This is a genomic window from Endozoicomonas sp. (assembly GCF_965196975.1).
GTDB lineage: Bacteria > Pseudomonadota > Gammaproteobacteria > Pseudomonadales > Endozoicomonadaceae > Endozoicomonas.
This window is the reverse complement of the sequence record NZ_OZ239981.1, coordinates 5,664,559-5,779,901: the sequence shown is the minus strand read 5'-3', so window position 1 is coordinate 5,779,901 and position 115,343 is coordinate 5,664,559. Positions and strand designations below refer to the sequence as shown.

Genomic DNA, 115,343 nt, shown 5'->3' with positions numbered 1-115,343 from the left:
CGGCGTATCTTGAACTCCTGATGGTCTATAGACATTCATGCACGCTGATAACTGGTATATTTTAGGCGCTGGCAGCATCGGTTGCCTTTGGGCTGCCAGCCTCTGCCATAAAGGGGAAAGCCCTCGCCTCATCCTGAGAGAAAGCAGCTATCAGCAGTTTGAACAAAAACGCATTCCACTCAAGCTATCCACTCCAGGCCAAACCTCCCTGTTTGATGTTGATATCGTCTCACCTGAAACGATAGACAACCCGATCAACCGGTTGATTGTCTGTACAAAAGCCCAGGATTCACTAGCAGCTCTAAACAGTGTTAAGCCGCATCTGACGGATAACTGCCAGATACTGTTGCTACAGAATGGAATGGGCAGCCAGCAGATCATCAGGGATGCTCTGCCAACGCAGACGGTCTGGGCTGGCTCCAGTACCGATGGAGCTTATCTGTCATCCCCTTTTGAGGTGCACCATGCTGGTCAGGGGCAGACTTGGATTGGCTCACTCAGGAACGGCCAAGGGTCTGAACAGGGTTTTAATGATCTTTCCGACCATTTCAGATTAAAGGTCAGTCAGTGCAACACCATTGAGCAAAAGTTATGGGAGAAGCTGGCCATCAACAGCTGTATCAACGGCCTGACGGCATTGTTCAACTGCCGTAATGGGGAATTGCTGGATAATGGTGAAAAGCAGGCCTGGCTGGATGAGTTAATAGCCGAAACCTGCTCCGTTCTGGCGGCCCTGGAAATCCGTGCAACCTCACTCAAAGAAAAAGTGCATGGTGTCTGCCAGACCACAGCCAGTAACATATCATCAACCTGCCAGGATGCTCGCAAGGGGAAAGTTACTGAGCTTTCCTTTATCAATGGCTTTCTGATCAAGCAGGCAAACATTCTGGGAGTCTCCGTCAGCAGCCATAACCGACTGATGGATCAGCTGAGCGCTGCAGGAATCAGGTAGGTTCCGTCAGGACAGCCTGCACCGGTTCCTTCTTTGGGTATATAATCCCCGCCAAAGAAACGACGACCAAGCCTGTAACCTCCGGAATGACCATGAAAGTATCCTATACGCTGCCTGAAAACCTGAGCCCGGTTCTGCGAGACCAGATACAAAGCGCCGTAGAAACCAATGTTCGTCAGGCATTGGCTGAAGATATTGGCTCTGGAGACATTACAGCTTCCCTGATTCCAGAGTCCCAGCAGTCTGTTGCCCGAATTATCTGCCGTGACCATGCTGTCATCTGTGGACGCCCCTGGTTTGACGAGGTTTTCCGTCAGATTGATCCCGATGTCCAGCTGGAATGGCACATAGCGGAGGGGGAACGGGTAGAGCCGAACCAGGTGCTTGTGGTTCTCAAAGGGTCTGCCCGTAGCCTTCTGACAGGAGAAAGGGCGGCCATGAACTTCCTGCAGACGCTCTCTGGCACGGCAACCCGTTGCCAGCACTATGCTAATCTGGTCAGTAGTACCGACGTCAAATTGCTGGATACCCGCAAGACCCTGCCAGGTCTTCGGGTAGCCCAGAAATATGCCGTTGCTGCCGGAGGTTGCCACAACCACCGAATCGGGCTTTTTGATGCTTTTTTAATCAAGGAAAATCATATTGCTGCCTGTGGCGGCATTGCCCGGACGGTCGCCAAGGCGCACGAAATCGCTCCCGGCAAACCGGTAGAGATCGAAGTGGAAAACATGGAAGAGTTCAGTGTTGCCAGGGAAGCTGGAGCAGACATTATCATGCTCGACAACTTCCCCCTGGCCCAGCTGGCCGAAACCGTGCGGCTGAACAGGGAACTTTCTGGAAAAGCCCCGAAGCTGGAAGCATCCGGGGGTATTAACGACCAGACCCTGGTGCCCATTGCAGAAACCGGTGTCGACTTCATCTCTATTGGCACACTGACCAAAGACTGTCAGTCTGTGGATCTTTCCATGCGGATGGTTGAGCAGCTTTGAGTAAAAAGGACACCTTGAACAGGGAAAAAGCATGAGCAAAATCCTGGTAACCGGTGGTGCTGGCTATATTGGCAGCCACACCTGTGTCGAACTTCTTAACGATGGTTATGAGATCATTGTCCTGGACAATCTCAGCAACAGCAGTGAGGAATCACTGAAGCGGGTTCAGGAAATAACTGGCAAGACACTGGAGTTTGTGAAAGGGGATATTCGCGATCACGAACTGCTGAACTCACTGTTCAGCAGCAATAAGTTATCGTCAGTTATACATTTCGCAGGTCTTAAAGCCGTTGGAGAATCTGTCTCCATGCCACTGGCTTACTACGATAACAATGTGCACGGAACACTGGTGCTGCTGGAAGCCATGAAACAGGCCAATGTGAAAACGCTGGTCTTCAGTTCTTCTGCCACAGTGTATGGTGACCCTGCCAGCCTCCCCATAAGTGAGCACTTCCCAACTTCAACAACCAACCCTTATGGTCGTTCAAAGTTGATGATAGAAGAAATCCTTCAGGATCTACATGTGTCGGACAACAGCTGGCGAATCGCGTTGTTGCGCTATTTTAACCCGGTTGGTGCTCACCCTTCTGGCAGAATCGGTGAAGACCCTAATGATATTCCCAACAACCTGATGCCTTATATCTCTCAGGTGGCCATTGGCAAACTGGAAAAGCTAAGCGTCTTTGGTAATGACTATCCCACACATGACGGCACAGGCGTACGTGACTACATCCATGTGGTTGATCTGTCCATCGGACATGTTCGAGCTATTGAGAAACTGCAGAAAGCTGATGGAATCCATGCCTGGAACCTGGGTGTCGGCAAAGGCTACAGCGTACTTGAAATGGTCGCCGCTTTTGAAAAGGCATCGAAAAAATCGGTACCTTACCAGATCGCCCCAAGGCGCTCCGGAGATATTGCTGCTTGTTACGCCAATCCAGACAAAGCCCTCAATGAGCTGGGCTGGAAAGCGGAAAAAGGGCTAGAGGATATGGTTTCTGATAGCTGGCGCTGGCAGTCGGCCAATCCGAGTGGCTATCACAGCTAACCACCCTTCTGGAAAAGCTCAAAGAAGGGAACCACAGAGATCACAAAGCACGCAAAGAAAAGCTTTTTTCTTACTTTGTGGCCTTTGTGTTCTTCGTGGTTAACATTCCTGGTTTTTTATCGAACCCCACACTCTTGTTCATCATGATGTAACCACCCGCCTTTTCATGTTTTAATCAAGGCATGAAAAAAATAATAGCTCTCCTGTGGATAACCTTTCTTCTACCTGCCTGGGCAGATGATTGCCCTCAGTGGAATCAAGACGAGGCAACTGAGAATATCAGCGCGCTATCTGATGAAGTTGCTTACCATAATGAACTGTACTTCAACCAAAACGTCCCCATTATCAGCGATGGTGAATACGATGCTCTCGTTGAGAAACTGACAGTTTGGCAAGAGTGTTTCCCTTCCATAGAAACAGAGAAATCCTCTCTCCAAACACCTCACAATCAATACACGATTCATCATCAGGCTCGAATGGGTAGCTTGATGAAAGCCCAGTCTGAAGAAGAAATAAAACGCTTTTTACAGCAATTATCTGGCAGTGGAGCTTTGGTACAGCCTAAGATTGATGGCGTTGCAGTGGAGCTCGTCTATAAAAATGGACGGTTAGTCAAAGCTTCCACCCGCGGTAATGGCGAAGAAGGCGTGGATATACTCCATCATATTCAGCAAATGCCGCTAGTCCCCAAAACATTATCACCTCTGAATAATAATGATGAAAAAAACGAACTTGCTCTTCATGGAGAACTATTCACGAGGCTTGATATCATCCCCCCTTCTATTCTTGAGCAGTATGCCAGTGCCCGGCATCTGGTGGCAGGTCAGCTCAACAGGGCTGAACCGGAAACGGAAGCAGTAAAAGCCTTTGATTTTTTCCCATGGCAATGGATCAACAGCCCTTTTATCAGCGATTTTCTGTCAATAAAATCCTTAGCCGACATGGGCTTTCCTCTTCCCCTGGAGCATACCCACCGAACTGCATCCTACCCCGAAATCAAACAACACCTTGAGCACTACGCAACCTTCAAAAAGCCACTGTTTTTGATGGATGGAATCGTCATTAAAGCAGACAGCAATACCTTAAGGAACAAGCTTGGCTGGACAGGGAATACACCGGACTGGGCCATGGCATGGAAGTTTCCACCAGAAACAACAACATCAGGAGTACAAGCGATTGAATTTACCATTGGGCGAACCGGTCATATCACACCAGTGGTTCATATTAAGCCCGTAATAATCAAAAACAGAACCATCTCAACCATTTCATTGGGAAGTGTTCAAAACCTGAAAAAGAAAGAGCTTGCTGTAGGAGACCAAATCAGCATCAAACTCAAAGGCAACTCTACTCCGGTCTTTGGTCAGGTTCTATTTCGTCCGGAAAACCGAATAAAACCTGAACTCCCGGATGCCAACCTCTATACCCCCTTTACCTGTCTTACAATGTCACCTGATTGTGAAGAACAATTTATCGCTCGCCTGGTATGGCTTGTGGGAAAACAAGGACTACAGCTCTCAGGAATCAACAAACCACGCATTCAACAACTGGTAAGCTCAGGCAAGGTAAGAACACTGGTGGATATGTTAAAGCTTGATCAACAAACGCTGCATCTTTCCGGCATGGGGATGGAAGACAGTCAGCAGTATTTAACGTCAATACAAAGGCCCAAAAGGGTTGATCAACAGATCAGAGCCCTGAGCATACCAACTATTGGCAAGAATAGAGCTATAGAACTAAGCAGTTGTTTTACCACTCTGCGGCAATTGTATGAGCAACGCTCAAACAGTATTCGCAATTGCCTTAGGGTAAGTGAAAAAGAGGCACGATACATCATTCAATACTTACATCATCCAGAAGTTAAAATAGTCATAGACTTCCTGACCCAAATAAAAAACGCCGGGAAACCCGGCGTTTTCGAATAAACATTCCTACGTTTAGAAACCACCACCAGCAGAGTTACCATTCCACAGAGGGCTACCTGTAACGGCATCGGTAGCACATAAGTTATTAGCTGTAGTGGTACCACCATTATTACAAGACATTGCCCAGTTATTCCCTGCTGCATCCGATCTGAATATCAGGGTTTGTGAACCAAATGAACCGGCAGGAGTAACAATGAGCTCAGCATAAGCGTCATTCGAATAGGTTCCCTCAGTGACAACACCCGCTGCTGCTGGAACTGGAGTTGCAGTTCCCGCTACTGTAAGGGTGCAGTTCTGAATGGTTCTTGTCTGGGCACAAACTGCGATGGCTGTCTGGTAAGATTTAACTTCACTTAATGCCGCCTGCGCTGTCGCATTTCGTGTGTATGCCTGATACTGCGGAATCGCCACTGCAGCCAGAATACCGATGATTGCCACAACGATCATCAATTCGATCAGGGTGAAACCTGATGTTTTACGGATTTCCGACATCCTTGTCTTCATAATATGTTCCTCGACCAATGAGTTTCTTTGCCAGTTCGCTGAAGTCCATTACTCAATCTGTCGGCACCGTCCTACAGCCCTTTAAATATTAGAGTAGTTAAAATCAGAAATAATGAAGTTCGTGTTTCTATAAAAGACCATTAGCCAGGTCAACATCGAGGAACCACTGATTTTAAGAAACCACAGAGAAACCAGCCTTACTCATTGTTTTGTAAAACAAATATAAAATTCCATCCATTTAATAGTTATTCGTTGTGCGACAGCTGATCATGAAATAGAGCCAGCCACTCCTTTTTTGACACATCAGCTATTCTTTTTTGCCATTCGTCCGATAGCCAAAGTAATGACGTTTTTCAGGCAAAAATGATTAGGAAAAGCTGCAATGGCAATCACCAATAAGACGCTGGTAAGTAACAAACTAGGCTCGTGGCTATCCCGGGTTGGCATACTGTCCATCATTGCGTTATCAGCCCTGATTACCGGTTTTATCAGTCTTCAGTTCTTTTATCAGCAGAAAGTCGACGACTATTTTGCCAATTTAGCCATGAGCTCTCACTTAACCAATGAAGCCGCGCTGATCATTAGAACGAAAGATCACTGGATCACCGCGTCAGGCCAACACAGAGAAACCTACAAACCCTTGCTGGCCAGAGAACTGGGGGACTATCAGAACCATCGCTACCTCGGTTGGTTCTCCAGCTACAGTGACTGGCTAAATAGCAATGATGGATTACCTTTTACCATGCTGTATGAAGTACAGTATGAGCATGGAGTAAGTGAAGAAACCTTTCTCTTCAAAGGACTACTGCCGACGAAACTTGCGGTAAGGCAGATAGAAATAAATTAATCATATCCCAATTGCTTCCACCTCGTTCCCACGCTCTGCGTGGGAACGCATGCCATCACCAAGTCATAGTCACATCCAATAAAGAGTCTTTTCTCCCAACGTAATTCCGGGCACTCGAATAACGCCAATGCTCTGGCAAATCTACATAGCCATGCTTAACCGGATTTTGATGAATATAATCTATCTTCTGAATCATCATAGATTGATCAACAATCAACTCTGGATGAGCACCTTCCTGCCAGAACTGTAGCGCCCTGTCTGCCTTATGTTTCTTCTTATAAAAAGCCAGCTGCTCCAGAATGGTTCTGACCTTGCGCTGCTGCAAATAATCAATCAGTAGCCTTGCCGTATATGACTTGAAGCGGGCGATGTCTTTATCCAACTGCGGGCTTTGAGCTAACAAATGAAGATGGTTTTCCAGTATCACATAAGCATAAAGCCGGAAGTCATCTTTCATCAGCCAACGCAGGGAGTCCAATAAAATGGTGACTGTGTTCTGACGGGTAAATACCGGTATCCAATGAAGCACAGTAAGGGTAAGGAAGTGAGGTTTATCGGGCTGAGTGAATGTATAACGGCTGCGCCCCATTGACTGACCTTACGTTTATGACAAGTAACGATCATAGGACTAAAGAATGTAAGAAGAGTTCCTGTGGTAAAAGTCAAACCTTCAACGGTGATGGAGGAACAGCGCCTGAGTTGTCCCCCTCATTCCCATGCTCCGCATGGGAATGCATACGGGAGTCCGCAGACTTTTCTGTAGTCGGTGTTTTGTAGGGAGTTGGGGTAGGCATTCCCACGCCGGTGCGTGGGAACAAGGTCACCCCACTCGCTCCCATGCTCTGCGTGGGAGCGTCCAGCCTTTCCGCTGGCTCTTCAGTTTATGGAGAGACCGGTGGGCGGTCCCACGCCAGAGCGTGGGAACGAGGTCATAGACTTGCTACGTGTGCACAGCTCTTATCAACATATTCTTGGTCAGCTGATGATTTGCAAGCCCACGTCCCTTCTTTATCTCGTGCAAACTGCACTTTCCTACCATTCACACCTGGGTTACCTGAGTTAAAGGTAACAGTGATTGATCCTGCTCCTGGATTTGAAGTATCTTCTGACAGAACCATCTCCCCGAAGGTTGGCTGAGACAAGCCCAAGTCTTCAAGCTTTTCTCCAATAACTGCCGGTTTGTAATTGTTGTCTCCTGGGTTCCCAACAGCAGCTTCTGCTGCTGTAGTTCCATCAGGAAACGCTCCGTAGCGCATAATAAAGTCTTCTATAGGTGTTTTTGTTGCAGATACTGTAGCGACAGCAGCAGCAACATTAGACCTGCCGACATAACTCTGATATTGCGGAATCGCCACAGCCGCCAGAATACCGATAATCGCTACAGCGATCATCAATTCGATCAGAGTAAAACCCTGTTGTTTTTTCATCTTACCTGTCCCCCAGGAACGTAAAAAAGCCTTCATAGGCAACTGTTTATAAACAAGAATGCCTACTTAAGGCACCAGAAGTTTGTGTACCTGCTGTCGTCCGTTCCCTGAACACATTTCAAGAGCCTGTCTGAAGCACCTGTAGTCGTATGCCTGATAAACAAACACAACAACCCGCTAAGCCACCGACGGCCTCTTCAAGACGGTTGCAAAAATACAGTGAGCGCCAAAGAGTGACGGAAAAAGATGACATAGAGATGAACCCGGTTGAGTACCGGCCGATGACACTTCCCACTTCTTCTTTTTAACTATCCTGCGATTCTGTAACAGCCCTGCCGATACCAGTCGCATTTTCTAAATCCCTATTGCGCCGACTGTCTGAAGTGCCATCCTTCGTTGAAGCTCCTCATCATAGCTCTGCTATGACTCGTCACTTCGCCTTGTCTTACACTTCAGCCCGTCATGCTCATAACGGGTTTAGATAATTTGACTGGTATAACCTCCTGTTTCTCCTGCCGGAAATCATCTACATACTGACGTATTTTTATCCAACAGAATGAGTACGTTCGCAACAATATCACGGCAATCACAGCCTCTCAAGTAGCTTTACGCGTACCCGTTGGCCTATGTCAACCAGTACACATTTTTACTGTGCTAGACCATCGATTTTTACTCGCTCTCGCTCCCATCCTTCGCGTGGGAACGGGATCCAAACAATGCATCTCTTGCTTTGCCTACGGTGTGATCACTGCGGTTAATCCAGAACAAACCCCTTAACTATCCGCCATTTATGCTGATATATTATTGAAGGAGCCTGTTGAGCTTACCACTGACCTACTGCGAAAAAGCCGGATTTGGCCATTTTTAATACTGCTTTTCGTTGAATAGAACCACTATTCGCCTCCAAGCAGTATTAAAACTGACTCAAACCGGACTGTTTCTCGCTACGGTCGGCTACCCCCAACAGGCTCCTGACAAAGAATTTCATTCCTATGGACAGACACGGGTTATGGCAAATAAACCTCTGACCGGGCTGGCTGCCCGCCTGCTGGCCGACCAACTGATGGATGAAGCCGCCATTCATGAAGCGGAGGCGGCTGCGGCCAAGGCCAATAAACCCCTTTCCCGATATCTTCTGGAAAAAAAACTGGTCGATGCAAAAGCCCTGATGCTGGCTACTGCCGAAGAGTTTGGTCTTCCGGTTATCGACCTGAGCGCCTTTGACAAAGAGCACTTTGCCAAAGACCTTGTTCAGGAAAAGCTGGTCCGCAAACATCATGCTCTCCCGCTGATTAAACGGGGCTCCCATCTGTTTGTTGCCATTTCTGACCCTTCCAATCACCAGGGACTTGACGAGATTCGTTTCAACACAGGCCTCACGATCCATTCCATTCTGGCGGAACCTGCTCTGCTGGAAAAGATGATGGAAGCCTCTCTGGACGATACGGGCCAGGCACTGGCGGACCTTGGGGGAGATGAGTTTGGTGAGCTGGAAGATCTCGAAGTCAGTGCTGTTGATGATGGACCAGAAGATGTTCAGGGCGGCGGTGAAGATGACACGCCCGTCGTAAAATTCGTTAACAAAATGCTCCTCTCTGCCATTAAAGGCGGATCATCAGACCTTCATTTTGAGCCTTATGAAAAAGCGTATCGTGTTCGATTTCGAACCGACGGCATACTCCATGAGGTTACCCGGCCACCAGTCTCATTAGGGCCAAGAATAGCATCCCGTTTAAAAATCATGTCCGCCATGGATATATCTGAGCGCAGAAAGCCTCAGGATGGCCGGATTAAAATGAAACTGTCGAAAACCAAAGCCATTGACTTCCGTGTGAACACGCTACCCACCTTGTGGGGTGAAAAAATCGTACTGCGTATTCTTGATCCTTCCAGTGCCAAAATGGGGATTGATGCCCTGGGTTATGAAGAAGTCCAGAAGTCCATGTACATGACGGCACTTCATCAGCCACAGGGAATGATACTGGTCACAGGCCCAACCGGCTCGGGAAAAACGGTATCACTCTATACTGGCTTGAATATTCTCAATACGCCTGAAAGAAACATCTCCACGGCGGAAGACCCGGTAGAGATTAACCTGGAAGGGATTAACCAGGTCAACGTAAACCCCAAACAGGGCATGGACTTCAGTCAAGCATTGAGAGCCTTCCTGCGTCAGGATCCAGACATCATTATGGTGGGTGAGATACGAGACCTGGAAACAGCGAATATCGCCATAAAAGCCGCACAGACCGGTCACATGGTACTGTCCACCCTTCACACCAACAGCGCGGCAGAAACCCTGACCCGTTTGCAGAACATGGGTGTCCCCTCATTTAACATTGCAACGTCGGTCAGCTTGATTATTGCCCAGCGTCTGGCCAGACGTTTATGCAGCAATTGTAAAACGAAAATCCAGGTTCCAAAGGAAACGCTGCTTGAGGAAGGCTTTACTGAAGAGCAGGCAGCCACCGCTGAAATCTATGGACCGAAGGGATGTGATAACTGCAACAATGGCTACAAAGGCCGTGTAGGGATTTATGAGGTCGTTGCCATCACGCCCGGGATGCAGCAGATCATTATGGAAGAAGGTAACTCCCTGCAAATTTCAGAACAGGCCGAAAAAGAAGGTTTCAATAACCTTCGTCAATCCGGACTGCTCAAGGCCCTGCAAGGCGTTACCAGTCTCGAAGAGGTCAATCGGGTCACACAGGATTGACCTCAAATAAACCATGAAGTGCCGGTGCTACCACCAAACCGGCATCTGGTTTTTCCATGCTTATAGAGACTCACTCCCCAAAGATAACAGCGTGGCATTCCCACCCACAGCCGTTGTATTTATCGACAGCGTCTGCTCAGTCGCAAACCTCTGAAGATAGTGAGGCCCACCCGCCTTAGGACCCGTTCCGGATAACCCCTGCCCACCAAAAGGCTGCACCCCGACCACAGCACCCGTCTGGTTGCGGTTGATATAAATATTCCCTACCTTAACCCGCTCTTCGATAAACGTTGCCGTCACTTCATTACGACTGTGAATTCCGAGGGTTAAGCCATAGCCTGTGCTGTTGATCTGATCGATGACTTCAGGCAACTGCTTTGCATCATAACGAATAACATGAAGAACAGGACCAAAGTGTTCCTTCTCAAGCTGATCAATATGATCAATTTCAAAAGCAACCGGCGCAATAAACGTACCATTAGCACACTCTGCCGACAGCTCACACTCAGCCAGTAACGTTGCCTCTTTCTTCATGCGTTCAATGTGATTATTAAGGGACTGACGAGCGCCTTCATCAATAACAGGACCAATATCCGTTGAGTGCAGACTTGGGTTACCAATCGACAACTCCTTCATGGCACCCCGCAATAGATCAATAATCCGATCAGCAATATCTTTCTGTACATAGAGGACTCTCAAGGCGGAACATCGTTGCCCGGCACTGCCAAAAGCCGATAGAAGTACATCCTTAACCACCTGTTCCGGAAGCGCAGTAGAATCCACTATCATCGCATTCTGACCACCGGTTTCTGCAACCAGAGGGACAATAGGCCCAGGCCGGTTAGCCAGTGCCAGATTGATCACCCGGGCGGTTTCCGTAGAGCCGGTAAACGCTACCCCGGCAATTCGTGGATCAGCGACCAGACGGCTTCCAATCTGGCGGCCATCGCCTGGCAGCAGCTGGATTGCCCCCCCCGGTATACCAGCCTCTAACATCAGCTCCAGCGCTCTACCCGCAATAAGGCTGGTCTGTTCCGCTGGTTTGGCGATCACCGTGTTACCTGCAGCCAGTGCAGCAGTGACCTGTCCAAGAAAAATCGCCAGAGGAAAGTTCCAGGGACTGATACAGAGAAAAACACCTCGTCCGGACAACCGAAGCTCATTCGACTCTCCAGTAGGTCCGGGCATTACATTGGATGAAGAGAACTTTTCCCGTGCCTGATTGGCATAATAACGACAGAAGTCCACAGCCTCGCGCACCTCATCAATGGCATCATGCAGCGTTTTACCGGCTTCGCGATGGCACAGTGCAACCAGTTCTTCCCGATGTTCTTCCAACAGATCAGCAAGCCTTTCCAGGCATATGGCTCTTTGTTCGGCAGGCGTCGCATCCCACGCGTCAAATGCCCTGACAGCAGCATCCATGGCAGCTTCTACCTGATCTTCACTACTCCAGCTCAAATGGCCAGCCAGCTGAGCACGGTCATAAGGGCAGGAAACTTCAGTCCCCTCTGTGGCATTCTTTGTATGGACAACCGATTGACCATTAACCCATGGTCCCTGATGCCAGTCATGCGCCATAAACCCCTTAACGGTTTGATGAAATGGCTGCCACTGACTATCAACATCAATATTCACACCCAGTGAGTTTTTGCGCTCAGGGCCGTAAATATCCCGGGGCATGGCAATTTGATCGTTCTGAAAACAGACCCGGTTTTTCAATGTCTCAACCGGGTGCTGAACCAATGAAGCAACCGGTGTTTTGGCATCAACCAACCGATGAACAAACGATGAATTTGCCCCATTTTCCAATAACCGGCGAACAAGATAGGGCAACAAATCTTTGTGGCTCCCCACCGGGGCATAGATTCGAACAGGCTGGCGATGATTATTAAGTACCTGATTATAAAGCGCATCCCCCATACCATGAAGGCGCTGAAACTCGAAATCACTGGCATTCAATTGTTCTGCCATGGTTAAAACACTGGCTACGGTGTGGGCATTATGGCTGGCAAACTGAGGGTATAATGTATCTCTTACTGGTTCTGACAGAAGAAATTTTGCACATACGAGATAAGCGACATCGGTCGATTCCTTGCGGGTATAAACAGGGTAACCGGGTAGCCCCTGCTGCTGGCAAAGTTTGATTTCACTATCCCAGTATGCCCCTTTCACCAGTCGAACCGGAATTCGGTCACCCTGTTCCCTTGCCAGGGCAGAAAGCCAGCATAAAGATGGCAGGGCACGTTTACCGTATGCCTGAATGACCAGACCAAGCCCACCCCAGCCTCGGCTGTCCGGATGACGATACACCCGCTCAAACACTTCCAGAAACAGCTCGTGACGGTCCTGTTCTTCAGCATCCATATTGATAGCGACATTGCCGGCCCTGGCCTCACGGACCAGATCCAGCAAAGCGGGCACCAACTCTTTGAATACCCGCTCTTTCTGGGCAACTTCATAGCGAGGGTGGAGTGCCGAAAGCTTGATGGAAATACCGGCCCGAGGTGAGCTCTTCTGATCAGGCTCCGACGCCACTGCACGGATGGCTGCCAGATATTCATCATGGTACCGCCTGGCATCCTCCATCGTCAGGGCCGATTCGCCCAGCATATCAAATGAGTAGGTGTACCCTTTTTCCCGCTGTTTCAAACCATTCTTCAGCGCCTCAGAAATCGTTCGCCCCAATACAAAATGGCGCCCCATAATCTTCATGGCCTGGTTGACCGCCTGACGGATAACCGGTTCGCCCATCCGGTTTACCAGTTTTCCGATCACACCACCGGCTGAACTGTCCTCTCCCGCATCCAGATTGACCACTTTGCCAGTCAGCAAAAGCCCCCAGGTAGACGCATTCACCAAAAGAGAGTCGCTCTGACTCAAATGCTGCTTCCAATCAGCCACGCTTAGCTTGTCTCGGATCAGGGCATCAGCCGTTCGATTATCCGGAATTCGCATTAAGGCCTCTGCAAGGCACATTAACAAAATGCCCTCCCGAGTATCCAGGCTGTATTGCAACAACAGGGCATCAATCATATGAATACCATCATCACTCTCCCTGACCTGCTCAATCATTCGGGTGGCCCTGGCGGCGATCACAGAGTAATCACTGGATTGAGCATCCAGAATATCCACCAGCTCCTGCAACCAGGCAGCCTCATCAACATCATAATGAGGAGAAATTACTGGCCAGATATCTGATGGCTTCTGGTCAACAACATCCGCTGTGAATGCATCTTTCGCCTGGAACATACCTATCTCCGATCTTAAGGAAGCATGGGAAAACCCTGAAACCCGGGTAATCTTCCGGTTATCTTTAGATTATACGTATTGATCTCTTTATATCTGCACGAACGCCCCTGATTAAAGGCTCTATCATAGCTCAACAAAGGCAATAATTTCTCATCCATTTTCCAAAACTTTATACGCCAAAACGAACAATCTGCACAATCAACGCGCAATATAAAAAATCTTCAACATTTTTAATAGAAGACCTATCCAAAATATTGATCAGCCAAAACATCATTCATGAACACTCATTAAACAACCAGAAAAAAAACAGAAAGATACACCCGAAGAAACCTGTAGATTCCGTAATAATCGCATTGAATGAAACGAATATATATCAATTAATCAACACATAAAAAAAACGAAGTACCAAAAGCATCAGAACGACCCAAACCACAATCACTTAACGCACGTCTTTCAAAAAACACTAAAAAAAGAAGCAACAATAAAAACCATCGTTCAAAAAATGAAAACAATTCACTATTGATAATCTAAAAAATAATTACCAAATAATATAGAACCCCCAAATACAATCCATGTCGAATGCTATTGCAATCTCAACAACTTCTAGAGACTTGTCACAGTTAACAATTTTAAAACCAAACTTATTCACCATTAAATAAGGACTCTATTTATGGCCCTACCAACCACAACCTCTACGCCTGTAACATTTTCCCCCCCGACTTCTACAATTGCTGGAGGTAGTGATGTAAGCAAGCTACCTACATCCGACACAGGAACAACTCCAACAGGTTCATCTGTCACAAAAATGACAGATTCACTGCCTGAAATACCAAAATCTAGCGCGCACATTGGAGACAGTTCTTCGCGTCCTCCAGGGCTTACTTTCTCAGAAACACCTATTACAGCCTTAACTCCTAGTTCAGTAAGCTCTCATTTTGAACCTAGGTTTAGCTATTCAGGTGGTTCAGTGGGCTTACCTCCAAGTACGAGCTATGGCCACCCAAGAATGCCCCATTACATGCCAAGTATGGAAGGCCACTCAAGCCTAAGTATGGGTCCCTGGTCAGGTACGCCCCATTACACGCCAGGCATGCCAAGTATGGATGGCCACTCAAGCCCAAGTATGGGTCCCTGGTCAGGTACGTCCCATTACGCAGTTATGGGCGGCCACGGTCACCCAGGTGCGGGAGGCCACCCAAGCACTATGTCGGGTATGCGTTCAGGTGCTGAATCCCCTACACCTACAGAAACAGGCTCGCTTTCACGTGAAGAAAAATTTGCAGCCTTTGCACAAGGTAGTTTGCTGGGTTTAGGGGCAGACATTTTTAACAATTCCTCCTCCTTAATCTCAAAGATGGAAACCAAGGCGACTCCTCACAGCGACGCAACATCCTCAACCCCAAGTCTGGACTATAGCAGTTTTGAAACATCAGAAAGTTTCACAGCAGAAGAAACCCCCGCCCAACCTTTCAATGATGTAAGACTTCCTCGCGAGATGGAAGCAGACTTTAAAAATCAAAGAAAAGAGGTAACAGTCAATCATGAGACTCGGCTTGAAGAATTAAACAAACACTTTAAAGAAGCTATGACAGAGAATAAAACGAAGACCGAAGAAGCCCATAAGAAAGTCAACAGTGACATTGAAACGCGGACGGAAACAGTAAACACTCTCAAGGAGAAAGTAACTACACTTCTACAGCAATTAGATCCTTCCCTGGCTCCTGGTTCCCAAGACGCAGATTATCTACCACCTCAGTTTAACGAGTCGCAGTTGGAAGAATTAAACGCCCAGCTCAGGGATACCAGAGGGGAACTTTATGATGCACAAGTAGAATTGGCACGTGAAAAATTTAATAAGGATAAGATTAATTTGGAATCTGAGCTACAAAAAAGCCTCCTTAGCGATGACAGAACCATTGCAGTTAAAACCTTTGAGGGTGATGAACAACGGGGCTTGGATAACATAGACAATGAGAGAGCACGCGCACAGCGAGCCATACTCGATGAGCAAACAGCAGAGCGCAACTCAGAAACATCTGTGAGCGAGAAGACTACTACTGAAACACCGACACCGACCAAAGCTTCTCTGGAGTCACCCAAACCCCCACCAATTGCAGAAGAAGTTGTTTCAGAGGGTGCTGAAAGTGGTGCGCAAACGGACACCAGCGCAACAAAATCAAGCTGGGGCTTTGGTGACCTTCTCAGCAGTTTGCCTAACCCTTTCAGAGCAGCACCAGAAGCAGATTATACAGAGCTTGAAGCTACACTCTCTGAAGAGGTTATAAAGTCTGGAGATGAAACGCCGACTGGAGATGGAGCGACAAGCACGGACAGCACACAATGGGGTGATATCCAAGCGAGATTAGATAAAGTGGAAAGTAACCAGCAAGCAATTCGTGACTCAGGTAGAGTATTGGATGAACGCAAGACTCTCACGGCAAAACTTGAGCGTGACTTTGCCCTGAAGGACGATACAACCCCTGGTGGAGACGGCGATACCAAATTGTAATTAATCACCCCTCAGCACGCATTACGGTCACACTTGGTGACCGTAATGCTATTAAAGCCAACCTGGCCCATATCCCGCGCGAGACTTTATTTTCTGTAAGCAAAATCGTTCAAACTTATTGAGTCGCGCAAGGCCAAACATGCCCCCTGCAAAAGGTATTATCTTAGCCAACTAACCGCTCTATCTCTTTGCGCCACAAGCACGTATCCCCCATCAGAGCAGCCACCCAGTCATCGTTATAACAGGTATCCAGATAGCGCTCACCACTGTCACACAAAAGGGTAACAACCGACCCCTCCTCACCCCGCATTTTCATCTCTGACGCAAGCTGTAAGGCACCAAAAAGATTCGTTCCTGTACTCGGCCCGGCTTTTCGACCAAGAATCTCCTCCAGCCAATGAATGGTGGCAATGGCTGCAGCATCCGGTATACGACGCATTTCATCAATCACACCAGGAATAAAAGACGGTTCAACCCGTGGGCGTCCAATACCTTCAATACGAGACCCCTGATCAATCGTCAGACTGCTGTCACCGCTGAGAAAGTAATCCATAAATACAGAGTGTTCTGGGTCCACCACACACAATTGAGTGTCCAGTTTCTGATATCGAATGTAACGCCCTATCGTTGCGGAAGTACCTCCCGTTCCGGGGCTCATGACAATCCAACTCGGTACCGGGTGCGTCTCAGCCTTCATCTGCCGGAAAATAGAGTCGGCAATATTATTATTGCCCCGCCAGTCCGTTGCACGCTCGGCATACGTAAACTGGTCCATATAGTGACCATTTAACTCCTTTGCCAACCGCTGGGATTCTGCGTAAATTTCACTCGAGCAATCAACCAGGTGACAACGGCCACCATAAAACTCGATTTGACGTATTTTGCGTACTGATGTTGAGCGCGGCATAACCGCGATGAATGGCAACCCTAACAATCTGGCAAAATAGGCCTCAGAAACAGCGGTACTGCCGGAAGAAGACTCAATGATGGGGGTATTCTGGTCAACCCACCCATTGCAGATTGCATAAAGAAACAGCGATCGAGCCAGACGATGTTTAAGACTGCCTGTAGGGTGCGTACTTTCGTCTTTAAGGTACAGATCCACACCCTCCAGCCCGGGTAAGTCCAGCCGGATTAAATGTGTATCTGCACTGCGTTGAAAATCCGCTTCAATTTTACCTATCGCCTCATTTACCCAACCATGGCTACTCATCACTTTACGAGAGACTCCAAATAAATGTCATTCTGTCGAGCCTATCGGAAACAGTATGGGACAACATCACAGCCAAGTAGTGCAACCACATTGATGCTTCACGATAGATACTGCGGGATATTCTATGGCTTGAAAAAGAGAAAAGTATTTCATAATTTTCCAACAATCCGCCGTTTTTGAAAATTTTATCTCCAGATAAAAATTTATATAAAATAAGATTCTCAGATTAGGTAACCAATCTCATCTTTTGCTATAACAAACGAATATTTACTTCCCTGGAAGCTGCTCTCTCCCTATGCAAATTTATCGTGTTGGCGGTGCTGTAAGAGACAAACTACTCGGTTTACCCGTTAAAGACCACGACTGGGTTGTCGTGGGATCCACACCTGAACTAATGAAACAGCAGGGTTTTCAACCCATAGGGCGGGACTTCCCGGTATTTTTGCACCCTGAAACCAGAGAAGAGTATGCCTTGGCGAGAACAGAGCGAAAGAGCGGCCATGGCTACGCCGGGTTTACGTTTCACACGTCCAGCACAGTAACCCTTGAGGAAGACCTGCTTCGTCGTGATCTAACCATTAACGCCATGGCTGAAGACGAGTCTGGCAATATCATTGATCCATACGGAGGCCAGAAGGATCTGGCCCAACGTCAACTTCGTCATGTCTCCCCAGCCTTTCAGGAAGACCCATTGAGGATACTCAGGGTTGCACGTTTTGCGGCCAGACTGAACATCTTGGGTTTCACTATTGCTGATAGCACCCTTGATCTGATGAGAACCATGGTAAGTAACGGTGAAGCATCTTATCTTGTTCCTGAAAGAGTCTGGCAGGAAACCATTAACGCATTGATTGAACCCAACCCCGAAGTCTATTTTCAAACTCTTGAAAGCTGCGGAGCACTTCAGGTTGTCATGCCTGAGCTTAAACCGTTCATCAATAACCGTACATTGAACCTTCTTAGTCTGACAGCAAAAGATAACGGTAGAGAGCAGATTCGATTTGGCTGCCTGTTCATTCCTGCACTCCCACAAACAACAGGTGACCAGAATGAGAGCTTGCAGTACATCAACGCTCTATCAACACAGCTTCGCCTGCCAATAGAGTACTCTGAGCTGGCGCTCATGATAGCAAGCCATTCTGACTTCGCAGCCACAGTCTGCAGGAAGCCTGACGCAACCTTACTCATGACATTATTCGAACGGACCGACGCAATAAGAAGGCCCGACCGGTTTTATTCATTTATGGAGACACTGGGTTATGGAATTCAGGAAGTCTACAATAGAAAGAAACAAGTCATGGAGTGGTTTCAACAATGCCAATCCATCAAGGCCAGAGACGTCATTTCAGAAAGTATCAAAGGTAAAGCAATCGGCGAAGCCCTGAGAAAAGCTCGCATCGCATACCTACAGGACCAGATCAAATCCGGGAAATGACACCCGCTGGAGACTCTAACTACGCCCCTGTCTCCTACGGGTACTGCGCTGGTGATATGAACGTCACTGATAGAAAGAAACCCATCCGATTTAGCTCACAGCAACTTGATCACCTGCATAGCTAATGGCTTAAACCATGGCTCATCAATTTGCTGAATCAACATTTCTAATGGCTGATAACTATCTCGTTCATAAGCAAGCAGGAAATCAATATCCGCTGCACAGAGCTGCTGACTTCTATCTCGTCCTAATTCTTTTTCAAGTGCCTTACACCAAAGGAGCAACTCTTCACAATGAATATCTGACTCAAAGCAGACAACGCCGTTCATGTAATCCGGAGCGTCAATGCCAACGGCTTTTGTAGTTATCAGATCACTCACAAAAACATGACCAAATTTTTGCCGTATGGATAAAACCATTTTGCGACATTGGTGCTCTGCATTTTCATTAGAACCAATACCCAGAACATAAACCGTCACTGCAAATTATTCCTGCCCCATCATTTGTGCACGGGTGCGCTCACACCATACAGTGGCCAGGGCATGGGTTAATGCCTTTGGCTTACGAATGGTCACAGCCACTTTATCTACCGGATAGTGCTCCATCACCTGAGTGATGATACCGCCAGCCAATGCTTCAATCAGCTGATACCGAGAGGCCTCACAAAATGCCCTGACATGCTGGGTAATGGCATCGTAATCCAGGGCATCCTGTAAGTCGTCACTGGTAAACGCACGGGTAAAATCAGTCGTCAGTTCCAGATCCAGCACCAATGGCTGTGGAGCTTCGTGCTCAAACTCATAAACACCGATGACCGCTTGCGTTTCTATGGCTTCTATTCGTACTTTATCCATGAGAGTCAGACTCATACTCTTTTAATCATGAAGGCGCTGGCGGAGAAAGCATAACCAAAAGAGACTGCCGCGAAAGGAAATAGCTCCAGAACCACAGAGACACAAAGCTTTTTGCTTTCTGAGTGTTGCCTGCTGGCAAGTCACAACCGTCTTAAGCTTTGTGTTTTCATTCCTTTGCAGCTCCCCTCTTTAAAAATTTTCGATGACAAACTCAGCACAGCAACGTCAAACAACTCATGCTCAAACCAGACTCTAAATGACCGGTTCAAGCTCTTCCATAGGCCAGCGCGGCACAGGAACCACTTCAGGCCCATCGCTCTGGCCAGCCAGCAGCCGCTGACAGCCAGCATAGGCAATCATGGCACCATTATCCGTACAGAACTGGGGACGGGCATAGCGTAGCACCGCACCTTCTTTTTCCACCATGGACTCCAAAGCTGCCCGCAGTGATTGATTGGCACTGACTCCACCGGCAATAATCAGCTGCTTCATACCGGTTTGCTGCAAGGCCCGACGGCATTTGATGGTCAGCGTTGCTACTACCGCCTCTTCAAACGCACGGGCAATGTCTGCACGATCATGATCAGTAGGCTCTTTGCCAACGGCCTCTTCACGGCATTTCGCAACGGTATTGAGTGTATAAGTTTTCAGGCCACTGAAGCTGAAATCCAGGCCTGGACGATCCGTCATGGGCCGGGGAAAGCGGAAACGCCCCTCTTGTCCCTGCCCGGCAAGTCGGGCAATGGCAGGGCCGCCGGGATAGTCCAGACCCAGCATCGCAGCCACTTTGTCAAACGCTTCTCCGGCTGCATCGTCTACAGACTCACCCAGCAGCGTGTAACGGCCAATGCCATCCACCTGCACCAGCTGGGTGTGACCGCCGGATACCAGCAGCGCAACAAACGGAAACGTTACGGGTGTATCTTCCAGCATGGGAGCCAGCAGATGACCTTCCATATGATGTACGCCCACCGATGGAATGCCCCAGGCCCAGGCCAGCGCCTTGCCAATACAGGCGCCAACCATCAAGGCCCCTACCAGCCCAGGGCCGCGGGTGTAGGCAACCGCTTCAATCTGCTCCTTGCTGATGCCCGCCTGTTCAAGCACTTCATTAATCAGGGGCAATACTCTCTGGATATGGTCTCTGGAAGCCAGTTCAGGAACGACACCACCGTAATCAATGTGCATATCAATCTGGCTGAACAGGGCATCGCTCAACAGGCCTTTCTCACTGTCATAAAGGGCTATGCCGGTCTCATCGCAGGAAGTTTCTATCCCGAGAACAATCATTTAACAAACCTGTGAAACCACGTTTATCAAAAACGTGTGCAAAAAATGGCAGATAAAAATCCCAAATCAGGATATTTCTTAAAGGAAAAGGATCATACGTTAAGCGGGCGTTTTTTGCATTTTTGTTGAATAAGCTTTAAAATTCGCGCCCTTGAAAAACTGCGACTAATCTGTCTTGTTAGTGTGAGTATTAACGTCCCGCTTTGAGTAAAGACCCGTCTTTTCAAAGCATGAAATTAGTAATCACAGGGGCGGATTATCGCATTCGCGCAGCATTGGCTGTAATCCAGCCGTGAGTTTTTTAGCCTTCAGTCACACTGACCGGGGCGGATTCATGGTCAACATTTGTTATAAAAAGGAAGGTGATCTCTGCATGCCTGCTGTTAAAGTTAAAGAGAATGAACCGTTTGACGTAGCCCTGCGCCGTTTCAAGCGCTCTTGTGAAAAAGCTGGTATCCTGGCTGAAGTTCGTCGTCGTGAGCACTACGAGAAGCCAACTACCGTTCGCAAGCGTAAGGCCGCTGCTGCTGTTAAGCGTCATCTTAAAAAACTGCAGCGCGAGCAGCGTCGTCGTGAGCGTCTGTATTGATCAATTGACGTCACCGTCTGTTGCATCAATCGTATGATTTACGCGTTGACTACCATAGAGCTTTGGACCCACCACCCCTAAAAGGAACGTGTCATGAGTGATTGCATTGTCAGAGACCAACTGACAGAAGCCATGAAGGAAGCCATGCGCAATCGCGACAAACCACGACTGGGTACTATCCGTTTGGCCCTGGCCGAACTGAAGCGAATCGAAGTCGATGAAAAATCATTAGACGATCAACGTGCCCTGGCAGTGCTGGACAAAATGGTAAAGCAGCGTCGCGATGCCATTGAACAGTTCGAGTCTGCCGGGCGCACGGATCTTGCCGATCAGGAAAAGCTGGAACTTGACGTTCTCGCCGACTTTCTCCCTACCCCGCTATCGGAAACTGAAATCACCGAACTGGTCGACCTCGCCATTAAAAGCACAGGCGCATCCAGCATGGCCGACATGGGCAAGGTGATGGGCATTGTCAAACCACAGGCTCAGGGCCGGGCTGACATGTCATCCATCAGCAAAATCGTTAAATCCCGGTTAAGCTGACACCCACCCTGACGGGTGATAGTATCTATCCAATAGTTATTTTCTTTCCTGCTTCAGGTGCAGCACTCCATCATGGCCGGACGGATTCCCCAGTATTTTATTGATGACCTATTGACCCGCATTGATATCGTGGACGTTATCGATAACAGGGTTAAGCTGAAAAAGACCGGTCGCAACTACTCTGCCTGCTGCCCTTTCCACAAAGAAAAGACCCCATCTTTTACGGTGAGCCCTGACAAGCAGTTCTACTATTGCTTTGGGTGCGGAGCCAGTGGTAACGCACTTGGCTTTGTCATGGATCATGACCACCTGGACTTTCCAGAGGCTATTGACACTCTGGCAGGGCAGCTGGGCCTGGAAGTCCCCAGGGAAGAAAACCCTCTCAAGCAACGCGGCCCGGACCACAGTGAACTCTATAATCTGATGGATCGCGCGGTAGACTTTTACAGCCGCCAGCTGAAACAACATGAACAATCACCCAGGGCATCCCATTACCTGAAAAACCGAGGGCTTGATCAGCAGACCTGCCAGCACTTTGCCATCGGCTTTGCCCCGCCGGGCTGGGACAACCTGAAAAAAGAACTGGCCACATCACCAGAAAAAGAGCAGCAGCTGATCACCACCGGAATGCTGGTCAAAAATGAAGACCGCAATACGGTGTATGATCGGTTCCGGGAACGCATCATTTTCCCTATCCGGGATAGCAGGGGACGTTATATCGCTTTTGGCGGGCGCGTGCTTGGTGACGAAAAACCCAAGTATCTTAACTCTCCCGAATCCCCTATTTTCCACAAAGGCAAAGAGCTTTACGGACTATTTGAAGCCCGGCAGGCCAACCGCAAGCTGAGCCGCATTCTGGTGGTTGAAGGCTATATGGACGTTGTTGCCCTTGCTCAACAAGGTATCACCAACGCGGTTGCCACATTGGGTACAGCCACCACCTCTGACCACATGCAGCGGCTGTTCAAAGTCGTACCCGAAGTCATTTTCTGCTTCGATGGTGATGATGCCGGCCGGCGGGCCGCATGGCGAGCACTGGAATCCACCCTCTCCAATATGCAGGATGGACGTCAGGCGCGCTTCCTGTTTCTACCACAGGGAGAGGATCCGGACAGCATGGTTCGCAAGGAAGGCTCAGAAAACTTTATTGAGCGAATCAAAAGCCAGGCCATCAGTCTTGATAACCTACTGTTCCGGGAACTGGAGTCTGAACTGGACTTGACCACCATGGATGGTCGCGCCCGCCTGGCCAAGCTGGCGCAACCTTACATTGATAAACTGCCCGAAGGCCTGTTCCGCCAGCTGCTTCTGAAAAAGCTCTCAGACCGAACAGGACTGGATGCACATTACCTGGAAGCCCATTTTCAGGAGAGCGCTCGCACCAGAGAATTACCTGCAAGCCGACCAGCCCCAGAAGCACAAAACCCATCATCAGGTCAGGAAGAGCATTTTCATCACAGTCATTCTGAGCCAATACCTCTCTATAATGCAGACTATGAAGAAAGGCACTACATACCTGAGGAATATCCAGGTCATACCACCTCAGAGACTTCACACAAACCTTCGCCAGTCCGTCCAGCCAACTCCGCAAGACTGGTTACATCCGGCTATGCCATACGACAGCTACTATGTAATCCAGAATTTGCTCAGGAAGTCTCAGAGCCATTTGATGGTCTGAAACTAGCAAACGACAGCGATAGTCAATTACTGATCGACCTGTTAACCATACTCAAAAAAAGTCCATCGCTAAAAGCCAGTACGCTTATCGCCCAATGGTATGGCACAGAGAAAGGAACTCGCCTGCAGGCGCTGGCAGCCCTGGATCATGGAAACTCAGCTCACAGGGACGAGTTTCTGCAAACCATTGCAAAAATCCGCAAGAAGCACTTCGAAGCTCAAAGCCACAACGAATACAGCAGCTTCCTGATTTCCAGCCTGCAAAACAAGAAGCCCAGCCAGCTTGACGAAGAAACACGAAAAAAATTGTGGAAACAGCTTGAAAGTAAGAGACAAAGCCTCAACTATAAGGAAAGTGACTCCCAGTTACCTAAAGAGTAAAACCGTAAAGCATTAAAAAAATGGTAACTATTCAGCACCCTTCATATAAATCTGGAATTTTCTGATTTTTCGACCATCATCTTATACTCAATTTTTCTAACAAATCTCCAGTATGGAACCAGACTTCCCAGCTACTCCGTTTACCGAAGCTCTCCTTAAAGAGAATGAAGAGCTTCGGACCGAGAATGCGCTTTTACGGGAACGTTGCAGCGAACTGGAAGAAAGGGTTAATAAAAACAGTCAAAACAGTAGTAAGCCACCATCGTCAGATGGTTATCAAAAGCCCAGTAAAAAAGGGAGTGATAAAGGTGATACATCTTCCAAAGAAGCCCCCTGCTCCTCACAGGAAACACCGAACCCCAAAAGCCTTAGACCATCTTCAGGCAATAAACCAGGTGGCCAGAAAGGTCATCAAGGCTCTTGTTTGAGACGTGTCGCCTTACCCGATTATGTCAGGCATCTGAAGGTTGAAAAATGTTGCTGTTGCCAGTCTTCGCTTATCGATATTAAACCCACCAAATACATTGAGCGACAGGTTTTTGATCCAGGTAGACCCGGAGAATTTGAAGTTACCGCGTACTGGGCAGACGTTAAAGTATGTCCTTGTGGTAAACGGAACACCGCTGAGTTTCCCCAAGGAGTGAAAGCCGCTGCTCAATACGGAGAAGTGACTCAGGCAATGGCTGTTCATTTAAACCAGTATCACTTCATCCCATATCACCGGGTGTCTGAGTATTTCAATACTATTTATTGCATGAGTGTCAGCGCAGGCTCTGTTGCCAATTTTGTTGCCTATACCCATGAGAACCTGGCCTCTACTGAGCAGAGTATCCGCGATGCTTTACAAGAAAGTCCGGTTGCAGGAGCGGATGAAACTGGCATGCGGGTTGACGGTTCACTGTGGTGGTTACACATTATGCGAGATGACCAATGGACGCTTTACTACCTCTCAGAAAGGCGAGGTTGTGAAGCAATGGATGCAATGGGCATCCTGCTGACTTTTGCAGGCATTCTGGTTCACGATCATTGGAAGTCCTACTTTGCCTATGCGGCAGTGCATGTGCTTTGTAATGCCCATCATCTGAGAGAGCTTCAGGGAGTTGTCGATAGGGATGCGAATAAGCTGGCTCTGCGGCTGATGAAATTGCTTACGCTCTCCTGGCACTTCTGCAAGAAATACAAAGCAGCCGGTCTGACTCAAATGCCTGGTGCAATACAGCTTCGCATTGAGACGATATACGACCAAATCCTTCAAAGGGCTCTCACGAAGGAAACCGCTTATATGGAAAAACAACGACAGGTGCTTGGACGTAAGAAGGTCAGGAATACCAAGGCCTACAACCTGTTCAAAAGGCTTATTGAGTTTAAGGTTGAAACGTTGCGCTTCATGTCGGACTTTTCAATTCCCTTCGATAACAATGGCAGTGAACGTGATGCCAGGATGGCCAAACTTAAGCAGAAGATCTCAGGCTGCTTCAGAAGCGAAGACGGAGGTACCATGTTTACCCGAATCCGAAGCTATTTATCATCTGCTAAAAAGCAGGGGTTGAACATATTTCAGGCGCTTCTTAAAGCGGTTCGAAATTACAACAATACGCCTTTGCTGGGTGCTGAATAGTTACAAAAAATGACTGCACAACAACAAATATTAGGTATACTTGAATGTCACTGTGTCCCGTGGAACTGCATTATTGGCCACATTTCTAATTCAAACCCGGTCTGAAAACACCAAGGAAAGGTAACCCGCGTCATGGAATGCATTCCGGTACCTCGTCCAACCAAGTCGGGCCGCTGCCCTGTGGTACTATACCCAGTTTATGAGCTATAATTGCCTGCTTACGTTTTTTTGTCCGGTTCGTCAATATCCGCTGTTAAAGGGTTGATATGTCAGCAAATTCGCAACAACAATCCAGATTAAAAGAGCTTATCGCCCGTGGTAAGGAACAGGGGTACCTGACTTACGCGGAGGTTAATGACCATCTTCCGGAAGATATTTCCGATCCTGATCAGGTGGAAGATATTATCCGCATGATCAATGACATGGGTATCAGCGTCTACGAAACCGCTCCTGACGCCGATACGCTGCTCATGGCTGAAGCCGACACCGATGAAGCCGCCGCAGAAGAAGCCGCCGCAGCGCTTGCTGCTGTTGAACAGGAAGCAGGAAGAACCACTGACCCTGTACGCATGTATATGCGAGAAATGGGTACAGTAGAACTGCTAACTCGTGAAGGCGAAATCCAGATTGCCAAGCGCATTGAAGAAGGCTGGCGTGAAGTTATGTCTGCGCTAGCCCAATTTCCGGGTTCTGCACAGATTGTCCTAAATGAGTACGATCGTCTCACCGAAGAAGAAGGCCGTCTGACCGACGTCATCAGTGGCTACATAGACCCTGATGACGATACCGAGATCACCACTACCGATGTTGAAGAGGTAGATATCGACGAGTCACTTGATGACGACAACGACGATGATGAAGATGGTGATGATGAAGAGGCTGATAGTGGACTTGATCCGGAAGAAGCCAAGGAACGCTTTACGCTTCTGAGAGACGCCCTGGAAAAAGCGACCACCGCTATTGCCAACAATGGTCGCGACAACAGTCAGGCAGCACTTGAGGAACTGGCCGAAGCATTCATGCCTCTGAAGCTGGTTCCACGCATCTTCGACATGCTGGTTTTCAGAATCCGCAACGCAGTAGAGCGTATCCGTGATAATGAACGCGCCGTAATGCAGCTGTGTGTTCGCAAATCAAAAATGCCCCGCAAGATCTTCCTCAAGGCATTTCCAGGTAACGAAACCAGCCTTGATTGGATCGATGAACTGGCAGCAGGAAGTGGCGGTTACGTTGAAGCGCTGCAGAACTATCGCGAAGAGATTATCCGAGCCCAGAAAAAACTGGCCAATATCGAGAAAGAGTTCAATCTTTCCCTGGTCCAGATAAAAGACATCAACCGTAAAATGTCACTTGGTGAAGCTCGCGCACGCCGCGCCAAGAAAGAAATGGTTGAAGCCAACCTTCGTCTGGTTATTTCTATTGCCAAGAAATACACCAACCGCGGCCTGCAATTCCTCGACCTGATTCAGGAAGGAAACATTGGCCTGATGAAGGCTGTGGACAAGTTCGAATATCGGCGCGGATACAAATTTTCGACCTACGCCACCTGGTGGATTCGACAGGCGATTACCCGCTCCATCGCAGATCAGGCGCGCACCATCCGTATCCCGGTTCACATGATTGAAACCATCAACAAACTGAACCGAATCTCGAGACAGATGCTGCAGGAGATGGGACGAGAACCTACGCCTGAAGAGCTGGCGATCCGCATGGAAATGCCCGAGGACAAAATCCGCAAGGTACTGAAGATCTCCAAAGAGCCTATCTCCATGGAGACTCCTATCGGTGATGATGAAGATTCTCATCTGGGTGACTTTATTGAAGATGCAACCATGCAATCACCAATCGACCGCGCAACTGGCGAGGGCCTCAGAGAATCTACACGCATGGTACTTGCCGGCCTGACCGCCCGTGAGGCAAAAGTACTGAGAATGCGCTTTGGTATCGACATGAATACCGACCATACTCTGGAAGAAGTGGGTAAGCAGTTTGATGTTACCCGTGAGCGTATTCGCCAGATCGAAGCTAAGGCTCTGAGAAAACTGCGTCATCCAACACGCTCGGATCACCTCCGCAGCTTCCTGGATGAATAATCATCAGTCATAAAAAAAGCACCTTTCGGTGCTTTTTTTATGACTCAAATAAAACGGTTTTGACAACAAAGGCACAAAGTCAAAACCCTGCGCCTTATTCATCAAAAAGCCTTATTCAGCTGCCGCTGCTGCCTGCTGCTCTTTAATACGAGCAACTTCTTTCATGCTCAGCTTGATACGACCACGGTTATCCAGATCCATAACAACCACTTCAAGCTTCTGTCCCATCTTGACGTAGTCAGCAACATTCTCAACCCGGTGATCAGCAATCTGGGAAATATGCACCAGACCGTCCTGGCCCGGCAGAATGTTAACAAAAGCACCAAACTCAACAATGCGAGTTACTGTACCATTGTAGATCTTACCGATTTCAGCTTCAGCAGTGACACCGTATACACGGTCATAAGCAGCCTGACAGGCTTCACGGGTCTCACCGTAAATTTTAACGGTACCATCATCAGCGATATCAACCGATGCACCGGTATCTTCACAGATAGAACGAATAGTTGCACCACCCTTACCAATAACGTCACGAATCTTGTCCTGATCAATCTTCAGAGTCATGGTCATTGGTGCATTTGGTGACAGTTCACTGCGCGAACGGGCGATGACTTTATTCATCTCGGCCAGGATGTGCAGACGTGCCTGCAGAGCCTGCTCAAGAGCGATATCCATGATTTCTTCAGTGATACCGGCAATCTTGATATCCATCTGCAGCGCAGTAACACCATGAGCAGTACCGGCCACTTTAAAGTCCATATCACCCAGGTGGTCTTCGTCTCCCAAAATATCAGTCAGTACAGCAAACTGCTCACCTTCCTTAACCAGACCCATGGCGATACCAGCAACTGGCGCCTTCAGAGGAACACCTGCATCCATCAGCGCCAGGGAAGAACCACAGACAGACGCCATGGAGCTGGAACCGTTGGACTCAGTGATCTCAGAAACCACGCGAATGGTGTATGGGAATTCTTCGTCAGTCGGCAGAACCGCCTGAATACCACGACGAGCCAGACGACCATGGCCGATTTCACGGCGCCCTGGAGGCCCCATACGGCCCGCTTCACCCACAGAGTATGGAGGGAAGTTGTAGTGCAGCATGAACGGATCACGACTTTCACCTTCCAGCGCATCAATAAACTGTGCGTCACGGGCGGTGCCGAGTGTGGTGGTCACGATAGCCTGAGTTTCACCACGGGTGAACAGGGCAGAACCGTGGGTCTTTTTCAGAATACCAACTTCAACATTGATTGGGCGAACAGTCTTCGTATCACGACCATCGATACGTGGCTGACCATTGATGATATTGCCACGAACAACAGACTTCTCCAGCTTGCTGAAGTATGTCTGAACGTCGTCCGCGCTGAACTTACCTTCTGCTTCGTCACCAGCCAGAAGCTCTACAGCCTCAGCACGCAGTTCAGACAGCTTGTTGCTGCGCTCCTGCTTGATGGTGATACCATAAGCGTCACGAATTTTCTGCTCAAAACCAAAGGCAACCGCTTCTTTAACCGCTGTCTTTTCAGCCGCTGGCGCCCACTCCCAAGCAGGAGCAGCAACTTCAGCAGCAAACTCTTCGATAGCCTTGATGGCGCCTTGGTATTCCTGCTGAGCGAACAGAACCGCACCCAGCATTTCGTCTTCGGTCAATTCCTGAGCCTCGGACTCAACCATCAGTACCGCATCTTTGGTACCAGCAACCACCATGTCCAGTTCGGAAGCCTTCAACTGCTCGAAGGTTGGGTTCAGGATGTAACCCTCGTCTTCGGTGAAACCAACACGCGCAGCACCTACCGGACCAGCAAATGGAATGCCGGAAATAGCCAGTGCAGCAGACGTAGCGATCATACCCAGGATATCTGGATCGTTTTTCTTATCCACGGACATCACAGTGATGATGACCTGAACTTCGTTCATGAAGCCTTTCGGGAACAATGGACGAATCGGACGATCAATCAGACGGGAAGTCAGGGTTTCTTTCTCACTGGCCTTGCCTTCACGCTTCAGGTAACCACCCGGAATTTTACCGGCAGCGTACACTTTTTCCTGATAGTGAACGGATAGCGGAAAGAAGTCCTGACCTTCACGGGCGCTTTTGGCGCCAACAACGGTAGCCAGAACCTGCAGTTCACCCATAGTGGCCAGAACGGCACCGGATGCCTGACGAGCAACGCGGCCGGTTTCCAGAGTGACGGTATGCTCACCGAACTGGAAGGATTTTGTCATTGCTTTTGGAGCAGTACTCACATTATTTTCCTTTCTTCATTAAATAGTACCCCAAATCTGCATCCGCGCTGTCATAGAGAATGGATGCAATCCACAAACTTCCACAACCGGAACGAAAGTTTCTGAATTGCACCCCATGCATACAGAGTACAGATCGGAGAGTTTTGCCAATCATGGTTAACAAACTCAAAGCCATGATTGACCAGACTGACACCTTCATATGGAAAGCGTTCGGCCTGCGCACCCAAATCAACGCCAAGACGTAAGGTACAAATAGCAAAACACCGCCAGCCACATGAATGCAGCTTGCGGTGCCTTGACTGTGGGAGGCGATATCAAAACACCAGCCTCCCATTTTATAACGGATCGTACCACTTAAGTAAGAGCCGCTCCGTATTAAGCCGTATTAACGACGCAGACCCAGACGCTGGATCAGTGAACGGTAACGTTCAACGTCTTTACGCTTCAGGTAGTCCAGCAGGTTACGACGCTGGTTTACCATGCGAATCAGACCACGACGAGAGTGGTGATCTTTGTGATTTGCCTTGAAGTGTCCCTGCAGACCTTCGATGTTAGCAGTCAGCAGAGCCACCTGAACTTCAGGGGAACCAGTATCACCTTCTGCACGAGCGAAGTTAGCCAGGATTTCAGCTTTTTGTGAAGCAGTCAAAGCCATGTTAATTTCTCCAGAATAATATGCATTACATAAAACCGGCATGACCGTGCATATTTACAGCCAGCCATTTAAACAAGCGACGAATTCTACCACTATGTTGTGAACGCGTCCAAAAAAACTGTGTACGGATGAGCACCCAAGAATCTGATGAGCTAGCCTTTAACCAAACGCTTTGGAGCAACCAGACCATCATCGGTGATCTCACCAATACCAAGAAACACCAGCCCCTCAACACCATCAGCAACGCCATAGATACGGACATTGCCACTGGTCGGCGCCTGAGGCACCTGAACGGGATTCCCCTGAGAAATGTAGTAACTACTGGTTTCGCCCAGTTTTACCTGCGGCCAGTCACTGACAGCACTGTCCTGAGGCAGCAACAAATCATCGATCACACGATCACCTGCCTTATTCCGGATTTTGGACAACTCCTTCAGACGTTCTGAATGAGCCTTTTCCAGCTTGTCGCGCCCCAGCTCTTCTGCCAGCCCGGACAACTCTGCAAACTCAATACGCTCATCGACACCCAGGGCAGCCTCACGGGCCTCATCACGCATTGCCGCAAGCTCATCCAGAGAGTGCGCCTGATGCTCGGTGTAAGGGCCTGCTTTGAGACGCTTCAGTTCAGCAACATGACCAAGACAGCCCAGAGCCTCGCCAATATCTTCAATCAATGTACGGATATAGGTTCCCTTGGTACAATCCACCTCGAAAACACACTCATCACCATCAAAGTCCAGCAGCTCCAGACGATGAATGGTAATAGTGCGCGAAGGTCTCTCAATTTCAATACCTTCACGGGCATATTCGTACAACGGCCTGCCATTGTGCTTAAGCGCAGAATACATGCTGGGCACCTGCTCAACATCACCCCGGAACTGCTGCAGAATAGCTTCCACATCAGAGCGGGTTACTGTCACAGGACGCTCTTCAACAATCTCCCCCTCACGATCACCCGTCGTGGTTCTTACCCCCATTTTCATGGTGGTACGGTAGGACTTATCAGAGTCAAGCAAATACTGGGAAAACTTGGTCGCTTCCCCCAGGCAGATTGGCAAAACACCTGTCGCCAGCGGATCAAGGCTGCCCGTATGGCCAGCCTTGGCTGCATTAAACAACCGCTTTACCCGCTGCAGCACTTCGTTAGAGGAAGCACCGTACACTTTATCAACAACAATGATGCCATCAACCGCACGACCGCGGTTAACTCGACGACCTCTTCTTGCCATGATTTATTCCTCAGAACCTTCTTCACTGTCTTTACCGGAACGGGCGTCTTTCGCTACCGCCTGATCAATCAGGGAGGAGAGGTAAGCACCGCGGCGCAGGCTGTTATCAAAGAAGAAACGGAGCTGCGGGGTAAAACGTAATTTAATTGCCCGCGCCAGCTGGGAGCGCAGGAAGCCTGCCGCCTGGTTCAGGACCTTCAAGGATTCATCAATTTTTTCCTGATCATCCACACCCAGGAATGAGACGTAGATATCAGCAAAGGACATATCCCGACTGACTTCAACAATGCTGACGGTCACCATGCCGAGACGGGGATCTTTCATTTCCAGCTGAATCAGCTGAGCCAGCTCTTTTTGAATCTGGTCGGCTACGCGCTGGGTACGACTGTACTCTTTAGCCATTGAATACTCACTCCGTAAACCACAAAGGCACATAGACACAAAGCAACCTTTCCCTTTGTGACTTGTGCCTTTTTACTCATAGAAGCAAGAATGCTTTGAGCTGTGTGGTGCAAAAAAACCCGCAGCTCAGCCGCGGGTTTATTATTTACTTGAGACCTGAAAACCGATTACAGGGTACGTTGAACTTCAACGCTCTTGTAAACTTCAATCTTGTCACCAGGCTTAACGTCGTTGTAGCTCTTAACGGCAATACCACACTCCATACCGTTACGAACTTCGTTCATGTCATCCTTGAAGCGACGCAGGGATTCCAGCTCGCCTTCATAGATAACCACGTTATCACGGAGGACTCGAATACGATCATTACGGTACACCGTACCTTCAATAACCATACAGCCAGCCACAGCACCAAACTTCGGAGAACGGAACACTTCACGAACTTCCGCAGTACCCACGATCTGCTCACGAGTATCGGAGCCCAGCATACCGGTCAGCGCTTTACGGACATCATCAATAATGTCGTAGATAACGCTGTAGTAACGCAGATCCACCTCTTCCGCTTCAATCACCTTGCGGGCAGAAGCGTCAGCACGAACGTTGAAGCCAACAATGACCGCATTGGAAGCCAGCGCCAGGTTCGCATCGGTTTCAGTGATACCACCAACACCACTGGAAATAACGCGCACTTCAACTTCGTCGTTACCCTGCTCCTGCAGTGAGCTGGTCAATGCCTCGAGAGAGCCTCGAACATCAGCCTTCAACACGATATTGAGCATCTTCTTCTCAGCAGAGCCCATTCTGGAGAATACATTTTCCAGCTTGGCCGCCTGCTGACGAGCCAGTTTAACTTCTCGGAATTTACCCTGACGGAACATGGCGATTTCACGAGCCTTACGCTCATCACGAACCACGACCATCTCATCACCGGCATCCGGCGTACCATCCAGACCCAGAATCTCCACCGGAATGGATGGACCTGCTGCCTGAATGGCCTTGCCGTTTTCATCCAGCATGGCACGCACACGGCCATACTGCTGTCCCACCAGAATATTATCACCCTGGTTCAGCATACCAGCCTGTACCAACACGGTAGCAACCGGACCACGTCCTTTATCCAGACGGGACTCAACAACCACACCTTTGGCCGGTCCTTCATCTGGCGCCGCCAGCTCAAGAACTTCCGCTTGAAGAATGACCGCTTCCAGCAACTCCTCAACGCCCTGACCAGTCAATGCAGATACCGGCATAAACTGAGTGTCGCCACCCCACTCTTCAGGGATAACATCACGGGCAGACAGTTCGTTCTTAACGCGATCCGGATCCGCGTCTTCCTTATCCATCTTGTTCACTGCGACAACGATTGGCACACCAGCGGCTTTCGCGTGCTGGACAGCTTCTTCAGTCTGAGGCATCACGCCATCATCCGCAGCAACAACAAGAATGACGATATCGGTCGCCTTTGCACCACGGGCACGCATGGCTGTAAACGCCGCGTGTCCAGGAGTATCCAGGAAGGACACCATGCCACGATCCGTTTCTACATGGTAAGCACCAATGTGCTGGGTAATACCACCAGCTTCACCAGCCTGAACGCGACTCTTACGAATGTAATCGAGCAGCGACGTCTTACCGTGGTCAACGTGACCCATTACGGTAACAACCGGTGCACGTGGCTTAGCTTCGTAAACCACTTCTTCCAGCTGATCGTCTACCAGCGTGTCTTCGATGGCATCTGCCTTGGTCAGACGGTATTTGTGGCCCATCTCTTCAACCACGATACTGGCGGTATCCTGATCGATCACCTGGTTAATCGTTACCATGGAGCCCATTTTGAACATCACTTTGATAACGTCAGCAGCTTTGACGGCCATTTTGCTCGCCAGCTCTGCAACAGTGATGGTTTCCGGGATAGAAACCTCACGAATCACCGGCGCTGTTGGCTTGGTAAAGCCATGAGCAGCCATGGACTCAGGCGCCATGGTACGGGCAAATTTGCGACTGCCACCACGGCGGTCATCACGCTCGTTACGACCACCTTTTCCACGGCGCGGCAAATCATCATTATCATTACGACGATCTTTGCCCTTGGTACCACGCTTGTTACGAGACTTACGATCATCAGCCGGTGGCGGTGGCGCATCACCAAAAGATGGTGCCGCTGAAGGCGCTGGAGCTCCACCAGTTCGCGGACCACGATCACCACCCGGACGCGGACCACGATCACCACCAGGACGAGGACCACGCTCACCACCTGAGCGGTCACCACCCGGGCGAGGAGCCCGATCACCAGAACGAGCACCACGCTCATCACTTCGAGCACCACGCTCATCACTTCGAGCACCGCGATCATCTCTGCGAGGACCACGATCGTCTTTACGTTGACCACGATCATCACGACGCTGGCCGCGCTCTTCCTGCTTGTCGGAACGAGCGTTAGCCTCATCAGCTTTTGGAGCCTCTTCAGCCGCATCGCGCTTGACATAGGTGCGCTTCTTACGCACTTCTACGTTAACAACTTTATTTTTACCAGAACTGCCGCCAGACACTTTCATGCGGCTGACCGTCTTACGCTTCAGCGTAATCTTGGTCGGTTCAGAACCGGTACCGGCATCACCATGAGTTTGCTTCAGGTGGGCCAGCAGTTGCTGTTTCTCTGCATCGGATACAGACTCTTTGCCGCTGCTTTTAGTGAGACCAGCGTCTTTCATCTGCTGCAACAACCGCTCCACTGGAGCGCCGACCACTGCTGCGAGTTGCTCTACGGTTACATCTGCCATTAACACTTCTCCTCTCAGTGGCCCGCTCAGTTACCCGCTTCTTCAAACCACGGTTTCCGCGCCGTCATGATCAGCTCACCAGCCCGATCTTCATCCATCCCCTCAATATCCAGAAGGTCATCGATCGACTGTTCAGCCAGGTCTTCCATCGTGACAACACCGCGACTGGCCAGCTCATAGGCCAGTTGCTGCTCCATACCTTCCATATTCAGAAGGTCATCAGCAGGCTGGGTACCATCGAGCTTTTCTTCCTGGGCAATGGCCTGAGTCAATAACTGATCCTTGGCCCTTGAGCGCAACTGTTCAACGATATCTTCATCAAAGCCTTCAATGGCCAGCATCTCCTCCAGAGGAACGTATGCAATCTCTTCCATGGAGGTAAAACCTTCCGCCACCAGCAGCTCAGCCAGATCATCATCAACATCCAGACCTTCTATAAAGGTCTGAGCCACACGACCCGCTTCCTGCTGCTGCTTGGCGGCTGCATCCTCTTCTGTCATGACATTAAGAGTCCAACCCGTCAGCTCACTGGCAAGGCGGACATTCTGCCCACCACGACCAATAGCCTGAGCCAGATTATCCTCACTGACAGCAATATCCATCGTGCCTTTATCTTCATCGACAACGATCGAAGCCACTTCTGCCGGCTGCATGGCATTAATCACATATTGAACCGGGTTATCATCGTAAAGAACGATATCAACACGCTCATTACCCAGTTCACCGGAGACCGCCTGAACGCGGGCACCACGCATACCAACACAGGCACCTACCGGATCAATCCGTCCATCATTGGTTTTCACGGCAATCTTAGCTCGTGACCCCGGATCTCTGGCAGCGCCTTTAATCTCGATAACCTCTTCTGAAATCTCAGGAACTTCAATACGGAACAGCTCAACCAGCATTGCCGGTGCTGTTCTTGAAAGCATCAACTGAGGGCCACGACCTTCTGTGGACACTTCATGAAGCAGAGCCCGAACATGAGCCCCCATTCTGAAGTTCTCACGAGGCAATACCTGATCTTTCTTTAACACCGCCTCAGCGTTATTACCCAGATCAACAATAATGCTGTCACGGGTTGTCTTTTTGACGGTACCGGAAATCAGGGTACCCATTTTGTCACGGTACTGCTCAACCATCTGAAGGCGTTCAGCTTCACGCACCTTCTGAACAATCACCTGCTTGGCTGTCTGAGCAGCAATTCGCCCAAAACCTACCGACTCAACCGGTTCTTCCCAGATACCACCGATTTCAAGAGACTCATCGTGCTCTTTGCCTTCATCCAGGGTCAGATGCATGCCGGGAAACTCAAAATCCTCGTCAGCAACCACAGTCCAACGACGGAATGTATCGTATTCCCCATTAGCCCGGTTGATCGCCACCCGGATATCCACTTCGGTTTCGTACCGTTTTTTGGTCGCTGTCGCCAGAGCGGTTTCCAACGCCTCAAAGATCACCTCGGGCGGTACTCCCTTCTCATTGGATACGGACTCTACGACCAACAGAATCTCTTTACTCATGCTCTGCCTCGCCTATGCTGAACCAGTCCATGCCTATGCCAACACATCCCTGGCCGCTAAACCGGGATATCCGCCCGGCCTGAAGGATAATTCAGTCGAACTGTGGTATCACCTGCGCCTTCTCGATGCTCTCGATTGGCAGCAGAAGCTCATGGCCATCGGCCTCTATAACGACATCCTGATCTTCAATTCCCTTGATGATGCCCCGATACTTGCGGCGCCCTTCAAAAGGCACCCTCAGGCGTATACTGACCATATGGCCAGCCATCACCTCATACTGCTCAAGCCGAAACAGCGGCCTGTCTAATCCCGGAGAAGATACTTCCAGGGTATATTCGTCCGCAATTGGGTCTTCTACATCCATAACGGCACTCACCTGACGACTGACCTTTTCACAATCGTCCAGGGCAATGCCATTCTCCGCATCGATATAGACCCGAAGCAGCGAATTCCGCCCACGGGAAACAAACTCAATACCCCAGAGACGGTAATCAAGCGATTCAACGATCGGCTCGATAAGTGTCTCCAGCTGCGACTGCTTACCTGCCACGACTGAATACCTGCTGAAAAAACAAAAAAAGGGCTATAAAGCCCCATACATTTGCACAATGACCAGAACGGCCATCCCACATCAATTACTCGCTACCTAATAAAAAACCCCACAACGGGGGTTTTCAGGGGTTTGGTAGCGGGGGCTGGATTCGAACCAACGACCTTCGGGTTATGAGCCCGACGAGCTACCAGGCTGCTCCACCCCGCATCAAAGTGTCCATCAGTATACTGCGACAAGAGCCAACTGACAACCTCTCCCCAATAACAATCCAACTGATTTCAAAGCGATGAAACAGTCTGATATTTAACCCACGAAACCTTGCAAAACACTACGTTAACCAGAAATGGTAAACTCTATGCCATAAAAACCACGGTATTATCTACTTTTTATTCCCACTGTCAACATAATCGAACCCTATTAATCAAGATATTCTGACAGCATTAAAACAATACATTTCTACTCTCTGATAGAAGGTTCCAGAAAAGGAATAGTCGGTCTATTTTATTGGGGAAATCCTGAAAACAGGAATTAAAAAAAAGAAAAAACTCTCAAAAAGTAATAATAACCCCCTCCTCCAGAGCGTTTTGCTTTTATCGCAATATCCTGCTGCTCAGATTCGAAGCTAATATGAAAAATAGGGATTTTTCTATCCTGGAAATACTGACTTTACTTGAATCAATTCAACATCAGCAGCCAAGAAGAAATCAAAAAAGCCTGATTCACCAATGTTGAATTTAAAGCTAGACAGGTTGACAAAAGAACTATGGACAGTCAAAGCAGTGCAAGCATCATGGGGTATATTGCCGAATCAGATGGAGCGGTTCTGGTCGCTAATGAAAAAGGCGAAATAAGAACTGCCCAGGTAGGTGCCCCTCTTTTCCTGAATGAAACAGTGGTTAATGATTCAGCTGCCAACGTTGTTATTGAGCTGGTTAATAACCAACTTTTGTATTTAAGCTCTCAACAGCAAATTGTATTAAATCTGGAGTTATTTGGCAGTACTGCCGCAGGAAACACATCTAAGGACTCAGATACCGACAACCCAGTCGACTCTGAAAACCCAGAGCTACTTTCCAGCTCAGAGTCTGATGAGCCAGTCCTGCCAGAGCCAGATGGTAACAACAACCAGGAAAATGGCGATTCCCCCATTGAAGATACCTATGTCAGGGAAGTTATCGTTTCTCGCGAAATTGATCAGGCAGCTCCCTCAAGGCAACCGACAGAAGCATCAACAAAATCCCTGGATTTCAGTGATTCCAGTAATGAGCCCCCCCCTCCAATTGAAGCAGTAACCCAAATCAACCTGAAGCCGGAAATAGTCAACCAATCCTTCAGCGTTGATGAAGGCGTTGCCTCAGATGGCTCAGTGATCGTTGGAAATGTCATCTCCAGAGATCCGGAGGGGCAGGAACTCCATTATACCATCATCGCAGAAAACGAGGATGGCAAATTCACAATCAACCCCGCCACAGGGGAAATCACCGTTACCGGGGACCTGGATTTCGAAACCCGCAATCTTTACAACCTGACAGTAGAGGCCACCGATGCAGGGAACCTGAGCGAATCCGCAACCGTCACCATTTCAGTCAACGATGTAAACGAAGCCCCCGAACTGCAAGATCAAACCTACAGTATTGATGAAAATGTCATCACAGATGGTTCACAGGTTGTCGGCACCATAACGGGTACCGATACCGATGCCGGTCAGACGCTGACTTACACCATTACAGCCGGCAATGATGACAACCGCTTTGCTATTGATCCAAACTCCGGTGAAATTACCGTCATCAATGGGTTGGACCATGAATCCACCGACAGCTACCAACTGACCGTTACGGCCACTGACGACGGCATCCCCTCTTCAAGCACCAGCGCCCAGGTTACCATCAACATCAACGACCTGAACGAAGCTCCGACGGTTACCGCCCCAGCCAGTGCCAGCTATACCGAAGGTGGCACCGTCAATTTGCTCAACACTCTGACGCTGGATGATCCGGAAGGCACTCTTGAAAGTGCAACCGTACAATTTACGGAGTATGGAAAGCAGCTCCATACCACTGAAGATCAGCTGAGCTTCACCAACCAGAGTGGTATATCTGGAAGCTATGATGCCGCCAATGGCGTTCTGACGTTAACCGGTACGGCAAGTGTTGCAGATTATCAGGCAGCGCTTCGCAGCATTACCTACACCAACCTCTCTGATGCACCGGATACGGATAGCCGCATCCTATCCGTATCGGTGAACGATGGGTTTATCGAAAGCAACGTTGGCAGCACAACCCTCAGCATCACCGCCGACAATGATGCTCCTGTTATCACTGGAGCGGGAGACTTACTGGGAGAATCCGTCGATACCGCCAACGTGGAAGGGCTGGCCCAACATATACAGATTATTAAAGCAGGAACAGCACACAGTTTTGTTGCCGGAGACCAGATTGAAGTCACCTTCACTAACAGTCAGGACGCCAGTGAAACGTATACCGTTGAGTATACCGTTGGCAGTAACACTGCGGCTCACGTCATTGCACAAAGCCTGACCCATGCCATTATCAACAGCACGCCCGGTATTGGCAGTCTTGTCAGCATCGTCTCTGAGGGCGGGAGCGTCATAAGCTCCGATTATCGAAACGTTATTGGCTTTGATGACCCCAATCAACCTCCTTTCAATCTGTCCACCGTAATTAAAAACAGCGCAGACCAGGTCGTGGCTACTGGGGCGTCAATGATCCAAAACACCACCCATGTTTACGGTGTTAACTACAACGGTGCAGGAACCGCAGGAACCGCCCAGGTTGAAACGTTAACGATTCCGTCCCCCCTGCAAACAGGTCAAACGGTCAAGCTTTTTATCAACGACTTTGAACTCAGCCATACGGTCACTGCCGGACAGGTTACAACGGATGTCCGTGATGCGCTGCTCAGTCAGTTCACTGACTACGACCTGAGCCAGGCTGTTTCCGCAGGCGCAAGTGGAGCAGACGGGATCACCCTCACTTCTGAACAGCCCGGCGAGCCTTTTGACGCATACGGTGTAACCACCTCTGCCTCAGATCTGTTTACCCTGGCCGTCAATGAAAATACCAACAATGGAACGATTGTGGGTACCGTGGGCGCTGAAGACAGGGACGGTGACAGCGACACACTCACCTACACTCTGACCGATGATGCCGGAGGCCGGTTTACCATTGATAGCAGCACCGGTGAAATCACCGTGGCCGGAGCACTCGACCATGAAAGTGCCGCCAGCCACACCGTCACCGTCAGGGTGACCGATGCCCAGAGCGCGTTCTCCGAACAGCAGATCACCATCCAGGTCAACGACAGCAATGACGCCCCAACCGTCGCAGATCAGACGCTGACAACTGACGAAGACACTGCCCTGCTGTTTACTGCTGCCGACTTTTCCATTTCAGATCAGGATGCCAGCGATACTCATACCGTTACTATTGAAGCCATAAACGGTTCAGGCAGCCTCTATCAGGCACCACGCCCCGATCTGGAATTCCTGTTTGAAGAAACCTCAGGTACAACAACCACCGATGACAGGAACAGCACCCAGGGAACACTCAGTAATGTCACCTGGTCCAACGAGGCTGGTAGAGGAGGCTTTGTTACCTTTGATCAAAACACTGACCACATTACGTTGAGCCAATCTTTTGATCTGGGTAGTGAATGGACGGTTGCAACAGAGTTTAGAAATCTGCGCACCGATGGAAATGGCTACCACTCATTAGCCGGAAGCGATAGCGACGTTCAGATTGTGGTACAGAGCGGCACCGGTGAAATAGGCACCTGGCAGGACTCCGTCGGTTTCCACAGCACCGGTGTCAGTCTGAATGGCATAAGTGCTGACTGGCACTCTTTGGTTGTTGTTGGTCAAAATGGCCAGACAGACTTCTATCTGGACAATACTCTGTTGGGGTCGGCCAGTTACCAGTCAACCGGAGAGATCGATACCGTTGGTAACAACAGCCACGGTAACGATCAGGCCTTTGCCGAAAACCTCAACAACTTCCGTATATACAATGTTGCTCATCCTCCTGTCACGGCCCCCTCGGTCGAACTGAGCTTTGATGACTCAGCGAATCCGCTCACTGACTCTGGTAATGGCGTTACCGGCACCGTCAGTGGCGCTCAGGTCGTCACCGACACCGAGCGCGGATCCGTACTGGAGTTTGATAACAGCAGCGACACAGCACTGTTGACGACACCACACTCACTGAGCAGTGAGTGGACCATCAGCACTCAGTTCAAGGATCTCTCATCCGCCACCTGGAAAACCCTGGCCAGAGGTTCCACTCACAGTCACCACATCATTATTGATAGCTCTGGGGAGCTTGGTGTTTTTGATGGCGGCAGTAATTCCGTCGGTTACACCGGAACCGGCTTTATTGGCTCAGGCTTTGATACCAGCGCACTGGACAATAATGCCTGGCACTCCCTCACGGCAGTGGGTAAGGATGGTAAAACCCATTTCTATATTGACGGTGCTTACGTAGGCACGTCAGACTTCCAGGTCACCGAGAATGTCTACTCAATAGGCAACTACCAGAGCGGCACTCAGCCGTTTGCCACCTATCTGGACGATTTCACCATTGTCGATACGGCTCAATTTCCAGGTACAGGCACCGCACTGCCCAACGGCTCACTGATCACAGCGGGCGATGTTATCAATGCTGAAGACCTGAACGACCTGCGCTTTATTCCCAACCCCGATGAAAATGGCAGTAACTACGCCAGTATCGATTTTAAAGCGACCGATAATAACGGCGCTGACAGCACAACCGAAACCCTGACCATCAATGTCACCGCTGTCAGCGAGGCACCCACTGCCAGTGATAAAACACTGAGCATTAATGAAGACAACAGCCATACATTTAACGCTGCCGACTTTAGTTTCAGTGATGCTGACGCTGGTGACACCCTGCAGTCAGTCACCATCACTCAATTACCTTCAGCTGGCACCCTGACCCTCAGCGGCGCTAATGTCACTGCTAACCAGGTGATTCCCGCAGCCGATATTGGTAATCTGGTCTTTACACCAGTCACCCATGCCAATGGAACCGGGTATACCGATATCCAGTTTACCGTCAGTGATGGTGCTCTTAGCAGTGAACCACATACATTCACCATTGATGTTACCGCGGTTAATGATGCCCCTGTATTAGAAGCAACCCTGGACACAGCCGTCAGCCCTGAGGGCATGATCAATACGGTGACCGGCAGTGATCAGTCTGAAGCCGTATTAACGCCCATGGCCGATGGCGGCTATCTGGCGGCATGGCATTCTGAAGAAAGTGGCAGCCACGCGATTAAAGCTCAACGATACAGCGTTCAGGCAACCAGCAGAAACGTAACCATCGCAGACCACAGCTTTGAAAGTGTGACATTGATCGATGGAGAGCCAGTACTGAATCCGGCTGCAAGCCCCTGGTCATTCAGCAGCACCCAAAGTGGTATATGGAACCCGACATCGGGCCAGATCACCCAGGAAGCTCCCGATGGCAATAACATTGGTTATGCCACCAATGACAACGAAACCCTATCCCAGACGCTATCTGAAAGCTTCTCAAATGACACCCAGTACCAGCTGCAGGTAGAGATAGGCAACCGAAGTGATACCGCCGGCTTTGCCGACTACGAAGTACGCATCACGGCAGGTGGTGTTGTGCTGGCGTCCGACGGCTCTGTATCTCCAGCGGAAGGACAGTGGCAAACCCTGACCCTGAACCTGGATGGTTCAACCATTCCGGCAAACTCACCCGCTATTGGTCAACCCATCACCATTGAATTAGTGAAGATCAGCGGGCCACAAATCCATTTTGATAATGTTCGGATGACGGCCACATCCAATGAGCTGCAGCCGGATGGTGCTGAGTTTCAAGTGGATACAACCACACTGGTCGACGATCAGTTTGTTCAGCACCCACAAGTTGCAACCTTGGAGAATGGCAATTATGCAGTTGCCTGGGAAATATTTGACCCCAACAGCTTTGCCAAAACCAATATGCGCATCTTTGCTGCCGACGGCTCTGAAGTTAAAAGTGAATTTGAAATCCTTACTACCAGCGGGAGTCATTACAAACCCGACATCATTGCCCTGAGTAACGACCGTTTCCTGGTTACTAATGTTCATAGTCTGGATGTCAAAGCCACCATTCTTGATGAAAATGGCAACTCAGTCAGCACCAGTACAGCAGGCAATGTTGGTGGCTGGCAATGGGGTGGGCCTGAGGCTACAGCACTCAACAATGGCGGCTTTGCACTGGCCTGGCGACTCAGCGGCACTACAGCGGATGACAGTGCCCGCATCCAGTTTTTCGACAGTAACGGCAACAATACCACCAGCGAAATCTCATTCGGCGGTGCAATAAACGACAGCGACCCCCATTTTGAAATTGATACCTTAAGCAATGGTGAAGTGGTCACGGTTTATCAAAGTGGTGAAAACCTGTTTTTCCAGCGCTGGTCAGATACCGGCACAGCCCAAGGCTCAGCAGTACAGATTAACACCTCTGTATCTCCAGACATTAACGGTGTCTCAGAAGCATCCATTGAAACATTGAGCGATGGTGGGTTCTTTGTTGTATGGCGCAGCACATCTCAAGACAGCAGTGCTAGTCATGGTGTTTACGGACGCCGGTTTGATGCCAGTGGTAACCCGCTAACCGATGAAATAGCCATCAACACCACAACAGCAGGCAACCAGTTTGACCCGTCGGTCATTGAGCTGGACAGCGGTGCACTTCAAGTAGTGTGGACATCAAACCAGGACGGTAATGAAAACATCTATGGTGCATCCATTGGCCTGGGCGGCAACCAGGTATTGGAAAATGCCCCTTATGGCACTCTGGTCGGCAGGGCCACCGCAACCGATGTGGAAGATGGCACCACGCTGACTTACGAGCTGGTTAATGATGCTGGCGGCCGGTTTGCTATCGACAGCACCACCGGTGCTATCACTGTATCCAACGCATCCCTGTTAGATCACGATACGGCTGACGCCCACACCATTCGCGTTCGTGCTACCGACAGCGGGGGTTTAACAGCCGAACAGGATATTGTGATTCAGGTTCGGGATACGAATGAAGCACCGCAGGATATAACCCTGACTCTTGATGCCGGTGTCGTCTCCTCCACACCGGAAGCACAGGCTACCTGGGCATTTGATAATAACTACGACAATGAGGCCGGTGGAAACACCTTCTCCGGTGCAACACCCACCTTTGTAGCCGGTCCTAACAGCAGGTTCTCAAATGCCATTGAGTTTGATGGCAGTGCGACCGACTTCACTGTACCACTGGATGTATCCGAAACCGCCTACACCGTCTCGTTCTGGTTCAAGGCCGACAATGCTGGCGGACTACTGCAAATACAGAACAGTGGGACTGATGGCCATGACCGCAACATCCTTCTTAACGCTGATGGGACGATTACATCACGCATCTGGACGGAAGAAAGTATCACCAGCCCTGTTGGGGAAATATACAACGATGGACAATGGCACCATGTCGTACATACCTTCGGCACCTCCATTAGCGGGCAGGCTCTTTATGTTGATGGGACTCAGGTTGCGACCGGCTCAAAAACGTCATCTGACTTTACGTCTCAGACTCAGTTACGCCTCGGATTCTCCTCATCCGGCGGCACACACCTTGATGGTGCAATCGCAGGCCTGCAGGTGTTTAACCAGGCCGTTACTTCGAGCCAGGTAGCTGACCTGCTTGCAGGGGCAAATGGTGCAGACGCCATTGTTGATGAAGATACCAACACAGCGACCATTATCGGAACGCTCGCCACCACCGACCCGGACGATGCAGCCGAAGCCTTTGGCCAGCACAGCTACAGCGTATCGGACAGCCGTTTTGAGATTTCCGGTAACCAGCTCCAGCTCAAGGCTGGGCAGTCACTGGATTACGAAACCGAACCAACCATTTCCGTAACGGTCACTGCAACCGACGACAACGGTAATGGACTCTCAACCAGCAAAACCTTCACCATTCAGGTGCGCGACAGCAACGAAGCACCCACGGTTGCAGACCAGACCTTCACTATCAATGAAGATAGCCAGTACAACCTGAAAGCCAGCGATTTTTCCATTGCAGATCAGGATGCCGGTGATACCCATACGGTCACGATTACCGCCATCAACGGCTCAGGCACCCTGATGAAACAGCCCCGCCCCGATCTGGAGCTACTGTTTGAGGATGACAATACGGCCACCAGCGCTTATGACGGACGAAATGACATCCGCGGCAACTTGACGGGCGTTACCTGGGGAACGGATGCGGAAAAAGGCGGCATCGCCACCTTTGACCAGAACTCCGATCGCATTAACCTGACTCAGGCTTATGACCTTGGTAGTGAGTGGACCATCACCACCGAATTCAGAAACCTTCGTTCCGATGGAACCACATGGCAATCTCTGGTGGAAGGGAATGGCGACGTCCAGATTCTGATCAGTCAAAGCACTGGAGAAATAGGCACCTGGCAGAACGGTGTAGGTTTTCACGGCACTGGCTTTACTGTTTCTGGCTTAGGCAACACCTGGCACTCCCTGACGGCTATTGGTCGTGATGGAAAAACCCATTTTTATATGGATGACGAGTACCTTGGCACAGCCAATTATCAGTCAACCAGCAGCATCGAGACGATTGGTAATAATAGTGTGGCAAACAGCCAGGCCTTTGCGGAAGAACTCAATGATTTCAGAATCTATAACTCTGCCAATATTCCTGATCTGGACTTATCTCAGATTGCTGAGGCGAACACGCCAGAACTGTCATTGACCTTCACTGACCAAACCGACTCGGTTAATGATATTGCCAATAACATTCGTGGAACAGCAACGGCAGGCGTTGAATGGCAAAATGATGCCCAGCAGGGGCCAGTTTTACGCTTCGATAATGAAAATGATTACCTGACACTGGACAATGATTTTGCGGTAGGATCTGAATGGACCATCAGCACCCGATTTAAAAACCCACTGCCATTAGGTGGCAACGGAGATTCTGGTGCCTTAGTTCGATCAAGTGCGGGTGACCAACACGTCATGATTAGCAGCAGTGGCGAGCTTGGCGTACTGGATAGACAACCTTCCAATATTTTCCATGGCTCCGGCTTTACTATCTCATCTCTAGACAGCAACTGGCACGACCTGACTGCGGTTGGCAGCAACGGTAAAACCTACTTTTACATTGATAACCAGCTGGTTGGCGTCAGTAATTTTCAGGCAACGGAAGTCATTGATAACATTGGTGGTGACGACAGCACGTTTGTCAGCCCGTTTGCCGAGTTTATTGATGACTTCCAGATTCACGATCAGGCATTCTTTGGTGACCTTGGCGATATCCCTCCTGGCACTACAACCGTCAATACCAACGACACTATTCCTGCAGAAGACCTCAATGACCTGATCTTTGTGCCAGATGCTCATGCCAGCGGCAATGCAGTGGCCAGTATTGATTTCAAGGCAACCGACAATGGCGGACTGGAAAGCAGTACAGAAACGCTGACGTTTAATATCACACCGATTACCGATGCGCCGGTGATTACTCTGAATAACGATGTCTACAGCAACCTGCAGCTGGATACCGAGCTGGTTACTAATGGAGACCTTTCAAGCACGACTGGCTGGCAGTTCACAGGAACCGTTGGTATTGGTGGAACCAACCAGCTCTCTTTCAGCAGTGGTGATGGCCCCAATGACGGAGTTGCTGAAAATAACTTTGTCATTCACCCGGATGTGAATTACACCCTGTCGCTGGACTTTGCAACGTCAGGTTCTACCACCCCACAATCAGGTCTGGTAGAGATTGTTGATATTTCAACGGGCAATGTGCTGGCCAGCCAGTCCATTAATACCAATACTGGAACATATCAGGCACTGAATCTGAACTTCTCAGGCATCTCCGCTGGCCACGCAACACTGAGGATTACTGATACATCGACTGCTACAAGCAGTGTTGATCTTCGTATCGACAATATTTCCATACAGGCCGCTGCCGGAGATAACAGCCACATTCCTACAGGTATTGGCGTCTTTGGTCAGGAGGACCAACCGGTTGCTGTTAATTTAAATGCCGTCACTCCGGATGCCGACGGTTCAGAAACCTTTACTGTTCAACTCACCGGCATTCCTTCCGGTATAGCACTCAGCGATGGCAGTAATAATATAACCGCTACCGGAGCAGCCATTGATGTCTCTGCCTGGAACCTGAGCAACCTGACGTTTACGTCTCCGGCCAATACCAGCGATGATTTCACCTTTACCGTCACTGCAACGGCGACAGAAACCGCTACCGGAACTCCCGAGACCACCAGTCAGGCAGTTAATGTTCATATCCAGTCAATCAACGATATTCCGGTTTCTGCAGACAACACAGTTACGATCACAGAAGACAACAGCCACACCTTTACCTCCACAGACTTTGCTTTTACCGATAACGATACCGGCGACAGTTTACAGTCTATCACCATCACCAGCCTGCCTGCTCTTGGCACTCTGGAACTGAACTCCAGTCCGGTCACTCTGAACCAGGTTATTAACACAGCGGATATTGGCAACCTGGTGTATACCCCGGTACCGGAGGGAAATGGTACGGGTTACAGCAGCTTTAACTTTACCGTCAGCGATGGCACAGAAAGCAGCAGCGCCCAGACCATGACGTTTGATGTTACTGCCGTAAATGATGCCCCTGTCTTTGACCCGGCAGCTGCATCCCTGACCCGCACAGCCAACACACAGCCGGTGGGAAATGGAGACACCTTTGTGACCCTGAACAGCCATGCCAATGATTTCGCAGGAATGAACACCGGCGCCGTCAGCATGTGGGTGAAGCTGGACTCCGGTCAGACCAGCGCCGCATTGTTCTCTACGGGAGATGCTTCCTCAGCCACCACTCAAAGCTGGCTGGTTGCAGGCAATTCCACGTCCGGTCCAACCGATGAAAGTCTGACCTTTTTCTCCCGTGTTGGTGACAACCTCTTTAACATGAGAGTAAGACAGGGAGAGGATCTGCTCTTTGATGATCAATGGCATCACATTGCCGTTGTCGTGGATGGTATTGATAACCGTATTTACATCGACGGCCAGCAGGTAGCCGTGGAATACCTCCACGGTTCAGCCACCACCAGTCAGTTTACGGGAGCGGATACTGACCTGGTCAATGTTGGTGCGATTGTTAGAAATGGCGAACTCAGTGGCAGCTTTCAAGCTGACGGTGAAATCGCCGATGTTGGCATATTCAGTGATACCAGCGATCTAACAGATACCAATATCAACGCCCTGATGAACCAGGGACCGGAGTATTTCGACAGCAGCCAACTGCTGTTCAGCACCGACTTTGCCGGAACCGGCAACACAGTCACCGACACCAGCGGTAATGGGCGGGATGGTACCGCCTTCACAGGAAATCTGGCCGTTCGAAGCAGTGTTACCATTCTTGATGTCGATGAAGACAACAGCCAGGTCCTTCAGAAAACCGACATCCTGTACGGCTTCAGTGATGCCGATGACGACACATTGAGCATACAGAGCCTCTCTGTTGATACCGGTACGATTACAGACAATGGCAACGATACCTGGACCTACACTCCACCCGCCAACTTCCACGGTACAGCGACATTCACCATCGAGGTGAGTGATGGTGCCCTATCCGTCACCGCCAACAAAACCATTACAGTCACCAGCATTAACGATATTCCCACATCGCTGGATAAAACGGTCACGATTAACGAAGACAACAGCCATACCTTCAGCACCACAGACTTTGCCTTCAGTGATCAGGATTCCGGTGACAGCCTTCAGTCAATTACCATCACCAGCCTGCCCGCTGCCGGTACTCTTGAGTTGAACACCAACCCGGTGACTTTAAATCAGGTCATTACCGCTGCAGATATCAGCAACCTGGTATTCACACCCGTTGTCCAGGCCAGTGGTACTGGCTACGCCAGCTTTGGTTTTACCGTCAGCGACGGCACGGACAGCAGCACAGCACAGACCTTGACCCTGGATGTCACACCAGTGACCGACACAACCACAGTGACACTCAATAACAATATTATTGATACCAATGTGGTTCAAAATGGTGATGTTTCAACGACCGACAACTGGTCAACATCAGGCGCCATCGTTCTGACTATTGGCCACTTACAACTTGGTGCTGGGTCCGCCAACAGTGATGGCATTGCAGAACAGGAAATCTATCTGAACGATGGCCTGGACTATTCGATTTCACTGGATTACTACGTCATTGGCTCATTACTCACGGAATCAGCATTGATCGAAGTGATTGACTCAGCCACAGGCAGCACTCTGTTTTCGCAATCGGTATCCTCTACCTCAACTGCAGTTCAAACCCTGAATGCCAATTTCACCACCACTTCTGCCGGATTTGCCACCCTGAGGATTTCAGATACCAGTTCAGGCAGCCAGCCATCAACGGATCTCGGTATAGACAACATTAGCCTTATACCAGAAGCAGCCAATAATGCGGGTTACACACCCACGGTATCAGTACCTGAAGATCAACCCGTTCCTATTGAACTGGATATTGCCAACCCTGATACGGATGGTTCGGAAACATTGGTGGTTCAGTTAACCGGCATTCCTTCCGGAATACAGCTCAGTGATGGCACTAATAATTTCACTTCCACCGGCGTCGCCATTGATGTCAGTTCGTGGAACCTGAATAACCTGGTTCTAACGCCACCGGCGAACTACGACAACGACTTCACCATGACGGCCACTGCAACGGCGACAGAAACAGCAACCGGAACACAAGTCGTCACCAATCAGGCGATTAATATCCATATTCAGGATATTAATGCGCCTCCAGTAATCACTGCGCTGAACCCAGTAACCGATGTGGATGCTGCATTCAGCTTCTCAGAAGGAACAGGCACAACGGCAGCAGATATCAGCGGTAACAGCCAGGATCTCTCAATGTCCGGCAGTGCCACCTGGGGAACCAGCCGCTCAGGCTCAGGTACCGCCTTTGAAATGAACGGAACGTCTGGCGCTGGTGAAATCAGTGGATTGCAGACCGGTGGTGAAATGACCATTGCCGCCTGGGTACGGTTTGACAGCTTCACCCAGAGCTGGTCCAGGGTGGTTGATTTTGGTGATGGTCAGGGTGATAACAATATTTTGATTGGCCATGAGACCACTACCGGAAACCTTGGCTTTCACGTTGAAGACAGCAGCGGCACCTTCCATACCATGACGGTGAGTAACTTCTTTACCGCCGGTGAATGGGTGCACATGGCGGCCACCATCGACAGTACTGGTCTCTATACCGTTTATAAAAACGGTGAACAGGTAGGCACACTTCAGGGAGGAGTGCCTACTGAGAAAGTCCGCAACTTTAATTACGTGGGTAAAAGTAACTGGTCTGTGGATGGTTACCTGGACGGCGCTATTGATGATCTGGCCGTTATCAGGGGCGCACTGGATGCAACGGCTGTTTCCAACCTTTATCAGGCCAGTGAGTTGTCTGATTTTGTGGATGCCAATTTTGTCATTGATGAGAACAGCAGTAATGGCACTGTGGTTGCCCAGCTATCCGCAAATGACGAAGAAGATGGCACCAATGTCACTTATTCGCTGGTGAATAATGCCGGTGGTCGCTTTGCCATCAGCAGCACTGGAGAGATCACCGTAGCTGACAGCAGCCTTCTGGACCATGAAACTACGGGCAGTCATACCCTTCGGATTCGTGTAACCGACTCCGGCGGGCTGACCGATGAGCAGGATGTGGTTATCCAGATTGCGGATATTAATGAAGCTCCCACAGCGATTGTGGAAACCAGTGCTGACAATCCAAACATCCCTAATCTCACCTCAAACAATGACCACGGGTTTATTGTCTCGGCAAGCGGAGAGCACAGCGCCAGTTACGCAGCATTCAGAGCATTTGATGGTGTTGACGCCAGCTCTGCAGATAATACCGGCTCTTGGGCTGTTAACGGTTCTACCGGATGGCTACAAGTTGATACTGGAAGCCCAACGGCTATCTGGAAGTACGACCTGAAGGCAATTGGCCTTTCAATAGGTCGCGAACCGGAAGACTGGCAGTTACAGGGTAGCAACGATGGCATTAACTTTGACGTTATTGATACCCAGAGTGGTATCAATAACTGGACAGTCAGGGAAGTCAAAGAGTTTGAGCTAACAACTCCCGCCATGTACCGGTATTACCGCTTAAATATCACCGATAATAACGGAGATTCTTTCACAGGACTTGACGGTTTTCAGATTCATCAGGACATTACGCTCACCGATCAAAACACTCCGCTGACTCTGGATGTGCTGGCCAATGATATTGATCAGGACGATACAGACGATACCTCAAACTTCTCTCTTGATTCGGTAGTTATTGTTGATGGCAGTGATAACCCGGTTACCGGTCAGGGCACCGCAACCGTCGTTAATAACGAGATCCAGTTTGATCCGGGCAGTGACTTTGCTTACCTGGCTGACGGAGAAAATACCACCGTGAATCTGCGCTATACCATGAGCGATGATGAAGGTGTTACCTCTACTGTCACCACCACCATAACGGTCAATGGTATCAACGACGCCCCCGTGATCGATGAAACCATGAACACGCTGGATGTTAATGCGGCCTATACCTTTACCGAAGGCAGTGGTACTACGGCTGCCGACCACAGTGGCGATAACCAGCCTCTAACACTATCTGGCAGTGCCTCCTGGGGAACCAGTAGAGCAGGCTCCGGAACCGCCTTTGAGATGGATGGCACTTCAGGTTCTGGTGAAATCAGCGGTCTGCAAACCGGCGGCGAGATGACCATATCAACCTGGGTACGCTACGACAGCTTCAGCCAGAGTTGGTCGAGGATAATTGACTTTGGCGATGGTGCTGGCAGTGAAAATATTCTTCTTGCTCACATTGGCACAACCAGTGATTTAGGCTTCCATGTCATTGATAGCGGCGGTACTACCCATGCCCTGAATATTTCGAACTTCTTCACTGCAGGCGAATGGGTTCATATTACGGCAACTGTCGACAGCGCCGGATTGATGACTGTCTACAAAGACGGTGTTGAAGCAGGCTCTCTTCAGGGTGTCGTACCAACGGACAAGGTACGGACTTTCAACTATGTCGGTAGAAGTAACTGGAGTACGGATGGCTTTCTTGATGGCGCCATTGATGATTTGATTATTCTCAATGAGTCTGTTGATGCCACTGAGGCCAACAACCTGTTCCAGGCAACTCAGCTCACCGATATTTTACTGGACATTGATGAGCACAGTGCAGATAACACCGTAGTCGGCACGGTACCAGCCACAGAGCTGGATACGTCCGACACCCTGACCTACACCCTGCTGGACGATGCTGGCGGTCGCTTTGCAATCAACAGCAGCAATGGTGAAATCACCGTTGCCGATAGCAGCCTGCTGGATTTTGATGACAATATCGCCCATAAAGTTCGTGTCAGAGTCACCGACGATGGCAACCCATCACTGAGCGATGAGCAGGATGTAACCATTGTCGTTAATAATATCAACGAAATAGATGGAACAAGTGCGGCAGACACGCTTACGGCTTCAGCATCTCCTGTAATTCTTCGAGGTCTTGAGGGTAATGATATATTAACCGGATGGAGTGGCGATGATATATTGCTGGGCGGCTCAGGCGATGACGTCATGACTGGTGGTACTGGTAGAGATGAATTCAGGTTTGAAATAAATGATATTGGTACTGCCATTAACCCAGCTGAAGACACTATCATCGATTTCAATACGGCTGAAAACGATACTCTAAATTTGGCAGACCTGCTTATTGATGAAGAAAACAACGATCTATCACAGTACATTAGTTTTGATTCAACCGACCCATCCAATCCCATTGTTGAGGTTCGCGATACTGCTGGGGGAGATATCACTCAGCGAATAACCCTTCAGGGTGTAGACCTATCACTCATGGGCAACACTGACGCAGAAATCATCAATAATCTACTAAATAATGGAAACCTTAATACGGATTAGAACGAAAAAGATTATCAAGAGAACAGCTGGCAGAACTTTCCAGTAACTTCACTGCCAAACTCATGAAAAGTTAATACCAGTAACCCACATGAGTCTGTCGGCGGTGTCGTCCTGGCCAGCGATGGATCAGTCACTCCTGCCGAAGGCGGCTTTGCAACGCTAACCCTGAATATTGATGGCCAATCCGTTTCCGAAGGTTCTGCAGCCATTGGTCAACCATTAACCATTGAGTTGATCAAAAACAGTGGTACTCAAGCGAGCTTTGACAATGTCCGAATGACCGTGACGGAGCCTTCTCTGGAACTGAACCCTTTGGGTGATGAGTTCCAGATCAATACCACCGCCCCCACCAGTAGCCAGAATATATTAAGCCCGGAAGTAGCAACCCTGGACAATGGCAACTATGCCGTTGTATGGCAGCTGATTGAACCAGGCTCATGGATTCAGAGCCGTATGCGGGTGTTTGATGCTGATGGCAATGAAGTGAAGGCAGAGTTCAATTTAGGGACAAGCCACTACGCTACGGATGTGACAGCGCTCAGCGATAATCGATTCGCTACGATCTCTATCGACTCATCCGACTCATTCAATGCCAAAATTCATATTTTTGATGCCTCAGGTAATGAAACCTCTGTTGTAAGTGCAGGCAGTGCGGGCGGTTGGGCTTACGGATCTCCAGATATCGAACCACTGGATAACGGTGGTTTTGTGGTGTCCTGGCGCAGCAACAGCACAGCGAATGACAGCGCCTCGTTCCGTATTTACGACGCGTCTGGCAGCCCTGCCACCAATGCCATCAGCTTCGGCGGCAGCAACCCAACGAACGAGCGGGCAACCAAGATTCAGGAGCTGGACAATGGCGAGCTGGTCACGGTTTACCAGAGTGGTGATGACCTCTTCTTCCAGCGCTGGAGCAATACCGGCACGGCTATTGGCAGTGCAACCGCCGTGAACACCACCACTGCCGACACTCAGAGCCAATTCAATATTGAAACCCTGCCGGATGGTGGCTTCTTTGTTATCTGGAAATCCAGTGGTGGTCAGGATGGCGACGGTCAGGGCATTGTAGGTCGCCGGTTTGATGCCTCCGGCACCGCAGTGACCGACGAAATTATTATCAACTCGACCACCGCCGGAGAACAGTTCGACCCTCAGTTGGCTCGCCTGAGCAATGGTGCACTGGAAGCCCTGTGGACATCAGACCACACCGGCGACAATGAAATCTTTGGCAGCACCATCGCCCTTGGTGCAGGCACTGGCCCCAATCAGGTTCAAGAAAATGCCATGAATGGCATCCTGGTGGGCAAGGCTGCCGTTTCTGATTTTGATGACCCGGACACTCATACCTACACACTGGTGAATGATGCCGGTGGCCGCTTCGCCATTGATACCAATACCGGCAATATTTCAGTAGCCGATGGCACCCTGCTGGATCATGAAACCAATGACTCCCACACCATTCGCGTCAGAGTGACAGATAACGGTATCGGCGGACTGTCCAGCGAACAGGACATTGTGATTCAGGTTCAGGATGTGAATGAGGCACCGGATGTTTCTGGCCCCATCACCATTACCGCCCCCCAGAACCTGGCAACCCATACCGTGAGTCAGGCCTTCCTGCTGGCCAATGCGTCGGATGAGGATGATGGCGATACCATCAGTGTTCAGGATGTCAGTATTAATGGCGTTACGGCTCATCGGCACGATTTCCAGACAAGTGTGTCGTCTGGAACCGGTACCGTTACCGTCAATGACGACACCATCACCATTACCGGTGTCACCGGTACGTCAGTTGCTCTCATTGACACAACCGGAGGCAGCACAAGAGATACGGATCTCCACCTTGATTTTACCGTTACGCCCACCAGTAACAACGCCACTCGAAATGGCCACATCGTATTTGATTATGTGGATGCCAATAACTTCAAAACCATTGGCAGCTATGATGGTTCTGGCAATCCCCGCTGGGAAGTAGAGCATTGGGTTAATGGTACAGGAACTGAACTTGCGAGCTATAGCAGTTCGGAGAGCTCTAATATCAACACTTCTCGCCATTATGAAGTTGATATCATTAATAACCGAATAAGCCTGACCGTCGACGGTGTTGAAAAAATAGCTCATCAGTTCAGTGAAAATATCAGCGATGGCCAGCTGGGCGTGATGGCGAACGACTCTGCCGTAACCACCTTTACCCTGAATGGTCCAGAATGGGATACCTACCCCGATAATGAGCACGCCGTGTATGACAACAATGACGGTACCTGGACCATTATGCCCGGCGATGACCTCAGCGGTGACCTGACACTGGATTACAACGTATCCGATGGAGAACTGGCCACTGCAGCAACCGCCACTCTCCCTGTTGAGCGAACCGCAGGTTTCACTATCAACCTGACCAGCACCAGTACAGCTGATGATGTATTACCGGTAGAAACCACTGCCCAGGGTAATGCACTGACCGTCACTTCAGTTAATGGTCAGGCCGTTGCCAGCTCAGGCACTACCAGCATTAACGGCGAGTTTGGCTCACTGGATATTGCTGCTGACGGTAGCTGGACCTATAACATTGACACAGCTTATGCCAGCGTCGACTTAACCAGCGACCTGATCGCCCAATGGAACTTTGATGGCAATGCGAAGACAATGCACCTTCAGACAGTATTGCCGACAATGGCGTACTCACCGGTAATGCAGCCTACACCAGTGACAGTGTTTCCGGCTCTGCTGTTACTCTGGATGGCACAGGAGATTACGTGCAAATTGCCACCACAACCGAGCTGGGCCATTAAGCTGGAACGGTAGGCCAACGAACCATCAGCCTGTTCTTTAAACTGGATGCCAGTAACTCAAAGGATGGTAAACAGGTTCTCTACGAAGAAGGTGGGAGCTCTCATGGTTTTGCCATCTATCTGGATGGCGGAAAAATCTACGCGGGAGCCTGGGAAAACAGCAATACCGCTTATGTATCTCAGGATATTACTTATCTGGATAGTGATAACTGGCATCATATAGCCTTGGTTATGAATGATGCAGCAAACACTCTCAGAGGCTTTCTGGACGGTGGAATTTTTGGTAATACTGCCGGTATTCAGGTTCCGGGGCATTCCGGTACGGTTGCTTTTGGCAGCCCCAGCGAAGGCAGTCAGGCGTTCGATTTCCATGATCTGGCTGATGGCGTTGGCACCCAGTTCCACGGCCAGATTGATGAAGGCAGGGTTTATAACCGAGCACTGACAGAAGCGGAAGTTCAGGTGATGGGTCAGCTGGATCAAACCGACACCTTCACCTATGAAGTTTCTGATGGCACCCATACCAGCACTTCAACACTGGAGTTAAATACTCTTCATACCCTTGATACGATCAATGAACTTTCAGGCTCTAACGGTGTGAACGATACGCTTAATGGTACGCTGTTCTCCGAAAGGCTTCGTGGGTTTGATGGTGATGATACGCTAAACGCTGCCGGTGGTGATGATCGACTGGTCGGTGGCGCAGGTAATGATATTCTGACTGGCGGCAGTGGCGAAGATGTATTCAAGTTGTAACTATTCAGCACCCAGCAAAGGCGTATTGTTGTAATTTCGAACCGCTTTAAGAAGCGCCTGAAATATGTTCAACCCCTGCTTTTTAGCAGATGATAAATAGCTTCGGATTCGGGTAAACATGGTACCTCCGTCTTCGCTTCTGAAGCAGCCTGAGATCTTCTGCTTAAGTTTGGCCATCCTGGCATCACGTTCACTGCCATTGTTATCGAAGGGAATTGAAAAGTCCGACATGAAGCGCAACGTTTCAACCTTAAACTCAATAAGCCTTTTGAACAGGTTGTAGGCCTTGGTATTCCTGACCTTCTTACGTCCAAGCACCTGTCGTTGTTTTTCCATATAAGCGGTTTCCTTCGTGAGAGCCCTTTGAAGGATTTGGTCGTATATCGTCTCAATGCGAAGCTGTATTGCACCAGGCATTTGAGTCAGACCGGCTGCTTTGTATTTCTTGCAGAAGTGCCAGGAGAGCGTAAGCAATTTCATCAGCCGCAGAGCCAGCTTATTCGCATCCCTATCGACAACTCCCTGAAGCTCTCTCAGATGATGGGCATTACAAAGCACATGCACTGCCGCATAGGCAAAGTAGGACTTCCAATGATCGTGAACCAGAATGCCTGCAAAAGTCAGCAGGATGCCCATTGCATCCATTGCTTCACAACCTCGCCTTTCTGAGAGGTAGTAAAGCGTCCATTGGTCATCTCGCATAATGTGTAACCACCACAGTGAACCGTCAACCCGCATGCCAGTTTCATCCGCTCCTGCAACCGGACTTTCTTGTAAAGCATCGCGGATACTCTGCTCAGTAGAGGCCAGGTTCTCATGGGTATAGGCAACAAAATTGGCAACAGAGCCTGCGCTGACACTCATGCAATAAATAGTATTGAAATACTCAGACACCCGGTGATATGGGATGAAGTGATACTGGTTTAAATGAACAGCCATTGCCTGAGTCACTTCTCCGTATTGAGCAGCGGCTTTCACTCCTTGGGGAAACTCAGCGGTGTTCCGTTTACCACAAGGACATACTTTAACGTCTGCCCAGTACGCGGTAACTTCAAATTCTCCGGGTCTACCTGGATCAAAAACCTGTCGCTCAATGTATTTGGTGGGTTTAATATCGATAAGCGAAGACTGGCAACAGCAACATTTTTCAACCTTCAGATGCCTGACATAATCGGGTAAGGCGACACGTCTCAAACAAGAGCCTTGATGACCTTTCTGGCCACCTGGTTTATTGCCTGAAGATGGTCTAAGGCTTTTGGGGTTCGGTGTTTCCTGTGAGGAGCAGGGGGCTTCTTTGGAAGATGTATCACCTTTATCACTCCCTTTTTTACTGGGCTTTTGATAACCATCTGACGATGGTGGCTTACTACTGTTTTGACTGTTTTTATTAACCCTTTCTTCCAGTTCGCTGCAACGTTCCCGTAAAAGCGCATTCTCGGTCCGAAGCTCTTCATTCTCTTTAAGGAGAGCTTCGGTAAACGGAGTAGCTGGGAAGTCTGGTTCCATACTGGAGATTTGTTAGAAAAATTGAGTATAAGATGATGGTCGAAAAATCAGAAAATTCCAGATTTATATGAAGGGTGCTGAATAGTTACGTTTGTCTTTTAAAATGATAGAGTCTGGGTGGCTATTATAATCTAATTTTTTGAGCGCTCTGTTTGAGTAAGGCTGAGCGGGATAGTCTTTGAAATGGTATTCTTTCACACCCGCATTGATTACAATTGATAATGCGCCTATAACAATGAGTAATCTGAGCATATACTATTTCCATATATCAGCTATTCTGCTGCCATGTTCCCATAACTAGAAGCTGTTCTCTTACATGCATTTTCAATCACTGGTTTGAGAAGGTAATGACTGGCCAATTAGCTACAAAACCAATAACAATGTCTCGACAGCACAGACCAAATCGCCATGTTGATAGGCCAGTGGATTCAGAATCAAATCGAATAATGTCCCAAGGTAAGTTAAAATCCATAAATGTGTCTAAGGAGTCTCGTTCAGCTTCGATGTAGCTAACGGTCATGTTGTTAAAAATAGCAGAACCCTCATTCTCTAAATCACTCCAGGGAGCAACAACTAACTCTAAGCGCCCTTCTGAGATGCATATTTTCTTTACAGCATGGGTTCCAAGTGAGCGAAATAACTGTTCAGAGATAGATCTTGTCATAATAATTGCTACTTTTCGTGCCTGTTTGTCAGCAATAAAATGATTCACAAGGCTCAAGTATTTTTTAATGCATATATAATTTTTGTAATTTTGTAGAATAACTAAAAATAAGGTTTGGGTCTTGGCTTTTGGGCAGCATGAAAGCTGCTGATGAACCTTGCTCAGCGCATACCCGCCGCCCATTATTTAAACACAAAAAAAAGCCCCGGAGACAGGGCTATTTAATAGAAGTGTTTTGATGATTAACTCATCACCCTTCACCAACATGAACACCAGATACTTCCTGGCTTTTATTTCTCATTTCCAGCAAGCTGCGAACCATAGGCAAAATCAGTAAAGCCAGTGCAATCAGGCAAATACTCAACGTCAGTGGACGCTCCCACAGGAAAGAAAGGCTGCCATCTGAAAGCGTCAGAGCCCTACTCAAATTATTTTCCAGAATCCCACCCAGGATAAACCCAAGCAGCATTGGTGCCATTGGGAAGTCCAGTAGTTTCAGACCAAGGGCAATAACAGTAATCATCACCATCATATGGATATCAAAGGTGTTAAAGCTGACCAGATAAACCCCGGTAATTGAGAAAAACAAAATCAGAGGGATTAATATCGGTCTGGGAATGGCCAGCAACCTTGATATATAAGGAATCAATGGCAGGTTGAGAATCAGCAGAACCAGATTACCGAAGTACATGGAAATAATGACGGACCAGAACACATCCGGGTTATCCATAAACAGGCGCGGCCCTGGCTGAATACCATAGGCAATTAATGCCCCCAGCATAATTGCGGTAGTTCCAGAGCCCGGTATCCCCAAAGTTAATAATGGCACAAACGAGCCCGTGGAAGCCGCATTATTGGCCGATTCAGGTGCCGCCAACCCTCGAAGAGCACCTTTACCGAACTGCAACTTCTGCTTGGCGCTGGCCAGGTTGCGCTCAAGGCCATAGGCCAGAAAGGAAGCAATCGTTGCACCAGCACCCGGCAGTACGCCAACCAGAAAACCAAATACCGATGAACGGGCGACCGTTGGAGCCACTTCTTTTACTTCATCACGACTCAGTTTCATACTGCCCAGCGCTTCACTATCCATCGCCTGATCCTGCTCACGATGCGCACCCTTCATAACTGACATCAGTACTTCTGCCAGGGCAAAAGTAGCCATGGCAAGCAATAGAAAGCTGATACCATCGATCAGGTTCACATTATCGAAGGTAAAGCGTGTGGTACCTGACATCAAGTCGGTTCCCACAGTAGCAATCATCAACCCAAAGACGGTCATGATCATCGCTTTGAGGGTCTGCCCTTTTCCTGCGAATGCGGCAACTGCCGTTAGACCAAGAAGCATGAGAGCAAAGTAGTCAGCAGACTGAAAGCTCAGGGAAACAGAAGCCAGAAACGGTGCAGCAAACAGTAGAATAATGGCGCCAATGGTTCCTCCCGTAAACGAAGAGTAGGCAGCCAATGCCAGCGCTTTACCCGCTTTATTCTGCTGAGCCAGAGGATAGCCATCAAAAGCCGTGACGACTGTGCTGGCACATCCGGGTGCGTTAATCAGGATTGAAGACGTAGAGCCTCCAAAGACGGCACCATAATAGACACCCGCCATAAGAATGATGCCTGAAGAGGGGTCAAGGCCGTAAGTGATCGGAATCATCAGGGCAACAGCGGAGATTGGACCCAACCCTGGCAACATGCCAATAAACGTACCAGCAAAACAGCCCACCACCACCATCATCAGGTTAAATGGCATGACGGCTGTCGTTAAACCTGTAAATAGACCATCCAGCATCATCAACCTCCGGACACCATAAGAAACAGCTGACCAGGAGCCAGATATATACTCAGCAGTTTTGTCAGTACCAGCCAGATAGCTGCAGCAAAAGGCAGTGACGCCATCAGCAGTACTTTTGCACGTCGCTCACCGAGCAACCAGTATCCCCCGGCAAGAAACGCAGTGGTAGCCAATAGAAAACCAACCCATTGCAGGGCAACTGCAAACAACACAATCAAGGCAAGCAGCTTGGCAACCAGAGAAAAATCAAGAGATACTGGTACTGGACCGGCTTCATTTCGGCTCTTTGCCATCGAGCTGGTTGCCAGCAACAAAAACGACAGCAGAGCACCTAAACCAGCCAGTGCATAAGGCAATGTTCTCGCATGAAAAGGCTCAAACTCATCGCCCGGCAGCAGAGGGATCTGCCCAGCGTAGTAGCCATAGGTCAGTGACAGGCATAGAAATACCAGAGAACCAATCTGATCCTTACTCAGCGTCATGTGAATAACCTCAGGTCTTAAGCATCTGTAAAAAGCAGCTGCTCATCAGATAGGGAAAAGACCGCCTGAGCCGACGGTCTTTTGGATGATTACTTGAGGAAGCCCAGCTCACGCATCAGCGACCCAACTTCTTTTTCCTGATCACTGAGGAAAGCAACAAACTTCTGATCCGGTTTGAAGATTTCCGACCAGCCATAACGGGCACGTACTTCTTTCCACTCAGCGGTGTCGTACATTTGCTCAAGCGTCTGGACAAACTCGGCTTTCCTGTCTTCGCTCAGATTCGGTGCACCAAAGAAACCGCGCCAGTTAACGAAGCTCGTGTCATAGCCAAGCTCTTTCAGGGTTGGTACTTGAGGAGCAGCATCAGAACGTTCTTCCCCCGTCATCACCAGAACCCTTACCTCACCAGCATCAGCCAGAGTCAGCGCTTCACTCAGCCCGGTCGAGAGAATATCCGTTTCACCAGAAAGCAAACTGGCCATCGCCTTTCCACCTGCATCATAAGCGACATATTTCACACGACGTGGGTCACCACCAGCTGCTTTGAACGCCATCGCAGCAACCAGATGATCCATACTCCCACGCGCTGAACCTCCAGCGACTTTCACTGAGCGGGGGTTCTTAACAAATGCTTCTGCCACTTGCTCGAAACTGGTATAAGGGGAGTCCGCACGAACAACAAAAGCCCCAAAATCACCAATGGTGGCTGCCACCGGTGTCAGATCACGAAAGGACTGGGGAAATACTTTTGACAGTGAGCGGATAACGATTGGTGTAGAGTTCACCATCAGGGTATCGCCCTGCTGAGCCGCCGTTTCAATTAAATGAGCAATGGCTTTGCCGCCACCTCCACCGGACATATTTTCATAGGAGATGGTGTCAACAAGGCCTGATTTGGTGAGTGCTTCACCGGTGCCACGAGCTGTACTGTCCCAGCCACCACCAGCTCCACCAGGAATGAGAAAGTGAAGCTCGTCCAAAGCAATGGCTTGAACTGAAGCACCTGCAGCAAGAAATCCGGTCAGAGCGGTAGCCAGAAAAGAGGAACGTTTTTTCGTGATAAGCGAACGTATCATTGAAGGGGCCTCACAATTGTTATGGTTATTGAGGTTTTTTTACTTCCATTAAGGACAGGTTAACCAGCCCCCAGCACTGACTGAAGCTTTTGAACTTAACGGGTATTTTGTTCATAAAGTTCACGGAAGTTTTGAAATAAGAAACAAGCATGAACGTCACAGCCAACCTAAAGCAGTTTTTTGCCCTGCACCCAATAAAACTGAAAACCCGAATGATTGTCATTCTGGGCATTATGGTCTTGATCCAAACAGGGCTAGTGGGTGGATTTGCCCTGACCTACTTGAGTCAGGCATTAGATGAACAGATGGCGCAGAAGGCCATGAATGTTGCTTCTACCATTTCTGATATGCCATCGGTATTGAGTGCTGTAAAGAACCGGGATAGCGATTTTCTTCAGCCCCTCAGTCTTCGTCTGGCTGAGAAAAATGGTGCACGCTACGTTGTTATCGGTGACAGCAAAGGTATTCGTCTTGCCCACCCGGATACCGCTGCTATCGGCTTATCCATGCTCGATGATGAGCCTGATGAACGTCCGCTGATGTTTCCTGACAACAAGTCTTATGCCTACACGGCACAGGGCAGTCTTGGCAGCTCCATGCGGGCCAGAGCCCCCATCATTTCCCATGAAACCGGAGATATGATTGGCGTTGTTTCAGTGGGCTACCTTACTGACCGTATTGCCAGCGTCGTGAATCGATACCGCCAGACTCTGGCTCTGGTCATCATTCTGGGATTTCTCGTGAGTGCGGTGATGGCGGTTGCCTTTGCAGACTACGTTAAACGCACCATTTTTGGACTGGAACCGGAGCAGATCGGCAGGCTATACCAGGAAAGGAACGCCACTCTTGAGTCTGTCCGGGAAGGTATTATTGCCATCAACAAGGATGGCAGGATAACCACCTGTAACCAGGCTGCATTAGCGACTCTGGGCCTGCCCACCAGCCAGGATCTTATCGGCCTTCCAATGCAGGAAGTACTTCCAGACAGCAATATTCTGGATGTACTGACGACTGGCAAGCCTCATTATGATCAGCAGGTCTGGATGCAGGGTAAACAGCTGATTGTCAATCGTATTCCTTTAACAACTGGTGGCCAGGTTACCGGTGTTGTATCCAGCTTCCGCCTTAAAGATGAATTAGATCGTGTCAGCCAGCAATTAGATAGAGTGCAGCAGTACGCAGATTCCCTGCGCAGCCAGGCTCATGAATACAGCAACAAACTCCACACGATTGCCGGGCTGATTCAGATTGGAGCCACTGAAGAAGCACTGAACTATATCGGACAGGAAAACCAGAGCCATCAGGCTCTGATACAGTTACTGCTCGAAGCAGCACCGGACCCGATTCTGGCCGGCTGTCTGTTAGGAAAATACAGTCGCGCCCGAGAACTCGGGCTCTCCCTGAAAGTTGATGACAGCAGTCATATGAGGTCATTACCAGCTGATCTTTCCCGTGATCAGCTGGTCGCAATTATTGGTAACCTGCTGGATAATGCCCTCGAAGCCACTCTTCACCATAAAGGCCCGGGAGGAGAAGTCCGGCTGAGTATGACTGACCTTGGTAATGACCTGATTTTTGAAATTGATGATGATGGTCCGGGTCTTACCGCAGAAGATCAACGCCGGATTTTTAACAAAGGCGTTACCAGTAAAAAGGAGGATGGGCACGGCATTGGCCTCTACCTGGTTCGTAAACAGCTGGACATATTGGGTGGTCAGGTATTGGTAGAGCCTGGTGATCACGGAGGCAGTCGCTTTGTTGTTTTTATCCCCAAAGTATCTCCTGAACAAAAAATAACACAAGGAACTCAGCTGGTATGATTCGCGTTGTTATCGCCGAAGATGACTTGCAGATTGCTGAAATTCAGCGCCGCTTTCTGGAACGCGTAGACGGTTTTGAAGTGATCGGCCTGGCGCACAGCCTGATTGATGCGCAGGATATGGTCGAGATTTTGTCTCCTGACCTACTGATGCTGGACATTCACTTTCCCACAGGCACAGGTCTTGAGCTATTACGCTGGCTTCGCTCCAGTAACCAGCGTACGGATGTCATTCTGGTTACCGCGGCACAGGAAGTGGATACATTACGTGAAGCTCTGCACGGGGGCGTCTTTGACTATATTCTGAAGCCCCTGGTATTTGAGCGACTGCAGGCATCTCTTGAAAAATACAAAACACATATCAATCGCCTTGCTGCTCTTGAAACACTGGCACAGGGTGATGTGGATACATTGATGCATGATTCCGCATCATCAGCATCAAAAGAAGTCACAAGTCGCCTTCCAAAAGGGATCGATGCCTTAACACTGAATAAAGTACGAGGTGTTTTTTCTGACAACCAGAATGCCTTGAGTGCTGAAGAGGTTGGCCAGTGCATCGGGGTCAGCCGAACCACTGCCCGCCGCTACCTTGAGTACTTGACCAGCGAGCAGCACCTGCAGGCTGAAATTGTATACGGCACAGTGGGACGCCCCGAGCGTAAATACCTTCTTCCGAAAAAACAGAGTGCTTAAGGGGCACTTTCATAGGCTCTAAGCGCATTCCCGATATCAATATTCTCGGGAAAACGATCAAGCCCCTGCTTTAGAATATCTATTGCCTTGCTAACCTTGCCTGTCGAGTGCAATGCAACACCATAGATATAAATAAACCGGGCATTATCCGGCATTAAGTCGGCAGCCTTCTCCAAGTAGGCGATAGAAGACTCTCGTTGTTTCTGACGAACAAGGTAAAGCCCCATTGCATGATTTAAGCTGGCCGACATGGGAATCGTTTTCAGCCCCTTCTGTAGAATAGCCTGCTCTTCCTGGTGGCGATTCATATGGTGATAAGTGGATGCCAGTTGGATATACGCCTGATCGAAAAGAGGTTCAACAGCAATGGCTTTTTCCAGCTCTTTGATTGCTTCAGTAGTACGGCCTAGTTTCAGATAGAATTGACCAAGGTTGATCCTTCCTGCCGCGCTATCCGCATGCAACCTCTGGACCGCGATAAACTCCTCAATTAATTGCTGGCGTCTACTTCTCTGTTCAGCACTGAACCACTGCTCAGGAATGCCTGCAACAATACGGGCAACTTCCAGACGAACAGCCTTTGAGGAGTCCTTCATCAACGGGAGCAGTAATTGGTGTTGCAATTGAGCCGGTGCCTGAGCCAGCGCTGAAACAGCAGCAGACCGAACGATCGGGTTGCTGTCACTCAACCCCTGCTGGATAACAGGCAATGCTGACCTGCTGAGATAGTTGGCAATCTCACTATAGGCCGTTGCCCTGATCATGGGGGCATAACCATCATTAGCGGCGATTTCCAGAAGTGACTTACCAGCCTCCCGGTTACGGGTACGAGCCAGATGAAACGTCGAGGCAAACTCCGGCTTATTCCGCCATGTTGTTCCAAGCCACTGGTCGAGTGCAGAAACCGCCCAGCGATTGCTCTTATCATCGTGACATTGAATACAGGCGTTTGGGGTACCCAGCGTTTTTGAAAGATCCGGTCTCGGGGTCTTGAAGGCGTGGTCGCGCCTTGGATCTACAACCATGTAGGTTTTCTCTGGCATATGGCAACTGACACATTCAGCGCCGGCACTGCCAGCCTTGTGAAAAGTATGTTTCGGTGTATCGAATACCTGAGGGTTATGGCATTGGGCACATACTTGCTGCGGCGGGGCTTTTAACTGGTTAGTGTGAGGGTCATGGCAATTGGTGCAGGTGACACCGGCCTGGAACATTTTACTCTGTGCAAATGAGCCATAAACAAACACTTCGTCGTTAATCTGACCATCAGAATGATACAGCCCGGATCGTAACAGTTCAGGCTGATAGCTTTCGTTCAAAGGCTTATCAACTTGAAACCCTGAGGTTATGGCTTCTCTGCGTGAGTGGCACTGTGCACAAATCTCAATCTGCTTCTGTGCTTTTTTATCCACAGACTGGGCAATAGAAGCGCCTGGTAACCAGTGCCAGATATTGGCATCGGAGATATCCACAGACAGCCCATTACCTTTCGCTTTGTCAGGATTCTGCGCCCACTCCACATGAGCGCTGGCAGGGCCATGACAACTTTCACACCCAACACCAACCTCCTGCCACTGACTTTTATACCAATCACTTTCAGCCTGGTAACCTTTCTGATACCCAGTGGTATGGCATTCAATGCACATCCGGTTGCCATTTTGTGAAGGCTGAGTCCAATGCAGTGGACTCCGATAATCAATGTCATCATCAGGATAAAGGTGAAACCAGCGCTGTCCACCTTCTGACTCCGGTCTTGAATCCCAGGCAATCCCCAGCGCCTGCAGTCGCCCACCAGGGTACTCAATCAGATACTGCTGCAGTGGATAGTCACCTATGGTGAAAGCAACGTTATACTGCCCTTTTTTGCCTTCTGGTCCATCGGTCTCAACCATAGGTTGATCATTCGTAAAAAAGAAGCGACTGGTATCGTCACCATATCGGAAGGTCGTATTATTGAAATCCCCCAGTACAGTATCACGCTGGGCTTGTTGCAGTGCTGAATGGTGCTGACTCTGTTTCCAACCGGTATAGGCCTCAACATGGCAGGCAGCACAAACCTGACTGCCCGCATAGTTGCTCGAGGTGGCATAAGCTACTTGAGAAATAACCCATAGAAGAAGGGAAATCCCCCCTTTTTTGACTACGTTGGGGAGGCTCATCTTTGTTATTCTGTATTTATATTTTTGATCGGCTAATACTACAAATAGCGATCCCTAAAAACCATAACAATAAAAACAATATGCTCTATATCGCAAACAGCCATGGCAAAGGGCGTGGTGTTTACACGGATAACCGGATCGAGCGGGATACGGTCATTGAAAAATGTCCTGTCCTTGAAATCCCCCATGAAGAGGTTGAGCTTCTGGAGTTGACCATGCTCAACAATTACTACTTTGCCTGGGGCAAAGACCAGAAGCGGGCAGCCCTCGCTCTTGGACTCGGCTCAATCTATAACCACTCTTACACACCGAATGCCATTTATCGCCCAAGAGAAAATGAACAGATTATCGAATTTGTTGCCATTCGAAAAATCCTGGCTAATGAGGAAATAACGATAAACTACAATGGTTCACCCAATGACCAGTCACCTCTTTGGGGGGCGGACGAAATACCCTGGTTGAAATAGCGATAAGCTATTGATTATAAATACGATGTAATAATCGGAAATTTCTATCGCCAAAGATCAAATTCTCAGGCTAGAATACCGTTCCCTTGATTACCTTTGGAGCCATACGTGGTTACGCTTGTTGCGTATGTTGTCATCGCTATTGCGGTGTCCTTTATTTGTTCGGTATTTGAAGCCGTCCTACTCAGTATCTCCCCAGCCTATGTGGTTAGCCTTGAGCAGAAAAACAGCAAGTGGGCAAAGATTGTCCGGGAGTTGCATGATCATATCGACCGCCCTCTGGCCGCTATCCTCACCCTGAATACCATTGCTCATACCATTGGTGCTGCAAGTGCTGGTGCTCAGGCTGCGAAAGTCTTTGGTGATGCCTCTGTTGGTGTTTTTTCAGCCGTGCTGACCTTACTGATCCTGGTATTGTCTGAAATTATACCAAAGACCATTGGTGCTTCCTGGTGGCAATCTCTGGTTCCTGTAATGGCCGTTGGCGTGCGCTTTATGGTTAAGCTGCTTCTGCCCATTATCTGGATCACCGAGTTACTGACCAGCAAGCTGGGGCCAAAGGACAAAACAAACCCTTACCTGCGCGATGAAATTCAGGCGATGGCCGATCTTGGCTTTCAGGTTGGTGCACTTCAGGGTGTCGAGTCTGAGCTAATGAAAAACATGCTGAAGTTTCGTGATCTCCAGATTGTGGAAATCATGACTCCTCGTTCAGTGTTGTTCTCATTGCCAGAATCTACGACCACTGATGCTTATATGAATGAGTTCACTGGTTCCAGCTTCTCACGTATCCCTGTGTACGGTGAAGACCCGGATGATATTAATGGCTTTGTCATGAGAAATGACATTCTGCTCTCCCACCTTCGGGAAGGCGGCAATACAACCCTGGAAAGCCTGAAGCGTCCGATTATTGCGATTCTTGAGAAAGAACCACTGCCAAAACTGATGGCCACTTTCCTGGAAAAACGCAGTCATATCGCCATGGTTGTCACCGAATATGGCGATATCCGCGGTATCGTGACACTGGAAGACATGATTGAAACTCTGCTTGGACGCGAAATCGTTGATGAAAGTGACGAAGTCGTGGATATGCAGCAGGCAGCAAAAACCAAATGGGCTCATCGCCTGACAGCAACTGCTTCCTGATAATCTTTATTTTCATTGAGCAGACAGTTCATCCAATATGGGCTGTCTGACTTTCTTATCAACGCCTCAAGTTACCTCATCAAATAATACACTACCCACCACTATTAGCTCTAAAGCATTTCTACCCAAGAGGTGGAAAGCCATCGGTCTTATTCCTGAGTCTTCATGGCTTTGAAGTGAATAAAAGATAAAAGTGATTTTTCAATAAACCCACCGAAAGTACACGACAGTATCATCCCTCTTGTTGAAATAAGAATAATTCTCATTATAATTCCGAATCCATAACCTGATATAACCAATAAAAATATTCGGAGTCCATTAAGGATGATGCCCTATTCCTCCCTGCGAGCTGCCGGCTCGATGTTGCTGGTGACCGCACTTCTAAGCGGCTGTGACAGTACTGAAGAAGCCCTCGATACGTCCGCTGCTGAAACCGTTGTCAGCCCAACAGAAGGCCGCGATGTCGTTGCTCACTATGCCAATATTGCCCTGGCGACTTATGAAGATGCCCTGACTACAGCCAAAGCCCTGAAAGAAGCAAGCCTCCAACTTGTAGACAACCCATCAGAAGAAACCCTTGAACTGGCAAGAGCGGCCTGGATTGCTGCACGTGTTCCATACCAGCAAAGTGAAGTGTTCCGTTTTGGTAACCCGGTAGTTGATGACTGGGAAGGACAGCTGAATGCCTGGCCTCTGGATGAAGGTCTGATCGATTATGTCCAGACCACACACTATGACTATGAAATGGGCAATGATGGCGCGCTGGCTAATATTGTCAGCAACACCGAATTAACCGTAAACGGTGAAAAGCTCGATCTGAATACTCTGACTCCTCAGCTTCTTGCAGATCTAAATGAGCTGGGAGGTAGCGAGGCTAACGTCGCAACGGGTTATCATGCCGTTGAATTTCTGCTCTGGGGACAGGATCTGAATGGTACTGCAGCAGGTGCTGGTAATCGTCCTGCTTCTGATTTTGCTAAAGGTGATGCCTGCACGGGTGGACATTGTGAGCGTCGAAGCCAGTACCTGATCACCTCACTGGATCTGCTGATCACGGACCTGGAGTACATGACTCAACAATGGCAGCCAGGCGTAGAAGACAACTATCGCTCAGAACTGCTGTCAGAACCGGTTGAGCAGGGGTTCAGAAAAATGTTGTTTGGTATGGGGAGTCTCTCACTGGGAGAACTGGCGGGAGAGCGCATGAAAGTAGCGCTGGAAGCAAACTCAACCGAAGATGAGCACGACTGTTTCAGCGATAACACCCATAACTCACATTTCTACAACAATCTGGGCATCCGGAACGTCTATACCGGTCAATATCAGCGGGTAAACGGCAATGTAATCACCGGGCCAAGCCTTGCAGACCTGGTTGCCACCGCCAGTAAAGATGAAGCAATAATGATCATTACCCGCTTTGACCAGAGCCACGACGCTTTGCAGAAACTCGTTGACTCAGCCGAAAAGGAAGGCGTTTTCTTTGATCAGCTCATCGCTTCGGGTGATGACAAAGGTAACCAATTGGTGAAATCTGCCATCAGTTCACTGGTTGCTCAAACCAGCGCCATTGAAGAAGCGGCTAGCCTGATCGGTATTCAACAACTGAACCCTGATACGGCAGACCATCAATTCTAAAGCAGCACGTTATATAAAAAGAAACTGAATATGTTATTACGAGCCATGGGGTTCGCCTTTTTAGCCCTGATCACCGGATCAGGGCTTTTGGGCTGTAACAACACCGAAAAAGTCACCTATGAGAAAGGTGAAGAGCGACCAGGTGGCCAGACATCAGCCACTGTTTCTGGGCGTAATGCCTTTTCGCTTCCCTCTGCCAATATGGCAGTAAGCCGTCGTCTGGACTTCAGTGTTGGTAACAGTTTTTTTCGAAACCCCTGGGTTGCAGCCCCCGCCAGCACCAAAGCCAGAGATGGTCTAGGGCCCATTTTTAACACCAATGGTTGCCAGAACTGCCATATCAAGGATGGACGTGGCCATGCGCCAGAAGATGGTGACCTTAACCGTGTATCCATGCTGGTCAGACTCAGTATTCCTCCCAGCTCAGAAGACCTGCCGTTATTACCCCATCAGGGTGTAATCCCTCATCCGGTTTATGGTGACCAGCTACAGGATTTTGCCTTGCCCGGAGGTATTGCTGAAGGTCGCGTTCGAGTCACTTATGAATACCATAAGGTTACGTTTCAGGACGGTGAAACCGTTGAGTTAAGAAAGCCCGTTATTTCAATTGAAGAGCCTGGCTATGGTCCATTATCGTCAGATGACTATGGCAACGTCATGATGTCAGCACGGATAGCGCCACCTATGATTGGTCTCGGTCTGCTGGAAGGGATCTCCGAAAACGACCTTCTCGCCAATGAAGATATTGATGATAAAAACAGTGATGGTATTTCCGGAAAAGCAAACCGGGTCTGGGATGTTGAGCAGAACAAGACCGCTATCGGTCGCTTTGGCTGTAAAGCCGGGCAGCCAACGCTAAAGCAACAGAATGCCGCAGCCTTCAATGGTGATATGGGACTGACCAGCAGCCTCTTTATGAAAGAAAGCTGCACCGCTAAACAAAAACGCTGTCATGAGCAAATGGCAGGGGAGCACCCCGAAGTATCTGACAATATTCTCAATAAGGTAACCTTCTACAGCCAGAATCTTGCTGTGCCTGTCAGGCACGATGCCAAAGATGACAAAGTTCTCACAGGTAAACAGCTTTTTTACGACGCTGATTGTGTTTCCTGCCATACTCCGTCATTTACAATCGGCTCTACTGCTGCCAGAGAACAGGCAAACCAGAAGATCTGGCCATATACTGATTTGTTATTACACGACATGGGAGAAGGGCTTGCTGACCATCGCCCTGAATTCCTGGCCAATGGTCGTGAATGGCGTACACCACCACTATGGGGGATTGGTCACACTCATGAAGTTGATGAAACGACAGGTTTTCTTCATGATGGTCGGGCAAGGACACTAATAGAAGCTATTCTCTGGCATGATGGCGAAGCAGCCAAATCCAAACAACGAGTATTGGCAATGAGTGCCAGAGAGCGTAACGCGTTGATTCACTTTGTAGAATCCTTATGAAGAAGTACCTGACACTGATAATTCTTTCTTTGGCCTTGAGTGGGTGCGATCAGTTTTTCCCTGAAAAACTGGATTTGTCCCGTTCGCCCATGACCATCTTGCTGGAAGACCAGATTCAGCCACGTTATACCAGCCTGGTTTCTGAAGCTTCAAACCTTCGAAACCTGGCATCGGAGTTCTGTCTGAATCCGGATAACAAACACTTTGGTTTACTGCAGCAACAGTGGCGTACCACCATGCTAAGCTGGCAATCTGCAGAAGCCGTTAGCCAGTTGATGTTGGAAGAAAACATGGAAGGTTGGCGCTTTCAGTTCTGGCCTGATAAAAAGAACTTAACCGGTCGAAAAGTGGAAGAACGACTCAAGAACAAAGCCCCTGTACCTTTACTATCAGACAGCGTGATCCTTCAGGGTTTGTCCGCATCCGAATACCTGCTTTTTGATTCTCAGGCTAACGATGCCCTGGCATTGAAGAAAACTGAGTACTGCCAGTTTCTGGTTGAGAACACCGAAGCGCTTTATGCCAACAGTTTGGAGTTACAACAGAACTGGGAAAAGTCAGGTAACTATTATATAAAACTGATGGCAATGGAGCGCGGTAAACATGCGTTTGGTTTGAATGGTTGGGTGCTGAATAGCCTTGATGCCCAGACCTCACGCCTGAGAAAAGAGCTGGCTCTCCCCTTAGGAAAAAACCGCACCAATCTCTTTATGGCGGAATCCTGGCGTAGCCGACAGTCCCTGGAAAACATCCGCACCGTCCTCGCAGCCTTTGATTCTCTGGTCGCTCTGGCCATTGAGCAATCAGCAAACCAGGAACAGGCAGCACTATGGCAGGACATCGTTCTGGAACTGGACAGCCTTTCATTATCGATGCAAAACCTGCCTTATGATTTCATGACTGCCATTGAACAGGGCAGAGCTGAAGACCTGCTTAGTCTGAAAGAACAAATTAACTCACTTGGCAAGCAGGTTGTGAAAACAGCAACCAAACTTGAAATTCCTCTTGGTTTTAATTCAAGTGATGGTGATTAGGGGGCTTGTTCAAGAATAGCCCCATTGAAACAGTAGAAAAATGCATCGACGCGTATTTATAAAAAGTGCACTAATTCTGTCGGCTATAGGGTTAACCGGTACCGGATGTACATCAACCTCCCGTCACGTACTGGCCTCTGCAGCCATGGACTCAGCAGGTAATCCCAGTATTCGCCTGATAAACCCATACAAAGCTCAATCCAGTATTATCCCTGTCCCCGAACGACTCCATGATGCCTGCCTTCGCACCAATACCATGGAGGTGATCGTTTTTGAGCGACGCCCTGGCTATCGTTTTTATGTGGTTGATGTTGAAAAGGCTCAGATATACAAAACTATTACTATGAATCCTCAAAGGCATTTATACGGCCATGGCGTTTTCAGTCAGGATGGAAAATGGCTATACACAACAGAAAATAACTTAAGCTCTTTACAGGGTGCCATCGGTATTTATGACGCTGAACAGGGATACAAGAGAACAGGAGAGTGGCTACTCCCCTCTCCGGGTCCCCATGAAATTCAAATGATGCCAGACGGAGAAACACTGGTTGTTGCCGTTGGAGGTATCAAAACTCACCCTGACACAGGAAGAAAAACCCTGAACCCTGGTTCACTGGAGCCCTCACTGGTTTATCTGAACCGTCACTCTGGAAAGACTATCGAGCAACGGTCATTTGTCGATCCCCACCTGAGCATACGCCACCTGGATATTGCCAGCGATGGAACGGTTGCTATTGGCATGCAACATCAGGGCAGTAATGATGAGGCCTTACCTCTGGTCGCTACCCATCAGCGGGGTAATCCTATTCAAGCGATAAAGGCTCTACCGGAGCAATGGCTGGCACTGAAAGGCTATATTGCCAGTGTTGCCTTACTCTCAGAAGCGGACACCATTGCAGTTACCTCTCCCACGGGAAACCGAGTCGCCCTGATACAGAAATCCACCGGGCAACTGAAGTCTTTTTTCTATCACCGGGATTGTGCCGGTATTACACCACTCTCGCCAAGCAGGCTGGCAGTAAGCAATGGTTTTGGTGAGATTCAGGTGCTGGAATGCTTACAGGGAATGGCAAAGCGCATCCATCAAGTTAAGCACGCTGACTGTCGCTGGGATAACCATATATTGCGCATTTAACCCTGCTCAAAAAAAAGCCCTGAAAAACAGGGCTTTTTAAGGTCATTCGTGAACTTTATACCGCTGGTTGTGCCGATACACTCCGTTTGGCAGCCGCCATCATAAACCAGATAATTGCTGCAATGGCTGCTACAGCACCCACTGGGTAAGAAATAGCAGCAGATAGGCCAAGTCCTTCTGGGGCCATCAGAATATAGGTAGTACACACGGCGGTCATAAAGGTTGCAGGCAGTGAAGCCAGCCAGTGACTTCTTCCCAGGTGAACCATATACATGGCCGATGCCCAGAGAACAATGGTTGCCAGTGCCTGATTAGAGAACGCGAAGTAACGCCAGATAATGTTGAAATCGATAAAGGTCAGAGCAAAACCAACCGCAAATACGGGAACTGCCAGCATCAACCGGTTCTTTGTGCTTGCCTGACTGATATTCAACGCATCGGCAAAGATCAGTCGTACACTCCGAAAAGCGGTATCACCGGAAGTGATTGGGCAGGCAATAACACCAAGGATGGCCATCATCCCACCAACGGTTCCCATCAAGCCGACAGACACTTCATTGACTACCAGACCCGCACCACCTTTTGCCAATACTTCATTAAGACCTTCCAGACCATTGGGGAAGAAAGCCATCGCCGCTGCTGCCCAGATCAGGGCTACCACGCCTTCGGCAATCATGGCTCCATAAAATACACGACGGCCATAGCTTTCAGTTGGCAGGCAGCGTGACATCATCGGAGACTGGGTTGCATGAAAGCCACTGATGGCACCACAGGCAATGGTAACAAACAGCATTGGCCAGATTGGCAGACCTTTGGGATGTGAAAGCGGATCGGTTATTTCAGGAATCGGCAGACCTTTCACCAGCATCATGCCACCAACACCGACGGCCATAATCAACAGGGTTAAACCAAACAGTGGATAAATTTTCGCAATGACTTTATCCACAGGTAACACGGTAGCCATGAAATAATAGGCTAAAATCACTGCCAGCCAGAAGCTGGTATCAGCAAAGATGCCTGTCATTCCCAAGTTCGCCAACAACCCGGCAGGCCCCATCATAAAGACAACACCCACCAGCAGCAGGAGCACCACTGAGAAGCCACGCATTACTTTGCGAGAACCTTCTCCCAGGTAATGCCCAACAATTTCAGGGATGGATTGCCCCTGGTGACGCACTGAGAGCATGCCAGAAAAGTAGTCGTGGACAGCACCACCGAACACGCAGCCAAAAGCGATCCACAGGAATGCAGCCGGACCATACAGTGCTCCCATAATGGCACCGAAAATAGGACCAAGACCGGCTATATTCAGAAACTGGATTAGAAAAATCTTATGCCAGGGTAGAGGGACAAAGTCGACACCGTCTTGAAGGGTATGCGCCGGAGTTTCTCGATTCGGATCCGCCCCAAAGTGACGATCGACCCATTTTCCATAGACCAGATAGCCTACGATCAAAATTGCTAATGCACCAAGAAAGCTAAACACGTCAACTACCCCGCTAAGCTCTGTTGAGCTAAGGCTGACCGGACAACAGTGGAAACCCAACCGCTGGAATTATTGTAATACCTGATTCCTGTTGAACAGAAAATCGGCAACATCGATTTTGCGCGCAATATAGCAATTTGCTGACATATTATTTTGATATAAAACAAGGAAGGAGTAATCCTTCTAAAAAAGACCATTGACGCTTAATAATCACTCTGTGGTGCCTCCAGTCTTGCGCGGCCCTGGTCAGGGATTCTGGCTTCTCAGCTAAAAACCAGTCAAGATTCTCAGCGGTTATGAGAAATCAAAATGACTTTAGAACTCACAGTCTTCATTTCCAGTTTTTTAATTGGTAAGTAGCTGGCCATATGGAATCGAATACTTCTGAGTGAGTGGATAGTTACCATGCAAGGCACAACGGCGGGAGCATAGCCGTAGCTATGTGACCAACGTTGTAACGCTGCACAACTGCATGGATGCAGGAGTTAGAGCAACGTATGGAGCAGTTGCCGAGAGTGACTAACCACTTACTCAGAGAATAGGATTTCATATGGTTAGTTACTTAGAAGCCAATTGATGCTCTGAATCGGCTCGGACAAATTCACAAGCGTTACTGAGTTCTATGGCCAATTGTTTAGCTCCCCCCCTATCAGCAGAGTTTAATAACTCATCAAAATCACCAATGCTTGACGCTCTGTCATTCGATGGTATTTCATTCAGCTGCCTCAACAACACACGAACGTGGCTCAGATCTTCAAGGGCAGAAGCCGGATAGCTATTGAAATACGTTGATGCGTTTTCGGCACGAATGGATGCGCTGCAAAGAATATGATGACTGAGAGATTGTCGGTTAACTGGTTTGTATCGTGCAATGCCTCCGGTAAGGTCATTCACCAGAGGGCCCATCAGCGATTTACTGAGCGCCCTTCGTACGGGAGAGTGTCCGATATAAAAACCACCATCTGGCCCGGTAATGGTTGTTGCTACCGACTCTTCAAGTCCCTGGGTATAGCCGATTACCTTCCCGGTTTCACGATCCAGAAGCCCAACCCCGACGGTAAGAGGAATCGCCTTGCCACTCTTAGTCAAAATGCCGTTACCAGCCATCATGGCAATCCCGTTTGCGGTCACGGTGGCAGTGAGCAAATTGATATTTTTTGCCCCCATCAGCTCCGGATACATATCCAGACTGGCAGACCACCCCCCTTCAGCACGATCTCCACGGTCAAACAACTTATAAAGCGTTTTTAACGTGGCAACGTAAAGCTCATTTCCTTCCGAAGCTACCGTGATGGAAGCCAGTACCTGCTCCCCGACATTGTGTCGCCAGAGTTCATTCAGATCCCGGTCATAGGCGATAACATGCCCATGCTCATCCGACGTGTAGATTCGTTTGCCATCTGCAGTTAGCGCCGGTGTTGAACCGGTCCCCCCTTCAAACATTGCCTTCGCCGCAACAGCAAGCTGTAACTTGCCCTCCCTTCTGACGACATCAATGCCATAAATTGCACCATTGGCAGCCAGACCGTCCTTAACCCCATCGTCTTCATCTTCTGCCGTAGCAGCGACAAAAATTCTTCCGGTGGCAGGATCGATGGAAAAGTAGTTAGCAACTTTTACCCCTCCGCCAAACAGAATATCCATCACCCGACTGAAGCGCCCTCCATGGGTCGGGTCCTCCCCAACAGCCTCTCTGGCGACAGCATCGGCTCTGTCAAGCAACCATTGTGGAATCCTGGTCGCATTAGAGGGTTTTGCAGGAGCGCCGGGAATTATAAATGGCTCAGGCAACAGCAGACGGCCGGTTTTTCGGTCCAGCATAATCATCGTGCCATCCATGACCACACTGACAATCGCATCGGCCTGAGGCAGATAATTCGCACCAAAGTTATGGCTGTTTTCAAGCCCCTGAACAGGATCTATGTACTTCTTCAGGCCGGTTTGCACATCCCAGATGATCTCGCCATCGGGCCTGACAGCCAGCGCCCGTTCATACAGTGTCAGATAGATAATCTGCTCACCCGGGCGATCCGGGTCGTCCAGCACCAACGGAGCGCCTCCACCCTGGCTGTAACCTTCAATGGTCCAACGTCGTTCACCCGTTTTGCCATCAAGGGAGACCAGAACCACATGCTCTTTCGGCGTCACTGGGCTGAAATACAGGTTACCCTCCCGATCTATGGATGGCCCTTCGGTGATGAACATATCCTGCTCAACAACCCAATCCAGCTCAACCTCGGGTGCCACGGCGGTGAGCACCTCGTCAGAATTGCGGGTTGAACCATGAAGCGAACGGAATGTGTCATTCACCCCAAGCACGGGGTTTTCTGGAGCCACATAACGAGGCCCATCAGGCCGCCACTCACTCAAAGAGGTATCGTCGTATGTTCTTGGTGTTGTCAGGTAATGGTTCAGCAATACACTGCACACCCCTATTCCGGCGACGGCAACGCCTGACATCAATAACTTTCTGGCCATGATTTACCTGCTTTATCGTTATTATTTTTATTCAGTAACACTGCCCGGAAAAGCAGTTTCACCGATATGCTAACCCTAGCGCCCCCAACGCCGTATCGCTGCGGGGGTGTAATCGGATTTACTGGCCAGCTGCCCAAAGATCAGCGGTTTTTTATAACTATTGGCGATGCCATTGGTGATGTAACGGCCAGAATAAAGGTCATAGAACACTTCCGTTACCAGCCAGGGCACCTGCTGAGGATTCAACTGGATGGCATGGGCCATCCCCACCCGCCAGATCTGATCTCGACTGTCATATAAATCGATGATTGACGCCTGCCAGGTGTCTTCGTCAATGTAGAAAGTGCGCTTGCCATAGACATGGCGCTGGCCATCCTTAAGAGCGGCTTCAACCACCCAGACGCGATGAAGCTCATAACGGGCCAGTTCCGGATTGATATGCCCCGGGTGAATGATGTCGGCATTACTCCGGCTTTTGTCATAGAGCACATAACTGTTATAGGGAATAAAGATTTCCTGTTTACCCTTCAATGTCCATTCATACTTGTCGGGCGCACCATTGAACATATCCAGGTTATCTGAGGTTTTTAGATTATCACTGCTGGTTGCAGGATTATCATAGGCAACATTGGGCGCCCGTCGTACACGACGCTGCCCTGGCAGATATTTCCACGCTCGTCTTGGCTCAGCAACCTGGTCAATAGGCTCATGCACCAGTGTCACTTCCCCTGCCATCCGGACTGGCTCCAATACCTTGGACTTATAGAGAAACAACAGGTTTGACTCCTCTTCCAGGTCGGTAATGCTCGGGAAGAAGTTCCAGATGGTCTGCTTGATGATTTCCCGATAATCGCCATTGGCTTCTGCAATCACCTGGCTGAGGGTCAGGTCCATACTGTCGCCACGGTAGCGCAGCATATGATTCCAGATGACCTCCAGACCATTTTCAGGTTCAGGAAAAGCCACTCCATTTGCCAACCCGGCAATGCCATTACCACCGTCCAGCAGCGTTGTGGTTTCAGCATTACGGCGCGTTGCCTCATACACGGAATCAGGGTAACTGGCACTGCGACGGGTTGGAAAAACGTTCATTTTGAAGCTATCGGGATAGCGTTTGAACATAGCCAGCTGGCCGGGCGTCAGCTGGTGACGGTATTGCTCAAGGTTTTCTGCCGTAATGGTAAACAGCACCTCATCACTGGCAAATGGGTTCGCCATATTGCCATCGGGCTGCATGGCTCCCTGCTCCGGTTTTAAACCACCGGTCCAGGCGGGAATCGTACCGGCACTATTCCCCTCTCTTTCAGCCCCAACTGGGGTTAGTGACTGATCGAGCGGATCCGTGGTTGAGAGTGTTGGGCTGGCTTGAACCATCGGTGCCAGTGCAATCATACCAGCCAGCGCCAGTCGTCTGGCAGTGCTACTAAGTAGAGTATCAACAGGTTTCATTATTATTATTCTCCCACAGTCAGAATCAGGGCTCAGAAGCTGGCGCTGATACTGAAACTCATGAAGTCACGATCATCCAGAGTGCTGTACTGGTTATTGCCAAAGAAGCTGGTGTAAGCCAGTGTCGCCTTATAATCATCACGATAAATAGAGCCAAGACTCAGCGTTGTTGCCATCTGGCCTTCCTCAAAAGCACCGCCAGGCTGATAGGCATAGCCATTGACATCATGACGGAAAGACAGTGATGGCTTAAGGGTTACCCCCGGCAGTACACTGCTATAAACCAGAGTCGCATTCAGTCGATACCCCCAACTGTCAGACGTCGTATACCCTTTATTAGTACAGAATTCATCGGTGATGTTGTCACTGTTATTGCAGGTGCCTGAACCATCATCTCCTGGGCCAAAGATTGCTGAGCGGCCATAACGGTTTTCATCACCCAATGCCCCAACGTGCATAAAGCCTATTTCACCAATCAGCGCTAATTCGGAAGCTCCCATAACCTGTGGAAATGTGTTGAGTGCGGTTATCTGAAGCTGGGTCACCGGTTTGCGGACATAACCCTCAACCGCTGCTCCATAATCACTTGGATCTGATGGGTTTGCCCCCCCTGATAGGCATCTGCCAGCAGGTCGTTGATATTGATCTGCAAAGGCATATTTGGACGATAAGCAAGCTCACCACTCAGAGACCACCCACTATTGAGACTGGTATTAAAACTCAGACCATAGAGTCGAATATTCTCCGGAAATACGGCGTTATAGGTCGCCCCTTGACGCCCACCAAGCCCGGGAATGATCGTATCTCCGGGCGTCGCCAGATTGGCGTTGGTTGCATTCAGGTAAGGGTTTCGGCTGTGGTAGTTGATAAAATAAAGACCAAACTCTGTTCCATTCAAATGTTCAGCATAATACTTCAGCGACGCCCCCCACTGACCTTGATCATTAGGCAGGTCATCAGCAACACGATCAATAATCGTGTTCAGCCCACCACCAACATTTTCTTCTTCCGCATTGGATAATGTTGCCTGTGTATAAATAGGACCACAGCCCGGCTGGATAGCATCCGTCGTTGCAAAAAAGGTATTACAACCATCCAGAACCGTAGGCCGCCAGTTAAACTGATAAAATCCTTCGAGCGTCATTGCCGGAGTCAGACCAACACTGCCATACAGCATCTCAACAGGCAGGAGACCTTCCTTAAGCTCAACCCCCGGGCGGTTAAAGGCAGCGGCATCCAGGGGGTTAATGATGTTGATGCCCCCCTGTAGAAAGGTACTTTCCCCCCAGCTCAATACCTGCTTACCCAGCCGGATATCCACCGGCATCTCACCCAGATCGAAATACGTCCAGCCATAGGCATCCAGCAGCTCTATGCCACTGAAACTGGCCAGATCATCAAAGCCACTGTCGTCGAAGTCGGTATAGCGGCCACTTTTCGTTTCCAGCCAATGGTCATACCAGTATTTGACGCTGCCCTTAAAGCCATAGTTACGGTATTCCAGTGTCAGGTCTGTCAGTCCTTTATACTGGTTGGAAATCACATCCCCTTTACCAAAATTCAGTCGGCCATTGTCCGCATTGGGTCCAGTACCGCTGCCTGGTGTGATGTTCAGGTCCTTACTCTCTCCAAATGTGTACAGTCTGCTGTCCGGGTTCTGAGTACTGACACTCATGCCGGCACTGATGGTCGTATTCAATGAGCCAGTCAGCTCACCATCGAGGGCCTCAAACGTTTTTGCCATTGCCTGCTGCGAAATCGCTGACAGAAGAATGGCTGCGCAAATAGGTGATACTGTATTGTTAGTAACCACATCGAATCCCGCTTATTGTTATTGTTCGGGTTGATTAAGTTGCAAAAGCAGGCTCAGCCGAGCCCACCTCTGCTCTGGTTTTTATTGAACCGGGTCAAACAGCGACAAAAAACTCACCAGTCCCGGAAGCTGGGTCATTCCACCCTCAACAGACAGGCTGCCGGTGGCCAGCGCAGTTGCAAAACTTTTCTCCCCAAGTACCAGGTCAATCCATTCATCGGTGGTGACGGATACCCGGATATCGGCATTGGCAATATCGCCACGGATAAACTCCGCAATGCCACTGCGAACATGCAGGCTGTACTGCTCTTCGGCATCGGTAAAATCAAAGCTCAGGGTCTTATCCACACCCGAACTTTTTTCCGGATTCAACGCTACGGTCATTGCCTGAATAAAGTTGCCAATGGGGAAGGTTTTAATCAGCGCCAGCTTCTCTGGTGTCATTACTTCCGGCTCAACGGTATGCCCCTCCAGCTCCAGAGCCTGTGACAGATAATAGTTGCGTCCATTCGGGTTCATGGAAGCCTGCCCAAGACTGCGCATTGCCTGAATTTTGATGGCTTTGCCTTCCGAATGATCTGGCTCGGCAAATAACAGATAATTCACCAGCTCCAGAGCCCAGCGGTGTTTACCCTGCTCCAGAGCATTGCGGGCTTCGGCAACCACCTTGTCTTCCCCCAGCAGGGCCAGCATATTTTCCCCACGCTCTTTTTCCGGTGCTTTTGACAGCGTTGCTGCATCACCATCAAACCACCCCAGGTAGCCGTTGAAGATACTGCGTACCGACCATTCGACGGTGCCGTACAGTTCCCGAAGATAGGGGTGGCTGACCAGTGGCTCGGGCAATTGCACAGACTCCACCAGCTGATCTTCCGTCAGCCCCTGGTTCATGCCCCTGATGGTCTGATCGTGGACAAACTGGATAGCGTCCCGATAGGCGGTTAATGTCTCATTGATCTCTTCACGACCACTGAGAGGGCGGGTATGGCTGGGCACCAGATGCGCAGGATTCAACTGTCGCATTTTGTCCAGGCTCTGAGTCCACTTCAGAACATCGCGGTAAAGTGTGCCCCGGATGGTATAAAGGTTGGGAAATGCCTTATAAATATTATCCCCTGGCATCAGCACATCATGATCCGGCAGATAAACAAATAACTGATCATTGGTTTCTCCAGGCGCATGCACCAGCTGAATACGAACTCCCGAGATTTCTAATTCCAGATCATCATCAAAGGTTTTGTTCGGACGTATCAGCGTTGGTGTACCGCCACCATGGCCAGCATCCAGAGCAGGACCAATGCCGGCATTAATCAAACCAGCGTCGTTTCTCTCAAGAAGGTTGCCAAACATCCGGCTGCTTCGATCACCGATGACCGGTCTCAGCTGATTAATCACCCGGTTAATGTAAGTATTGGTTGATGCATGGGCATAAACATCAACATCGCCACTGGGCACAAAGCCTTTGCCTCCCAGAATATGGTCGGCATGGTTGTGGGTGTAAATCAGGGCTTTGATGGGCTTATCGGTAATCTTTCTGAATTCATTCAGAACAGACTCTGCCGCTTCACGGCTTTCCATCACATCAACAATAATGAGACCATCATCACCTTCAATCATGATGGAGTTGGCAAGGCCAAAACCAACGGCAACATGGACGCCATCAGTGACCTTATAAACCTTACGCTCAAACTCGGCAGTGTGGGCTTGAAGCAGTGGGTGAGCCTTTCCTGCAGGAATTTCTGTCGTTGTGCTTTGCTTCTGTTCCTGCCCACAACCGGCCAGAAACAGGCATAAAGAAAGGAGAACTACAGCTTTTTTTATTATGATCATCAGCTATCCTGCACACCGATTGTTATTTTATTTTTTTCGGTGCCCCATGATATAACCGGATAATTGCTGCTGACCTGACTTTAACGGACAGAAGTTTGACCTGACATGACAACAACAAATGCGAATAAGACAAAAGCGATTACCGTAAACGACGATGCAACGACATTAAGTTCCTGGGCGCTGGCATTGGTCAATACGATTAAAAGCGTCCATTGTCCGGTTGAACCATTACTCCAGGAAGCCGGCATAGACCCATCGTTATTAACCCAGGCGGGTCAGAGAATCCCCATCCAGAAAATGGCGGTTCTGTGGAAAGCAGCCGTACGTGAAACAGGCAACCCGGCCATTGGCCTTTTGGTTTCTCAACACCTGCAAACCAATCACCTCTATGCGTTCAGCTATGTCATTCAGGCTTGTGGTAGCGTCCGTGAAGCGCTGGAAACCATGGTTCGTTTTTCTGCAGTGATCAGCACCGCTGTCGAACTGGAGCTGAAAGAGAAAAAGGACTGTGCAGAGTTGATCTATGGTGTGCGCGAAAACTACCCGGCCCCCTGTCATGAGGCCATGGATGCCTCCGCTGCCATCACCATTATTCGAGCAATCAACCACCTTGGCCTTCGGCCTGAAGATATTGTTTGTGTCAAACTGCCCCGCCCATACCCAGATCAACCTGAACTCTGGAAAGCGGGACTTCCCTGCCCGGTACACTTTGATTCAGACTGTTTGAGGGTTGTCTTTCAACCCCACGTTCTGGAAAACGAGCTACCGACAGCCAGTCCAGAAATTGCCAGCACCAACGGTGAGCTGCTGCGCCGCTATCTGGATTCTCTTAACCGAAACTTCGTAACGCGGGCAAGGCAACACCTGGCTGACTTGTTCATTTCGGGTGAAGCAACACAGGAAGCGTTGGCTGCTGAGCTGAATATGAGTCCAAGGAATCTGCAAAGAAAACTGTTCTCTGAAGAGACATCGTTCAGAAATTTACTGGATGAACTTCGTCAGAAACAGGGACTCCATGACGTTCAGCACTCTCAGAAACCCATTACCGAAGTTGCTCATGACCTTGGCTTTTCAGATACCGCCAGTTTCAGCCGGGCATTCAAACGCTGGACAGGTACATCTCCAACGCAGTATCGAAAAATGAAAGAAGTGGTTCTTTAAATAACGATTATCAAACAGTGCCTCATCCCTGAGACAAGCTGATCATTTTTTCTCCTACTTTATGCAGACTGCATAAACTATGAGTGGCTTGGTAACAGCTCAGTTGGCATATACACGTTCAACTCACCACTGGCTACCAGTTCGGAGGCTTTCTGGATATCAGGAAAGAAATACCGATCCTGATCGTAGAACGGAATGTCCTTTCTCACCGTTTTCATCACCAGCTGCAACGTTTCAGACGTTTTGTAGGGTTTCCTCATATCCACCCCCTGTGCCGCCGCCAGCAACTCAATGCCCACGATAGACGACGTATTACTGTTCATCTCCCGCAATCGACGCGCCCCATAAGTTGCCATGGAGACATGATCCTCCTGGTTAGCAGAAGTGGGCAGACTGTCGGCAACCGAAGGATGACAGAGGCAACGGTTTTCACTGGCTAAGGCTGCAGCGGTATTATGAGCAATCATAAAGCCGGAATTGACGCCGCTGTTCTTCACCAGGAATGGCGGCAGTCCACTCAGATGTTGATCCACCAGCAGTGCAATTCGTCGTTCACTGATGGCTCCTATCTCTGCAATGGCCAGTGCCAATGCTTCGGCAGCCATGCCGGTTGGCTCTGCGTGAAAGTTACCACCGGAGAGTATTTCGTTCTCTTCCGCAAAGACCAGGGGATTATCAGTAACCCCATTGGCTTCCACTTCCAGCAGGCCAGCGGCGTAACGCATCTGTTCCAGGCAGGCCCCCATCACCTGAGGCTGGCACCTCAATGAATACGGGTCCTGTACCTTGTCACAATCTATGTGAGCCTGTTCTATATCACTGTGGTCCAGTGTGGCGCGGTAGGCATGGGCAATATCAATTTGCCCTTTAAGCCCACGAGCCTCGTGAATACGAGGGTCAAAAGGACTCCGACTGGCCATGGCGGCTTCAATGGAAAGGCTTCCGGCAATAATGGCTGATGCCATTAAATCTTCCACCCCAAACAGTCCCTGCAAAGCAAAGGCCGTACTGGCCTGCGTACCATTCAACAGAGCAAGCCCTTCTTTAGGCGCCAGCTTCATGGGCTCCATACCAGCGTAAGTCAGCGCTTCAACAGCCGTCACCTGCTGACCATCCAGCAGGGCATGACCTTCACCCAGTAATAAACAGCTCATGTGAGCCAGCGGCGCAAGATCACCACTGGCTCCCACCGAACCCTTTTCAGGAACACAGGGGTATACCCCCAGGTTAATCAATTGGATCAGGGCTTCAATCAGTTCCAGCCTCACTCCCGAAAGCCCCCGGGCAAGGCTGTTTATTTTTAATACCATCATCAGGCGGACAGTACTTTCATCCATAAACTGACCAACACCTGTCGCATGAGAGAGCACTATGCTCTTTTGCAGAGCTTCCAGCTCCTGATCTGGAATTCGTGTGCTGGCCAGCAGACCAAACCCCGTATTGATGCCATAAACAACCCGGTTCTCGGCCAGCGCCTGATTGACGCAGGCGACACTCTTGTTGATGACTGGATAACAGACAGGGTCCAGCTTGATCTGAACCTCATAACGGCTAACCTTGCGCAGGTCACTCAGAGATAATTTTCCGGGGGAAATCACTAACTCATTCATACCTGCGCCCTCCCGACTGCATGGGCAGATCCAGACCGTTCTCCTGCGCACACTCCCGGGCAATGTCATACCCAGCATCAGCATGGCGCATCACCCCGGTTCCCGGGTCATTCCACAACACCCGGCCAAGTTTCTCCCGGGCTTCATCGGTACCATCAGCCACAATCACAACCCCAGAATGCTGGCTGTAACCAATACCAACACCACCGCCATGGTGAATACTCACCCAGGTTGCGCCCGATGAGGTATTCAACAATGCATTCAGCAGAGGCCAGTCAGAGACTGCATCACTGCCATCCTGCATACCTTCGGTTTCCCGGTTAGGGCTGGCCACCGAACCTGAATCCAGATGGTCTCGACCAATCACCACCGGCGCACTCAGTTCACCACTGGCCACCATGTCGTTAAAGGCCTGCCCGAGACGAGCCCGATCCTTCAAACCTACCCAGCAGATACGGGCAGGCAGCCCCTGGAAAGCGATACGTTCTCTGGCCATATCCAGCCAGTTATGAAGATGCGCATCATCGGGGATCAGCTCTTTGACTTTCTGATCGGTCTTGTAGATATCTTCAGGGTCACCAGACAAAGCTGCCCAGCGGAAAGGACCAATACCCTGACAGAAGAGTGGGCGAATATAGGCGGGCACAAAACCAGGGAAGTCGAACGCGTCTTCAACCCCGACTTCTTTCGCCATCTGTCTTATATTATTGCCGTAATCAACAGTGGCAGCCCCCCGTTTCTGCAGCTCCAGCATAGCCCGCACCTGAACGGCCATAGACTCTCGTGCAGCCTTAGTGACGGCGGCTTCATCTGCCTGACGGCGTTCGCTGGCCTGTTCCAACGACCACCCTTTAGGCAGATAACCATTCAACGGATCGTGCGCTGAGGTCTGATCCGTCACCACATCCGGCGTGATATTGCGCTCAACCAGCTCAGGGAATACATCCGCTGCATTCGCCAGCAAACCAACCGAAATCGCCTTACCTTCTGATTTGGCCTGCTCAATCATGGCCAGCGCTTCATCCAGCGTCGCTGCTTTCTTATCCAGATAACGGGTTTTCAAGCGGAAGTCGATTCGAGACTCATCCACTTCACAGGCCAGCATGGAAAAACCCGCCATGGTCGCAGCCAGAGGCTGTGCGCCCCCCATGCCACCAAGACCACCAGTCAGAATCCACTTACCCGAAGCATCACCATTGAAGTGGGCTTTGGCCATGGCCACAAACGTTTCGTAGGTACCCTGAACAATGCCCTGAGAGCCAATGTAAATCCAGGAGCCTGCCGTCATCTGGCCATACATCATCAGGCCCTGTTTATCCAACTCATGGAAGTACTCCCAGTTTGCCCAATAAGGCACAATATTCGAGTTGGCAATCAATACACGGGGAGCGCCGGGATGGGTTTTGAAGACTCCCACCGGCTTACCGGACTGAACAAGCAGTGTCTCATCCGTCTGCAGACGTTTCAGCGTCGCTACTATCTGGTCGTAGCAGTCCCAGTCCCGGGCGGCCCTGCCAATACCGCCATAAACCACCAATTGTTCAGGATGCTCTGCGACCTCCGGATCCAGGTTATTCATCAACATACGCAGAGGGGCTTCTACCTGCCAGCTGCAGGTATTCAGCTCAGAACCTCTGGGAGCCCGAATGATTCGGTCAGGATCAAATCGTCGATGCCCTTTACTGCCTGCTTTGCCAGTTGGCACCTTCGCCTCTTCACTTGCCATATTCACCGTCCTCTACGTTACGCTGTTTTATTGTGGAAATATCGCCTGCAAAGTCGTTGTCATTTCCATAAAACCGGAGAACCTGATCGACAGGCTCTCAGGAGGGGTGTTGCTCCTGTGATCCGACATGCCGGCTCAAGAAAACTGTAAGTGGTCTCCCAAACGGTATCGGTCTCCAGGGTGCATCAGCTTGGCAATACTGACCACGCCATTCCGACACCAGCTTCTTCTCACGATTCTCAGACAGGGAGCACCAGATTCCATATCCAGTGCTCCGGAAATTTCTTCCGAAGGCAGCATCGCTTCAACGACATGTGTCGCCTCTGTAAGCGCCGCCACCCGGTTCAAGTAAACGTTGGGGGTTTCCTGAGTAAAGTCCTGCTTCAGGTAGTCCGGAGCAAACCGCGGGTTAATGTGGCGCTCTTCCCACTGAAGAGGCAGGCCATTTTCATAGTGAACAATAATGGAATGAAAAACGGTGGCGGATTCCGGCAATTCAAGAGAAAGCGCAATGGCCTCAGACGCTTTCTCTTCAGACAGAAGCAATACCCGGTTGCTGTAACCATGGCCACGCTCCCGGATCTCATCAGCGATATTTCTGACCGTCAGCATGGATGACTGCGGCTTAAGAGGAGCCACAAACGTACCCAGCCCCTGCTGACGCATCAGAACGCCCGAAGCCGTCAGCTCCTGCAGCGCCTTTCTGGCCGTCATCCGGCTCACCGAGAATTGCTGGCAGAGCTCATTCTCAGAAGGTACCTTGCGGGATTCTGCCCACTCACCGCACTCAATCTTGTCCAGAATAAAGTGCTTAATCTGCTGATAACGGGGTAACAGGCGTTGATTCATAATTTATAGGTGCCAATCAAGGCTTTTTAGGCGATCCTGAAGACCGCAGGTTGCTCATATAATCTTATTGTATATAGTTGTATATACAATTTAATAATAATGCAATTTGTACGATTCTGATAAAAATACTGATGATTCTTGAATCAATCGTTCATAACTCAGTTAACCAATAACGGCCGGATACCATGAACAACAGTAACGCTGGCGAATCACTGACCTCCTGCGATCTGCTCATTCGGAACATTCACCTTGCCACCATGGATCCGGCACGCGCCTCAATCAGCCCTGACTCGCACCAACAGAGTGCATCATGCCCCTATAACAGCATTAGGCAGGGAGCCATTCTGGTGCAGGATGGAAAGATTGTGTGGGCAGGTGCAGAATCGGAATTACCACCAGCCAGTGAGGCCAAAGAGACCATTGATGGACAGGGGCAGTGGTTAACACCCGGCCTGATCGACTGCCACACTCACCTGGTCTATGCCGGAGACCGCTCCAGAGAGTTTGAACAACGGCTTGAAGGCGTCAGCTATGAAACCATCGCCAAGCAGGGAGGCGGTATTATCTCCACCGTCAAAGCCACCCGGGCAGCCACGATTGAAGAACTGATTGACGATTCCCGCCCCCGGCTTGAGGCGTTACTGGCTGAAGGAGTTACCACACTGGAAATCAAATCCGGATACGGTCTGGATACAGAGACCGAAACCAAAATGCTCCAGGCTGCGAGACTGCTGGCCAGCGAGTACCCTGTCACTGTCGTTCGTACGTTTCTGGGTGCCCACGCTCTGCCACCGGAATACAAAAACCGGGCGGATGATTACATTGAGCATGTCTGTACGGAGATGATGCCTGCCGTTACCAGAGAGCAGCTGGCCGATGCAGTGGATGTGTTCTGTGAAAACATTGCCTTTTCCCCCGAACAGACAGAACGGGTATTCACAGCAGCCAAAGCCCATGGGCTGAAAATCAAACTCCATGGAGAACAACTCTCTGACAGTGGCGGTACACAGCTGGCGGTAAAATATCAGGCACTTTCCGTTGATCATCTTGAATACCTCAGCCAGTCCGGTATTGAGGCCTTAAAAAACAGCAACACGGTGGCTACTCTACTGCCTGGTGCCTTTTACTTCCTTCGGGAAACCAAGCTGCCACCTATCGATGCGTTAAGAGAGGCAGGCGTTCCCATTGCCATTGCAACCGATTTAAACCCTGGCACATCCCCTCTCGCCTCTATACGGCTGATGATGAACATGGCCTGTACCCTGTTTCGTATGACCCCTTCTGAGGCACTTGCCGGTTGTACTCGCAATGCGGCACAGGCTCTTGGACTTCAAGAAAAAACTGGCAGAATCAAAGAAGGTCTGGATGCCGACCTGTTGCTCTGGCCTGTCAGCCATCCTGCCTCTCTGGCGGCCGGACTCACTGGCATCTCCCCTTCCCTGATCATAAAAAATGGCCAAATTGTGAAATCAACGATCTCCAGAAACCAACCCTTCACCTGGTCTGGCCGTATTGACCAGGAAACCGACACACAGGCTGCCCAACGCTGGCATCAGAAAGTTCATACCTATACACCGGGTAGTGAACAAGGGGTTGCCTTATTGGGGTTTGAGTCCGATGAAGGCGTCCGAAGAAACCAGGGGCGCCTTGGTGCAGCCAAAGGACCAGACCATATTCGACAAGCCCTGACCAACCTGCCTTGGAACCGTAACGCCCCGGTTTGGGATACGGGCAATATTCGCTGCCATGGAACCGATCTTGAGCAGGCTCAGCAGAACTATGCCGGGAAGATGTGCGAACTATTAGACAATGGTCAATTAGTAGTTGGTTTGGGAGGAGGTCATGAAATTGGCTGGGCTTCATACCAGGGGCTTATGATGCACCTGGAAAAACAAAAGAAGGGTAAAGGCAGTCACCCAATCAATGTCGGCATCATCAACGTTGATGCCCACTTTGACCTCCGTTTACCCGAAGTAGGCCCCAGCTCAGGAACCCCATTCTGGCAGGCTTCGGAATACGCCCGGGAACAAAACATCCCCTTCAACTACCTTTGTCTTGGCATCAGTGAAAGCAGTAATACCCAGGCATTGTTCAATCGGGCAGATGAACTGGGTGTCACCTACCGGCTCGATAAAGAGATGACAATACTCAACCTGCCATCGCTGCAACAGGCTCTCCAGCAATTTATTGATCAGGTGGATCATATTTACCTGACCATCGATATTGATGCCTTCCCTGCCGCCCTGGCTCCCGGCGTCAGCGCACCAGCGGCCAGAGGCATTCCACTGGAAGTGGTGGAACCGTTGCTGGATATCATCAAACACAGCGGCAAGCTGAAACTCTTTGATATTGCCGAAACCTGCCCGAGACATGATGTTGATAGCCATACTGCGCGACTGGCAGCGCGGTTGATTCATCAGTTGACTGGACAGTAAAGATGAAACAGAACTGACAAACCTTCCCCCTCGCCGTGCATATTATTGTGCGGCTACCGCTTTCCATTATCCTGAGAGTCTCTAGAAACTTACCTTCATACCTTTTTCTCTGTCCCTCTTTTGCAGCGCCATATTTTTTCCAGTACGGCTTCAGGGTCTTCTTCACTCTCTCCTTATATATCTAATTAAAATTAAATATTAATATTTAACTCCTTAAGGTATTAAATAGATGCTGTTTACCACCACTCACGGATGATCTTTGGGGGCAGAGTGTCACAGTTTTATGAGGTAGAACCTTCGCTAGAAAATTACTGGCGGGGCATTATTCTTTTTGGAAATAATGTTGCCTCGTACAAATTTGCTCTAGCCTGTGCTCTCTATGAGCTGGCCGATTCGAACAATGACTTTATTTCTCTGGAGCAGTTGGCCGAACCATTCTCACGCCACATCTGTGATCATCTAAAAGAAGCACCTAAACAGACGACTTCATCATCCAGCAAATTCTTGACCTCCTGCTCGGATTTCAATCTTGGCAAAATCGACCAGGATACCCTCAATCTTCAAACCGTCAGACTGGGCTTTCAAAATGTGATTGATGCTTTTCACAACGTGAATCGTCATGAGATTGCCAAGCGTTTTTTTATCGATGAGCGTAAAACTGCCGGCAAAGGAATTCGACTGACCAATGATTTTTTTCGCCTTACTGAATCTGATGCTTTTCCCAGTTTCAAACCAGAGACTGATGCCCGCTGGAAACTGGTGGAAAGCGCCTGGCAGATGGGCATTGCAAGGAACCTGTTGCACGTAGAGCATGACGCTAAAACCAAAGGGTTATTCACTCGTATTTCTGATCGGCGGGTAAACATCACCAGCTCAAGAGATAGCCTGAATGGTTATCAGAAAGGAAGGTGTTTTTACTGCTTTGATCGTATATCTATTGAGCCTGGCGATGCCGCACTTGCCGATGTTGACCACTTTATTCCATGGTCTGTCAAACACATTATCCCCAGTATAAATGGAATCTGGAATCTTGTACTGGCCTGCCAGGGCTGGTAACTATTCAGCACCCAGCAAAGGCGTATTGTTGTAATTTCGAACCGCTTTAAGAAGCGCCTGAAATATGTTCAACCCCTGCTTTTTAGCAGATGATAAATAGCTTCGGATTCGGGTAAACATGGTACCTCCGTCTTCGCTTCTGAAGCAGCCTGAGATCTTCTGCTTAAGTTTGGCCATCCTGGCATCACGTTCACTGCCATTGTTATCGAAGGGAATTGAAAAGTCCGACATGAAGCGCAACGTTTCAACCTTAAACTCAATAAGCCTTTTGAACAGGTTGTAGGCCTTGGTATTCCTGACCTTCTTACGTCCAAGCACCTGTCGTTGTTTTTCCATATAAGCGGTTTCCTTCGTGAGAGCCCTTTGAAGGATTTGGTCGTATATCGTCTCAATGCGAAGCTGTATTGCACCAGGCATTTGAGTCAGACCGGCTGCTTTGTATTTCTTGCAGAAGTGCCAGGAGAGCGTAAGCAATTTCATCAGCCGCAGAGCCAGCTTATTCGCATCCCTATCGACAACTCCCTGAAGCTCTCTCAGATGATGGGCATTACAAAGCACATGCACTGCCGCATAGGCAAAGTAGGACTTCCAATGATCGTGAACCAGAATGCCTGCAAAAGTCAGCAGGATGCCCATTGCATCCATTGCTTCACAACCTCGCCTTTCTGAGAGGTAGTAAAGCGTCCATTGGTCATCTCGCATAATGTGTAACCACCACAGTGAACCGTCAACCCGCATGCCAGTTTCATCCGCTCCTGCAACCGGACTTTCTTGTAAAGCATCGCGGATACTCTGCTCAGTAGAGGCCAGGTTCTCATGGGTATAGGCAACAAAATTGGCAACAGAGCCTGCGCTGACACTCATGCAATAAATAGTATTGAAATACTCAGACACCCGGTGATATGGGATGAAGTGATACTGGTTTAAATGAACAGCCATTGCCTGAGTCACTTCTCCGTATTGAGCAGCGGCTTTCACTCCTTGGGGAAACTCAGCGGTGTTCCGTTTACCACAAGGACATACTTTAACGTCTGCCCAGTACGCGGTAACTTCAAATTCTCCGGGTCTACCTGGATCAAAAACCTGTCGCTCAATGTATTTGGTGGGTTTAATATCGATAAGCGAAGACTGGCAACAGCAACATTTTTCAACCTTCAGATGCCTGACATAATCGGGTAAGGCGACACGTCTCAAACAAGAGCCTTGATGACCTTTCTGGCCACCTGGTTTATTGCCTGAAGATGGTCTAAGGCTTTTGGGGTTCGGTGTTTCCTGTGAGGAGCAGGGGGCTTCTTTGGAAGATGTATCACCTTTATCACTCCCTTTTTTACTGGGCTTTTGATAACCATCTGACGATGGTGGCTTACTACTGTTTTGACTGTTTTTATTAACCCTTTCTTCCAGTTCGCTGCAACGTTCCCGTAAAAGCGCATTCTCGGTCCGAAGCTCTTCATTCTCTTTAAGGAGAGCTTCGGTAAACGGAGTAGCTGGGAAGTCTGGTTCCATACTGGAGATTTGTTAGAAAAATTGAGTATAAGATGATGGTCGAAAAATCAGAAAATTCCAGATTTATATGAAGGGTGCTGAATAGTTACAAATTACTTTCTGTGATGAAGGGAAGGATGTGGTTAACTTTATTTACAATCTGCCTACTGATCGTCAGGTCCATCAGGTATGTGAAACTGAAGCCGCCTATGAGATCAATGGTTTTGCAAAATATCTTGAGAGGGAGTTAAACAATGCCTGACTCCAGAATTTTTGTATTTTCCGATTTAGACGACACTCTGATTCAAACTAAGAGAAAGTTGCCAGAGTGTGTGTCCTACGATACTGGAGCCTATAATCGCGCTGGCCAGCCACTGTCCTTCTTTTCAAGCCGTCAAAAGACATTGATCGCACTATTAGAGCGCGCCAATGCCGTTATTATTCCAATTACCGGTCGCACCAGCGGTGCACTCAGTCGAGTTAACTACGCATTTAAAAGTTATTCCGCCGTGTCCCATGGTGCCGTAGTGCTTACCCCCGATGGAACCGTTTGCAGTCAATGGCGCCAGTCGCTAGATGATCAAACTGAGGATTGGAGCATGACGCTGGAGAAGATGAATGAGCAAGTACAAAAACATATAGATACCCGAAATCTGGATGCCAGAACGCGGGTTATTATTGATCACCGAATTCCGGCCTACGTATCCGTAAAAGGGACTGACATTGCATTAGCTGAACTCGATTTTCTGGTAAAAGAGTCTGCGCTGGGTGTTCATCGGAATGGACGAAATCTTGCATTGCTCCCTCCTTACGCCTGCAAGAAAAGAGCCGTTGAACACATCAAGCAATTTCTCAGTATTGATACTGACGATCTGGTTTTGGGGATGGGTGATAGTATAACCGACCTACCTTTTATCCGATCCTGCCACTTTGGCGTTATACCCATCAATAGTCAGATAGACCGAGAGCTTGTTTGTGAATAACTTCGAACCGGAGGCAGTTACGCAATACCCTGAACCATTAGCTGGCAGTTATAAGCCCGAAGATTGCCTCTTTCTTCTTAAGCCAGTGGCTGCTGATTATAGAAGCATTGAAGATAAAGAGCGTTTGATTCAACAAGGGTCACTCCATTACTCTCAGATGATTCATCGAGAGAGTGAGCCATCTGCCACTTATACCGACCTGTTTTACTCTATGCTGTCAGCCTATAAAAGCCGACTGGCAGAACAGGTTATGCGGTTGGCTGTTGAAATCACACAGCGTAGAACAGGGCCAATTACGCTGATATCTCTAGCCAGAGCAGGTACGCCTTTTGGTGTTTTATTGAATAGAGCTCTAACGCAACACTTTGGCCTTAAATCTAATCACTACAGCATATCTATCATAAGGGATCGGGGTATAGACTCGGTTGCTCTGGACTATTTACTATCCAAAGGCTACTCACCGGAAACCTTCGTGTTCATCGATGGTTGGACTGCAAAAGGTGTTATTACCGATGAGCTAAAAAAGTCCATTGCCGTCTATAATGAGGCTAACAAGACCAATATTCCTGCTGAGCTATTTGTCATTTCAGATATTGGAGGCACTGCCGATGTTGCAGCCACATACGATGATTATGCAATACCCAGTGCTTTAATGAACTCTACAGTTTCCGGGCTCGTATCCAGATCTATTTTAAATGATCAGGTTGGCGACACAGATTTTCATGGCTGTGTCATCTATGACCATTTGCGTGAGTATGACCTTTCAGACTGGTTTATTGACCAGATTACCGCAGAAATGAGTCTGGATAGGATAGCACCTTTGCTTGAAGTCCCGCGGGAAGAGCGTCAGCTAATTACGAAAGGCTTTCTGTCTGACGTTATGCGCGAGATGCAAGTGTCGGACATCAATCGTATAAAGCCTGGTATAGCTGAAGCAACCCGCGTGATGTTGAGACGAGTTCCCGATCTTTTGATCGTTCAACAATCTGGCCATCCTGATGTGGCGCACCTTGAAAGGCTTGCTGTTGAGAAATCCATAACAGTCATCGAGCGATCTGATATGCCATTTGGCGCCTGTGCGTTAATACGCGACGTTTTAGAAATGAGAAGTACTAATGAGTAATCGTCGTTTGAGTTATTTTGAGCTTGGGGCTTCATTATACACTCCTTGTAACCACCCTAATCTTCAGGCGATTTTGCAAACAGGGCTGTCCGAAGCCCGTTCCATGATTTTCTGTCTTGAAGATGCCGTCAATGATGATGAGGTGGAACTGGCAGTAGCCAATCTGAAAGCTGGGCTACACCATCTGCAGCCTGATCATCGTTTTTTGCGATTTATCCGACCACGTAACGCCATGATGCTGGTTGAACTTCTGAAAATACGGGAAATTTCTAAAATTGATGGCTTTGTATTGCCAAAAGTTGATTTGAAAACTTTTCCTGACTTTAAAGCAGCACTGGATGGTTACGCATCAAAGCCGTTTTTGTTAATGCCTACGCTTGAAACAGATCAGGTTTTTGACCACCAAACACTGACTCAAGTCCGTACAAAGTTGCTTGAATGGAAGGATAATACGTGCTGTTTGAGAGTTGGTGGTAATGACCTGATGAATATTCTGGGGCTAAAACGTATGCCGGGTAAAACGGTCTATGAAACGCCTCTTAGAAGTGTCATCGACCAGTTACTTATTACGTTCAGACCCTATGGCTTTGAACTCTCGTCACCAGTGTTCGATATCATCAATGATCCAATGACGTTGATCAGAGAGATAGAGAATGACATTAGCTATGGCCTGTTCGCTAAAACGGCAATCCATCCGGAGCAGGTTCAGGTTATAGAGCATCAATACGCCGCTTTTGTAAAAGCACACCAGCTTCAGGCAGGTGCAGTTATTGATGTGAATGCCCCGGCAGTCTTTCAGAAGAGTGGCCAGATGATGGAACGAACCTGTCACCAGAACTGGGCATTGCGAACACAGGCTCTTGCAAACAGCCAGAATGATGCAAGAGCTGTTTTATCCAGCTGAGATCTTAATGGCATTTGTGCCCCTATCGAGACTGACTTTGTTCACGTTCAGAAAGTGGCGTCATCCTAAGGAGTAAAATCATGGCTATCAGCTTACAGAAAGGTCAGCGTATTTCTTTGAAAAAAGGTAACTATTCAGCACCCTTCATATAAATCTGGAATTTTCTGATTTTTCGACCATCATCTTATACTCAATTTTTCTAACAAATCTCCAGTATGGAACCAGACTTCCCAGCTACTCCGTTTACCGAAGCTCTCCTTAAAGAGAATGAAGAGCTTCGGACCGAGAATGCGCTTTTACGGGAACGTTGCAGCGAACTGGAAGAAAGGGTTAATAAAAACAGTCAAAACAGTAGTAAGCCACCATCGTCAGATGGTTATCAAAAGCCCAGTAAAAAAGGGAGTGATAAAGGTGATACATCTTCCAAAGAAGCCCCCTGCTCCTCACAGGAAACACCGAACCCCAAAAGCCTTAGACCATCTTCAGGCAATAAACCAGGTGGCCAGAAAGGTCATCAAGGCTCTTGTTTGAGACGTGTCGCCTTACCCGATTATGTCAGGCATCTGAAGGTTGAAAAATGTTGCTGTTGCCAGTCTTCGCTTATCGATATTAAACCCACCAAATACATTGAGCGACAGGTTTTTGATCCAGGTAGACCCGGAGAATTTGAAGTTACCGCGTACTGGGCAGACGTTAAAGTATGTCCTTGTGGTAAACGGAACACCGCTGAGTTTCCCCAAGGAGTGAAAGCCGCTGCTCAATACGGAGAAGTGACTCAGGCAATGGCTGTTCATTTAAACCAGTATCACTTCATCCCATATCACCGGGTGTCTGAGTATTTCAATACTATTTATTGCATGAGTGTCAGCGCAGGCTCTGTTGCCAATTTTGTTGCCTATACCCATGAGAACCTGGCCTCTACTGAGCAGAGTATCCGCGATGCTTTACAAGAAAGTCCGGTTGCAGGAGCGGATGAAACTGGCATGCGGGTTGACGGTTCACTGTGGTGGTTACACATTATGCGAGATGACCAATGGACGCTTTACTACCTCTCAGAAAGGCGAGGTTGTGAAGCAATGGATGCAATGGGCATCCTGCTGACTTTTGCAGGCATTCTGGTTCACGATCATTGGAAGTCCTACTTTGCCTATGCGGCAGTGCATGTGCTTTGTAATGCCCATCATCTGAGAGAGCTTCAGGGAGTTGTCGATAGGGATGCGAATAAGCTGGCTCTGCGGCTGATGAAATTGCTTACGCTCTCCTGGCACTTCTGCAAGAAATACAAAGCAGCCGGTCTGACTCAAATGCCTGGTGCAATACAGCTTCGCATTGAGACGATATACGACCAAATCCTTCAAAGGGCTCTCACGAAGGAAACCGCTTATATGGAAAAACAACGACAGGTGCTTGGACGTAAGAAGGTCAGGAATACCAAGGCCTACAACCTGTTCAAAAGGCTTATTGAGTTTAAGGTTGAAACGTTGCGCTTCATGTCGGACTTTTCAATTCCCTTCGATAACAATGGCAGTGAACGTGATGCCAGGATGGCCAAACTTAAGCAGAAGATCTCAGGCTGCTTCAGAAGCGAAGACGGAGGTACCATGTTTACCCGAATCCGAAGCTATTTATCATCTGCTAAAAAGCAGGGGTTGAACATATTTCAGGCGCTTCTTAAAGCGGTTCGAAATTACAACAATACGCCTTTGCTGGGTGCTGAATAGTTACGTTTAAGATATACTCTCTTTGTTTATTTCTGAATGTGCTTTTAAAAAGCTCTATATCTTTATCATTAGCATATATACTAAATTTGTAAGTATCTTTAATTCCGGCATCTGTCTGTAATTTTTCGAAATCCAAATATATTTTATGATTCGATAGCTTTTTATTAATTTCTTCTACTAAATCGTAGTCCTCAACAGTGCTAAACGGAACGCCTCCGGAAATTTTATAAATACCTGTCTCATTAAATATGCAAATCGGCCCTTTAGTTTTTAGCGTTTCATTATCTTTGTATTTTTCATGTGGATCTAAATAATTAAAGCCAAAAGGGAGTGCGTATACAAATATTGGGAATAATAAAAACGGAAATGTTAATAATAATTTTGTTACATTTGTTTTGTTGCGATGCATTTTCACTTCCAACTCGCTCCTGTGAGAAATAATTGATCACGTATGTATAAATTATGGATGTAGGTTTTGGGATTAAGAAATTTTCTTGAGCAGATGTAAGACCTAGGAAAAACGGAGTCAGGTCTTTCTTCTTGATGCATAAACCAAGAAAAAAACTGGGTTAGATCTTTATTTTGAATGGATTCAAGACTTGACTCAAACTTTTTTTGTATTTTTCTTGCCTTATTTTAGAACCCTGTGCAGCCTGTGTATGTTCTGGTCAATACCTCACCGTTGCGCTCTACTATGTCAGTCACATTCCATTCCTTATCTATTGCCAAGAATGTGGTGGTGTTATGTTCGAATATCATAGCACCATGGCTGTTAGTTTCCATATACTCATACGATATCACCTTATCCTTGACTTTTTGATGTGCCGTATCATCGATTACTGAAAAGGCTTTATCCATAGCGTAGGTGCTGCCATCAAAGTTCGTTAGTTTTGTGCAAACCACCATCACTACTTCGCTAGCCTGGCTACTACAAACCATAATGAAAGCGATTGAGAATGCGATTAGGTATTTCATGACTGCTCCGGTGTGTGAGAAGGCATTAAGCTCTGTCCTCTTACACAATACTCATAACTTCAGGAGTTGAAGAATTAACAAAAAGATTGACTTGATGTTTAACGGCTCAGTAGAGGTTAAGTGTTGGTACACTCCCCGAAGCCAGAAAAGTCAAGAGATTCCCGGCATTGCCGCCCTCCTCACCACAAAGGCTCTCAGTGGTGCAGTGGAAAAGTACCAACACTTATCCGAAACATGAACCATGTTTAACTGTTTCTATAAGTCTGGGGTCAGGAAACAAGGAGCAAAAACAGCCCCCATTTCTTTTCTTTTGAAAGCCATTTTCCGTTAAAACTTCAGTTTGGAAATCAGCTGCGATGGTTGTTCAAGAATAAAGACCTGATCCAGATTTTGACCCCGGTTTTTTATGTTCCTGATTTATAATAATGAGCTGAATAATTTCAGCTTCCAGATTGTTAAGATAAGTGCAGCAATACCAAGTATATATGGGCCTACCAAGTCTAAGTTTTCTCGATATTTGAAAAAAGCTGTGAATTGGTATTTGAACTCATATGCGAGTAGCTTTAAATAATGAATCTTCCTCCAATCATCTTTAAAGTTGGTTAGCGAGATTAGCTCATCATATTCTTCAACTCCATCTTCATGATGATGCTCAGTTGGATATGCTAGCCCTCGTTGAAACAGACCAGTGATATGATATTTAGATTCTTGTATTCCTGGTTCATCACCACCAAATACATTTACTGCCTTCCCAAGGAGACCTTCTATTATTTCGTCTCTATAGTGGTAGTGGAATATTTTTCGATCCGTTAACATCCGACTTGACCAAAGTTTATAAAGCTCCTCGTGATAATGATGGGCATATGTGTAGTAACGAATTAGCAAGAAAAACACTGCTAAAATGAGGAAATAGCTAAGACCTGATTGGTTTGTGAATTCTATCTTAAATATAAACGTATTAGCTTCTTTGAAAACAGCTCCTGTAAAGTTGATTACAAGCATTAAAATTGAAAGCCCTACGAGTAGCTTTCTTTTACTTTGCAGGCCTTCATCTTCATCTAGTTTTTTTCTGTATTCAATCAATATTTCTTCATACATGCACTTCTAAATAATCCTCATGACTTTTAAGGTCTATGTTGAGCTTAAAGGGTGAAGGGAAAGTAGTACCAACAACCTGTGATATCTGACCATTTAAAATGGCATTATCAGACTTGTAAGGAGTTAAAACGGTGATTCTTTGACCTTTCTCGAAAAAACGGAGCCATAGGTTTAGTAACTTCTCAAAAAGTACTAACAAACGATCGTTCCATAAACATGTAAGCCTTACATATTAAGGTAAATGTACGATCGTTCTTTATTTTACCAGTACTTTTTGAGCACATACATAGATCTTTCTTCTTGATACAGAAACCAGAGAAATAAAAATTGGGTCAGGTCTTTCTACATGATTTATGGCAGGTAGGGGTAAATACGCCCTCTACTAAAAACCACACTACCGCCCTTCGAATTTCGCTCACTACTTATTCGCAGTAGTGAGGTGTGCGTATTGGGTGCTCTCTCTGAATGATTGAAACAATAGTGCTCTATTTTCACAGCTACTATGGGAACACCACTCATAATAGTTAACTGTCATGCCCGCTTCTGTTATTTCCAGCTCTACCAAAAGCATCGTTTTGCAAATTGAAGTTTCTATAGATTCAGGCAACATGCTGAATCTTGAAGATAGTTTACAGCGTGCACTCAATGAAGCCGGGCAGCTTGGAACAAAAGAGTTATTGGGGCTATTTGAATCACCCAATAAAGAACCTATCGTCGTTAATCAGCAGAAGTGGAACTACAAAGGAAAGGTTCTTAAGCACTATGAAACCTTATACGGTCGTATACCTTTGGAGCGCTCCGTATATCAGGGTGTCAGAGGTGGCAGTACTCTGGCAGCACTTGATCTTCGTGCCGGTATTATTGGTTCAGCTACCCCCAAATTTGCCAAGTCTATCGCCTGGAAATACAGCCAGATGCCAGCGCCTGCGGTAAAAGAAGATTTTGAGACCAACCATCAAAGGACGCTTTCAAATTCTTATATCAAGCATTTATCGGACAGAGTAGGTGCATTAATTGAAGACCAGCAAGACACTCACTACCACCTTCCTCCACTAAAAGAGCCTGTTGAAACAATAGCCATTGGTCTGGATGGAACCTGCATGCTGCTTTGTGAAGAAGGCTGGAGGGAAGCCATGTGTGGGACATTGAGCCTATATTCTGCAGATGGAGACAGGCTCCACACGATATATACAGCCAGTTCGCCAGAGTATGGTAAACAAAGCTTTATGAGCAAGCTCGACGAGGAGATTGCAGATCTAAAACGACTCTACCCAAATGCCACATACATCGGGGTAGCTGACGGGGCTAGAGAAAACTGGAGTTATTTGAAACAACATACCTCTGGGCAGATACTCGATTTTTATCATGCATCTGAATATTTAGCTGGAGCAGCGGAAGCACTGTTTCCAACCAGTAAGGCGAAGCGACACCAGTGGCTTGAAGACAGGCTACATAGTTTGAAAAACAAGCGTGGAGCAGCCAAAAAAATCCTTCAGGAAATTGAATCAGCCGAGCTCCCGAAAAAGACAATCGCACTGACAGAGAAGCGCTACAAAGCTGTGAGCTATTTTACAAACAATCACCAGTTAATGAATTATCATCAGGCGCTTAAACGCCATTGGCCAATAGGTTCAGGAGTTACTGAAGCGGCTTGTAAGACTCTGGTAAAGCAACGATTATGTGGTTCTGGAATGAGGTGGAAAGCAACAGGAGCGGAAGTGCTTTTGACAACAAGAGCACTGATCCAGAGTAAGGGGCGCTGGGAACAACTTTGGTCTGAGTTCATGACTGGAAAGGTTGAAGCTAACCTATGAGTCAGTTATCAAATTGAGAGAGCACCCTGCGTATTTATCGAAATACCGAGATAAGGATTGTTGTTTCAGACTAGCCAAATAGGTCTGCAAAGGCGGCGAATCCTAGCATGGAAAAACCGCTCATTATATTGTTTAAAATCACAAATCATACTGGTCAACTACTACTAAAAAAAAGTATTGCCCGTGACCCACCAAATCTACAACTTCTTTGAACTCAGCGCCGCCTTTGACCTAAAGCCCGAGCAAGCCATAAAACACTTCCAGCAGAAAGTCCTGAAGGCCAGCTTTAGCTGGATGGATATGATCGGTGAGGAGAACGACGCCGCCTTTACCGTTGCCAAGATGATGGATACCGACCTGCTGTCTTATGTTGATAAGCAGGTGGACAAGATGCTGGACGCTGGCCAAACCCTGGATGACTTCAAAAGAGAACTGATACCCAAACTCCAGCAAGCCGGATGGTGGGGCAAACAGGACGTGGTCGACCCCCTCTCTTCTCAAAAGCCCGGCAAGATCACCAAAGCGCAGCTGGGCAGCGCCTCCCGATTAGAGAACATATTCAGAACCAACCTGCAGAGCGCCTATGCCGTCGGCCAGTGGCAGAGCATCCAGGCCAACAGCCAGGCTGCCCCTTTTTTGATGTATGACGCCGTAGAAGACCACCGCACCCGACCAGAGCATCAGCAGTGGAACGGCACCGCCCGTCCGTTAGACGACCCATTCTGGCAGACCCACTATCCCCCGAACGGCTGGAATTGCCGGTGCGGCGTGATTCAGCTGACCAAAGAGGAAATGGAGCGAAACAAAATACCCCTGTCGCCAAAGCCAACCATCAAGAAGCGCCTGTGGATAAACCCCCGCACCGGTAAGGCCATGACAGTGCCCGTGGATTTAGACCCCGGCTGGGATCATAACCCCGGCAAAGCCCGCATGGACAAGCTGCGCCAGCTGGAAAAAGAGAAAGCCCTGCAGCTAAAACCCGGTATGCAGCGTGCCTTAAAGCAAGGAGCCCAGGCAGCAAAACAGGCAAAGCAGAAGTACCTAACCCAATTAGCTGCCAACACCGCCCTGAAAAAACTGGGCCAGGCCAGCGTAGACGGCACCTTTGTCGCCCAGAAACAGAAGGTCATCCAGAAAGCAGCGCAGCATCAGCTGGACACCGCCATCGCCGAGAAAACGCCCTACCTATCCAACGCCATTAAACAGCTGCAGAAGCAGAAAGGCACCGCCAGCCTGACCCCGAAAGAGCTGCTGGACAGCGCCACCGCCAAAGCCGAGAGCATTAAACAGTCGGTGCTGATCAACCAATACAAGAAAGCCATCATTGACGGCAAGGCACCCAACAGCAACGCCCTGGCGGCCTATATCCAGCTGCCAGAGGAAGCGCAGAAAGCCATCGACCAGAGCATCGAGCTAAAGACCGGGCAGCTGCAGGCCAAAGAGACCCTGAAGGACATTAAAGAGAACCCAAAAGGGCAGACGCTGAAAAACCAGATCCTCACCAAGCTGGAGAAAAGTGGAGAGACCGACGACCTGACCCCGGATCAGCTGTTGAAAAAAGTAGAGCAGCAATACCAGGTGGAGCAGCTGAAGAAAGAGACCGCTGCCAAGCTATCGGGTTACAAAAAGAAGGTGCTGGCCGGTAAGTTACCCACACCAGGGCAACAGGCGGCATTCAATACGCTGGATGAAAACGCTAAAGAGAAGTTTCTGTCAAAGCTGGATAAGGCAAAGCAGGGAGCCGCCCAGTCAGAGGCGGACGTTTCCATCACACCTGATTCTCCTGCACCCGTACCTGACCAGACGGCAGGCCAGAATTTAGCACAGAAACCTGAAGTAACGATACAAACATCGAAAAACGAAGCCCCCCAGTGGAGTGACCTCACCAAGATCGGCAACCAGAAAGGCTCCAACCCCGGCGGCTTTTATCAGGACACCACTACTGGCAAAAAGTACTACATCAAGGAACCCGCCAGTGAAGACATCGCTAGAAACGAAGTGCTGGCAGCGAAGCTCTATGAGGCGGCAGGCGTAGACGTGCCCAACGTTTACCTGTTGCAGGACGGCAAGCAGATCCGCATTGCTTCAGAGATTATTGATGGCCTGCAGCAGGACGCCGGGCAGCTAACCAGCGGCAAGCTCCAGGGCATACGAGATAACTTTATGGTGGACGCCTGGCTTGCCAACTGGGACGTGGTGGGTCTTTCATACGACAACCTGCTGGTGAAAGGGAGTAAGGCCATCCATATCGACACCGGTGGTGCCTTGAGATACCGAGCGCAAGGTGGATTAAAAGGCGATGCATTCGGCAAGAAAGTGCTGGAGATAGAGAGTCTGCGAGACAGCGCCATGAACCCCCAATCAGCGGCGGTGTTTGCCAGCGTTACCCGGGAAGACATGATCGCCGGTGCCCGCAAAGTACTGGCACTGGATAAGCAGCAGATCACCGATCTGGTGGAGAGTGTCGGCCCCACCACCAAACGGGAACGCACCAGGCTGATTAATATCTTGGTGGCCAGGCAGCAAGACATAGCGAAGCAGTATCCAGAAGCCCTGCAGAAGATAGTTCCCGAGCCAGCTACCACCGGCAGCGCCATCAACCGGCTGGAGTATGAGCAGGTGGTCAACAGTCGTTCAAATGGTTATACCATCCCCACCGACAAGCGCGACATCGAAGACCACAACGTGCTGCTCTACCACAAGAAAAACCGCCAGGGCAAAGACGTGACCGGTGCTTATTTCAAACTGATGCCCAGCGCCATGCGAAAGCTGGAGCAAACCATCGGCACGATTGAAAGCACCGCTGAACCCTATGCGGATATGCACAAGAAGATCATCACCGCCATCAAGTCCGTGGCACACCGGGCGGAAAATGGCTATGGCATGGATGATTATGTGTTTGAGCGCATCGATGCAGCGGTGGAACGCTGGCAGCAGGTACTGGATGAGATGACCGAGCAGGCATCGAATAACCTGCGGTCATCCCGTGATCTGGCCGCCTTTACGAACCGAACCCAACCTTTTATTGATGAACTCAGGAAGGTGCGTCACAACACCCTGGAAGGCGAGATACCGAACTGGAATGCCAAGGTTGGTAGATACAAAACCTTCAGCATTACCCCCGCGGCCTCCGTTAAGCAATCGTCCGGCATTCAATGGACCGAGGACAGTACTGAATTTCAGCTGTCCAATTTTCAGAAAGGTCGACAACAAGAAGGGAAAAAGACCTTCACCCTTTCTGCCCGGCGATACACCGCTGAAGTGGATGGAGCCACTATTCATTACTGGCCAAAACATCACAGTGTGCCGTTCTCCCTGCAGGGGCGCATGGAGATCGATGTTACCGGCATCAAACAGGCGGACACTGAACGGGTGTTTTCGGTGATGGATGAGCTGGGCATCAACAGTCAACGCACCACCACAGGGGATATGGAGGAACTTTATCTGGATAAGCTGGCCTATATTCACAAACTGGATAAGGTGCTGGCCAATGAAACCCGCTCCCTGAATGACCAGGGGGAACGCATCCGGAAAAAACTGGCACGGATGAATAAAGCGCTGGGCATTGATCTGAAGGCCATGAAGCAATACAACCCGGCAGGCGAGTATCAGGCTTTCGATCAAGGACAGCGCATTCACTATCGGCCTGAATTATTGAATGACCCCGCGTTTAAGGATCTAAACGACAATTATCGGGTTATTCACGTCAACAGCGACAACGGCAGCATGATCAAAACCCTGAAGAAAGTGCTGGAATCCGGCGGGCAGATGGTCTCCACCACTGAAAAAATTCGTCGTGGTATCCGCCCAGGCGGGAAGTCTTATCAGGCTGACCTGCACTCCGGCGGAGCCAACTACTTTTTTACCCGGATAAAACCGAAGGGTGATGCAATCAATACCGAGGGTTTCATCTGGAACAGTAAGGCCGCTGCACGAATGGACGCGATTTCCTACAGTCATGATTATTACGGCAGAACCACCGACACTCATGTGCAGCAGCACCGGAAAATTACCGTTTCACAGCTTAGGGAGATCAGTCGATTGGGCGGTAATGAAACCATCTTTAAAAACAGCCTGTCGATTTTTGATGATTTGGAGAGCATTCGAATCAATACCCTTGACGAACGACAGAACGTGATACAACTCTTTAAGGACGCAGGCTACCAGCAATGGCCAGATGGCCGCCCCTTAGAACAAGTGATAAAGCGGCGAGGAGAAGACGAATGACCCCAGGAGAAGCCAGCAAGCAGGGAGCACTATTGGAGATTGACCACCCTTATGGTGGCAAGCGATACCCGGCACAGTTATTTGATATTGACCAGGGCGTGGCATGGATAGAGTACGGCTGGGCAGAGGATGACCCCTTGGAGCGGGCGTCTAATCCTATTCACATGGCACAGGGGTTAGTGAAAGCGACCCCGAACGGCTGGGAGATACCCACCGACGCAGGGCGTCCGGTGACTATTCGCAGACTGGACGATCACAACGACAGCGACCTCATCGAAGAACTGAAAACGTACAACCGTGGTGACCGCTATCGAGCCAGGGACGTTATTCAGCAAGACTTATCACTGACCATACCCTCCGAATAACACCACCCAGATTGCCGCCCTGAGCGGCTCACCACGCCTTGAAAAAAATCACGGTTTCGCCTTGCTGTATGCCCGTCTGCGTTTATGTTGTGTGTTAATACAACAATAAATCTGGACGGACACTATGAAAACACGGCAACAAGCCATCGACAATATCGCCAGCACGATCCTGAAGCTGGAAACCCTCAACACCCGAAACGTGGATAACCTGGACTTTCACGAATTGGCCATCTGGCAGATCAAAGAAGCCCTGCAGGCTGCTTATAGTGCAGGCCATAGCGCAAATAAAGAGCAACAACCATAAAAGGAGTGCCGTTATGTGGATATTCACCAGCAAAGGCATGGTCAGCATTGTGAGACACAGAAACGAACCACAGCTGATGATGGTCAGAGCCAGGCAGCCCGACGTATTAACAACACTATTTCCAGAGGAAAAATTGCTCATCACTCCCGACGCTGATTATCGCTACCGTATGGAAGTACCACAGAGCGACGTTATCAATGCTTTGGAAGACCAGCTGGAAACCATGCAGTACGACAACTTTAAAAACAGCATTGGTGACCACGATTACCACACCGCCTGCTCTCAGGTATGGCGTGTGATGTATCGCTACCAGCAGGGCATGACTGAGCGGCAACAACCGCAACAAGAAGAACCGACGGCAACGTCCAGTCAAGCATACCGGCCACTCAGTGAGTTTCTGAAAAGCCCTGCCGAACAGGCACGACAACGCCGAATCGCAAGCTCAGCATTCCCTGATGACTTTGGGGGATGCAGCGATAACTACCGTAAATAAGCCAGAAAAAGGAGATTGATCATGGCTAAAAAAACAACGCATGAAAAAGTCGCCAGCGCCTTTAAAACCCTGCTCGCTAGAGCAGAACAGGTGCGGGTTAATAACACCGAAGTGACCAGTGCCACCGCCAACTGCCTCGGCAAGTGGAGCATCACCATGAAGCTCAAAGGTGGCAAAGAACTGGCGCTGGATGACAAGGCACTGGATGCCATTACTTACGACAAAGGCGATTTTGTTGTCCACACCGAGGATGGCAAGAAGGAAAACCGCATCGCCTTTTACAGCATGAAAAAAGAAGTTCCCCGGCATATTTAATCGCCGCCAAGACAGCCCTGCCAGCCAGGGCTTTATAAACAGGGAAGGATGGTATGCTCGTAATGCAAGGAGCAATTGCCAGTTTTTTATTGAGCAGGAGTGGAGCATGAATCTGATTGAACTGATTGCCGCAGGCGCAAACGACGAACTGGAAGACAGCGAACATCAGTCAGAGCTATTAACCGAAATTTATGAAAACGCCAGCGAGCAGGAGCAGCAGAAAATAGACGAGGTTCTGGTCTGTATTTGTGGATGGCAATTCAGCAGCCTGAAAGGAATGGAAGACAGCTGATGTCTTTCCGACGGGTGGTACTGGCTGTGTGCGGTTGATAGGCCATGCTGGTGTTACAACAATAGAAAGGAGAACAACAAATGAAAGACTTTCACGCATGGCTGAGCGATTTAACCAGTGACCTGAGAAGCGACGTCGAGCCACCTAAGCCAGAGCCAAAGGCTAACCCCAACATCGACCCCAACAGTATCCATGACGCCCTGATCAGTGCCATTAAGAGCGTGGCATGGAGAGCGCAGAAACAGATTCCCATGGAAGACCGGATAGAAAAGAAGGTCAGCCGTCTCATGGCACTTTATCAGCAGATCCATGACCTGATTGAACAGGACGTAAACCAGGGCAGTCGACACCAGAACGAGCTGACAGAGTTGGAGACCCGCACCGGTTCATGGGTAACAGAACTCAACATGGCCATCCTGAGGCATAAACCCGGAGAGGTACCCAAGTGGCACCGGAACGACCAGTATGTGCCCTTTCATATCAAGCACTAACCACCGCATTCAAGGCAGCAGAAACGCTGCCCAATTGGGTGGATGAATAACCCGACGGGAGGTTATTGATGAACAACAGTCGCCGTCCATACTGTGTGGTAAGAGACAAGAAAATAAAAAAGAGGACACACGTTATGAACACCACAGCAGCCCAGAAAACCATTAGCGACATTGCCCACGAAACATTGGATTTCAGCATTCTGGAAGGCAAAACCCGAGGGTTAAGCGAACAGGCCATGCAGAGCATCGCCAAAGCCATGATGGAGGCGTACAACGCAGGCTATCAGGCACACCTGCAGCGCAAATAGCTTTACAGGAGCAGTCACATGGAAAGACACTGCGTGAACAGTACAGCTGCTGACCAGTATGCACAGCGACTTGGACATCAGGATGATCTGGAGCTTGCTATCGAACGCCTGGAAATGATGTGGTATACAGAATTCGAGCAATGTATCCATCAGAGTGAAAATCCACAACTGATGGAATTTTTAGAGAGATACGCTGACCAGATTTCAGCGATGTTCAGGGAAATGGCTGGTGATCAGATAAAGCAGACAAATCATGAAATCTAGCCGATGTGTTTCTTTGCTTTGAAAATAATCCCGAAAATATCTGACGACTTATGCGTTAGTGTGTAGTGAAATCTATCCCCTATGTCCTGCTTTTTGAGAAGTTCTTGCTCAGTAAGGTTATTTAAGGCCACTAACAGCTTATCATTATCGTAATTGATCAATTCCGCTATTGCCGAAACGCTTGTCTTGCCTTCATAAACAGCATGCAGGATTGCCATCTCGAAAATAGAAACACAATCGCCATACTGGCGGACAAACTCCATACAAGCATCGATTAACGGGTCATGAAACCCTTTTTCAAGAACCGATGCCTTTTCAATATTCGTTATGGCTTGAACTTCACCTCCTAAAACCTCAACCAGGCCATCGTAATAAAAAGATTCCATTCGGCTTTTCTTGTGATAAAGGTCAGCAGACTTCTGAATAAGGACAGACTTATTCAGCAGGTAAGCTATGCGTTTGGTCTTGAAACCTGTGAGTTTTGCGATTCTTGATACTGAGAAGGGTGAATTGATGGTTTTTGCAAAAGAATGAACGACAAATGAATCCAGAGAGCAGTATGGGTAGACTTTTAATACCTTCATCATGTCATCAAGCGTTGCGTATATTTGCGACATAACATCTCCTTCTGTCAGCGACACAAAAACAATATAGGTATAAATACTTATTCACTTCAATAGACAGAGAAGATCGCTGTCGGAACTTTTCTGTATGTTTACACAGTCAGCAAATAGCCAGAATGAACCCATGTCCATAAAAATCTACCTACGGGACAAGGGATTTCATGAAAGGGATTCATATCTTTAAGCCAGGGAAGCAGACCAGCAGCCAGGGCATCACGCTGGAGTTCAGTGACGACACCCTGAAAGCGACAGTGGATGCTTACAGCCCTGACCTGCACGAAGCCCCTATCGTGATAGGCCACCCGAAAGACAACGGCCCGGCCTGGGGCTGGGTAAACGGGCTGGAATTCAGCGACGACGGTCTGGTGGCGAACCCGCAGCAGGTCGATCCCCAGTTTGAAGCAATGGTGCAGGCAGGCCGGTTTAAAAAAGTCAGCGCCAGCTTTTACGCCCCCGACAGCGCCAGCAACCCCGTCCCCGGTGTTTACTACCTGCGCCATGTCGGTTTTTTAGGAGCGCAGCCCCCCGCCGTTAAGGGCTTAAAGGACGTGGAATTTTCCGAAGACGATGACGTGATCGAATTTTCCGCCCCTTGGGACACCAGCAACATCGCTGGCCTGTTCCGCAAGTTACGAGAATTTTTGATCGACAAGTTCAGCAAGGAAGAAGCCGACAACGTACTGCCGACCTGGTCGATTGAAGACCTTGAAGACAGTGCCCGCCGAGCGATGAGTGAAGATAGCCATACCCCGTCGCCTGCCTTTTCAGAACACAACTCACCATCACAGCAGCCCCCGGAAGGAACCGCCATGACCGAAGAAGAACTGAAGCAGCTGAAAGCTGACCTGGAAGCGAAAGAGCAAGCCCTGAAAGACCGGGAAGCCTCTTTTTCCGAGAAAGAGACCGCCATCAAAGCCAGCGAAGCGGCACTGCAGAAGCAGGCCATCGCCAGCGACCTGGATGAGTTGGTAAAGGCCGGTAAGGTGCTGCCCGCTCAGAAAGTGCAGCTGGCAGAGTTCATGGCCAGCCTCGACAACGACAAAGACGTGCTGGAATTCGGTGAAGGCGAGCAGAAAAAGAGCTTCAGTCAGCAGGCCTTTATGAAGGAGTTCCTGGGCAAGTTACCCAAGGCGGTGGACTTTAAGGAACACGCTGCAGACGACCAGGAGCAGCCACCGGAAAACAGCAATGAACTGGCGCAGAAAGCCCTGGAGTATCAGGAAGAACAGCGCAAAAAAGGCAGAACCGTCAGCATCACCCAGGCGGTCAATGCGGTTCAGAATGGTACTGCCAAGAGCAAATAAAAAAGGATTGAGCCATGAGAAACGATGGACTAATTAAATCATTTTACGCCGATGGCACACTGGAAGGTCGCAAGCTGGTGACCTTTGGCACCGGCAAGCTGAAAGTCAAACAGGCGACAGCAGCAACCGACGCCCTGATCGGTATCACTACCCAGATCGGCAGTGAGAGCAACGGTCGGGTGGACGTGATTTTTTCCGGCATTACCGAAGCCGTCGCCGGCGGCAGCATCAGCAAAGGCGAAGTGCTGACCAGCGATGCCAGTGCCAACGTTATCACCGCCACACAGGCGGCAGACCGGGTGATCGGCATCGCCCTGGAAGACGCAGTGGCTGGTGACTTTATCAGCGTCCTGATTGCTCAAGGTTAAGGACTCTTTTTCATAACACGCTCAAGGACTGAGAACCATGGCCAACGCACCGTTTAAAACCAACCCGACCCTGACGGCTATTGCCATCGCCTACATGAACAATGAATTCATCGCAGACCGGGTGCTGCCAAGAGTTCCTGTGGGTGCCAGGGAGTTTAAGTGGACGAAGTACAACACTGAAGACCGTTTCACGATTCCAGATACCTTAGTGGGTCGTAAAGGCCAGCCTAACGTCGTGGAATTCGGCGGCACCGAAGAAGCGGGTTTTGTTCAGGATTACGGTCTGGAAGACCATATCCCGCAGCAGGATTTAGACAACGCTACTAACAGCAACTTTGATCCACGAGGCAACGCCGTGGAATTGCTCAGTGAGATCATCGCCCTGGACCGGGAAAAGCGGGTCGCCACTATGGTTCAGAACAAAGCCAACTATGCCCACAAGGAAACCCTCAGCGGCACCGACCAGTGGAGCCATGCCGACAGTAAGCCTCTGGTGGTATTGACTGATGCCCTGGAAACGCCCATCAAACGCCCCAATGTCATGATTACCAGTCGTAAGGTCGCCGTTGCCCTGCGCCGTAACCCGAGCATCGTCAAAGCCTTTAACGGCACGATATCCGACGATGGGCTTGTGCCTTTATCCTTCGTTAAGGAGCTGCTGGAGATCGATGAAATTCTGGTGGGAGCCGCCTATTACAACAGCGCCCGACCCGGCCATGAGATGCAGCTGGAGCGCATTTGGGGCAACCATTGCTCGCTGATTTACCGCAACCCCACTGCCAGGCCGAACCGTGGCGTCACCTTCGGCATGACCGCCGAGCATGGACAACGGGTCAGTGGTACCCGTCAGGATGCCAACATTGGCCTGCGTGGCGGTGAAGCCATTCGAGTGGGTGAGTCAGTCGACGAGCTGATCATTTGCAACGATGTGGCTTACCACCTTGAAAGCGTCATTAGCGGTTAAGGAGGCGCTTATGAAATACAAAGCACTCCACAGCGTACGGCATGATGGCACGTTGTATCAGGTCGGGAAAACGTTGGAGCTGGACGATCAGGCAGCTGAAGCGTTGCTGGCTTGTCAAGCAGTAGAGCCCATAAATGCAGAAGATGGCTCTGATCCAGCACCCGATAGTGTAGCGCTGGATGCTAACTACGCTGAATCAGAACCAGCGTCGAATGCTAATGAAAAGTCAGCAAAAGGCAAGGCTAAAAAATGAAGTACTGCGACAGCGCCGCCATGATCGCCCGGTTTGGAGGGGACGAGCTGATTCGCCTCACCGACCCGGGCGATGGTGCTATGGACGCCGCCGCCATTGACGCCGCCCTGACCGATGCCAGCGACGAAATAGACAGCTATCTGGCTGTACGTTATACCCTTCCGTTGTCGGTCATTCCTGAGATTGTGGTCAGGCTTTGCGCCGATATTGCCCGCTATCGTCTATACGACAGCCGCATGCTGGACGAGGTCGAAAAGCGTTATGACGACAGCATCAAGCTGCTTAAGGACATTGTCCGGGGCAGCGCCGTCCTGCCACTACCCACCACCACTGCCAGCACCGAAGTCAGCACCACCCGCAGCCGGGAGGATCGGCTATTTACCCGGGATACCCTGGAGGACTTCTGATGCTATCCCTTGAGCAAGGCCAGCAGGAAATACAGAGCCTGATGGATACCGTGATGCTTTACCAGCATCGCAAGCCGCTATTTACCCGGCTGGGACGGGCAGTGCTCACCGACGCCCGTCTGAATTTCCGCCGACAACATGCACCGGATGGCACACCATGGGCACCCTTGAAGATCAGAGCCGGGCAGATCCTGAGCGACACCGGTCGCCTGCGAAACAGCCTGAGCTACAAAACCGGCAACGACGAGGTGGCAGTGGGAACCAACGTGAAATATGCAGCGGTTCACAACTTCGGAGCCACCATGCGACCGAAGAAAGCGAAGATGCTCGCCTTTCCCGGCAAGAACGGAAAAACCATCTTTTCCAAGAAAGTGGTAATACCTGCACGCCCATTTCTGGGCATCGAGCAGCGCCAGATCAATCTGGTTCAACAGACCATCGAGCAGTGGGTCAAGGACGTGGCCAACCGCAATGTTTAACGAAGCCCTCAAAGCCATCACCGACCACCTGGAAGTTGCACTGGTCAACCACACGACAGATGTGGCAAGTCATCCCGGTCGCTTTACCGAAACCGAACTGAGCCGCCTGCTGACCGCCAGAAAAGCGGTGCGGGTGTCCATTGAGAACACCCAGAGCGTCAGTGTCACCGGTCAGGGCATCCAGGAGGCGAACCTGTTGATGGCCGCCTTTGTGATTTGCAGCGACAGCAAAAACGAGCCACGGCATGAAAGCGCCCTGTTACTGACCGAAGCCATTATCGAGCAGCTGCCGTTTAACAGATTCGGCACTTACTACCTGAAGCCCGTCAAGCCCAGCAGCATCTCAGCGGAAAATTTATACAGCGGAGAGATAGACCGAAAGGGGATAGCATTATGGGGCATCTCCTGGGAACAGACACTGACCCGACCATGAACCACAGAAGGAACTGAACAATGGCCACACAAGATCGCTCCTACATCGGAAAAGGCAAAATTTACCTCAAGCGGTTAAGCACCAGTACCGGCTTTTTACCGGTGGGCAATTGCAGCGCCCTCGAAGTGAGTTTTGAGGAAGACAAGAAAGAACAGAAAGACTACACCAGCGTGGGCGGTGGCAACGTCAATGTGGTTTCAAGAATAGACAGCGTGACCGGCAGCATGACCGCTATGGATTTAAGCGCCGCCAGTTTAGCGCCTGCCTTGCGAGCTGCGGTGAGCGAAGAGGCCAGCGGTTCAGTCACCGATGAAGTCATCGCCGCCAGCGGCACGGACGGTGAATTGCTGCCCTTTGCCTTTGCCCCTGACCATAGCCAGAGCATCACCGTGAAAGACGATATGGACAGCGCACTGACCGAAGGCACTGACTACAACCTGACCGCCAACGGTATCGTCGTGATCGGTACCGGCGCTATTGATAACGGTGGCGTGAAGGTGAGCTACACCAAAGCACCTCAAGAGATCATGCAGGCACTGGTGGAGGCAGGTGAGGAGTTTGCCTTGTTCTTTGACGGCATGAACGAAGCACAGTCCGGAAAGCCGGTAAGCATTACCATGCACCGCCTGAAGTTTTCCCCAGTACAGGGACTGCCCTTTATCAGTGATGAGTTTGCCGAGGTATCAATGGAATTTGAGGTGTTGAGAGACAGCAGCATTGGCGGTGTTGGCATGTCGCAGTTTATAAAAGTGGTGCAGGCGCTTTAGGGCGCCATCATTTAAAAATACTTTTTGGTATGTTGAGATATCCATTCAACATGATTGACTAGATCATCAGTACGATGATTTTTTATATAGTCTGAAATTTGGCTGTATGAAGAACCGAGGTATAAATTACGGTTTTCTTGACTTAATGTGATGGCGATTCTCATATTGCCCCTATCTTCGAAGTTTGCAGAAACATATATAAAGTATGAACCGTCAGTAAATCTACCAGTAGTAAAAGACCCCAGTTTATCGACTCCATCTATTGACTGTATGTTATAAGAATTACCGCGATTTTCTTCATCACAATAAATAACATTCACATTTTGCCATTCTGACAAAAGGCGTTGCTCAATATTTTCTAAATTTAGGGGCTTCTGCAAAATTTGAAATTCATAGACACACCTTTCTTTTGCTTTGCTAAGCATTTTACTGTCAATTATATGGTACATGTTGCTATTGACGGTTCTTAGGCTTAATAAAGAGGGTAGTGGTAGCCTCTCGGCAATATTTAGTCGTAGCTCAGGAGGTAGCCTTGTTAATAAGTCAGGCTTGTGACTTCTAACACGACGTACATTAAAACAAGATACATTTTGCTGATTGCCTGAATTATTTTGATTTTCTCTTGGTTCTCGATAAAAACATGTCAATAATTTCCTGATCATATTTGTAGAAAAACCTATTGTGGTTGCATAGGAAGGGTGCTCTCTCTGAATGATTGAAACAATAGTGCTCTATTTTCACAGCTACTATGGGAACACCACTCATAATAGTTAACTGTCATGCCCGCTTCTGTTATTTCCAGCTCTACCAAAAGCATCGTTT

83 protein-coding genes, 1 tRNA gene and 3 pseudogenes (1 of these 87 running past the window's edge) are annotated in these 115,343 nt (G+C 49.2%); 51 read left to right on the top strand and 36 right to left on the bottom strand.

All coding sequences use genetic code 11. The features are described from left to right. Positions 1 to 37: 37 nt before the first annotated feature. From ACOCLE_RS25480 to ACOCLE_RS25465, 4 genes are all read left to right on the top strand, one after another. Positions 38 to 952 (top strand): ketopantoate reductase family protein, encoded by a 915-nt coding sequence (locus tag ACOCLE_RS25480; RefSeq protein ID WP_419534799.1) that lies wholly within the window; start codon positions 38 to 40, stop codon positions 950 to 952. A gap of 92 nt (positions 953 to 1,044) precedes the next feature. Further along, entirely contained in the window at positions 1,045 to 1,941 is an 897-nt protein-coding gene (nadC, locus tag ACOCLE_RS25475) for a carboxylating nicotinate-nucleotide diphosphorylase (protein WP_419534798.1), read from the top strand. Between the two features lie 31 nt (positions 1,942 to 1,972). Next, a complete protein-coding gene (galE, locus tag ACOCLE_RS25470) occupies positions 1,973 to 2,989 on the top strand; it encodes a UDP-glucose 4-epimerase GalE (RefSeq protein ID WP_419534797.1) in 1,017 nt (338 codons plus the stop codon). Positions 2,990 to 3,171: 182 nt separating this feature from the next. Continuing rightward, complete coding sequence (locus tag ACOCLE_RS25465) at positions 3,172 to 4,911, top strand: DNA ligase LigA-related protein (protein ID WP_419534796.1); 1,740 nt, start codon at positions 3,172 to 3,174, stop codon at positions 4,909 to 4,911. A gap of 383 nt (positions 4,912 to 5,294) precedes the next feature. Here ACOCLE_RS25465 and ACOCLE_RS25460 read toward each other — a convergent pair. After that, positions 5,295 to 5,403, bottom strand: a pseudogene (locus ACOCLE_RS25460) (type IV pilin protein); the annotation flags it as partial. A gap of 394 nt (positions 5,404 to 5,797) precedes the next feature. On the opposite strand from ACOCLE_RS25460, the gene ACOCLE_RS25455 reads away from it, so the two are divergent. Further along, positions 5,798 to 6,262 (top strand): hypothetical protein, encoded by a 465-nt coding sequence (locus tag ACOCLE_RS25455; protein WP_419534795.1) that lies wholly within the window; start codon positions 5,798 to 5,800, stop codon positions 6,260 to 6,262. A 55-nt stretch (positions 6,263 to 6,317) separates the two neighbouring features. Here ACOCLE_RS25455 and ACOCLE_RS25450 read toward each other — a convergent pair whose 3' ends face one another. Further along, the gene (locus tag ACOCLE_RS25450; protein WP_419534794.1) at positions 6,318 to 6,851 is read right to left on the bottom strand and encodes an REP-associated tyrosine transposase; all 534 of its coding nucleotides are present in this window, start codon (positions 6,849 to 6,851) and stop codon (positions 6,318 to 6,320) included. A 340-nt stretch (positions 6,852 to 7,191) separates the two neighbouring features. Then, complete coding sequence (locus tag ACOCLE_RS25445) at positions 7,192 to 7,689, bottom strand: pilin (protein ID WP_419537265.1); 498 nt, start codon at positions 7,687 to 7,689, stop codon at positions 7,192 to 7,194. 1,009 nt (positions 7,690 to 8,698) lie between these two features. Here ACOCLE_RS25445 and pilB point away from each other — a divergent pair. After that, on the top strand, positions 8,699 to 10,405 hold the full coding sequence (gene pilB / locus ACOCLE_RS25440; RefSeq protein WP_419534793.1) for a type IV-A pilus assembly ATPase PilB: 1,707 nt from the start codon (positions 8,699 to 8,701) through the stop codon (positions 10,403 to 10,405). Between the two features lie 60 nt (positions 10,406 to 10,465). Here pilB and putA read toward each other — a convergent pair whose 3' ends face one another. Then, positions 10,466 to 13,657 (bottom strand): bifunctional proline dehydrogenase/L-glutamate gamma-semialdehyde dehydrogenase PutA, encoded by a 3,192-nt coding sequence (gene putA, locus ACOCLE_RS25435; protein ID WP_419534792.1) that lies wholly within the window; start codon positions 13,655 to 13,657, stop codon positions 10,466 to 10,468. Between the two features lie 1,204 nt (positions 13,658 to 14,861). Here putA and ACOCLE_RS25430 point away from each other — a divergent pair. After that, a complete protein-coding gene (locus ACOCLE_RS25430) occupies positions 14,862 to 16,166 on the top strand; it encodes a hypothetical protein (RefSeq protein WP_419534791.1) in 1,305 nt (434 codons plus the stop codon). A gap of 163 nt (positions 16,167 to 16,329) precedes the next feature. Here ACOCLE_RS25430 and ACOCLE_RS25425 read toward each other — a convergent pair whose 3' ends face one another. Beyond that, positions 16,330 to 17,379, bottom strand: a complete 1,050-nt coding sequence (locus ACOCLE_RS25425) for a PLP-dependent cysteine synthase family protein (protein ID WP_419537264.1) — start codon at positions 17,377 to 17,379, stop codon at positions 16,330 to 16,332. Positions 17,380 to 17,674: 295 nt separating this feature from the next. On the opposite strand from ACOCLE_RS25425, the gene ACOCLE_RS25420 reads away from it, so the two are divergent. Beyond that, complete coding sequence (locus tag ACOCLE_RS25420) at positions 17,675 to 18,814, top strand: polynucleotide adenylyltransferase (protein ID WP_419534790.1); 1,140 nt, start codon at positions 17,675 to 17,677, stop codon at positions 18,812 to 18,814. 95 nt (positions 18,815 to 18,909) lie between these two features. On the opposite strand, the gene ACOCLE_RS25415 is transcribed toward ACOCLE_RS25420, so the two are convergent. From ACOCLE_RS25415 to tsaD, 3 genes are all read right to left on the bottom strand, one after another. Beyond that, a complete protein-coding gene (locus ACOCLE_RS25415; RefSeq protein WP_419534789.1) occupies positions 18,910 to 19,293 on the bottom strand; it encodes a 2-amino-4-hydroxy-6-hydroxymethyldihydropteridine diphosphokinase in 384 nt (127 codons plus the stop codon). A 6-nt stretch (positions 19,294 to 19,299) separates the two neighbouring features. Further along, the gene (gene folB / locus ACOCLE_RS25410) at positions 19,300 to 19,683 is read right to left on the bottom strand and encodes a dihydroneopterin aldolase (RefSeq protein ID WP_419534788.1); all 384 of its coding nucleotides are present in this window, start codon (positions 19,681 to 19,683) and stop codon (positions 19,300 to 19,302) included. 237 nt (positions 19,684 to 19,920) lie between these two features. Then, positions 19,921 to 20,958 (bottom strand): tRNA (adenosine(37)-N6)-threonylcarbamoyltransferase complex transferase subunit TsaD, encoded by a 1,038-nt coding sequence (gene tsaD, locus ACOCLE_RS25405; RefSeq protein ID WP_419534787.1) that lies wholly within the window; start codon positions 20,956 to 20,958, stop codon positions 19,921 to 19,923. Between the two features lie 373 nt (positions 20,959 to 21,331). Between tsaD and rpsU the strand changes: the two genes are divergently transcribed. The 5 genes from rpsU to rpoD all read left to right on the top strand — a co-directional run bounded on the left by rpsU (position 21,332) and on the right by rpoD (position 27,859). Further along, positions 21,332 to 21,547, top strand: coding sequence for a 30S ribosomal protein S21 (rpsU, locus tag ACOCLE_RS25400; protein ID WP_020582360.1), 216 nt, complete (start codon positions 21,332 to 21,334; stop codon positions 21,545 to 21,547). A 93-nt stretch (positions 21,548 to 21,640) separates the two neighbouring features. Then, positions 21,641 to 22,090, top strand: coding sequence for a GatB/YqeY domain-containing protein (locus tag ACOCLE_RS25395; protein ID WP_419534786.1), 450 nt, complete (start codon positions 21,641 to 21,643; stop codon positions 22,088 to 22,090). Positions 22,091 to 22,162: 72 nt separating this feature from the next. Then, a complete protein-coding gene (dnaG, locus tag ACOCLE_RS25390; RefSeq protein ID WP_419534785.1) occupies positions 22,163 to 24,148 on the top strand; it encodes a DNA primase in 1,986 nt (661 codons plus the stop codon). A gap of 112 nt (positions 24,149 to 24,260) precedes the next feature. Beyond that, positions 24,261 to 25,766 carry an IS66 family transposase gene (gene tnpC, locus ACOCLE_RS25385; protein WP_419532963.1) on the top strand — a complete coding sequence of 502 codons (1,506 nt, stop codon included), beginning with the start codon at positions 24,261 to 24,263 and terminating at the stop codon, positions 25,764 to 25,766. A 266-nt stretch (positions 25,767 to 26,032) separates the two neighbouring features. Beyond that, entirely contained in the window at positions 26,033 to 27,859 is a 1,827-nt protein-coding gene (rpoD, locus tag ACOCLE_RS25380; RefSeq protein WP_419534784.1) for an RNA polymerase sigma factor RpoD, read from the top strand. 111 nt (positions 27,860 to 27,970) lie between these two features. On the opposite strand, the gene pnp is transcribed toward rpoD, so the two are convergent. From pnp to ACOCLE_RS25340, 8 genes are all read right to left on the bottom strand, one after another. Continuing rightward, on the bottom strand, positions 27,971 to 30,085 hold the full coding sequence (gene pnp / locus ACOCLE_RS25375; RefSeq protein WP_419537263.1) for a polyribonucleotide nucleotidyltransferase: 2,115 nt from the start codon (positions 30,083 to 30,085) through the stop codon (positions 27,971 to 27,973). Between the two features lie 406 nt (positions 30,086 to 30,491). Further along, positions 30,492 to 30,761, bottom strand: a complete 270-nt coding sequence (gene rpsO / locus ACOCLE_RS25370; protein WP_419534783.1) for a 30S ribosomal protein S15 — start codon at positions 30,759 to 30,761, stop codon at positions 30,492 to 30,494. Between the two features lie 152 nt (positions 30,762 to 30,913). Then, positions 30,914 to 31,990, bottom strand: a complete 1,077-nt coding sequence (gene truB, locus ACOCLE_RS25365) for a tRNA pseudouridine(55) synthase TruB (protein WP_419534782.1) — start codon at positions 31,988 to 31,990, stop codon at positions 30,914 to 30,916. A gap of 3 nt (positions 31,991 to 31,993) precedes the next feature. Further along, the gene (rbfA, locus tag ACOCLE_RS25360) at positions 31,994 to 32,392 is read right to left on the bottom strand and encodes a 30S ribosome-binding factor RbfA (protein ID WP_419534781.1); all 399 of its coding nucleotides are present in this window, start codon (positions 32,390 to 32,392) and stop codon (positions 31,994 to 31,996) included. 167 nt (positions 32,393 to 32,559) lie between these two features. Beyond that, the gene (infB, locus tag ACOCLE_RS25355; RefSeq protein ID WP_419534780.1) at positions 32,560 to 35,169 is read right to left on the bottom strand and encodes a translation initiation factor IF-2; all 2,610 of its coding nucleotides are present in this window, start codon (positions 35,167 to 35,169) and stop codon (positions 32,560 to 32,562) included. A 26-nt stretch (positions 35,170 to 35,195) separates the two neighbouring features. Next, positions 35,196 to 36,689, bottom strand: a complete 1,494-nt coding sequence (nusA, locus tag ACOCLE_RS25350; RefSeq protein ID WP_419534779.1) for a transcription termination factor NusA — start codon at positions 36,687 to 36,689, stop codon at positions 35,196 to 35,198. Between the two features lie 91 nt (positions 36,690 to 36,780). After that, a complete protein-coding gene (rimP, locus tag ACOCLE_RS25345; protein ID WP_419534778.1) occupies positions 36,781 to 37,239 on the bottom strand; it encodes a ribosome maturation factor RimP in 459 nt (152 codons plus the stop codon). A gap of 133 nt (positions 37,240 to 37,372) precedes the next feature. Next, positions 37,373 to 37,449: transfer RNA gene (locus tag ACOCLE_RS25340), tRNA-Met, on the bottom strand. A gap of 556 nt (positions 37,450 to 38,005) precedes the next feature. Here ACOCLE_RS25340 and ACOCLE_RS25335 point away from each other — a divergent pair. The 4 genes and pseudogenes from ACOCLE_RS25335 (at position 38,006) to ACOCLE_RS25320 (ending at position 56,799) form a co-directional block, all read left to right on the top strand. After that, entirely contained in the window at positions 38,006 to 53,254 is a 15,249-nt protein-coding gene (locus ACOCLE_RS25335) for a cadherin domain-containing protein (protein WP_419534777.1), read from the top strand. A 111-nt stretch (positions 53,255 to 53,365) separates the two neighbouring features. Next, positions 53,366 to 53,476 (top strand): annotated as a pseudogene (locus ACOCLE_RS25330) (hypothetical protein); the annotation flags it as partial. A 54-nt stretch (positions 53,477 to 53,530) separates the two neighbouring features. Beyond that, positions 53,531 to 56,056, top strand: coding sequence for a cadherin domain-containing protein (locus ACOCLE_RS25325; RefSeq protein WP_419534776.1), 2,526 nt, complete (start codon positions 53,531 to 53,533; stop codon positions 56,054 to 56,056). Between the two features lie 11 nt (positions 56,057 to 56,067). After that, the gene (locus ACOCLE_RS25320) at positions 56,068 to 56,799 is read left to right on the top strand and encodes a LamG-like jellyroll fold domain-containing protein (RefSeq protein WP_419537262.1); all 732 of its coding nucleotides are present in this window, start codon (positions 56,068 to 56,070) and stop codon (positions 56,797 to 56,799) included. On the opposite strand, the gene tnpC (ACOCLE_RS25315) is transcribed toward ACOCLE_RS25320, so the two are convergent. The 5 genes from tnpC (ACOCLE_RS25315) to ACOCLE_RS25295 form a co-directional block, all read right to left on the bottom strand. After that, positions 56,800 to 58,305 (bottom strand): IS66 family transposase, encoded by a 1,506-nt coding sequence (gene tnpC / locus ACOCLE_RS25315; RefSeq protein ID WP_419532963.1) that lies wholly within the window; start codon positions 58,303 to 58,305, stop codon positions 56,800 to 56,802. A gap of 328 nt (positions 58,306 to 58,633) precedes the next feature. After that, entirely contained in the window at positions 58,634 to 59,152 is a 519-nt protein-coding gene (locus tag ACOCLE_RS25310; protein WP_419534775.1) for a hypothetical protein, read from the bottom strand. A gap of 67 nt (positions 59,153 to 59,219) precedes the next feature. Beyond that, positions 59,220 to 60,758, bottom strand: a complete 1,539-nt coding sequence (locus tag ACOCLE_RS25305; protein WP_419534774.1) for a tripartite tricarboxylate transporter permease — start codon at positions 60,756 to 60,758, stop codon at positions 59,220 to 59,222. A gap of 2 nt (positions 60,759 to 60,760) precedes the next feature. Beyond that, on the bottom strand, positions 60,761 to 61,243 hold the full coding sequence (locus tag ACOCLE_RS25300; protein WP_419534773.1) for a tripartite tricarboxylate transporter TctB family protein: 483 nt from the start codon (positions 61,241 to 61,243) through the stop codon (positions 60,761 to 60,763). Between the two features lie 89 nt (positions 61,244 to 61,332). Beyond that, positions 61,333 to 62,322: a tripartite tricarboxylate transporter substrate binding protein gene (locus tag ACOCLE_RS25295; RefSeq protein WP_419534772.1), complete on the bottom strand. Its 990-nt coding sequence runs from the start codon at positions 62,320 to 62,322 to the stop codon at positions 61,333 to 61,335. A gap of 149 nt (positions 62,323 to 62,471) precedes the next feature. Between ACOCLE_RS25295 and ACOCLE_RS25290 the strand changes: the two genes are divergently transcribed. Both ACOCLE_RS25290 and ACOCLE_RS25285 read left to right on the top strand, forming a co-directional pair. Continuing rightward, positions 62,472 to 64,142, top strand: a complete 1,671-nt coding sequence (locus ACOCLE_RS25290) for an ATP-binding protein (RefSeq protein ID WP_419534771.1) — start codon at positions 62,472 to 62,474, stop codon at positions 64,140 to 64,142. After that, complete coding sequence (locus ACOCLE_RS25285) at positions 64,139 to 64,834, top strand: response regulator (protein ID WP_419534770.1); 696 nt, start codon at positions 64,139 to 64,141, stop codon at positions 64,832 to 64,834. Before ACOCLE_RS25290 ends, ACOCLE_RS25285 begins: the two co-directional genes overlap by 4 nt. Here the strand turns inward: ACOCLE_RS25285 and ACOCLE_RS25280 are convergent. Next, complete coding sequence (locus ACOCLE_RS25280; RefSeq protein ID WP_419534769.1) at positions 64,831 to 66,993, bottom strand: multiheme c-type cytochrome; 2,163 nt, start codon at positions 66,991 to 66,993, stop codon at positions 64,831 to 64,833. The genes ACOCLE_RS25285 and ACOCLE_RS25280 overlap by 4 nt on opposite strands. Positions 66,994 to 67,073: 80 nt before the next feature. Between ACOCLE_RS25280 and ACOCLE_RS25275 the strand changes: the two genes are divergently transcribed. The 6 genes from ACOCLE_RS25275 to ACOCLE_RS25250 all read left to right on the top strand — a co-directional run bounded on the left by ACOCLE_RS25275 (position 67,074) and on the right by ACOCLE_RS25250 (position 73,868). Continuing rightward, positions 67,074 to 67,460 (top strand): SET domain-containing protein, encoded by a 387-nt coding sequence (locus ACOCLE_RS25275; RefSeq protein ID WP_419534768.1) that lies wholly within the window; start codon positions 67,074 to 67,076, stop codon positions 67,458 to 67,460. A 108-nt stretch (positions 67,461 to 67,568) separates the two neighbouring features. Beyond that, positions 67,569 to 68,606, top strand: coding sequence for a CNNM domain-containing protein (locus tag ACOCLE_RS25270; RefSeq protein ID WP_419534767.1), 1,038 nt, complete (start codon positions 67,569 to 67,571; stop codon positions 68,604 to 68,606). A gap of 324 nt (positions 68,607 to 68,930) precedes the next feature. After that, on the top strand, positions 68,931 to 70,241 hold the full coding sequence (locus ACOCLE_RS25265) for an imelysin family protein (protein WP_419534766.1): 1,311 nt from the start codon (positions 68,931 to 68,933) through the stop codon (positions 70,239 to 70,241). A 30-nt stretch (positions 70,242 to 70,271) separates the two neighbouring features. Continuing rightward, positions 70,272 to 71,699, top strand: a complete 1,428-nt coding sequence (locus ACOCLE_RS25260) for a di-heme oxidoredictase family protein (protein WP_419534765.1) — start codon at positions 70,272 to 70,274, stop codon at positions 71,697 to 71,699. Positions 71,700 to 71,788: 89 nt separating this feature from the next. Beyond that, the gene (locus ACOCLE_RS25255; protein WP_419534764.1) at positions 71,789 to 72,733 is read left to right on the top strand and encodes an imelysin family protein; all 945 of its coding nucleotides are present in this window, start codon (positions 71,789 to 71,791) and stop codon (positions 72,731 to 72,733) included. Between the two features lie 40 nt (positions 72,734 to 72,773). Next, complete coding sequence (locus ACOCLE_RS25250) at positions 72,774 to 73,868, top strand: DUF1513 domain-containing protein (protein ID WP_419534763.1); 1,095 nt, start codon at positions 72,774 to 72,776, stop codon at positions 73,866 to 73,868. Between the two features lie 55 nt (positions 73,869 to 73,923). On the opposite strand, the gene ACOCLE_RS25245 is transcribed toward ACOCLE_RS25250, so the two are convergent. The 5 genes and pseudogenes from ACOCLE_RS25245 to ACOCLE_RS25225 form a co-directional block, all read right to left on the bottom strand. Further along, complete coding sequence (locus ACOCLE_RS25245; RefSeq protein ID WP_419534762.1) at positions 73,924 to 75,354, bottom strand: carbon starvation protein A; 1,431 nt, start codon at positions 75,352 to 75,354, stop codon at positions 73,924 to 73,926. 558 nt (positions 75,355 to 75,912) lie between these two features. Next, entirely contained in the window at positions 75,913 to 77,832 is a 1,920-nt protein-coding gene (locus ACOCLE_RS25240) for a hypothetical protein (RefSeq protein WP_419534761.1), read from the bottom strand. A gap of 75 nt (positions 77,833 to 77,907) precedes the next feature. Further along, the gene (locus ACOCLE_RS25235) at positions 77,908 to 79,281 is read right to left on the bottom strand and encodes a DUF1329 domain-containing protein (RefSeq protein ID WP_419534760.1); all 1,374 of its coding nucleotides are present in this window, start codon (positions 79,279 to 79,281) and stop codon (positions 77,908 to 77,910) included. A gap of 32 nt (positions 79,282 to 79,313) precedes the next feature. Further along, positions 79,314 to 81,025 (bottom strand): annotated as a pseudogene (locus ACOCLE_RS25230) (DUF1302 domain-containing protein). 150 nt (positions 81,026 to 81,175) lie between these two features. Then, on the bottom strand, positions 81,176 to 82,924 hold the full coding sequence (locus tag ACOCLE_RS25225; protein WP_419534759.1) for an alkyl/aryl-sulfatase: 1,749 nt from the start codon (positions 82,922 to 82,924) through the stop codon (positions 81,176 to 81,178). Positions 82,925 to 83,029: 105 nt separating this feature from the next. Between ACOCLE_RS25225 and ACOCLE_RS25220 the strand changes: the two genes are divergently transcribed. Continuing rightward, positions 83,030 to 84,085: an AraC family transcriptional regulator gene (locus ACOCLE_RS25220; RefSeq protein WP_419534758.1), complete on the top strand. Its 1,056-nt coding sequence runs from the start codon at positions 83,030 to 83,032 to the stop codon at positions 84,083 to 84,085. Between the two features lie 77 nt (positions 84,086 to 84,162). Here the strand turns inward: ACOCLE_RS25220 and hutH are convergent, their stop codons facing one another. The 3 genes from hutH to hutC form a co-directional block, all read right to left on the bottom strand. After that, complete coding sequence (hutH, locus tag ACOCLE_RS25215) at positions 84,163 to 85,695, bottom strand: histidine ammonia-lyase (RefSeq protein ID WP_419534757.1); 1,533 nt, start codon at positions 85,693 to 85,695, stop codon at positions 84,163 to 84,165. Then, positions 85,688 to 87,421, bottom strand: a complete 1,734-nt coding sequence (gene hutU / locus ACOCLE_RS25210) for a urocanate hydratase (protein ID WP_419534756.1) — start codon at positions 87,419 to 87,421, stop codon at positions 85,688 to 85,690. The genes hutH and hutU overlap by 8 nt, the downstream gene beginning before the upstream one ends. 135 nt (positions 87,422 to 87,556) lie before the next feature. Continuing rightward, on the bottom strand, positions 87,557 to 88,270 hold the full coding sequence (hutC, locus tag ACOCLE_RS25205) for a histidine utilization repressor (protein ID WP_419534755.1): 714 nt from the start codon (positions 88,268 to 88,270) through the stop codon (positions 87,557 to 87,559). Positions 88,271 to 88,455: 185 nt separating this feature from the next. Here hutC and hutI point away from each other — a divergent pair, with 185 nt between their 5' ends. Continuing rightward, positions 88,456 to 90,705 (top strand): imidazolonepropionase, encoded by a 2,250-nt coding sequence (gene hutI / locus ACOCLE_RS25200; RefSeq protein ID WP_419534754.1) that lies wholly within the window; start codon positions 88,456 to 88,458, stop codon positions 90,703 to 90,705. A gap of 270 nt (positions 90,706 to 90,975) precedes the next feature. Further along, the gene (locus ACOCLE_RS25195) at positions 90,976 to 91,761 is read left to right on the top strand and encodes an HNH endonuclease (protein ID WP_419534753.1); all 786 of its coding nucleotides are present in this window, start codon (positions 90,976 to 90,978) and stop codon (positions 91,759 to 91,761) included. Here ACOCLE_RS25195 and tnpC (ACOCLE_RS25190) read toward each other — a convergent pair whose 3' ends face one another. Beyond that, the gene (gene tnpC, locus ACOCLE_RS25190; RefSeq protein ID WP_419532963.1) at positions 91,762 to 93,267 is read right to left on the bottom strand and encodes an IS66 family transposase; all 1,506 of its coding nucleotides are present in this window, start codon (positions 93,265 to 93,267) and stop codon (positions 91,762 to 91,764) included. 233 nt (positions 93,268 to 93,500) lie between these two features. Between tnpC (ACOCLE_RS25190) and ACOCLE_RS25185 the strand changes: the two genes are divergently transcribed. The 4 genes from ACOCLE_RS25185 to tnpC (ACOCLE_RS25170) all read left to right on the top strand — a co-directional run bounded on the left by ACOCLE_RS25185 (position 93,501) and on the right by tnpC (ACOCLE_RS25170) (position 97,977). Continuing rightward, on the top strand, positions 93,501 to 94,229 hold the full coding sequence (locus tag ACOCLE_RS25185) for a hypothetical protein (protein ID WP_419534752.1): 729 nt from the start codon (positions 93,501 to 93,503) through the stop codon (positions 94,227 to 94,229). Beyond that, positions 94,222 to 95,352 (top strand): cysteine protease StiP family protein, encoded by a 1,131-nt coding sequence (locus tag ACOCLE_RS25180; RefSeq protein ID WP_419534751.1) that lies wholly within the window; start codon positions 94,222 to 94,224, stop codon positions 95,350 to 95,352. The genes ACOCLE_RS25185 and ACOCLE_RS25180 overlap by 8 nt, the downstream gene beginning before the upstream one ends. Continuing rightward, entirely contained in the window at positions 95,345 to 96,256 is a 912-nt protein-coding gene (locus tag ACOCLE_RS25175) for an HpcH/HpaI aldolase/citrate lyase family protein (RefSeq protein WP_419534750.1), read from the top strand. Before ACOCLE_RS25180 ends, ACOCLE_RS25175 begins: the two co-directional genes overlap by 8 nt. Positions 96,257 to 96,471: 215 nt before the next feature. Beyond that, the gene (tnpC, locus tag ACOCLE_RS25170) at positions 96,472 to 97,977 is read left to right on the top strand and encodes an IS66 family transposase (RefSeq protein WP_419532963.1); all 1,506 of its coding nucleotides are present in this window, start codon (positions 96,472 to 96,474) and stop codon (positions 97,975 to 97,977) included. Here tnpC (ACOCLE_RS25170) and ACOCLE_RS25165 read toward each other — a convergent pair. The 3 genes from ACOCLE_RS25165 to ACOCLE_RS25155 all read right to left on the bottom strand — a co-directional run bounded on the left by ACOCLE_RS25165 (position 97,928) and on the right by ACOCLE_RS25155 (position 100,050). Further along, entirely contained in the window at positions 97,928 to 98,392 is a 465-nt protein-coding gene (locus ACOCLE_RS25165; RefSeq protein ID WP_419534749.1) for a hypothetical protein, read from the bottom strand. The two genes, tnpC (ACOCLE_RS25170) and ACOCLE_RS25165, sit on opposite strands and share 50 nt — an antisense overlap. A 221-nt stretch (positions 98,393 to 98,613) precedes the next feature. After that, positions 98,614 to 98,952 carry a hypothetical protein gene (locus ACOCLE_RS25160; RefSeq protein WP_419534748.1) on the bottom strand — a complete coding sequence of 113 codons (339 nt, stop codon included), beginning with the start codon at positions 98,950 to 98,952 and terminating at the stop codon, positions 98,614 to 98,616. A 417-nt stretch (positions 98,953 to 99,369) separates the two neighbouring features. Next, positions 99,370 to 100,050 (bottom strand): hypothetical protein, encoded by a 681-nt coding sequence (locus tag ACOCLE_RS25155; RefSeq protein WP_419534747.1) that lies wholly within the window; start codon positions 100,048 to 100,050, stop codon positions 99,370 to 99,372. Between the two features lie 533 nt (positions 100,051 to 100,583). Here ACOCLE_RS25155 and ACOCLE_RS25150 point away from each other — a divergent pair. The 10 genes from ACOCLE_RS25150 (at position 100,584) to ACOCLE_RS25105 (ending at position 108,923) form a co-directional block, all read left to right on the top strand. Beyond that, positions 100,584 to 101,864, top strand: coding sequence for an ISKra4 family transposase (locus ACOCLE_RS25150; RefSeq protein WP_419532972.1), 1,281 nt, complete (start codon positions 100,584 to 100,586; stop codon positions 101,862 to 101,864). Positions 101,865 to 102,047: 183 nt separating this feature from the next. Next, positions 102,048 to 106,091 carry a phage minor head protein gene (locus ACOCLE_RS25145; RefSeq protein WP_419537261.1) on the top strand — a complete coding sequence of 1,348 codons (4,044 nt, stop codon included), beginning with the start codon at positions 102,048 to 102,050 and terminating at the stop codon, positions 106,089 to 106,091. Beyond that, on the top strand, positions 106,088 to 106,456 hold the full coding sequence (locus tag ACOCLE_RS25140) for a hypothetical protein (RefSeq protein WP_419534746.1): 369 nt from the start codon (positions 106,088 to 106,090) through the stop codon (positions 106,454 to 106,456). Before ACOCLE_RS25145 ends, ACOCLE_RS25140 begins: the two co-directional genes overlap by 4 nt. Positions 106,457 to 106,580: 124 nt before the next feature. Beyond that, a complete protein-coding gene (locus ACOCLE_RS25135) occupies positions 106,581 to 106,760 on the top strand; it encodes a DUF6900 domain-containing protein (protein ID WP_066018023.1) in 180 nt (59 codons plus the stop codon). 13 nt (positions 106,761 to 106,773) lie between these two features. Further along, complete coding sequence (locus ACOCLE_RS25130) at positions 106,774 to 107,253, top strand: hypothetical protein (RefSeq protein WP_419534745.1); 480 nt, start codon at positions 106,774 to 106,776, stop codon at positions 107,251 to 107,253. A gap of 21 nt (positions 107,254 to 107,274) precedes the next feature. Beyond that, entirely contained in the window at positions 107,275 to 107,568 is a 294-nt protein-coding gene (locus ACOCLE_RS25125; protein WP_066016588.1) for a hypothetical protein, read from the top strand. 106 nt (positions 107,569 to 107,674) lie between these two features. Then, positions 107,675 to 107,860: a hypothetical protein gene (locus ACOCLE_RS25120; protein ID WP_419534744.1), complete on the top strand. Its 186-nt coding sequence runs from the start codon at positions 107,675 to 107,677 to the stop codon at positions 107,858 to 107,860. 80 nt (positions 107,861 to 107,940) lie between these two features. Further along, positions 107,941 to 108,351, top strand: coding sequence for a hypothetical protein (locus ACOCLE_RS25115; RefSeq protein WP_419534743.1), 411 nt, complete (start codon positions 107,941 to 107,943; stop codon positions 108,349 to 108,351). A 134-nt stretch (positions 108,352 to 108,485) separates the two neighbouring features. Further along, complete coding sequence (locus tag ACOCLE_RS25110) at positions 108,486 to 108,659, top strand: hypothetical protein (RefSeq protein WP_175404651.1); 174 nt, start codon at positions 108,486 to 108,488, stop codon at positions 108,657 to 108,659. Positions 108,660 to 108,677: 18 nt separating this feature from the next. Continuing rightward, on the top strand, positions 108,678 to 108,923 hold the full coding sequence (locus tag ACOCLE_RS25105; protein ID WP_419534742.1) for a hypothetical protein: 246 nt from the start codon (positions 108,678 to 108,680) through the stop codon (positions 108,921 to 108,923). On the opposite strand, the gene ACOCLE_RS25100 is transcribed toward ACOCLE_RS25105, so the two are convergent. Then, the gene (locus ACOCLE_RS25100) at positions 108,920 to 109,540 is read right to left on the bottom strand and encodes a hypothetical protein (protein WP_419534741.1); all 621 of its coding nucleotides are present in this window, start codon (positions 109,538 to 109,540) and stop codon (positions 108,920 to 108,922) included. The two genes, ACOCLE_RS25105 and ACOCLE_RS25100, sit on opposite strands and share 4 nt — an antisense overlap. 167 nt (positions 109,541 to 109,707) lie before the next feature. Here ACOCLE_RS25100 and ACOCLE_RS25095 point away from each other — a divergent pair, with 167 nt between their 5' ends. From ACOCLE_RS25095 to ACOCLE_RS25060, 8 genes are read left to right on the top strand one after another with little or no spacing between them, the layout of a single operon-like run. Continuing rightward, positions 109,708 to 110,850 carry a hypothetical protein gene (locus ACOCLE_RS25095; protein ID WP_419534740.1) on the top strand — a complete coding sequence of 381 codons (1,143 nt, stop codon included), beginning with the start codon at positions 109,708 to 109,710 and terminating at the stop codon, positions 110,848 to 110,850. Positions 110,851 to 110,864: 14 nt separating this feature from the next. Then, positions 110,865 to 111,218 carry a capsid cement protein gene (locus ACOCLE_RS25090; RefSeq protein WP_419534739.1) on the top strand — a complete coding sequence of 118 codons (354 nt, stop codon included), beginning with the start codon at positions 110,865 to 110,867 and terminating at the stop codon, positions 111,216 to 111,218. A 37-nt stretch (positions 111,219 to 111,255) separates the two neighbouring features. Continuing rightward, the gene (locus tag ACOCLE_RS25085; RefSeq protein ID WP_419534738.1) at positions 111,256 to 112,182 is read left to right on the top strand and encodes a hypothetical protein; all 927 of its coding nucleotides are present in this window, start codon (positions 111,256 to 111,258) and stop codon (positions 112,180 to 112,182) included. 10 nt (positions 112,183 to 112,192) lie between these two features. Beyond that, positions 112,193 to 112,435, top strand: a complete 243-nt coding sequence (locus tag ACOCLE_RS25080) for a hypothetical protein (protein WP_419534737.1) — start codon at positions 112,193 to 112,195, stop codon at positions 112,433 to 112,435. Next, entirely contained in the window at positions 112,432 to 112,842 is a 411-nt protein-coding gene (locus tag ACOCLE_RS25075; protein ID WP_419534736.1) for a gp436 family protein, read from the top strand. Before ACOCLE_RS25080 ends, ACOCLE_RS25075 begins: the two co-directional genes overlap by 4 nt. Next, on the top strand, positions 112,842 to 113,321 hold the full coding sequence (locus ACOCLE_RS25070) for a phage virion morphogenesis protein (protein WP_419534735.1): 480 nt from the start codon (positions 112,842 to 112,844) through the stop codon (positions 113,319 to 113,321). The genes ACOCLE_RS25075 and ACOCLE_RS25070 overlap by 1 nt, the downstream gene beginning before the upstream one ends. Further along, entirely contained in the window at positions 113,314 to 113,754 is a 441-nt protein-coding gene (locus ACOCLE_RS25065; RefSeq protein ID WP_419534734.1) for a hypothetical protein, read from the top strand. The genes ACOCLE_RS25070 and ACOCLE_RS25065 overlap by 8 nt, the downstream gene beginning before the upstream one ends. 20 nt (positions 113,755 to 113,774) lie before the next feature. Then, complete coding sequence (locus ACOCLE_RS25060) at positions 113,775 to 114,521, top strand: hypothetical protein (protein ID WP_419534733.1); 747 nt, start codon at positions 113,775 to 113,777, stop codon at positions 114,519 to 114,521. Positions 114,522 to 114,532: 11 nt separating this feature from the next. Here the strand turns inward: ACOCLE_RS25060 and ACOCLE_RS25055 are convergent, their stop codons facing one another. After that, positions 114,533 to 115,183, bottom strand: coding sequence for an F-box protein (locus tag ACOCLE_RS25055; protein ID WP_419534732.1), 651 nt, complete (start codon positions 115,181 to 115,183; stop codon positions 114,533 to 114,535). Between the two features lie 117 nt (positions 115,184 to 115,300). Between ACOCLE_RS25055 and ACOCLE_RS25050 the strand changes: the two genes are divergently transcribed. Continuing rightward, positions 115,301 to 115,343, top strand: the 5' end (the start) of a protein-coding gene (locus ACOCLE_RS25050; protein WP_419532972.1) for an ISKra4 family transposase. It continues 1,238 nt past the right edge of the window; the window shows 43 of its 1,281 coding nt (coding positions 1-43); its start codon is at positions 115,301 to 115,303; its stop codon lies off the right edge, out of view.

Coding starts and splice junctions, on each gene's coding strand:
- ACOCLE_RS25480 (WP_419534799.1), top strand. CDS start 38: ATGCACGCTGATAACTGGTATATTTTAGGCGCTGGCAGCATCGGTTGC.
- nadC (WP_419534798.1), top strand. CDS start 1,045: ATGAAAGTATCCTATACGCTGCCTGAAAACCTGAGCCCGGTTCTGCGA.
- galE (WP_419534797.1), top strand. CDS start 1,973: ATGAGCAAAATCCTGGTAACCGGTGGTGCTGGCTATATTGGCAGCCAC.
- ACOCLE_RS25465 (WP_419534796.1), top strand. CDS start 3,172: ATGAAAAAAATAATAGCTCTCCTGTGGATAACCTTTCTTCTACCTGCC.
- ACOCLE_RS25455 (WP_419534795.1), top strand. CDS start 5,798: ATGGCAATCACCAATAAGACGCTGGTAAGTAACAAACTAGGCTCGTGG.
- ACOCLE_RS25450 (WP_419534794.1), bottom strand. CDS start 6,851: ATGGGGCGCAGCCGTTATACATTCACTCAGCCCGATAAACCTCACTTC.
- ACOCLE_RS25445 (WP_419537265.1), bottom strand. CDS start 7,689: ATGAAAAAACAACAGGGTTTTACTCTGATCGAATTGATGATCGCTGTA.
- pilB (WP_419534793.1), top strand. CDS start 8,699: ATGGCAAATAAACCTCTGACCGGGCTGGCTGCCCGCCTGCTGGCCGAC.
- putA (WP_419534792.1), bottom strand. CDS start 13,657: ATGTTCCAGGCGAAAGATGCATTCACAGCGGATGTTGTTGACCAGAAG.
- ACOCLE_RS25430 (WP_419534791.1), top strand. CDS start 14,862: ATGTCGGGTATGCGTTCAGGTGCTGAATCCCCTACACCTACAGAAACA.
- ACOCLE_RS25425 (WP_419537264.1), bottom strand. CDS start 17,379: ATGAGTAGCCATGGTTGGGTAAATGAGGCGATAGGTAAAATTGAAGCG.
- ACOCLE_RS25420 (WP_419534790.1), top strand. CDS start 17,675: ATGCAAATTTATCGTGTTGGCGGTGCTGTAAGAGACAAACTACTCGGT.
- folB (WP_419534788.1), bottom strand. CDS start 19,683: ATGAGTCTGACTCTCATGGATAAAGTACGAATAGAAGCCATAGAAACG.
- tsaD (WP_419534787.1), bottom strand. CDS start 20,958: ATGATTGTTCTCGGGATAGAAACTTCCTGCGATGAGACCGGCATAGCC.
- rpsU (WP_020582360.1), top strand. CDS start 21,332: ATGCCTGCTGTTAAAGTTAAAGAGAATGAACCGTTTGACGTAGCCCTG.
- ACOCLE_RS25395 (WP_419534786.1), top strand. CDS start 21,641: ATGAGTGATTGCATTGTCAGAGACCAACTGACAGAAGCCATGAAGGAA.
- dnaG (WP_419534785.1), top strand. CDS start 22,163: ATGGCCGGACGGATTCCCCAGTATTTTATTGATGACCTATTGACCCGC.
- tnpC (WP_419532963.1), top strand. CDS start 24,261: ATGGAACCAGACTTCCCAGCTACTCCGTTTACCGAAGCTCTCCTTAAA.
- rpoD (WP_419534784.1), top strand. CDS start 26,033: ATGTCAGCAAATTCGCAACAACAATCCAGATTAAAAGAGCTTATCGCC.
- pnp (WP_419537263.1), bottom strand. CDS start 30,085: ATGACAAAATCCTTCCAGTTCGGTGAGCATACCGTCACTCTGGAAACC.
- rpsO (WP_419534783.1), bottom strand. CDS start 30,761: ATGGCTTTGACTGCTTCACAAAAAGCTGAAATCCTGGCTAACTTCGCT.
- truB (WP_419534782.1), bottom strand. CDS start 31,990: ATGGCAAGAAGAGGTCGTCGAGTTAACCGCGGTCGTGCGGTTGATGGC.
- rbfA (WP_419534781.1), bottom strand. CDS start 32,392: ATGGCTAAAGAGTACAGTCGTACCCAGCGCGTAGCCGACCAGATTCAA.
- infB (WP_419534780.1), bottom strand. CDS start 35,169: ATGGCAGATGTAACCGTAGAGCAACTCGCAGCAGTGGTCGGCGCTCCA.
- nusA (WP_419534779.1), bottom strand. CDS start 36,689: ATGAGTAAAGAGATTCTGTTGGTCGTAGAGTCCGTATCCAATGAGAAG.
- ACOCLE_RS25335 (WP_419534777.1), top strand. CDS start 38,006: ATGGACAGTCAAAGCAGTGCAAGCATCATGGGGTATATTGCCGAATCA.
- ACOCLE_RS25325 (WP_419534776.1), top strand. CDS start 53,531: ATGACCGTGACGGAGCCTTCTCTGGAACTGAACCCTTTGGGTGATGAG.
- tnpC (WP_419532963.1), bottom strand. CDS start 58,305: ATGGAACCAGACTTCCCAGCTACTCCGTTTACCGAAGCTCTCCTTAAA.
- ACOCLE_RS25310 (WP_419534775.1), bottom strand. CDS start 59,152: ATGGGCGGCGGGTATGCGCTGAGCAAGGTTCATCAGCAGCTTTCATGC.
- ACOCLE_RS25305 (WP_419534774.1), bottom strand. CDS start 60,758: ATGCTGGATGGTCTATTTACAGGTTTAACGACAGCCGTCATGCCATTT.
- ACOCLE_RS25300 (WP_419534773.1), bottom strand. CDS start 61,243: ATGACGCTGAGTAAGGATCAGATTGGTTCTCTGGTATTTCTATGCCTG.
- ACOCLE_RS25295 (WP_419534772.1), bottom strand. CDS start 62,322: ATGATACGTTCGCTTATCACGAAAAAACGTTCCTCTTTTCTGGCTACC.
- ACOCLE_RS25290 (WP_419534771.1), top strand. CDS start 62,472: ATGAACGTCACAGCCAACCTAAAGCAGTTTTTTGCCCTGCACCCAATA.
- ACOCLE_RS25285 (WP_419534770.1), top strand. CDS start 64,139: ATGATTCGCGTTGTTATCGCCGAAGATGACTTGCAGATTGCTGAAATT.
- ACOCLE_RS25280 (WP_419534769.1), bottom strand. CDS start 66,993: ATGAGCCTCCCCAACGTAGTCAAAAAAGGGGGGATTTCCCTTCTTCTA.
- ACOCLE_RS25275 (WP_419534768.1), top strand. CDS start 67,074: ATGCTCTATATCGCAAACAGCCATGGCAAAGGGCGTGGTGTTTACACG.
- ACOCLE_RS25265 (WP_419534766.1), top strand. CDS start 68,931: ATGATGCCCTATTCCTCCCTGCGAGCTGCCGGCTCGATGTTGCTGGTG.
- ACOCLE_RS25260 (WP_419534765.1), top strand. CDS start 70,272: ATGTTATTACGAGCCATGGGGTTCGCCTTTTTAGCCCTGATCACCGGA.
- ACOCLE_RS25255 (WP_419534764.1), top strand. CDS start 71,789: ATGACCATCTTGCTGGAAGACCAGATTCAGCCACGTTATACCAGCCTG.
- ACOCLE_RS25250 (WP_419534763.1), top strand. CDS start 72,774: ATGCATCGACGCGTATTTATAAAAAGTGCACTAATTCTGTCGGCTATA.
- ACOCLE_RS25240 (WP_419534761.1), bottom strand. CDS start 77,832: ATGGCCAGAAAGTTATTGATGTCAGGCGTTGCCGTCGCCGGAATAGGG.
- ACOCLE_RS25235 (WP_419534760.1), bottom strand. CDS start 79,281: ATGAAACCTGTTGATACTCTACTTAGTAGCACTGCCAGACGACTGGCG.
- ACOCLE_RS25225 (WP_419534759.1), bottom strand. CDS start 82,924: ATGATCATAATAAAAAAAGCTGTAGTTCTCCTTTCTTTATGCCTGTTT.
- ACOCLE_RS25220 (WP_419534758.1), top strand. CDS start 83,030: ATGACAACAACAAATGCGAATAAGACAAAAGCGATTACCGTAAACGAC.
- hutH (WP_419534757.1), bottom strand. CDS start 85,695: ATGAATGAGTTAGTGATTTCCCCCGGAAAATTATCTCTGAGTGACCTG.
- hutU (WP_419534756.1), bottom strand. CDS start 87,421: ATGGCAAGTGAAGAGGCGAAGGTGCCAACTGGCAAAGCAGGCAGTAAA.
- hutC (WP_419534755.1), bottom strand. CDS start 88,270: ATGAATCAACGCCTGTTACCCCGTTATCAGCAGATTAAGCACTTTATT.
- hutI (WP_419534754.1), top strand. CDS start 88,456: ATGAACAACAGTAACGCTGGCGAATCACTGACCTCCTGCGATCTGCTC.
- tnpC (WP_419532963.1), bottom strand. CDS start 93,267: ATGGAACCAGACTTCCCAGCTACTCCGTTTACCGAAGCTCTCCTTAAA.
- ACOCLE_RS25185 (WP_419534752.1), top strand. CDS start 93,501: ATGCCTGACTCCAGAATTTTTGTATTTTCCGATTTAGACGACACTCTG.
- ACOCLE_RS25175 (WP_419534750.1), top strand. CDS start 95,345: ATGAGTAATCGTCGTTTGAGTTATTTTGAGCTTGGGGCTTCATTATAC.
- tnpC (WP_419532963.1), top strand. CDS start 96,472: ATGGAACCAGACTTCCCAGCTACTCCGTTTACCGAAGCTCTCCTTAAA.
- ACOCLE_RS25160 (WP_419534748.1), bottom strand. CDS start 98,952: ATGAAATACCTAATCGCATTCTCAATCGCTTTCATTATGGTTTGTAGT.
- ACOCLE_RS25155 (WP_419534747.1), bottom strand. CDS start 100,050: ATGTATGAAGAAATATTGATTGAATACAGAAAAAAACTAGATGAAGAT.
- ACOCLE_RS25150 (WP_419532972.1), top strand. CDS start 100,584: ATGCCCGCTTCTGTTATTTCCAGCTCTACCAAAAGCATCGTTTTGCAA.
- ACOCLE_RS25140 (WP_419534746.1), top strand. CDS start 106,088: ATGACCCCAGGAGAAGCCAGCAAGCAGGGAGCACTATTGGAGATTGAC.
- ACOCLE_RS25135 (WP_066018023.1), top strand. CDS start 106,581: ATGAAAACACGGCAACAAGCCATCGACAATATCGCCAGCACGATCCTG.
- ACOCLE_RS25130 (WP_419534745.1), top strand. CDS start 106,774: ATGTGGATATTCACCAGCAAAGGCATGGTCAGCATTGTGAGACACAGA.
- ACOCLE_RS25125 (WP_066016588.1), top strand. CDS start 107,275: ATGGCTAAAAAAACAACGCATGAAAAAGTCGCCAGCGCCTTTAAAACC.
- ACOCLE_RS25120 (WP_419534744.1), top strand. CDS start 107,675: ATGAATCTGATTGAACTGATTGCCGCAGGCGCAAACGACGAACTGGAA.
- ACOCLE_RS25115 (WP_419534743.1), top strand. CDS start 107,941: ATGAAAGACTTTCACGCATGGCTGAGCGATTTAACCAGTGACCTGAGA.
- ACOCLE_RS25110 (WP_175404651.1), top strand. CDS start 108,486: ATGAACACCACAGCAGCCCAGAAAACCATTAGCGACATTGCCCACGAA.
- ACOCLE_RS25105 (WP_419534742.1), top strand. CDS start 108,678: ATGGAAAGACACTGCGTGAACAGTACAGCTGCTGACCAGTATGCACAG.
- ACOCLE_RS25100 (WP_419534741.1), bottom strand. CDS start 109,540: ATGTCGCAAATATACGCAACGCTTGATGACATGATGAAGGTATTAAAA.
- ACOCLE_RS25095 (WP_419534740.1), top strand. CDS start 109,708: ATGAAAGGGATTCATATCTTTAAGCCAGGGAAGCAGACCAGCAGCCAG.
- ACOCLE_RS25090 (WP_419534739.1), top strand. CDS start 110,865: ATGAGAAACGATGGACTAATTAAATCATTTTACGCCGATGGCACACTG.
- ACOCLE_RS25085 (WP_419534738.1), top strand. CDS start 111,256: ATGGCCAACGCACCGTTTAAAACCAACCCGACCCTGACGGCTATTGCC.
- ACOCLE_RS25080 (WP_419534737.1), top strand. CDS start 112,193: ATGAAATACAAAGCACTCCACAGCGTACGGCATGATGGCACGTTGTAT.
- ACOCLE_RS25075 (WP_419534736.1), top strand. CDS start 112,432: ATGAAGTACTGCGACAGCGCCGCCATGATCGCCCGGTTTGGAGGGGAC.
- ACOCLE_RS25070 (WP_419534735.1), top strand. CDS start 112,842: ATGCTATCCCTTGAGCAAGGCCAGCAGGAAATACAGAGCCTGATGGAT.
- ACOCLE_RS25065 (WP_419534734.1), top strand. CDS start 113,314: ATGTTTAACGAAGCCCTCAAAGCCATCACCGACCACCTGGAAGTTGCA.
- ACOCLE_RS25060 (WP_419534733.1), top strand. CDS start 113,775: ATGGCCACACAAGATCGCTCCTACATCGGAAAAGGCAAAATTTACCTC.
- ACOCLE_RS25055 (WP_419534732.1), bottom strand. CDS start 115,183: ATGATCAGGAAATTATTGACATGTTTTTATCGAGAACCAAGAGAAAAT.